Below are 83,605 nucleotides of genomic sequence, written 5' to 3'. Positions count from 1 at the left end.
GGCGGAGCGGACGGGACTCGAACCCGCGACCTCCGGCGTGACAGGCCAGCATTCTAACCAGCTGAACTACCGCTCCGTGCTTGCGACAACCCTTCTGCCTTCGTCCCGGACAGGCCGGGGAGAAGACAAGGCCCCCAGCTTTGGGCCGGGGGCCTCGATGTAATGGCGGAGCGGACGGGACTCGAACCCGCGACCTCCGGCGTGACAGGCCAGCATTCTAACCAGCTGAACTACCGCTCCGCGTTGTACTGCTTGTGTTCTCTTCCCGATCAGGATCAGGGAGAAAACAAAGCCTCCAGCTTTTGGCCGGAGGCCTCGTTGAAGTGGCGGAGCGGACGGGACTCGAACCCGCGACCTCCGGCGTGACAGGCCAGCATTCTAACCAGCTGAACTACCGCTCCACACTCAAACTTTTACCGCGGTGCTGTGGTGGGTGCTGAGGGTTTCGAACCCCCGACCCTCTCCGTGTAAAGGAGACGCTCTACCGCTGAGCTAAGCACCCCAGCGAGCCGCTTAGTTTACAGCATCCTTAAGGGCCTTGCCAGCCTTGAAGGACGGATTCTTCGAAGCAGCGATCTTGATGGTGTCGCCGGTCTTCGGGTTGCGGCCGGTGCGGGCTGCACGGTCGCGGACCTGGAAGGTACCGAAGCCGACCAGGGTGACCGCATCGCCGTCCTTCAGCGCCTTGGTGATGGCAGCAACGACGGCATCGACAGCGCGGCTGGACTCGGCCTTGGTCAGGTCGGCAGCTTCAGCAACGGCGTCGATCAATTCGGTCTTGTTCATTCTCTACAACTCCTTTGGCGGTGGGTTCCGCGGATTCGACAGGGAAGCAACCGCACGCCATCTGCGTGCGATCGCCATGTGGAAACGGTTCGCCGATTCAGAGATCGCCAACAGCGATCACTCATTTGCGAGTGCTGCTTTTATACCAGTGGCCCTACCCCCACGCAAGCTGGAAAGCCAGCAACGACGCGGGTTTCAGGCCATTCGGCAACGCGCGTCAGTGCTTGACGCGCGCGTTTCCACTCGGTTTCGCCTTGCTACGTACCGTGACGCGCTGCGCACTCTTGCGCGCCTTCTTCGGTGCCAGCGGACGCTCCAACGCCAGATCAAGCACTTCTTCGATGTACTTCACCGGCACGATCTTCAGATCACGGGTGACGTTGGCCGGGATGTCGGCCAGATCCTTGCGGTTCTCTTCGGGAATGATGACCGTGCGGATACCGCCACGCAGGGCAGCCAGCAGCTTCTCCTTCAGTCCACCGATGGCGGTGACCCGCCCACGCAGCGTGATTTCGCCGGTCATCGCCACATCGGCACGCACCGGCACCCTGGTCAGCATCGAGACCAGGGACGTCACCATCGCCGCGCCGGCGCTCGGGCCGTCCTTCGGCGTGGCGCCGTCCGGAACGTGCAGGTGCACGTCGTGCTTCTGCAGGAAGTCGCTGTCGATGCCGAAACGATCGGCGCGCGAACGCACGACCGACAACGCCGCCGAAGCCGATTCCTTCATCACGTTGCCGAGCTGGCCGGTCAGGATCAACTGGCCCTTGCCCGGCACCAGCGTCGATTCGATCTGCAACAGGTCGCCACCGACTTCGGTCCAGGCCAGGCCGGTGACCAGGCCGATCTCGTTCTCTTCCTCCGCGCGGCCAAAATCAAAGCGGCGCACGCCCAGGTACTTGTCCAGGTTCTTGCCGGTCACCGTGACCAGCGCCTTGGCCTTCTTCGCGCCCTTCCTGGCCTTCACCGGCTGCGGGCCTGCCAGCGCGATCTCCTTCACCACCTTGCGGCAGATCTTGGCAATCTCGCGTTCCAGATTGCGCACGCCCGACTCGCGGGTGTAGTAGCGCACGATGTCCTGGATCGCATCGCTGCCGATTTCCAGTTCCTCCGGCTTCAGGCCATTGGCCTTGATCTGCTTGGGCACCAGGTAGCGGGTCGCGATGTTGAGCTTCTCATCCTCGGTGTAACCGGGGATGCGGATCACTTCCATGCGGTCCAGCAGCGGGCCCGGAATGTTGAGCGAGTTCGAGGTGGCCACGAACATCACTTCCGACAGATCCAGGTCCACTTCCAGGTAGTGATCGTTGAATGCGTTGTTCTGCTCCGGATCGAGCACTTCCAGCAGCGCCGAAGAGGGATCGCCACGGAAGTCCATCGACATCTTGTCGATCTCGTCGAGCACGAACAGCGGGTTCTTGCTGCCGACCTTGTTGAGGTTCTGCACGATGCGGCCCGGCATGGAGCCGACGTAGGTGCGACGGTGGCCACGGATCTCGGCCTCATCACGCACGCCGCCCAGCGACATGCGCACGAACTTGCGGTTGGTGGCCTTGGCGATGGACTGGCCGAGCGAGGTCTTGCCCACGCCCGGGGGCCCGACCAGGCACAGGATCGGGCCCTTCATCTGCTTCACCCGCGACTGCACCGCCAGGTATTCAAGGATGCGCTCCTTGACCTTCTCCAGGCCGTAATGGTCGGCATCGAGTGTGTCCTGCGCGGCCTTCAGGTCCTTGCGCACCTTGGTGCGCTTCTTCCACGGCACGCCCAGCAACCACTCCAGGTAATTGCGCACGACCGCCGCCTCAGCGGACATCGGCGACATCTGCTTGAGCTTGTTCAGTTCGTTGCGCGCCTTGGCTTCCACGGCCTTCGGCATGCCCGCTTCGGCGATCTTGCGGGCCAGCTCTTCCAGCTCGCCCGGCGCGTCGTCGAGGTCACCCAGTTCCTTCTGGATGGCCTTCATCTGTTCGTTGAGGTAGTACTCGCGCTGGCTCTTCTCCATCTGCGACTTCACGCGGCCGCGGATGCGCTTTTCCATCTGCTGCACGTCGATCTCGCCGTCGACCAGGCCGACCAGCATCTCCAGGCGCTCGCCGACGGCCAGCGTTTCCAGCAGGCGCTGCTTGTCGGCCAGGCGCACGCTGATGTGGGCGGCGATGGTGTCGGCCAGGCGCGCAGGCTCGTCGATCCCGGCCAGGGTCTGCAGCAGCTCCGGCGGCAGCTTGCGGTTGGTTTTCACGTACTGCTCGAACAGCGACATCAGCGAGCGGGCGATCGCCTCGATCTCGCGCGGCTCGCGCTCGTCCGCAGCGTCGATCTCCACGGCCTGGCCGTGCAGCGAACCGTTGCGTTCGTCGACATGGGTCACCTGCACGCGCGAGAGGCCTTCGACCAGCACCTTGATCGTGCCATCGGGCAGCTTCAGCAGCTGCAGCACCTGCGCCAGCGTACCGACCTGGTAGAGATCGGCCGCATGCGGGTCGTCGGTCTCGGCGGACTTCTGCGCGAGCAGCAGGATGCGCTTGTCTGCCTCCATTGCCTGTTCGAGCGCGTGCATGGACTTGTCACGGCCGACGAACAGCGGGATGACCATGTGCGGGAACACCACTACGTCGCGCAGCGGCAGGACCGGCAGGTCGAGGGTTTCACTTGGGGAACGGGCCATGGGGGCTCCAGGGAAGGGGAAAACCGCCTCCGGGAGGACATCTTCCGGAGACAAAAAAAGCCGATGGCCCCGTTATGGGGCCATCGGCTTTCAGATGCAAGGCATTCCTTTAAAATTCTTTCCAATCAACAACTTGGAAGAATCACTCGGCGCCTGCGGCCTTCTGTTCAGGGGCCGCCGGGGTCTGGTAGATCAGGTACGGCTCGGACTTGTGCTCGATCACCGATTCGTCCACCACCACCTTGCTGACGTTTTCCTGCGAAGGCAGGTCGTACATGGTGTCCAGCAGCACCGATTCGACGATGGTGCGCAGGCCACGGGCGCCGGTCTTGCGCTTGAGCGCCTTGCGGGCGATGGCCGACAGGGCGTCCGGACGGAACTCCAGTTCGACGTTCTCCATCTCGAACAGCTTCTTGAACTGCTTGGTGATGGCGTTCTTCGGTTCGGTCAGGATCTTGATCAGGGCCGGCTCGTCCAGCTCCTCCAGGGTCGCCACCACCGGCAGGCGGCCGACGAACTCGGGAATCAGGCCGAACTTGATCAGATCTTCCGGCTCGACTTCCGCCAGCAGCTTGCCCACTTCCTGCTTGCGCTCGGCACTCTTCACCTTGGCGCCGAAGCCGATGCTGCCCACGTCGGTGGAACGGGCCTGGATCACCTTGTCCAGGCCGGCGAACGCGCCGCCGCAGATGAACAGGATGTTCTTGGTGTCCACCTGCAGGAACTCCTGCTGCGGATGCTTGCGACCGCCCTGCGGCGGCACGCTGGCCACGGTACCTTCGATCAGCTTCAGCAGGGCCTGCTGTACGCCTTCGCCGGACACGTCGCGGGTGATCGACGGGTTCTCGCTCTTGCGCGAGATCTTGTCGATCTCATCGATATAGACGATGCCCTGCTGCGCCTTCTCGACGTCGTAGTCGCACTTCTGCAGCAGCTTCTGGATGATGTTCTCCACGTCCTCGCCCACGTAACCGGCTTCGGTCAGCGTGGTGGCGTCGGCCATGGTGAACGGCACGTTGAGCAGGCGGGCCAGGGTTTCGGCCAGCAGGGTCTTGCCCGAACCGGTCGGACCGACCAGCAGGATGTTCGACTTCGCCAGCTCGACGTCGTCGTTCTTCTGCCGGCTCTCGATGCGCTTGTAATGGTTGTATACGGCCACGGCCAAGGTGCGCTTGGCACGGTTCTGGCCGATCACGTACTGGTCGAGGACCTCGAGGATCTCGCGCGGCTTCGGCAGCGAGCTGCGCGCCGACTGCGCCTTTTCCTCAAGTTCTTCGCGGATGATGTCGTTGCACAGCTCCACGCATTCATCGCAGATGAACACGCTCGGACCCGCAATCAGCTTGCGCACTTCATGCTGGCTCTTGCCGCAGAAAGAGCAGTAGAGGATCTTGCCGGTGTCCGTGGAACGACCTTGGCGGTCTTCGCTCATGCTTCGCTTACCCAGTTACCCCACCCGCTGAACGGGGGTTCGATTCGAGAATAGCACAGGGCCGGAGGGACACCAGTCCCGCCCGACCCTGCAGGAACGAGGCCTGCCTGGCCCCGTGAAGGCGGCTCAACCCGCCTGGACCGACTCATCCGGGCGACGCTCCAGGACCTGGTCGACCAGGCCGTAGGCCTGCGCTTCGACCGCACTCTTGAAGTTGTCGCGCTCGGTATCGCGAGCGATCGTTTCCAGCGACTGGCCGGTGTGGCGGGCCAGGATCTCATTCAGGCGCGAACGCAGCGTCAGGATCTCGCGCGCGTGGATGTCGATGTCCGTCGCCTGGCCCTGGTAACCCCCCAGCGGCTGGTGGATCATCACGCGCGAATTCGGCAGCGCATAGCGCTTGCCGGCTTCACCTGCAGCCAGCAGGAGGGCACCCATCGAGGCCGCCTGGCCGATGCAGGTGGTGCTCACATTCGGCTTGATGTACTGCATGGTGTCGTAGATCGCCATACCGGCAGTGACCACGCCACCCGGCGAGTTGATGTAGATGTTGATGTCCTTCTCCGGGTTCTCCGATTCCAGGAACAGCAACTGCGCCACCACCACGTTGGCCATGTGATCGTCGATCGGGCCCACGAGGAAGATCAGGCGCTCCTTCAACAGGCGCGAATAGATGTCGTAGGCACGCTCGCCGCGGCTGGTCTGCTCGACCACCATCGGAACCAGGTTCAGGGCTTTGGTTCGGTTGTCCATTACGTGAGGTACCTATCTTGGGGGGAAACAACCCCGCGCCGGCAGGGGCGCGGGGCATACGGTGATCCGCCCGGACTTACTGGCGGATCGCGTCCTGGAACGACAGCTTCTCTTCGGTGTGCTGGGCGCGCTCGGCGATCCAGTCGATCACCTGCTCTTCCATCACACGGTTCTGCAGACCAGACATCAGCTGGGGGTCGTTGCGGTACATCTCAATGACCTGCTCCGGCTCTTCGTAGGTCGAGGCGATCAGACGCAGCGTTTCGTTCAGGCGCTTGGGCTCCAGGCGCAGATCGTTGGTGCGCGCCACTTCGCCGACCAGCAGGCCGACCAGCACGCGCTTGGCGGCGGCGTCCTTGAAACCTTCGTGGGCATCGGCCGGGATCTCGCCCGGGTTGCGGCCGCTGCGGCGGATCTGCTCGACCTGCTGGGCCAGCATCGCGCGGGCTTCGTTCTCGACCAGGCGCGGCGGCATTTCCACCGAGGAATAGGCGGCGATCAGCTGCTCGCCCACTTCACGGCGCAGGCGGTTCATCAGCGCGCCCTTGAGCTCGCGCTCCAGGTTGGCGCGGATGTCGCTGCGGAACTGCTCGACATCACCGCCCTTCACGCCGAAGCTCTTGATGAAGGCCTCATCGACCGCCGGCACCACCGGCTCGGACACTTCGGCAACCTTGACGGTGACCTGCACGGTCTTGCCGGCCAGCACCGGCACGCGCCAGTCGGCCGGGAAATCGACGTCCAGCGTCTTTTCCTCGCCCTTGGCCAGGCCGACCAGGCCCTTTTCGATGGTCTCGAACATCATGCCCTGGCCGAGCACGATCGAACCCTTCTCGGTGCCTTCGGCCGGCAGGCGCTCTTCGCCGGCCTGGGACCAGGTTTCGACCGCGACCAGGTCGCCATCCTGCGCACCACGCGCAACCGGTGCCCAGGTGCGGCGCTGGTTCTGCAGGTTCTCGATCATCTGGTCGATGTCGGCGTCGGTGATCTCGGCGGTGTGGCGCACCACGGTCAGCTTGCTGACGTCGATGTCACCGAAGTCCGGCACCACCTCCACGGTGGCCACGAAGGAGAACTCACCCTCGTCGCCCTTGTCGATGCGCGGGCTGCCGACGATGCGCAGGTCGTGCTCGCGCACGGCCGCGTCGAAGGTTTCGCGCAGCAGGCCGTCCAGCGCCTCGCCACGGACCTGCGCGCCGAAGCGCTGCTCGATCACCTTGGCCGGCACCTTGCCCGGACGGAAACCCTTGATGCGGGTGGTACGGGCGATTTCGCCGAGGCGGCCGTTGATGTGGCTCTGCAGACGGTCTTCCGGCAGCGAGAAGCTCAGGCGGCGTTCCAGGTTGCCGATGGATTCGATCGAAGCTTGCATGTTGACTCCTGCCACCGGTGGCGCTCTGGCCTCCGGCTCGATGATGGATGAAACGGTTGTAAGGTGACGGCGTCCGGGACGCGCCTGCTTGCCGCAGCCCTTTAGTTTCGCCCAATTCGGCGTGCACTGCCAGCGCAGGCCGGGCAAGCGCCTCGGGAACGCCCGGCGGGGGGCGGAGGCAGGCCGGCACTGGTGCGAAAGGGGGGACTCGAACCCCCACGCCTTGCGGCACTGGAACCTAAATCCAGGGCGTCTACCAATTCCGCCACTTTCGCGTGGCCGGCACAGGCGGTCATTGTCGCAGGCGGGTGCACAAAGCGGAAGGCATGACAAACCTGAATACGTAGTCCAGGCACCCACGCGCAGGCGCCGGCACGTGCGCGTAGACTCGTGCCGTTGCCGCCACCCGGTCTGCCCCGATGGAACGCACCCCACTCCGCACGCCCCTGCAGGCCCGGATGCCCGGCTGGTCCACACTCGTCTGGCTGCTCGGTCTTGCAGTCGCGCTGCACTTCCTGTGGGTCACCGCACAGCGCTACGGGCAGGTCAGCGCCGAGGCCTATGGCATGTTCTGGGAGCGTCGCAACTGGCTGTGGCTGCATGTCGCCGGCGGCAGCCTGGCCATGCTGGCCGGCGCCACGCAGTTCATCGGTCCCCTGCGGCGACACCGTCCCCGGCTGCATCGCTGGCTGGGACGGATCTACCTGGCCGGCATCCTGCTGGGGAGTGCCGCTGTCGCCGGCCTGATCGCCACCACCCAGGGCTGGCTGGCACTGAAAATGGCGTTCGCTGCGACCGGCCTGGCGTGGTTGGTCACATCATTCTGCGGCTATCGCAGCATCCGGCGTGGCGACGTCGAGCAGCACCGGCGATGGATGCTGCGCAGCTACCTGGTGACGCTGTCACCCGCGGTGTTCCGCCTGTCGCTGCTGGTGCCTGCGCTCATGCAGCTGGCATCGCCCCTGGTGATGGTGCCGAGCCTGCTGGTGCTGAGCTGGGCCCTGCCGTTGCTGGTGCATGAAGCAGGAAGGCGCCTGGTGTCCATCGGCACACTCGCAGAGCCGTCCGGCAGCCGCTGAACACCCAAGAAAAAAGCCACCTGGAGGACCAAGTGGCTTTCGTCTGGTGGGCTGTCAAGGATTCGAACCTTGGACCTATTGATTAAGAGTCAACTGCTCTACCAACTGAGCTAACAGCCCGAAATCGGGGCGCGAATTATGACCTGATGCGCACACGGGGTGCAAGCTTTTTTTCAACATCGTTGATCGATGCATGCGTGCCACGACCCAAGGTGCTTCGCATGCCCTTTGCGCGGCCTGCAGGCAAGAAAAAAGCCACCTGGGGTACCAGGTGGCTTCTGTCTTGGTGGGCCGTCAAGGATTCGAACCTTGGACCTATTGATTAAGAGTCAACTGCTCTACCAACTGAGCTAACGGCCCGTGAAACTCAGACGCACATTATAGCGTGCATTCTGTTTATTGCAACACCGTGTCGGCTGTGCCGATGCGGTTGAATCAGTGGGGTGGCTGAGGGGATTCGAACCCCCGACCACCGGAATCACAATCCGGTACTCTAACCAACTGAGCTACAGCCACCACTGAAACATTCGCTTCATCGCCAATGCTGCTGGCGCTGGAGCTTTGAAGCCTTGCCTGGAGACCGTCACCGAAGTTCGGGCCGCCGAAGCGAGTCCGATATTCTGGTGGAGTCCTCACGCTTTTGCAAGCCTTTCTTCACATCCGCCGATGCGGTCCCGGTGCCTCGCCAATGGCGCGCCCGACAGGAATCGAACCTGTAACCGCCGGCTTAGAAGGCCGGTGCTCTATCCAGTTGAGCTACGGGCGCCCGAACCGGAACGGCGTCCAATCCGACGTGGCGTGGGATTGGTCGGGGTAGAGGGATTCGAACCCCCGACATCCTGCTCCCAAAGCAGGCGCGCTACCAGACTGCGCTATACCCCGGTCTTGCAATCCCCTCGAGCCGGGCCCGGGGAGTTGGTCATTGTCGCCAAGCACGCGGCGAACTGTCAACGCAGCGATCTGTCCCGGGCGCGCGGTCACGGCAGTGCCAGTGGCCATCGGCTATGCTCGACATCGTCGGCCGGATGGCCTTCCTGATCCCTCATTCGCACGGAGAACGCGCATGCGCAGCGGCAACCCGGCTCTTTCCGAGTCGACTTTCCTCGACCTCGCCAACGGCTCGGTGGTGACCCGCCCCGACCAGGCGATGACCCTCAACGGCACCGTCAACAAGACCGGCATCCTGTTGCTGCTGACCGTGCTGACCGCAGCCTTCGCCTGGAACCAGACCGTGGCCTTCGGCCAGGTGCTGCCGGCCGCCAAGCTGTATGCCATGGGCGGCGCGATCGGCGGCCTGGTGCTGGCGCTGGTCACCGTGTTCAAGAAGCAATGGTCGCCGGTCACCGCACCGCTGTACGCGCTGGTGGAAGGCCTGTTCCTCGGCGCCATTTCCGCCGTGTTCGAGCTGCGGTTCCCGGGCATCGTATTCCAGGCCGTGCTGCTGACCTTCGGCACGCTGGCTGCCCTGCTGGTGGCCTACCGCACCGGCGTCATCAAGGCCACCGAGAATTTCAAGCTCGGCGTGGTCGCCGCCACCGGTGGCATCGCCCTGCTCTACCTGGCGTCGTTCGTGCTGTCGTTCTTCAACATCGAAGTCCCGCTGATCCACTCCTCCAGCGGCTGGGGCATCGCCTTCAGCCTGTTCGTGGTCGTGGTCGCCGCGCTGAACCTGGTGCTGGATTTCGATTTCATTGAGAGCGGTGTGGCCCAGCGCGCGCCCAAGTACATGGAGTGGTATGGCGCATTCGGCCTGATGGTGACCCTGGTCTGGCTGTACGTCGAGTTCCTCCGCCTGCTGTCAAAGATCCAGCAGCGCTGATTCCGGTCAAGCTGAAAACGACAAAGGGCGCCTCCGTGGCGCCCTTTCTGTTCCCCTCCCCCTTTCGACCTCGCCATGCCTGCCCTCTTCCACAGCTATCGCCCCGCTGACGGCCATCGCCTGCCGCATGACCCGTTCAACGCCATCATCGGACCCCGCCCGATCGGCTGGATTTCCAGCTGCGCTGCCGACGGCGCGTTGAACCTGGCGCCCTACAGCTTCTTCAACGCCTTCAACTACACGCCGCCGATCATTGGTTTCTCCAGCCAGGGCCGCAAGGACTCGCTGCACAACATCGAAGCGACGGGCGAGTTCGTCTGGAACCTGGCCACTTTCGACCTGGCCGAAGCCATGAACGAGAGCTGCCGGGCGGTCGCGCCGGACGTCGACGAGTTCACGCTGGCCGGCTTGACGCCGTTGGCTTCCGGGCATGTCAAGCCGCCGCGTGTTGCAGAAAGCCCGGTCAGCATGGAATGCCGCTGCACCCAGATCGTCCGCCTGCGCGATGCCGCCGGACAGGACACCAACGGCTGGCTGGTGCTCGGCGAGGTCGTCGCCGTCCATATCGAGGCACGACTGCTGGTCGATGGCATCTACGACACTGCAGCCGCCGACCCGATCCTGCGCGGCGGTGGACCGGCCGACTATTTCCGCGTCAGTGCCGAGCAGCGTTTCCGCATGTTCCGGCCGGCCTGAATCTCAGCCGGCAACCGGGCGCGCCAACAGGGCCGTCAGCGACGAGGCGAGCAGCGCGATGCCCGACAGCGTCAGCAGGCTCAATACGATCTGGCGGAACCGCGCCTCGCTGATGCCGATGTAGACCCGGGCCCCCAGCAGCGCCGGAACCAGCATGGCCGGGACGACGACAGCGAAGTACGGCAACATCTGCCGGGTGACCAGGCCACTGCCGACGTAGGTGGCCATGGTGACCGACAGCATCGCCAGGTTGAAGTTCTGGATGACCGCGCGTTGCTCCTCCTTGCCGAAACCACGCAGCGTGCTCCACAACGTGGGCACGGGACCTGCGAAGCCGCCGATGCCGCTGAGCACGCCACCGGCCATGCCCGCCACGGTGTCGCCGATGCGCCCGCCCGTGGTGATCGGCGGCAGCGAACGGGCCATCAGCATCACCGGGCACCACAATGCCAGGAAGCCGCCCAGCAGGGCCTTGAACCAGTCCATGTCCAGCTGCGGCAATACCATCACGCCCAGCGGAATGCCCGCCAGGCCACCGAAGACGAAGGGCAGCAGCAGACGCAGATTGAATCCGCGCCGCACGGTGAACACCGCCACCAGCTGACCCACCAGCGCGCCGAACACCGACAGCGTCGCCGCCAGGCGTGGCTCCAGCCCCCACGCCCAGAACGACATGGCGACCATTCCGAACGCAAAGCCGGACAGTCCCTGCACGAATCCCGCCACGATCGCTCCAAGTGCGACCAGCAGATACACCGAATCCATCATCACCTCGCTGCGACCCCATGGCTACGCTGCCACGCCGGCCTGGGCAGCGTAGTGCGTGGCAAGGTACCCGACCAGCGCGCGCACTTTCGGTGCCGCCACACCACATGAGCTGCGCAGAGCATGCGCAGGCACCCAAACGCAACGGGGCGCCCGAAGGCGCCCCGCTGGAAATCCAGGCAAGGTCCAGCCACCGCTTACAGGCGCGTGGCGATGGCCTTGGCGAAGCTCATGGTGGTGCCGGTGCCGCCCAGGTCGCCGGTCAGCGAGTCCTTGGCTTCCATGGTCGCCACGATGGCCTTGCGCAGGCGCTCGGCATTCTGCGGCTGGCCGATATGATCCAGCATCTGTGCCGCCGCCAGCAGCAGCGCGCAGGGATTGGCCTTGCCCTGGCCCGCGATGTCCGGCGCGGTGCCGTGCACGGCTTCGAAGATCGCCGCGTCCTTGCCGATGTTGGCACCCGGGGCCAGGCCCAGGCCGCCGACCAGGCCGGCGCAGAGATCGGAAATGATGTCGCCGAACAGGTTGGTGGTGACGATCACATCGAACTGTTCCGGGCGCATCACCAGCTGCATGCAGGTGTTGTCGACGATCATTTCCTGGAACTCGATGTCCGGATACTGCGCGGCCACTTCACGGGCAACGTTCAGGAACAGGCCCGAGGTCGACTTGATGATGTTGGCCTTGTGCACGGCGGTGACCTTCTTGCGGCCGACGCTGCGGGCCAGTTCGAAGGCGTAGCGCACGATGCGCTCCGAGCCCTTGCGGGTGATGCGGGTGCCGGAGAAGGCAGTCTCGCCGTCGGCCGACACTTCCTGGCCTTCGGCCAGGTAGGCGCCTTCGGTGTTCTCACGCACGGTGATCAGGTCGACGTTGTCGAAACGCGACTTGGTGTTCGGGAAGGTGTGGGCCGGACGCACGTTGGCGTACAGGTCGAAATGGCGGCGCAGGCTGACATTGATCGAGGTGAAGCCACCACCGACCGGCGTGGTCAGCGGGCTCTTCAGGGCAACCTTGTTGCGCGCGATCGAGTCCAGGGTGACCGCCGGCATCAGGTCGCCGTGCTTCTCCAGCGCCGCCAGGCCGGCGTCGGCCTCTTCATACTCCAGGCCGGCATTGAGCTGGTCGAGCACGTACAGGGTGGCGTCCATGATCTCCGGGCCGATGCCGTCGCCGCGGATGACCGTAATTTTCTGCGTCATTGATCGATGTTCCGAACAGGGGGAAAAAACGCCGTCCGGACGTGCCCGGAAACGCCGGCGCAAAGGAAGTTTCACCGGCAATTATGCCTGAGCCGGGGCCGAGGTCCCAAATAGACCATGGTCCCAGTCCCCGGCTCAGGCAGAATTGCCCGCGTATTCCGGTAGCGCCGGGCCATGCCCGGCGGGTGGGCGTCCGGTCATTCGCCGGGCATGGCCCGGCGTTACCCTCAGTGCTCGTGGGCTTCCGGGGCGGCGGCACCGCCTTCGAGCTGGTCGAGGAAATCGACCGCGCGGCGCAGGTGCGGGATCACGATCGAGCCGCCGACCACCAGGCCGACCGAGAAGGTCTCGAAGAACTCCTCGCGGGTCACCCCGGCCTCCTTGCACTGGGCCACGTGGTAGCTGATGCAGTCGTCGCAGCGCAGCACCATCGAGGCCACCAGCCCCAGCAGCTCCTTGGTCTTCACATCCAGCGCACCGGCCTGGTAGGTCTGCGTATCCAGCGCGAAGAACCGGCGCACCACCTGGTTCGGCTCGCCCAGGATGCGCTCGTTCATGCGCTTGCGGAACGCGGTGAACTCGGCGATGCGGTCCTTGCTGCCGTCGTCGGCCGCGCTCATGCCTGGCCCTGCCCGGCCAGCAGCGGCTCAAGCTTGCCTTCACGGTGCAGCGCCATCATGTCGTCATAGCCACCGACATGGACGTCGCCGACGAAGATCTGCGGCACGCTGGTGCGGCGGGTCAGCGCCATCATCTTCTCGCGTTCGGCCGGGTCCAGGTCGATGCGGACCTCGGTCCACTGCTGGCCCTTGCTCTTGAGGAAGTTCTTGGCGGCCACGCAGTAAGGGCAGACGGCAGTGGAATAGATGGTGATGGCGGGGGCACCGCCGGCGGTCTGGGCTGTCACGGGAAACTCCACGATGGATCGACGGTCTACATATGGTACCGGTGCGCTGGAATTTCCACGCTACCACCGCAACACTGTGGATTAACGAATGGTTGCCCCCTGCCCTGCCACGCTTGGCGCGCCCCGCCCGAGGACCTTCCGCTTGCGAGCCCTGCTGCTTTCGACCGCCGTCACCTTCGCCCTGGCCATGCCGCTGGCCCAGGCCCAGGAGAAGCTGCCCGACATCGGCTCCTCGGCCGGCGAGCTGCTGACCCCGGCCCGCCAGGCCGAGTACGGCGCGATGATGCTGCGCGAGCTGCGCAACTATGACTACCTGCTGGACGATCCGCTGGTCAATGACTGGCTGCAGACCATGGGCACCCGCCTGGGGTCCAACAGCGACCAGCCGCGCCAGCCCTACACCTTCTTCGTGATGAAGGACCGCCAGATCAACGCCTTCGCGACCCTGGGCGGCTACATCGGGGTCAACGCCGGGCTGGTGCTGACGGCCGAACGCGAAGACGAGGTTGCCGCGGTGCTGTCACACGAAATCGCCCACGTCACCCAGCAGCACGTGCTGCGCGGGGTCGAGCGCGCCCAGCGCGACCAGATCCCGATCCTGCTGGGCATGCTGGCGGCGGTGGTGGCGGCACAGGCCAGCAACAGCACCTCTTCAGGCAATGCGACCATGGCCGCGATCAGCTCGGGCATGGGCCTGATGCAGCAGCGGCAGATCAACTACACCCGCTCCAACGAATCGGAAGCCGATCGGCTGGGCATACGCACCCTGTCACGCAGCGGTTACGACGTGGACGCGATGGCCGGCTTCTTCGAGCGGATGTCGACGGCCATGCGCGGCAACGAGGGCGGCTACAGCGTGCCGGAGTTCCTGCGCACGCACCCGGTCAACATCACCCGCATCAGCGAAGCGAAGGCCCGCGCCGAGCAGATGAAGAAGGACACGGTGCTGCTGACCACCACCACGCCCAGCGGCGAGCGCAGGGAACGGGTGGACCCGGCCGACCCGACCCTGTCCGAACCGCTGCTGCGCGGCAGCAACCCGCTGCTGCCAAGCAGTGTGCTGCGGGTGCCGGTTGGCCAGCTCAGCCGGGGCCCCAGCGGCGACTTCGACTGGGCACGTGAACGGTTGCGGGTGCTCAGTGCCGACTCCACCGGCGAGGTGGAGCGCGAGTACGCCGACCTGGGCAAACGCCAGAAGAGTGGATTGAACGATGCCCAGCGCTACGGCCAGGCCCTGGCGGTGATGCGGGGGGGACGCAGCGGTGCCGGCGAGGCGCGGCAGACCCTGAACGGCCTGCTGCAGGCCCATCCGGACAGCCTGTGGGTAGCCCTGGCCCTGGCCGAGGCCGAATCGCGCTCGGGCCAGGCCACGCAGGCCAATGCCCGTTTCGAGCAGCTGCTGCGTGAGCATCCCAACAGTCGGCCCGTCGCGCTGACCTACGCCGAGATCCTCAACGAACAGGGCAACCGCGAGGCGGGGCAGCGCGCGCAGGCCATGCTGCGGCCGCTGCTGTCGCAAAGTGGTAACGATCCGGTGTTCCAGCAGCGCTACGCCCGTGCCAGCGAGCTGGCCGGGGACAGCGTCCGTGCCAGCGAGGCCTACGCCGAGGCCGCCTTCCTCAGCGGCCGGCCGGAGCAGGCGCTGATGCAGCTGCAGGCGCTCAAGCGCAATCCTGCACTGGACTACGTGGGACGGGCCCGGGTCGACGCGCGCATCGAATCGATCACCCCGACCGTGCTGGAGCTGCGCCGGCAGGGCGTGCAGGACCCCGATCTGGACCGCCGCTGAGCGCTGCATGACCGGTCCGTGGCAATCGGGAGCGGTTCCGGCCCGATGGTCACAAACATGTCATCAAACCGTAGTCTACTGGCACCCGTCCAGTAACCGAGCCCTACGGTGCCCTCGTGCAGAAACGTATCCTGATCGTCGATGACGAGCCCGCGATCCGCGAAATGGTCGCCTTCGCCCTGCGCAAGGGTGACTACGAGCCGGTTCATGCCGGTGATGCCCGCGAAGCCCAGACCGCGATCGCCGACCGTGTTCCCGACCTGATCCTGCTGGACTGGATGCTGCCCGGCACCAGCGGCCTGGACCTGGCGCGCCGCTGGCGCAAGGAGACGCTGACCCGCGAGGTGCCCATCATCATGCTGACCGCGCGTGGCGAGGAGAACGACCGTGTCGGCGGCCTGGAAGCCGGCGTCGACGATTACGTGGTCAAGCCGTTCTCGGCCCGGGAGCTGCTGGCCCGCATCCGTGCGGTCATGCGCCGCGCCCGCGAAGACGACGAGGACGGCAGCGTGGCGGTCGGTCCGATCCGCATCGACGGTGCCGCGCATCGCGTGTTCGCCAACGAACAGCCGGTGCCGATCGGCCCGACCGAATACCGCCTGCTGCACTTCTTCATGACCCACCCCGAGCGCGTGTACACCCGCGCCCAGCTGCTCGACCACGTGTGGGGCGGCAGCGTGTACGTGGAGGAGCGCACCATCGACGTGCACATCCGCCGCCTGCGCAAGACGCTGGAACCGTTCAATGCCGAGAACATGGTGCAGACCGTGCGCGGCGCGGGTTACCGCTTCTCGACCGCCACCTGAGTCCCGTCGTGCCGGCATCGCGCACCCACGGGTGCCGATGCCGGCAACTCTGCTATAACCCTTGGTTCATTCCAGTGAACCACCGCACCTCATCGACGAGACCGCAATGCCCCGCCACATCCGCTCTGCCTGGTTGAAGACGCTGGCTACCGTCGCCGCGGTACTGCTGTTCGCCGGACTGGTGGGATGGTTCACGGGCCATCTGTGGTTGTGCGTCGCACTGGGCGCGCTGGCGACGCTGGCCTGGCATTACTGGCGGTTGCGCAGCGTGCTGCGCCGGCTGACCGCGCGCCAGCGCTGGGATACCGCCGAAGGCACGGGCGTGTGGAATGAACTGGATCGCCTGCTGTACCGCAACCAGGTCGAAATGCGCGTGCGCAAGCGGCGCCTGCTGGACATGCTGCGCAGCTACCGCGCCGCGGCCGCCGCGCTGCCCGACGCAGTGGTGGTGCTCGACCGCAACAGCCAGCGCGTGCAGTGGTTCAACGAAGCGGCCACGGCCCTGCTTGGCCTGCACCATCCGGGCGACCTGGGCGAGGCCCTTGTCGAGCGGTTGCAGCCGATGCCGCTGGCCCACTGGCTGGCCGGCGGTCGCAACGCCGAGCCGATCCTGGACGTGCCCTCGCCGGTCGATCCAGCGATCCGCCTCAACCTCCGCCTGATTCCGTATTCGTCGGACTACTGGCTGCTGATCGCCCGTGATGTCAGCAAGCTGCTGCGCCTGGAGCAGGTCCGCCGCGATTTCGTCGCCAATGTTTCACATGAGCTGCGCACCCCTCTCACCGTGGTGCACGGCTACCTGGACATGATGGATCCGGAGGATTTCCCCGGCACCGGCCCGATGCTTGAAGAGATGCGCAAGCAGAGCCAGCGCATGGCCCAGCTGGTGGAAGACCTGCTGACCCTGTCGCGGCTGGAGTCGCAGGAGCACACCGAAGAGGAAGTCGTGGCCATGCAGCCGATGCTGGCCACGCTGCGTCGCGAAGCCGAGGCCCACAGCCAGGGTCGCCACCAGATCAGCATCGAGGACCTTGCCGGCGTCGACCTGCAGGGCTCGACCAAGGAGCTGCACAGCGCCTTCTCCAATCTGGTCACCAATGCAGTGCGCTACACGCCGGCCGACGGCCGCATCACCGTCGAGTTCCGTCGCGAAGGCGACGGCGCGGTGCTGGCCGTGCGCGATACCGGCTATGGCATCCCGGCAACCCACCTGCCGCGGCTGACCGAGCGCTTCTACCGCGTTTCCAGCAGCCGCTCGCGCGAGAGCGGCGGCACCGGCCTCGGCCTGTCCATCGTCAAGCACATCCTCGGCCTGCACCATGCGCGGCTGGAGATCGAAAGCGAGGTCGGCAAAGGATCGGTGTTCTCCTGTCATTTCGATGCCGACCACGTGCGCCCGCGCGAGTCCGCCCCCCTGACCTCCGTCGAAGAATGAAGCCATGAGCAGCCTCGGATCCCTCCCTCTCCCCGTGAGCCCGGACAACGATCCGCTGCGCGATCCGGCGCTGTACATCAACCGCGAACTGTCGCAGCTGGATTTCAACTTCCGCGTGCTGGCCCAGGCCATGGACCCGCAGGTGCCCCTGCTGGAGCGCCTGCGCTTCATGTGCATCTCCTGCACCAACCTCGACGAGTTCTTCGAGATCCGGGCCGCCGCTGTCCGCCACGCGCAGGAATACGGCCTGCCGCCGGCTCCGGACGGGATGAGCCCGCAGGCCATCCTAAACGCCATCCATGAACGCGCCGCCGAACTGGTGGACCAGCAGTACCGCTGCTGGAATGAGACACTGCGCCCGGCCCTGATGGATGCCGGCATCGGCGTGCTCGGCCGCCATTCGTGGAACCACCGGCAGAAGCGCTGGCTGCGGGCCTACTTCCGCAACGAGATCATGCCGGTGCTGTCGCCGCTGGGCCTGGATCCGGTGCATCCGTTCCCGAAGATCCTCAACAAGTCGCTGAACATCGTCGTCGTGCTGAAGGGCACCGATGCATTCGGCCGCGCCGGCCACCTGGCCATCGTGCGAGCACCGCGCTCGCTGCCGCGCATCATCCAGCTGCCGGAAAAACTCGGTGGCTCGCAGAACTTCGTGTTCCTGTCCTCGGTGCTGTCCACCTTCGTGGATGAACTGTTCCCGGGCATGGAAGTCCAGGGCGCCTACCAGTTCCGCGTGACCCGCAATTCCGAGCTGGTGGTGGACGAGGAGGAAGTGGAGAACCTGGCGCTGGCACTGCGCGATGAACTGGTCGACCGCGGCTACCGGCCGGCGGTGCGGCTGGAAATCGCCCATGACATGCCGCGCGAGATCGTGCGTACCCTGCTGCAGAACTTCGGCCTGACCGAGAACGCGGTGTATCGCATCGACGGCCCGGTCAACCTCAACCGCATCATCCAGCTGTACGACCTCATCGCGCAGCCGGACCTGAAATATCCGCCGATGACGCCGCGCACGCTGCGCGACACCGATGGCATCTTCGAGACCGTGGCGCGCCAGGACCTGCTGCTGCACCATCCCTTCGATGCGTTCGCCGCCGTACTCGACCTGATCCGCCAGGCGGCGCTGGATCCGAACGTGCTGGCGATCAAGCAGACCCTGTACCGCACGGGCAAGGATTCGCTGATCGTCGATGCGCTGATCCAGGCTGCACGTGCCGGCAAGGATGTGACCGTGGTGGTCGAGCTGCGCGCACGCTTCGATGAAGAGGCCAACCTCGGGCTGGCCGATCGCCTGCAGGAAGCCGGCGTACAGGTGGTGTATGGCGTGGTCGGCTACAAGACCCATGCCAAGATGCTGCTGATCGTGCGTCGCGAAGGCCGCAAGCTGCGCCGTTACGTGCACCTGGGCACCGGCAACTACCACAGCGGTACGGCGCGCGCGTACACCGACATCAGCCTGATCACCGCTGATGCGGACATCGGCAATGATGTGCACCTGCTGTTCCAGCAGCTGTCCGGGCTGGCCTCGAAGATGAAGCTCAAGCGCCTGCTGCAGTCGCCCTTCACCCTGCATACCGGCATCCTGGCGCGGATCGAGCGCGAGACGCGCATCGCGGCCGCGGGCCGCCCGGCACGCATCATCGCCAAGATGAACGCCCTCAACGAGGCCCAGGTAATCCGCGCGCTGTACGCCGCCTCGCAGGCCGGAGTGCAGATCGACCTGATCATCCGTGGCGCCTGCACCCTGCGTCCCGGCGTCCCGGGCGTGTCCGACAACATCCGTGTCCGCTCCATCGTCGGCCGCTTCCTGGAACACAGCCGGGTCTACTGGTTCGGCAACGATGGTGCACCCGAACTGTACTGCGCGAGCGCCGACTGGCTGGAGCGCAACCTGCTGCGGCGGGTCGAGACCTGCTTCCCGATCCTGGATCCGACGCTGGCCAAGCGGGTCTACCGCGAAGTCCTGCAGAACTACCTGGACGACAACCTCAACGCCTGGGAACTGGATGCCGATGGCATCTACCACAAGCGTGCCCCGGCCCACGACGAGGCCCCGCATTCGGCGCAGATGGCGTTGATGCAGGGTCTCTGACCCGGTAGGTGCCGGCCTTGGTCGGCACAATGCGTCCAATGTAGAACACCGGGGTCAGAGCTCGTTGCGCAGCAACGGGATCAGACCCCGTGTCGTTCCGGCAGGCCGCGGCCAACTGTCGAAGGCGGGGTGGGTCCGGTTGAGGGGGTGTGAGCGGCATGGATGCCGCGACCAAGCCCCCATGGATGGGTTGACGGCGTCCCCCTCAACCGGACCCACCCCGCCATCCCTCAGAAAACCCGCTTTTGACGTTGACGTTGACCTTGCCGGCCAGCGGCCGGCACTACCGAACGCCCCCCGACAAAATGTGAAGGCCATGCGGTGACGAGCACACCGCCCCTTCGGCTAACATTCGCCCATGCCGCATACCACCACGACTCCGCCCGCATTGCAGGATGGCGACCTGCTGGCCGCCATCGACCTTGGCTCCAACAGTTTCCACATGGTCATCGCGCGCTACACGCTCGGCCAGCTGCGGGTGATCGACCGCCTGCGCGAAACCGTGCGCATGGCCGACGGTCTGGATGGCAAGGGGGGCCTGTCGGCTGCGGCACGGCAACGCGCACTGGAATGCCTGGCCCGCTTCGGCCAGCGCATCCGCAATGTCCCGTCGCACCGCGTGCGTGCACTGGCCACCAATACCGTGCGCCAACTGCGTTCACCGCAGTCGTTCCTGGTTCCCGCCGAAACCGCGCTGGGACATGCCATTGAAGTGGTGAGCGGCCGCGAGGAGGCGCGCCTGATCTACCTGGGCGTCGCCCATGCCCAGCCGCCCAAACCGGGCGAGCGCCGGCTGGTGATCGACATCGGCGGTGGCTCGACCGAGTTCATCATCGGCATGGGCATGCAGACCCTCGAGCGCGAGAGCCTGCAGGCCGGCTGCATTGCCAGCACCCGCCGCTTCTTTCCGGGCGGCAAGCTCAGCAAGAAGCGCTGGAAGGATGCACTGGCCGAGATCGGTCGCGAGTTCCAGCCCTTCGCCAGCAAGTACCGTGCGCTGGGCTGGCAGGAGGCACTGGGTTCTTCGGGCACCCACAAGGCGATCAGCGAGATCTGCGCGACGATGAAGCTGAGCAAGGGGGCGATCACCGCCGAAGCCCTGCCACAGCTGCGCGACGAGCTGCTCAAGGCCAAGAAGATCGACGACATCGTGCTGCCGGGCCTGTCCAGCGATCGCCGCCCGATCATCGCGGGCGGCATCCTGGTGCTGGAGGCGGCCTTCCAGGCATTGGGCCTGCAGAAGCTGCTGGTCAGCAAGGCCGCGATGCGCGAAGGCATCCTTTACGACATTGTCGGCCGTGCCGGCGAGAACGACCTGCGCGACGAATCGGTCGCTGCGCTCACCCACCGTTACGGCATCGACACCGTCCAGGCCGACCGCGTGCAGGACACCGCCCTGTCGCTGCTGGAGCAGGTGCAGGAACGCTGGAAGCTCGACGCTGACGATGCCCGCATGCTCGGCTGGGCGGCACGCCTGCATGAGCTGGGGCTGATGATCGCCCACAGCGGCTATCACGTGCATGGCAGCTACGTGCTGGAACACTCGGACATCGCCGGCTTCTCGCGGCAGGAGCAGCAGATGCTGGCGGCCCTGGTCCGCAGCCATCGCCGCAGCGTGGGCAAGACCGCGTTCGACGCCCTGCCCGAGCGCCTGCTGCTGACCGCGCGGCGGCTGGCCGCGCTGCTGCGCCTGGCGGTGCTGCTCAACCGTGCCCATGAGGACGCTCCGCTGCCGCCGCTGGAACTGACCGCCGATGACAACCGGTTGTCGCTGATCGTGCCGCAGGCGTTCATCGACGCCCGGCCGCTGCTGCGCGCCGACCTGATCGGCGAGACCGACGGCATCGCCGGCCTCGGCATCCAGTTCCGTCCCTTCGTCGCCTGAATACGCGCGCCTCGGCGTTACATTCGGTGACACTTTGCGCAATCTGGCGGCTTTTCCTGCTGCATCGCGTCAGCCGGTCGTTGGCGGCCCATCCGCGACGGCACCGTAAGCGATTGCTTTTGTTCATTTTTTGTGAGGATTTGTGACAAAGCGTTAATTTGTTCGACACACCCTCTTTACACAGCATTAACCAACGAGACTACTATCGGGTTGCTGGTCCGGTCGCACGACCTTCCGGCTTCTTCGACGCCCTTTTTGGCGTCCGTTGCACGACCTGAGAGAGAGAGCTCGTATGACTTCACGCACCACCGCCCTGGGGCAGGCGATCCGCTATGCCCTGGCTACCACTGCAACGCTGGCGGCACTGCCCGCGTTCGCCCAGAGCGAAAGCACTGCTTCGCCGACCAACCTGGACCGTATCGAGATCACCGGTTCGCGTATCCGTCAGGTCGACGTGGAAACCGCCCAGCCGGTGTTCGCGATCAGCCGCAACGATATCGAGCGCCAGGGCTTCAGCTCGGTTGCCGACATCCTGCAGAACGTCACCGCGATGGGCAGCCCGGCAATCAGCCGCGCCAACGCGCTGACCGCAGGCGAGAACGCGGGCGGCACCTACATCGACATGCGCAACCTGGGCACGCAGCGCACGCTGGTGCTGGTCAACGGCAAGCGCCTGGGCATCAGCACGTCCGGCTACCAGGACGTTTCCTCCCTGCCGGTGTCGGCAGTGGAGCGCATCGAGGTGCTGAAGGACGGCGCTTCTGCGATCTATGGTTCGGATGCCATGGCTGGCGTGGTCAACATCATCACCCGCTCCAACGTCACCGGCGTGACCGCCAACGTCTACCACGGCCAGTACAGCGAGGGCGACGGCGCGCGCGACCGCTTCGACGTGGTCGCCGGCTGGAACAACGACCGCATCTCGCTGACCCTGTCGGCCGAGCATGCAGAAGAGAAGGGCGTGTGGGCACGTGACCGCGGCTTCAGCCAGTACGGCATGACCGATCGCCACCCGAACGACAGCAGCAACTGGACCACCATCAGCCAGTACGGCCAGTTCACCGGCGTGCGCGGTCCCGGCTGCAATGCGACGCCTCCGGCAGGCTGTGGCTACTCGCTCAACCGTGGCACGGACCCGACCAATCCGGCCAATTACCACCTCACCAACTCCACGCCCTTCACCGGTGACGTGAGCAACGCCAACGACCAGATGCACGTGATGTACCCGGTCAAGCGCGACTCGATCTACTTCGACGGCCGGTTCAAGATCACCGACAACGTCAACTTCCGCACCGAGCTGGGCTACAACCAGCGCGAGTCCACCCGCCAGATCGCGGGCTATCCGCTGCAGTCGAGCACCGCCGGTGTCGGCTCCATGTCGATCGACAGCTACTTCAACCCGTTCGGCAACCAGCACGGCTTCGCCACCCCGACTGCGGTGGCCTGGAACCGCCGCACCTGGGAAGTGCCGCGCGTGACCACCAGCGAGCTGAAGACCTACCGCGCGGTGGCGTCGTTCGACGGCTCGTTCGATATCGGCGAGCGTTACTTCGACTGGGAAGTGGGCTACCAGTACAACCGCAACGAGCTGGAATCGGTGGCGACCGGCAACCTGCACAAGGGTCGCGTCGCGGCCGGCGTAGGTCCGTCCTTCTTCAACGCCGCCACCGGCAAGGTGCAGTGCGGCACGGCCGCTGCTCCGATCTCCTACGACGTCTGCAAGCCGTGGAACCCGCTGGTTCCGTACGGCACCACCGCTGCCGATGGCATCTATGGCAACGAAGAACTGCAGGCGTGGCTGTTCCCGGATGAGATCACCAAGGGCCGCACCACCTCCAAGAACTTCTTCGCCAGCATCGCGGGCAGCATCGTGACCCTGCCGGCCGGTGACCTCGGCTTCGCCTTCGGCGTGGAAAGCCGCAAGGAAGAAGGCAAGTACACCCCGGATGCCCTGGCCCAGACCGGCGCCACCACCAACCTCGCGGCTGGCCCGACCGGTGGCGACTACACCGTCAATGAAGCCTACCTGGAAGTGAACGTTCCGGTGCTGGCCGATCTGCCGGGCGCGAAGGAACTGAGCTTCAACGGTGCTACCCGTTTCTCGGACTACAACACCTTCGGCAACACCCTCAACAGCAAGTTCGGCTTCAAGTGGAAGCCGATCGACTCGCTGATGGTGCGTGGCACCTGGGCGGAGGGCTTCCGCGCCCCGACCATCAACGATCTGTTCGGTGGTGGCTCCGAGACCTTCGCGCAGTTCAGCGATCCGTGCGACACCCGCTTCGGTTCCTCGGCCTCCAGCGCCGAAGTCCGTTCGCGTTGCGCCCGCGACATCGCCAATGCCGATACCTTCCGCCAGCTGCGCCAGGGCGGCACTCCGGTGAACACCTCCACCGATGCCACGCCGGTGCCGTTCACCTCCGGCTCGAATCCGCTGCTGACTCCGGAAACCTCGACCAGCAAGACGCTGGGCCTGGTCTGGAGCCCGAGCTTCATCCAGGGCTTCAACGCCTCGCTGGACTGGTGGAAGATCCGCATCGACAACACGATCATTGCCGATACGCCGACCCAGATCCTGCAGGACTGCTACGAAGCAGGCATCGATTCGCGCTGCACGCGCTTCCAGCGTGACCCGGTGACGGGCATCGTGACCAACCTGAAGTTCGGCAACCGCAATGCGGGCTTCATGGAAACCGAAGGTTACGACCTGGATGTGAGCTACCGTCTGGACACCCGGTTCGGCAAGTTCAACGTGAATTCGGCCACCACCTACGTGTCCAGTGCGACCTACCGCACCTCGAACGACAGCTCGATCGTTCCGATCGTCACCAATGGCATCGGCAGCGCCTTCCGCGTCCGCTCCAACCTGGCGCTGGGCTACGATCTGGGTGACTTCGGGGTGACCTGGACCGCGCGCTACTACTCGGGCGTGAAGGAGACCTGCTCCAACATCGGTCTGTATCCGGACGAGTGCTCCGATCCGGGCGTGTATGCACCGTGGTACAAGGGCTCGCGCAACTACAACGAGCGTGGTTCGGTGACCTTCCACGACGTGCAGTTCCGCTACAACCTGCCGTGGGATGCGACCGTCGCCGTCGGCGCCAACAACGTGTTCGAGAAGTCCGGCCCGATCATGTACAGCAAGCCGAACTCCGCGTTCTCGTACTACGGTGGCTACGACATCGGTCGTTTCATCTACATGAAGTACCAGCAGCGCTTCTGATCGATCGCACTGCGACGCTCCACGACCACGGCCCTTCGGGGCCGTGGTTTTTTCTGGCCCCGGCCCCGCAGCCGGCACTCCTGCGCGTCTGTCATGCCTGTGTCGCCAAGCCGTCATGTCGGCTACATCGCCAGGCCCGAGCATGCCGGGAAACCGGAGGCCCGCCATGCGCTATGCCATCGTCACCGAGACGTATCCGCCGGAAGTCAACGGCGTCGCACTGACCGTGCAGGGACTGGAACAGGGCCTGCGGACGGCCGGGCACGAGATCGACCTGATCCGGCCACGCCAGGCCAGTGAAGCGCTGGATTCCGCTCCCGGTACCCTGCTGGTGCCCGGCGCCGCCCTGCCCCGCTATCCCGGGTTGCGGTTCGGCCTGCCGGCACCGATCCGGCTCGGTCGCCACTGGCAGCAGCAGCGCCCGGATGCGATCTATGTCGCTACCGAAGGCCCGCTGGGCTGGTCGGCGCTGCGTACCGCGCGGCGCCTCGGCATCCCGGTAGCCAGTGGCTTTCACACCCGCTTCGACGAGTATCTGCCCGACTACGGGGTCGCCTGGCTGCAGGCCGCTGCGATGCGCTGGATGCGCCGCTTCCACAACCAGGCCGACGCCACCCTCGTGCCCACCCGCGAGCTCCAACAGTTCCTTGCCGAACAGGGCTTCGAGCGCGTCCGGCTGCTGGCCCGCGCGGTCGACAGCCAGCAGTTCGACCCGGGCCGGCGTGACCCCTCCCTGCGCGAGGAATGGGGCATCGACGGCAACGGCCTGGCAGCGATCTACGTTGGCCGCATCGCCGCCGAGAAGAACCTCGGACTGGCCGTGAAGGCGTTCCGCCGCCTGCAGCAGATACGGCCGAAGGCACGCTTCGTCTGGGTCGGCGACGGGCCCGCACGGGAGAAGCTGGCGCATGAGAACCCCGACTTCATCTTCTGCGGCATCCAGCGCGGCGAAGCGCTGGCCCGCCATTTCGCCAGCGGTGATCTGTTCCTGTTCCCCAGCCGCAGCGAGACCTTCGGCAACGTGACCCTGGAAAGCATGGCCAGCGGCCTGGCCACGGTGGCCTTTGATTACGGCGCGGCGCGTGAGTACCTGCGCAACGGCGAGAACGGTGCCGCCGTGGACAACGACGAGCAGTTCGTCGAAGCGGCCGTGCAGCTGGCCAGCGATGACACGCTGCGCCGCGAACTGGGCAGCCAGGCCGCACGGGCGATGAAGCGGCTGCATCCGCAGCAGGTGGTGGCCGAGTTCGATGCGCTGCTGGCCGAGCTGGCGAACACCCGGAGGACTGGCCATGCGCACCACGCCGCTTGAACTGCTGCGCGGCAGCGAAACACGCCTGTGCCGGCGGGCGAACCACTATTGCCGGCGCCGCCGCGTGCGCCGTCTGTTCTCGATCATCAGCCGGCTCGGCGACGGCGTGTTCTGGTACGTGCTGATGGGTGTACTGGTGGCGATCGATGGCTTCGACGGGCTGCGCGCATCGGTGCACATGGCCGCCACCGGCCTGGCCGCGCTGCTGCTGTACAAGGGCCTCAAGCGCTGGACCCGGCGCCCCCGCCCGTATGCCGCGGATCTGCGCATCCGGGCCTGGGTGGCCCCGCTGGACGAGTTCAGTTTCCCGTCCGGGCATACCCTGCACGCGGTGTCGTTCACCATCGTGGCGTTGGCCTATTACCCCTGGCTGGCGCCGCTGCTGGTGCCGTTCACCCTCGGCGTGGGCCTGTCGCGGGTCGTGCTGGGCCTGCATTACCCCAGCGATGTGCTGGCCGCCACCGGCATCGCCGCACTGCTGGCGTCGGCCAGCCTGGCCTGGCTGCCGCTGCCGGTGTGAGGGCCACCGCCGCCGCGCTGGCGGGCCACGGCCCGGCGCTACCGGTATCCGGGATGACCTAGAATGCAGGCATGACCACGCTGTTCATTTCCGACCTGCACCTGGACCCGAGCCGTCCGGAAATCACCGACCTGTTCCTGCGTTTCCTGCGCGAACAGGCGCCCGGCGCGGACGCGCTGTACATCCTGGGCGATCTGTTCGAGGCCTGGATCGGCGACGACACGCCCTCACCCGCCGCCGATGCGGTGGCGGACGCGTTGAGGACGCTCGCCGACAGCGGCGTGCCGGTGTACTTCATCCGCGGCAACCGCGATTTCCTGCTTGGCGAAGACTACGCACGCCGCGCCGGCCTGCGCATCCTGCCCGACCCCTGCGTGATCGAGCTGTACGGCCGTGCGGTGCTGCTGCAGCACGGCGATCTGCTGTGCACCGACGACATTCCCTACCAGCAGTTCCGCGCGCAGACGCGCGATCCGGCATTCCAGGCGCAGTTCCTCTCGCAGCCGCTGGCCGCACGCATTGCCTTCGCGCAGAAGGCCCGTGAAGCGAGCCAGGCACGGCAGTCGGAAATGAAACAGGGCGACCGCGCGCAGTTCGAGACAGTGACCGACGTGGCCCCGGCCGAAGTGGAGGCCACCTTCATCCGTCACGGCGTGGACACCATGATCCACGGCCACACCCACCGCCCTGCAATCCATGCGCTGCAGGCCGGCGGACGCAGCTGCACCCGCATCGTTCTGGGTGACTGGTACGAGCAGGGCTCGGTACTGCGCGTGACCCCACAGGGCTGGACGCTGGATTCGCTGACCTGAGGGTCGCACCGCCCACGGCAGCGCACGACCCCGGGTCGTGCGCCCCGAGTACCGGTTACCGGAAGCCGGCGATGGTGTGCTTGGTATTGACCAGCACGCGCTGGTTGTCGGCGGTGCTGGCAGTGCCCATCGGGATGCCGTTGTAGCTGATGTTCGGATTGGACCAGTAATTCAGGCGCGGGCAGCTGCGGGTGCAGTTGTACGCCATGATGGTGCGCCAGCCGGTACCGCTGGACGGCTCATAGCGATAGCCATGGCCATAGGCGTACGGCGACGTGCTCGGATCGTTGGCGAGATCGTGCCGCGCGCTCTGCAGGTGGCCGATCTCGTGGGCGAACGAGTAGTAGCCGGTCGCGCAATCCCAGTACACCGCCGCGAACGCGGTGGATGCGCTTGAGCCGATGCCCGAGGCCAGGCCGCAGTACGACGCGTTGTTGATCAGCAGCACGCCGACATCGGCCGTGTAGGTATTGCGGCTGCTGTGGATGCTGTCCATGTAGCCGTCGCTGGTGCCGCGGAAACGTGCCAGATCGGTATTGAAGTCGCCGGATTCGCTGTAACTGGTGGTCTCGTAGCGGGCCAGCTGCAGCGTCAGGCCGACATTGCTGTTGGTGTAGCCCTGGTTCGACTCGGCGACCGCCAGCTGCACCAGCGACTGCATGTTGCCGCCATAGGCGGCGACGGCGGCATTGGTGGCCACCACCAGTACGCGGATGGTCGCCGGCGTTCCCGAAGACGCCTGGGCAATGCCGATGCGGTCATCGGCCGGCAGCGGAATCTTCGGCAACTGGTTGTAGTCGGCCGGGTGGTCGGCCGGCATCCGCGATTCATCCACTTCCACCAGGACGTGGCGGTTGCCGAGCGGACGCAGCCGGTAGAGTTTGCCTTCCTTGCGGATCGAGCCGGTCAGCGTGTCGCCGGAGCGGACCAGGATCACCGAATTGCCAGGGTCATCCTGTCCATTGGAGGTGGCCGCCTGCAGCCTGCCCGACGCGGAGCGGAGCTGGCCGTACCAGACAGAGCCGCCGTCGGGCAGCGTTTCGACCTTGCTGCGTACCGCCTGCACCCGCTGGCCAAGCAGCTCGAACTCCAGCTGCGGCTGCGCGGTGGCAGCGGCATCGACCCGCACCTCCTGCACGGCGGCCGTGGACGGCGTCGCCAGCAACCGGCCCAGCGCAGGTTCACTGCTTGCCGATGCACGACTGAGTACCGTCACCGGCTCGAACAACGGTGCAGCACCGGCGGCCGCAACCACCGACATTCCCAGCAACAGGCCACCCGCCGTCTTGCCAATCGATCTGGACATCATTTCGTCGCTCCTTGAATGAAGTGAACAGCAGTGATGCAGCACGACCCGTTGTGTCGGGTCCGGCCATCTGGCCTGCGCAGGTCGTGTGAATTCAATAGGCGGTCGGAATGAGAATCTGGATCTGTGATCGACCGCATCTGCGTTCAGTCACGTCAACAGCGTCGCTACACTTCGCCAACACACCGCTTTCGCGCTACCGTGACGTAGCCACGACGGGGAATGCACATGGCACCAGCGCATGACACCCAGGACGATGCCGCCGTGCTGCGGATTGGTCTGTTCTTCGATGGCACCCGCAACAACGCGCACAACCTGGCGCGCGGACACGTCCAGGTGCCGCAACCCCGCCCTGCCGTGCTGCGCGCCGACGATGATTCGACCTATCAGAGCCGGTTGACCAGCAGCTACGACAATGGCCTGACCAACGTCGCACGGCTGCACCGGTTGTATCCGGACAGCCGCCAGGAGACGCTGCCGTTCCCCTCGCTGGCCATCTACGTGGAAGGGGTGGGCACCCGCGATGATGCCGAAGACGATCTGCTGGGACTGGCCTTCGGCATCGGCGCTAGCGGTGTGCGTGCCAAGGTCGAGCGCGCGCTCAACGAGCTGTTGCCGGCAGCATTGACCAGCGTGTCCGCGCGCTGGCACAGGCCCGTGCAGGCCGTGCAGCTGGATCTCTTCGGATACTCGCGCGGGGCGGCGGCGGCGCGCGATGCCGCCAACCGCTTGCAGGCCTGGGATACGGCCCGCTGGCAGCAACTGCTGCAGGACGCGGGGCTGGTGTGCGCCGCCGGCTTCGCGCCGGCACGGCCGCTGCTGCGCTTCATCGGCCTGTTCGACACGGTCGTCGCCGTAAGCGGGGGAAGAGCCGATGAGCGACCACGCGTCGCCCTCGCCGCCGACATCGCCGGACGTGTTGTGCAGCTGGTCGCGCGCGACGAACATCGCCAGCACTACCCGCTCACGCGGGTGGCCGCAGCGCACATGGAGATCGCACTGCCCGGCGTGCACGCCAACATCGGCGGTGGCTACAACCAGACAGAGGAAGGACCGAAGCTGCTCAGTCGCCCACGCCGGCAGCAGCTGCGCCGGCCAGGCGTGGCCGACTACCAGGTCCCCCCGCTGGCACAGCTTCAGGCCACGACGGTGTACGCCGAGGCGCAGGCGGATGCCGAACGCTGGCGGCAGCAGCTCGGGCTGGGCGAAAAGGAAGTGTGGGTCGATGTCTGGCACCAGTGGCAGCAGCAACGCCGCGCCGGCAGCCGCAGCGTGCTGCTGTCGCCGGTGTTGTACGTCACCGCGGCAGTGGTGCTGCGTCGGCGCATCGACTGGCGTTACCAGCTGGTGGCCCTGCAGGTGATGCAGCAGCAGGCCATCGCCGCCGGCGTACGCTGGCGCGCAGATGCCAACGCGGTTGCCGGCTGGGAACTGCCCGACGCACTGCTGCCGATCGCGCGCCGGCTGATGGCCGGCCAGGCCCTCACCCCGGCCCAGGAAGCACTGCTGCGCAGGCGCTACCTGATGCAGTCGGCACACTGGAATTTCGACGCTCTGGGCGATACCGCGCTGACCTATGCGGCCGATGCCGGCGTGAGCGAGCTGCCGTATCGACCCGGTCCCGGCCTGTTCTACATCAACCGCCCCACCGTGGATGGCAAGCGGGTGGTGCTGCCGAACACATGAGACGCGCCCGCGCAGGGCGGGACTGGGCTCCCGCGTTGCCGGTCAGCCGGCCTGTTCGACCAGGTTGGCCAGTTCGTCGGCATCGAAACCGGCCAGCAGGCGGGCTTCCAGGTTGAACGGACCGTGCAGGTAACCGCCTGCGAACTCGACCAGCAGTGCCTTGAAGCGTGCGCGCGGTTCGACGCCGGCACGTTCGCAGTACCAGCGATACCAGCGCGAACCTGCGGCGACGTGCGCCACTTCCTCGCGCAGGATGATCTCCAGCACATCCGCGGTCTTGCCATCGCCGACGTTGCGCAGCTTGTCGATCATGCCCGGTGTCACGTCCAGGCCGCGCGCTTCCAGTACGCGGGGCACCAGCGCCATGCGTGCCAGGCCGTCATGTGCGGTCTTCTCGCACATCTCCCACAGGCCGTTATGCGCAGGGAAGTCGGCGTAGTCGTGGCCATGTGCCAGCAGGCGCTCACGCAACAGCATGAAATGCCGCGACTCGTCATCGGCACAACTGACCCAGTCGGCATGGAAGGCTGCGGGCAGGCCGCGGAAGCGATACACGGCATCCCAGGCCAGATCGATCGCATTGAGTTCGATGTGGGCGATGGCATGGATGAAGGCGGCGCGCCCTTCCACCCCACCGAGGCCACGCCGCGGCACCTCGCGCGGATGGACCAGTACCAGGCGGTCCGGCCTGCCCGGCATCCGGATCGGCTCCGGTGGCGGCGCATCCACCGCCACCTTCAGCCGCCCCGCGCGGAATGCCGCGGCATGAGCCTGGGTCAGGGCCACCTTGCGCAGCGGATCGGCTTCTGCAAAGCACTGCTGCGCGGCACGCAGCAGGTCGCCACCGACGTCGGCCAGCTCGACCACGCCCTTGGCCTCAGGCGCGGCGCTTGTGCTTGGCGTCGTCCGAACGCAGCTGCTGGATGCGCTCGAAGTAGCCCGGTTCGATGCCGGTGGGATAGTGGCCGTTGAAGCAGGACGAATCGAAGTTGCGCAGTGCGGGGTTGCCCTCGCTCACGGCCGCTTCCATGTCTTCCAGATCCTGGTAGATCAGCCAGTCGCAGCCCAGGTGGGCCTCGATTTCTTCAACGCTGCGGTTGTGCGCGACCAGTTCTTCGGCGGCCGGCATGTCGATGCCGTAGATGTTCGGGAAGCGCACCGGCGGCGCGGCACTGGCCAGGTAGACCTTGCGTGCGCCCGCATCACGGGCCATCTGCACGATCTGCTGGCTGGTGGTGCCACGCACGATCGAGTCGTCCACCAGCAGCACCACCCGGTTGCGGAACTCCAGGTGGATCGGGTTGAGCTTGCGCCGCACCGACTTCACCCGCTCACCCTGCCCCGGCATGATGAAGGTGCGGCCGATATAGCGGTTCTTGATGAAGCCTTCGCGGTACTTCACCCCGAGCACATTGGAGATTTCCAGCGCCGCATCGCGCGAGGTGTCCGGAATCGGGATGATGGTGTCGATGTCGTGGTCCGGGCGCAGGCGCAGGATCTTCTCGCCCAGCTTGATGCCCATGCGCATGCGCGCCTTGTGCACCGAGACATTGTCGATCATCGAATCCGGGCGGGCGAAGTACACGTACTCGAAGATGCACGGCGTATGCTCGGCCGGTTCGGCGCAGATTTCCGAGAACAGCTCGCCACGCGCGGTGATGACCAGCGCTTCGCCCGGCTGCACGTCGCGCACGCGCTGGAAGCCGAGCACGTCCAGTGCGGCCGATTCGGAAGCGACGATGTACTCGTCGCCCTCGGCATGGCTGCGCTTGCCCAGCACCAGCGGACGGATGCCATGCGGATCGCGGAAGGCAACCAGTCCCAGGCCCAGCACCACGCTGACCACCGCGTAGCCGCCCTTGCAGCGACGATGCACCCCGGCCACCGCGCGGATGGCGGCTTCCGGACTGAGCTGGCGCTGCTGTTCCAGTTCGTAGGCGAACACGTTCAGCAGCACTTCGCTGTCCGAATCGGTGTTGACGTTGCGGCGGTCCTGCTCGAACACCTGCTGGCGCAGAGCCTCGGTGTTGATGAGGTTGCCGTTGTGCGCCAGGGCGATGCCATACGGCGAATTGACGTAGAACGGCTGCGCCTCGTCCATGCCTTCCGAACCGGCCGTGGGATACCGCACGTGGGCGATACCGACGCTGCCCTCCAGGGTGGACATGGTGCGTGCGTCGAACACGTCGCGGACCAGGCCGTTGGCCTTCTGCACCCGCAGGCGGCTGCCGTTGGCGGTGGCGATGCCTGCCGCGTCCTGGCCGCGATGCTGGAGGACGGTCAAGCCGTCATACAACTGCCCGGCGACGTTCTGGTTGCCGACGATTCCGACGATGCCACACATGGTGCGAGGTCTCCGCTGGGCTGTGCCCAGTTACAAGGAAGGTGGCCGTGCCTGGCCTGGGGTCCCGCCCGCGGCAGGCGCGGGCCGGGCCGGACGCGCGGGCGCCGGCTCGATGTTGCTGGGCAGTGTGGGGGCCGGCCGGGGCTCCCGCTCCACGTCCACGGGCCGCGGCCATCCGCCGCCCGCCACTACCTCGTTGAGAACGCCATTATCGCCTGTCGGCGCCGGCTTGCCCAATACCTGCGAGGAGGTGGGGGCATTCTCGAGCAGGGGCAAGGGCAGTGCCCCCGGCAGCAGGCCGTCCAGCGGCAGCGCCTGTGGCAGCAGGCCGTCCAGCGGCAGCGCCTGTGGCAGCATGCCGTCCAGCTGCGGCAGCTGGGCCTGCATCCAGGCCACCGCCGGCTGCAGCAACGGCCGCACCTGCGACTGCTGCCATGCCGGCTCAGCCGGCAACGCGGTGAAACCGGCCAGCAGCAACAGCACGCTGGCGAAGAACAGGCCGCGGACCAGGCCCAGGGCACCGCCCAGCAGGCGATCCACGCCGCCCAACAGGGTCAGTTTGATCGCTGCCTTCAGCAACAGCCCGACCAGCCCGACCGCCACCACGGTGAGCACGAACACCCCCAGATAGCCGGCCAGATAGTGACCCGTGCCGGGTGGCTGGGGCGCCGCCCACCAGTGCGATGCCTGATTGCCGAAGGTGAACGCCATCCAGCCGGCCAGCAGCCAGGACACCAGCGCGACCACGGTGCCGACGAAACCGCGGATGAAGCCGAACAGCACCGACGCACCGATCAGCACGCCCAGCACGATGTCGATCACGCTGCCCGCTCCTGCCGACGACAGCGGCGGACAGCGCGCGTGATCACGGGTGCGGTCGGACCATGCCGGCCACGCCGACCTTGGCCGCCACCTGGGCCTTCAGCTGCTCGGCATCGGCGCGGTTGGCCACCGGCCCGACGCGCACGCGATGCAGGGTGCCCTTTTCGGTGCGGACCTGCTCGACAAAGGCACTGAATCCGGCAGCGCGCACCTTGTCGCGCAGCGCGTTGGCGTCGTTGGCCTGGCCGAACGCCCCCAGCTGGACCGCGAAACCAACACCGCCCGCCGCCGGCGCGGCCGGGGTTTGCGGTTGCGGCTTCGGCTCGGGCTTGGCGACCGGCTTCGTCGCCTCCGGCGTCGCCGTTGCCTTCGGTGCTTCAGGCCTCGCGGCCGGGGTGCTGGGCGGCAGGCTCTCGCTGCGCACCGGGTTGCCCGTGGCCGACGGCGTGGACGCCGCCGCCGGGGTGCTGGCCGACGGTGCCGCCGGCGCCGCAGCAGCGGCGGCCGGTGCAGCCGCAGCTGCGGGCGCATCCAGCGTGATCACCTCGGCATGGACGTCGGAGCGGATCTTCACCGCCTGCAGCCGGGCAGCCTCGGCCTGGGCGCGATCGGCATACGGTCCGACGCGCACGCGCCACGCCTGCCGGCCGTTGATGGTCGCCGCCTCGGCAAAGCCCGGCAGCTGCGAACGCTTCAGATAGGCGATCACCGCATCGGCGTCGGCCTTGCTGCCATAGGCGCCGAATGTCACCGCATAGTTGCCGGCAGCCACCGCCGGCGAGGTGTCCACGGTCGGCGGCGTGGCGGGCGCGGCTGCGTCCTGCAGCGGTGCGGCCCGGCCACTCTGCAGGCCGGTGGCACCCCCGGCCGGGGCGACCAGCGGCAGCTCACGGGTCTCGAACTGGCCGTCGGCGGGCGCATTGGGCGCTGCGATCGGCACACTGGCGACGCCACTGTCCGGCGCCGGCCCCTTCACCAGCATCGGCAGGAAGATCACGGCGAGTGCCACCAGCACGATGGCACCAATCAATCGCTGTTTCAGAGGCGTATCCACGTGAGGCAGGCAACTGTCCGGGGGTTGCGGTCGATTATACGGGTGCCGGACCGGACGGCGTCGGCGTTGGCTGAACGTGGATCAGGGCGCGGGCTGCAACCACTGCAGGGCCGCAGCGGCCGTGTGGAACGAACCGAATACCAGTACGCGGTCGCCTGACTGGGCCTGTGCCAGCACCTGCGTCAGTGCCTGCTCGACAGTGCCGGCCAGCCGTGCGGTGACCGCAGCGGTGCCGTGCAGACGTGCCTGCAGCTGCTGCGCACTCTGTCCGCGCGGCCCCTCCAGGCCGGCCAGCGTCCACTCGTCCACCACATCCTGCAGCGCCTGCACCACGCCTTCCGCATCCTTGTCCTGCAACGCGGCATAGACCGCCAGGGTCCGGCCCGGGACAGCTTCGGCCTTCAGCGCGCGTGCCAGCTGGCCAGCCGCCTGCGGGTTGTGACCCACATCGACCCGCACCTGCACGCCATCACGATCGAATGCCTGCAGGCGACCGTTGATGCGGGCCGCGGCGATGCCAGCCGCCCACGCCGCGCGTGGCAGCGGCCGGTCCAGCGCGCGCAGCGCGGCAATGGCCGCACCCGCATTGGCCAGCTGGATCGGACCGGCCAGCGCGGGGGTCGGCAGTTCCATGCGCAGGCCGACATCGCGCCAGCGCCAGCGCTGGGCATCGATCGGCTCGTAGAAGTAGTCGCTGCCGCCGCGGATGGCGTTCGCGCCCAGCAGATAGGCCCGTGCCAGCACGCTCGACGGCGGGTCGGTCTCGCCCAGGATCACCGGTTTCCAGCCGCGGATGATGCCGGCCTTTTCCGCACCGATCGCTTCACGGTCCTCGCCCAGCCACTCGGCATGGTCGATGTCCACCGTGGTGATCACGGCCACGTCGGCGTCGACGATGTTGACCGCATCCAGGCGCCCTCCCAGCCCGACTTCCAGTACCGCCAGATCCAGCGCTGCCCCCGCGAACAGCTGCAGGGCGGCCAGCGTGCCGTACTCGAAGTAGGTCAGGGTGATGTCGCCACGCGCAGCTTCGACGGCGTTGAATGCCGCCACCAGAGCGGCATCCTCCGCATCCTGCCCATTGATGCGCACGCGTTCGTTGTAGCGCAGCAGGTGCGGCGACGTGTAGGCCCCCACCTTCCAGCCTGCAGCGCGGCCGATGGCCTCGATGAAGGCGACCGTGGAGCCCTTGCCGTTGGTCCCACCGACCACGATGGTGCGCTTGGCCGGCGCGCCCAGTCCCATCCTCGTGGCCACGGCGCGGACGCGCTCCAGGCCCATGTCGATCGTCGCCGGGTGCTGGCGTTCAATGTAATCCAGCCATTCGGCCAGGGTGGTCGGCAGGTTCGTCACGGCAGCGGTTCCAGCAGAAGCAGGGTGGTTCGATGTGGACAGGGATCAGAGGGCGCGGTGCTTGGCTTCGCCGAAGAACGGGGTGTGGTGGGCGCAGTCGTTGAGGCGCACGACCTCCAGGCTCTCCAGGTCCGGACCTTCAAGCAGGTTCAACGTGGTCGGTGCCTGGCGGAAGGTCCACAGCCGCGACAGCGGCAGGCCCAGCACCCTGCACAGGATCACCCGGTTGACGGCATCGTGGGCGACCACCAGCAGCGTGTCGTGCTCGCCGAGGCCCTCGCTGGCGCGTGCCAGGCCGCGCCAGCTGCGCTCGAGCACCAGGCGCAGCGACTCGCCGCCCGGCATCAGCACGGTATCGGGTTCCTCACGCCACGCCTTCAACCGCGACGGGTCCTTCTCGTTGATCTCGCTGGCCAGCAGGCCTTCCCACTCGCCATGGGCGATTTCCTGCAGATCCGGTTCGGTCTGCAGCGTGCCGGCACGGTCGGCGCCGAGGGCCAGCTGGGCGGTGCGCTGGGCGCGCGACAGCGGCGAGGCCACCGCACGGGTGATGTCCACGGATGCCAGGCGGGCGCCCAGCGCCTGGGCCTGGGCTTCGCCGATGGGCGAAAGCGGGATGTCGATCTGGCCCTGGTAGCGGCCTTCGGCGTTCCACGGGGTTTCGCCGTGGCGGGCAAGCAGGATGCGCATGCGTGCAAGGAGTCCTGGGGGGAGGAGAGGGCCGCGTTTCGTTCACATCCTGTGAAGTACGCGGAACAGGGATGATACCTGTTCGGCGCATCGCGCCGGTCGGGACATGAAAAAACCCCGCGACGGGGATCGCGGGGTTTCGGGATTGCAGACGGATTCCGCCGGGCATGGCCCGGCGGCGCCAGCATGAACCTTACTGCGCCAGGTTCAATTCCTTCAGCAGCTGCGGCGCGGGGGCCACTTCCTGCATGATCCACTGCATGTAGCGGCTGTCCACCGCGATCATGCGGGTCATCACCGGGTCGAATACCCAGTTGGAGCTGACCGATTCCCAGTTGCCGTCGAAGGCCAGGCCGACCAGCTTGCCGTGCGCATCGAGCACCGGCGAACCGGAGTTGCCACCGGTGATGTCCAGGTTGGACAGGAAGTTCACCGGCACCGAGCCGATCCGCTTGTCCTCCAGGCCGCCATACCGCTTGGCCTTGACCGCATCCAGCAGTGCCTTCGGCGAGTCGAACGGATCGACGCCGGTTTCCTTCGCCGCAACGCCTTCCAGCGTGGTGAACGGGGTGTACTGGACACCGTCCTTGCCATAGCCCATGACATTGCCGAAGGTGATGCGCAGCGACAGGTTGGCATCGGGATAGACGAACTCGCCCTTGCTCTTCTTGTAGTCCGCCACCGCCTGCAGGTACAGCGGACGGGCCGTCAGCGATTCACCTTCGCGGATCTTCCTCTGTTCTTCCTGCTTCAGCAGGGCCGGCATCACGGCCACGGCGTACTGGATGGCCGGATCGGTGCTGGCCTCGAAGGCGGCACGGTCGGCCTTGAACCACTTCAGGCGTGCATCGAGGCTGCCCAGCCCGGTGCCGGCCAGCTTCTTCACCAGGCCGTTGACGGCCCCGGCATCGCTGCCGCCCAGCCACTGGTTGAGAACCTCGTTGTTGCGCTGTGCCGCCGGCAGCGCGACGTACTGGTCCAGCCAGTACTGCTGCAGCTGCTGGTCCATGCTGGCGACGTAGCGACGGTCCATCTGGCGCAGATTGCCTTCCAGGGTCGGCAGGTCGCGCTCCTGGTAACCGGCTTCACGCTCGGCGTCCGGCTTGGCGCGTTCGATCGACAGACGGTACAGCGACAGCGCGGCGCCCACGGCCGAGGTGTTGTTGAACTGGCCGACGAACAGATCGCGCTCGCGGGTGCTCTTGCTGGTGTCCAGGTGCTTGAGCAGCTGGGCGTGAGCGGCCAGGGCCGGCTTGCCGGCTGCGCCCTGCTGCTTCAGCCAGGCCAGCACGGCGGCCTCTTCGGCCCGCTTCTGCCCGGCCGCGTCGATGCGCTTGAAGCCTTCCAGCTGGCCGACGTAGTTCTTGGCCACGTTGTTCATGCTGGCCGCCGTGTTGGCGTACTTGACCTTGACGTCGGCGTCGGCCTTGCCGGCCTTGTCGATCAGCGCCAGCACTTCGTTGTAATGGCGGGCGATGGTCGGGTAGGTGAACTCGGCGGTTTCATTGAATTCGCCGGCCAGCGCATAGCGGTTGGTGCGGCCCGGGTAGCCGGCCACCATCACGAAGTCGTCCGCGCCCAGCGGCTGGTCGGCGAACTTCAGGAAGTGCTTCGGCTGGTACGGCACGTTGTCGGCCGAGAACGCGGCCGGCTTGCCATCCTTGCCCACGTAGGCACGATAGAACGAGAAGTCGCCGGTGTGGCGCGGCCACATCCAGTTGTCGACGTCGCCGCCGAACTTGCCGACGCTGCCCGGGGGCGCATAGACCAGGCGCACGTCCTTGATTTCCATGTTGCGGAACAGGCGGTAGGTATTGCCGCCGGAGAAGCTGTACAGACGGCAGCGGAAACCGGCGTCGGCTTCACAGGCGGCGGTCTGGGCCTTGTCGAACGCTTCCAGCGCACGGGTGCGGGCCAGCGGGTCCTTGCCGGCGGCGGCGATGGCGGCCTTGGCCTGGTCGGTGACGTCGGTGATCCGGTCCAGCACGAACACGCGGGCGTTGGGACCGGCGCTGAGTTCGTCCTTCAGGGTCGGCGCGTTGAAACCCTCCTTGATCAGGTTCTTCTCGGCGGTGGAGTTGAGCTGGATCGCGCCGTAGGCACAGTGGTGGTTGGTGACCACCAGGCCCTGCGGGGAGACGAAGCTGGCGGTGCAGCCGCCCAGCGCCACCACCGCGCCCATCGGGTCGCCGGTCAGGTCGGACAGCTGTTCCGGCGACAGTTTCAGGCCGGCCTTCTGCAGCGGGCCGGCGATCTCCGGCAGCTGCTGCGGTACCCACATGCCTTCGGCGGCATGGGCGACCTGGACCAGCCCAAGGCTGGCGACGACGGAGAATGCAAGCAGGTTCGAGCGCATGGAGCGGCCCCTGGTAGTGGAACCTTCGATTGTAGCCCGCCCCCCTGCCCTGTCCCGAACCCCGGAAGTCATGGCCCCCGGCCCGCCGGGCATGGCCCGGCGCTACCCGCACGATTTCCCGATGGCGCGGGACCATGCCCCGCGAGCGCGAGCCGCCCGATTTCCCGGCAGCGCCGGGCCATGCCCGGCGAGCACGCCGGTCACGTTCGAAACGCCCGCCGGCGCACGCCTTTCGTTCCGCCAGCGCGCCCGCAGCGCAACATTGGAATTCCGTGCAGACCTCTATAATCCGCGCTTTCCCCCTGATGAGTTCCACCCCGATGGCGCAGCAAACGATGAAGGCCCTGGTCAAGCGCGAAGCGGCCAAGGGCATCTGGCTCGAAGAGGTCCCGGTGCCGACCCCGGGCCCGAACGAGGTCCTGATCAAGCTGGAAAAGACCGCCATCTGCGGTACCGACCTGCACATCTACCTGTGGGACGAGTGGAGCCAGCGCACCATCAAGCCGGGCCTGACCATCGGCCACGAATTCGTCGGTCGCATCGCCGCGCTTGGCTCGGCGGTGACCGGCTATGAGGTTGGCCAGCGCGTCTCGGCCGAAGGCCACATCGTCTGCGGCCACTGCCGCAACTGCCGTGGCGGCCGCCCGCACCTGTGCCCGAACACCGTCGGCATCGGCGTGAACGTCAATGGCGCCTTCGCCGAGTACATGGTGATGCCCGCCAGCAACCTGTGGCCGATCCCCGACCAGATTCCGTCCGAACTGGCGGCCTTCTTCGACCCGTACGGCAACGCCGCGCACTGCGCGCTGGAGTTCGACGTGATCGGCGAGGACGTGCTGATCACCGGCGCCGGCCCGATCGGCATCATCGCCGCGGGCATCTGCAAGCACATCGGTGCGCGCAACGTGGTGGTGACCGACGTCAACGACTTCCGCCTGAAGCTGGCCGCCGACATGGGCGCGACGCGCGTGGTCAATGTCACCAACACCTCGCTGAAGGACGTGATGAAGGAACTGCACATGGAGGGCTTCGACGTGGGCCTGGAAATGAGCGGCAATCCGCGCGCCTTCAACGACATGCTCGACTGCATGTACCACGGCGGCAAGATCGCCATGCTCGGCATCATGCCCAAGGGTGCCGGCTGTGACTGGGACAAGATCATCTTCAAGGGCCTGACCGTGCAGGGCATCTACGGCCGCAAGATGTACGAGACCTGGTACAAGATGACGCAGCTGGTGCTGTCCGGTTTCCCGCTCGGCAAGGTGATGACCCACCAGCTGCCGATCGACGACTTCCAGAAGGGCTTCGACCTGATGGAAGAAGGCAAGGCCGGCAAGGTGGTACTGAGCTGGAATTGATCACTCGCGCCTCCGGCGCGACCGCCTAATTCCCCCGCATTTCACCTTGTCCCCGCGCCGTTGGCCGGCCCACACAGTGCCCGACGCCAGACACGAAAAAGGCACCTCCATGGGTGCCTTTTTCGCTTAATGTCATGTGCCGATTACTGGCCTACCGCAACCGTGAACACCACCCGGTTGTCGGCCAGCTTGCCGCTGTTGTCGCGGCCGTTGCCGTCGGTGCCGTAGTAGCCCAGGCCGAGGGTGAACAGACCCCAGGTACGGGCCACGCCAACGTTCCAGTCGGTGTAATCCTTGGCAATACCCTTTTCGAAGGTGCTGCGGCCGACGCTGGCGCTCAGCGTGAAATCCTGCGGCAGGCCCCACTCGCCGCCCAGCGCGTAATACCAGCCATCGGTGCTGCTGTTCCACACGTCGTTGCTGTAGGCCACCGTCAGCTTGTAGGTGTCATCCAGCGTGGTGGTGGTGATCAGCTCGTTGTAGTTCAGCTCGCTGGCGCCGGGGTAGGTGTAGCGGTTCAGCAGCACATCGAAGTTCACGCGCTCGGTGGCGTCGACGCCGTAGCCGATCTGGTAATCCACTTCGACGCTCGGGTCGCCCGGGCCGAAGTCCACGCCCGATCCCCAGACACCGGCATACAGGCCAACCGGGCTGGTATAGGTGAAACCGGCCTGCAGGGTGGGATCCTCATCGGTCTGCGACACACCACGGAACAGGTAATCCGACACGGCGGTAACGTTCCAGCTGTACGGCGATTCGCTTTCCTGGGCGCTGGCGGCAAACGGGGCCAAGGTCAGGGCGGCGGCAAGGGCGAGGCAGGCATGAGCGTGCTTCATGGTCGTCTCCGGTGGGGGGCGGTGGCGTGCAGGGCAGTTGCGGGAACCGGAGCCAGAACGGGCCGGTTCACGATTTTTTAACCCGTTTGCTATTGCATTGCAACATGTGCCGGCCATGGCGGTGCCTGCCTGCTGCCGGTCGCCAGCCATCGATGCCCGGTAGAATCGTCGGTTTCCCGTGCTGAGCCGTGCCCACGCCATGACCGACGCCTCCTCCGCCCTGACCCGCCACTATGCCGAGGAACTGGACGCCATCCGCGCCCAGGGCCTGTTCAAGTCCGAGCGGATCATCACCAGTCCGCAATCGGCCGAGATCACGCTGGCCGATGGCCGCAAGGTGCTGAACTTCTGCGCCAACAACTACCTGGGCCTGGCCGATCATCCCGACCTGATCCAGGCCGCCAAGGATGCTCTGGATACCCACGGCTTCGGCATGGCCTCGGTGCGCTTCATCTGCGGCACCCAGGACCTGCACAAGCAGCTTGAGAAACAGATCGCCGATTTCTTCGGCAAGCAGGACACCATCCTGTATGCGGCCTGTTTCGATGCGAACGGCGGCCTGTTCGAGCCGCTGCTCGGCGAGAACGATGCGATCATCTCGGACGCACTGAACCACGCATCGATCATCGACGGTGTGCGCCTGTGCAAGGCCAAGCGCTTCCGCTACGCCAACTGCGACATGGCCGACCTGGAAGCGCAGCTGCAGGCCGCCGACGCCGCCGGCTGCAGGACCAAGCTGATCACCACCGACGGCGTGTTCTCGATGGACGGCTTCATTGCACCGCTGGACGAGATCACCGCGCTCGCGAAGAAGTACAACGCGCTGGTGCACATCGACGAATGCCATGCCACGGGTTTCCTGGGCGCCACCGGTCGTGGCTCGGCCGAAGTGAAGGGTGTGCTGGAAAAGATCGACATCATCACCGGCACTCTGGGCAAGGCCATGGGGGGCGCACTGGGCGGCTTCACCTGCGCCAGCGCCGAAGTGATCGAACTGCTGCGCCAGCGCTCGCGCCCGTACCTGTTCTCCAACTCGCTGCCGCCGCATGTGGTCGCCGCCGGCATCAAGGCCTTCGAGATGCTGGCTGCCGCCGACGACCTGCGCGACCGGTTGGCCGAAAACACCGCGTACTTCCGCGGGAAGATGACCGCCGCCGGCTTCGACGTGAAGCCGGGCGTGCATCCGATCAGCCCGGTGATGCTGTACGACGCACCGTTGGCGCAGAAGTTCGCCGAGCGCCTGCTAGAGGAAGGCATCTATGCGATCGGCTTCTTCTTCCCGGTGGTGCCCAAGGGACAGGCACGTATCCGCACCCAGATCAGCGCCGCGCACAGCCGCGAGCAGCTGGACCGCGCGATCGACGCCTTCTCCCGCATCGGCGTCGAGCTGGGCGTGATCAAGGGTTGATCGCCCCGCGGGGCAGCGCCGAGCCATGCCCGGCGGTTTCCCGACAGCCGCGCCATGCGCTCGCCGGGCACGGCCCGGCGCTACCGGAATGACGCGCCATGCGCGTCATTTCTTTTTCTTCTTGTCCTTCGGCTCATCCTTGCTGGCCACCACGACCGGCTTGGCGGCAGCGTCCTGGGCATTGCCACGGGCGACGCGGATGCCATTGGCCTTCATCCATGCATCGAACTCGTCGGCGGTCATCTTCCTGTCGCCGTCGCTCATCAGGAAGCGGTAACTGCCGCGACCATCCAGTTCCGGGGTTTTCACTTCCACCACCGGGGTTTCGGCAGGCGTTTCCGTCTTGGCCATTTTCTTGTGGCCACCGCAGGCGGCCAGCAGCACGATCGGCAGCAGCAGGCCGGCACAGCGCAGGGTTCGGTTGAGGGACAAGTGGTACATGGGCAGGCTCCGTTCGGGATTTCGACGACCAGGCGCCCCCTACGCCTGGAACGGTGACCGGCATCCGCCGGCCGCGGGCATGACGCTCAGCCCGGTGCAGCGGCCCCCAGCCGCTGCTGGTCATTGACCTCCAGCATCCGCCACTGGCCCTTGCCGAGATCGTCGAGCGCCAGGTCGCCGATCGCGACCCGGACCAGGCGCAGCACCTGCAGGTCGAAGGCCGCCAGCAGGCGGCGGATGTGGCGGTTGCGGCCCTCGTCGAGGACCACCTCCAGCCACGCGGTCTTGTCGCCGCTGCGCAGCACGCGCACGGCCCGGGCGGCCAGGAATTCACCCTCGTCGTCCACCCCGGCCTGCAGCGCCGCCAGCGTGGCCGCATCGGGCAGGCGATCGATCTGCACGTGGTAGGTCTTGTCCGGCCCGGTCTGCGGATCGGTCAGGCGCGCCGCCCACTGCGGATCGTTGCTGAACAGCAACAGGCCCTCACTGGCCTTGTCCAGCCGACCGACCGGCGCGATCCAGGGCAGGCCGGCGCCGTCGAAGCAGCGGTATACGGTGTCACGGCCGCGCTCGTCCTGCGCGGTGGTCACCACCCCGCGCGGCTTGTTGAGCATCAGGTAAAGCCGCTGCGGCGGCGCCAGCGGCAGGCCATCGACCTCGATGGGAGGTGCCGGGCTGCCGATCGGAAACTCCGGGTCACGGACGATACGGCCGGAGACGCGCACGCGGCCCTCGGCGATCCAGCGCGCGGCTTCGCTGCGCGAGCACACGCCGGCCTTGGAGAGCACACGCGCCAGGCCATGGCGCACACCCTTGGATGCATCCGGATCCGCGCGCCCACGCAGGACGTGGGAGCGGGCGGCGGGGGCGGCAGGTGGGCGGCGCGTACGCAAGCCTCTGCTCCCCGCGACGGTTACTTCTTATCGACCGGCTTGGTCTCAGCCGGTGCTTCGGCCGCGGCCGGGGTGGCCACCGGTGCCGGGCGCGCCTTGACCACGCGGACGCCACGCGCCTTCATCCAGGCATCGAATTCCTCGGCGGTCATGCGCTTGCCGTTCTGGCTCATGTCGAAGCGCCACGGCGTATTGTCGAATTCGGTCTGCGGCTTGTACGCCGCCGGATCGTTCGGCTTCACCGCCGGCGCGCTCGGAATCGCCTTGGCGATGTTCTGGCAGCCGTCGATGCGCAGGCGTTGCAGCACCTGGTCCAGCGACTGCGAAGGATCGTAGCTGCTGCTCAGCACACCGGCCGGCATGCCCAGCTGGTTACCACGGATGTACAGCTCGTCGGCCACCGGCGCGATGGTCGTGGCCGGCAGCGGCAGCGGCGAAGCGCTGGTATTGACCGAGCAATCGACCGCAGCGTGAGCGGCAGGAACCAGGGCCAGCGCCAGGACGGCGGCCGATGCAGAGCGCAGCATGAGAGGCATCCACGGAAGGAAGGTGACGCGGCGAGTGTAGCAATGCGGCGACAGCTTTCAAGCGCCACTTTCAATGAATGCGCCAACTCATTGGTTTTTTGGACAAAAAGCCGACAAACGGTCGGTCCATCGAGGCCCGTTCCGGCTTTTCCCGCCGCAGAAACAACAAGACCCGGCCGAAGCCGGGTCCTGCTGTGTCTTGCGGGCGAAACGTCAGAACTTAGTTCTGGACGTTCAGCTCGGTACGACGGTTCTTGGCGCGACCTTCCGGATTGTCCGAACCATCCGGGTTGGTGTTCGGAGCAATCGGACGGCTCTCGCCGTAGCCGATCGGGCCGACCAGACGCGAAGCGTCCACGCCGTTCTTGGTCAGGTAGTTGTACACCGCGGTGGCGCGGCGCTCCGACAGCTTCTGGTTGTAAGCGTCGGTACCCTTCGAGTCGGTGTGACCGGCGACTTCAACGCGCAGATCCGGGTAACGCTTCAGGATCTCGGTGGCTTCGCTCAGGATGGCCACGGCGTCCGGACGCAGGTTCGACTTGTCGAAGTCGAAGTTCACGCCCTTCAGGTCGATCGAGACCGGCACCGGGCAACCGTCCGGACCGATGGTCTGACCCGGCTGCGAGTTCGGGCACTTGTCGTCGCAGTTGTTGACGCCGTCACCGTCGTCATCCAGGTCGGCGCAGCTCGGGGCAACCGGAGCCGGAGCCGGAGCAGCCGCGACCGGAGCCGGGCCCAGCGGGATCACGACGCCGACCGAAGCCAGCACGTCGCCGAACCAGTCTTCGCTGGCAGCGTGGTAGCTCTTGTCGTCGAAGTCAGCGCGGTAGGCCACTTCGGCGCGGACAGCAACGCGCTTGTCGAAGGTGGTCTGCAGGCCGACGCCGAGCTTGGCGGCAACGTTGCCGTCCTTGCGCTCACGCGGACCATTCAGGCTGTTGGCCGGGTACTCTTCTTCCGACTTCTGGTAGCCCAGGCCACCGACGATGTACGGGTTCCAGCCGCGGCCTTCCTTGATGAAGTGGCGACGCAGGTCCAGCGAGATGCCGTACTGCGACCAGTTCAGGTCCTGATTGCTGTCGAAGTTCGGGTTCTGATAGTTCAGCTCACCGTCCAGCGACCAGTTCGGGCTGATGAACTTACCCAGGCCCAGGGTCACGAACGGAGCGTCGTTGGTCAGACGGTCGTTGTCCTGGAAGTTGAAGCCGGCCGAACCGGTCAGGTACCAGCGGTCATCGAACTCCTGCGCAGAAGCAGCCTGGGCGAAAGCCAGACCACCCAGCAGCGCGGCAGTAAGGATCTTCTTGTTCATTGAGTACAGCTCCTATTTCGGGGGTATGAAACCGGTAGAGGCATGGGCCAGCACTACTGCGTCGATGTTCAGACAGCCGATTCAGCACGCCACCGCCGCGAACATTATGCTCAGGCGGGTGAAGGCCATGTTAACAGTCCCGTAACATGTGAAGTGTTGCGCCCGACCGGCCACCGGTCCGACGTTGAAACCCTATACAGGATGATGAAAATCCGCAAGACCCTCACCCCATAAGGGTTTGACGGTGTTTAGGCAACGCAGGCGACATTCTGCGGAACGCGCGGCGAAGGAGATTCAGCGCGCCCCCGGAAACGTGAGGAACCTTATGATGAAAAGGGAAACCGAGCCGGAGCCGAGATGAAAGCCGTCGCCCTGAGTCGTGAATCCGCCCCCGCCCTGCAGGATCTCCGGCTGCCGCCGCCGCTGCCGCCAGCCGGCCGCGATCTGCTGGTCCGCGTGCAGGCGGTTTCGATCAATCCGGTCGACGGCAAGCAGCGTGCCGCCACCGATCCGGCCACGCTGGACACGCCGCGGGTGCTCGGCTGGGATGCGGCGGGCGTGGTCGAGGCCATCGGCGAGGACGCCCGCCTGTTCGCCTCCGGCGACGAGGTCTACTACGCCGGCGATGTCACCCGCTCCGGCTGCAATGCCCAGTATCAGCTGGTGGATGAGCGGCTGGTCGCACGCAAGCCCACCACGCTGGATTTCTCCGAGGCAGCGGCGCTGCCGCTGACCACGCTGACCGCATGGGAGCTGCTGTTCGAGCGCATGCCGCTGCATCTGGATGACCGCCGCCACGCCGGGCAGCACCTGTTGGTGATCGGCGGCGCCGGCGGCGTCGGTTCGATGGCCATCCAGCTGGCCCACCATGCCGGCTTCACGGTCATTGCCACCGCCTCCCGCGAGCGGTCGGCCGACTGGTGCCGGCAGATGGGCGCCCATCACGTGATCGACCATCGCCAGCCGTTGCAGCCGCAGTTGCAGGCACTGGGCATCAGCGCCGTGCAGATCGCGCTCAACCTGGCCGACACCGATCACTACTGGGATGAACTGGGCCAGCTGCTGGCGCCGCAGGGGCATGTCGGGCTGATCGTCGAACCCCGCGGCGCGCTGCGCATCGGCGACCCGTACAAGGCCAAATGCATCGGCATCCACTGGGAATTCATGTTCGCGCGATCGCGCTTCGGTACCGCCGACCGCATCGAGCAGCACCGCATCCTGAGCCGCGCCGCGAGCATGATCGATGCAGGCCAGCTGCGTGGCACGCTCAGCGAGACACTCGGCACGATCAATGCCGCCAACCTGCAGGCGGCGCATGAGCGGCTGGCCAGCGGCCGCACGCTGGGCAAGCTGGCACTGGCAGGCTGGGACGACTGACGCGCGCGCTGTGGCGCGGGATTCACCCGGATCTGTATCTATGGAAGCTGGCGATTCGGGATTACGGTGGAGACAGATTCCCTCCCCCCGAGCGCTCCCATGCCCACTGCCCTGCCCCTGCGCCTGCTGCAACTGATCGTCGGCCTGTTCCTGTACGGCTTCGGCGCCTCGCTGATGATCCGTGCCGCGATCGGTGTCGCGCCCTGGGACGTGCTGTCACAGGGCGTCGCGGCGCAGACCCCGCTGTCCTTCGGCTTGGCCACGAACGTGATCGGCGCGCTGGTCCTGCTGCTGTGGTGGCCCCTGCGGCAGAAGCCGGGCGTCGGCACCGTGCTCAACGTGCTGCTGATCGGTCCGTCCGCGCAGTTTGGCCTGTGGCTGTTGCCGCCGGCTGTCGGCCTGGTCTGGCAGGTGGCGATGTTCGGTGCCGGCATGCTGCTGGTGGCACTGGCCACCGGCCTGTACATCGGCGCGCGGCTCGGCCCCGGCCCGCGCGACGGGCTGATGACCGGCCTGCATGCCCGCACCGGCTGGCCGATCTGGAAGGTGCGCAGCCTGATCGAAGGCAGCGTCCTGCTGCTGGGCTGGTGGCTGGGAGGCAACGTGGGCGTCGGCACCCTGGCCTTTGCGTTGCTGATCGGCCCGCTGTGCGGGGTGACGCTGGGCTGGTTCGGCATCGGCCGGCCCCTGCCGGCGGGTGGCGCCGGGCCACGCCCGGCGAGCGCGCAGCGCGGCCACGGGTAGCCGCATCGCCGGGCATGGCCCGGCGCTACCGATTCGCCCGCCCCTTGCCCCGACCGCCGTTTCGCGGCACGCTTCGCGCTTCCGTACGCAAGCGTATCGACCATGTCGCCAGCCAACGAAAGCGCCTATCCCCACCTGTTCGCCCCGCTCGATCTGGGCTTCACCCAGCTGCGCAACCGGGTGCTGATGGGTTCGATGCATACCGGGCTGGAAGATCGCGCGCGCGATTTCCCGCGCCTGGCCGCCTACTTCGCCGAGCGCGCCGAAGGCGGCGTCGGCCTGATCGTCACCGGCGGCTTCGCCCCCAACGTGGTCGGCTGGCTCAAACCCTTCGGCGGCAAGCTGTCCTGGCCCTGGGAAGTGCGTCCGCACCGGCAACTGACGGCCGCCGCCCACCAGCATGGCGCGAAGATCTGTCTGCAGCTGCTGCACGCCGGCCGCTATGCCTACCACCCCCTGTCGGTGGCGCCCTCCAAGCTCAAGGCGCCGATCAATCCGTTCACCCCGCGCGCACTGTCGGCCAGCGGCGTCGAACGGCACATCGCCGATTACGCACGCAGCGCCAGGCTGGCACGCGAAGCCGGCTACGACGGTGTCGAAGTGATGGGCTCGGAGGGATACCTCATCAACGAGTTCATCGCCCCGCGCACCAACACGCGCACGGACCGCTGGGGCGGCGATGCCTCCCAGCGCATGCGCTTCGCAGTGGAGATCGTGCGCCGCATCCGCGAAGCCTGCGGCCCGGATTTCATCATCATCTACCGGCTGTCACTGGTGGATCTGGTTGAGGACGGCAGCAACTGGGAGGAAATCGTGCAGCAGGCGCAGGCCATCGAGGCCGCGGGCGCGACGATCATCAATTCCGGCATCGGCTGGCACGAGGCGCGCATTCCCACCATCGCCACCTCGGTGCCCCGCGCCGCCTTCGCCGGGGTCACCGCCAAGCTGAAGCCGCATGTGGCGGTGCCGCTGGTGGCGACCAACCGCATCAACATGCCCGAGGTTGCCGAGCGCATTCTCGCCGACGGCGGTGCGGACATGGTGTCGCTTGCGCGCCCGCTGCTGGCCGACCCGCAATGGCCGAACAAGGCGCGCGCCGGCCGGGCCGACACGATCAACACGTGCATCGCCTGCAACCAGGCATGCCTGGATCACGTCTTCGAGAACAAGCTGGCCAGTTGCCTGGTCAATCCGCGGGCCGCGCACGAAACCGAACTGGTCTACCGCCCGACGTCCACACCGAAGCGGGTGGCGGTGGTGGGCGCGGGCCCGGCCGGCCTGGCCTGCGCCACGGTGGCCGCCGAGCGCGGTCACCAGGTCACCCTGTTCGACGCCAGCGACGAGATCGGCGGCCAGTTCAATGTGGCCAAGCGCATCCCGGGCAAGGAAGAGTTCCACGAGACGCTGCGCTATTTCCGCCACAAGCTGCAGGACACGGGCGTGCAGCTGCGCCTGGGTACCCGGGCAGACGCGACCTGTCTGGCCGGCTTCGACGAGGTCGTGCTGGCGACCGGCATCACGCCGCGCCGGGTCGACTTCCCCGGCGCGGACCACGCCAAGGTCGTCAGCTACCTGGACGTGCTGCAGGGCCGGGTCGAGGTGGGCGCCAGCGCGGCCATCATCGGTGCCGGCGGCATCGGCTTCGATGTCGGGGAATTCCTCAGCCACGAGGGCCCATCGCCGTCGCTGGACCCGCAGCGCTGGATGGCCGAATGGGGGGTGGACGCCACCTTCGAGGCCCGCGGCTCGCTGGCCCGCCCGCAGGTGGACGCTTCGCCACGCCGGCTGTGGCTGCTGCAGCGCAGCCCCGGCAAGCCGGGTGCGCGCCTGGGCAAGACCACCGGTTGGATCCATCGCGCCACGCTGAAGGCCAAGGGCGTGCGGATGCTGGGCGGCGTCGAGTATCTCGGCGTGGACGACCAGGGGCTGCGCATCCGCGTGGAAGGCAGCGAACAGCTGCTGCCGGTGGATCATGTGGTGATCTGTGCAGGGCAGGAACCGAACCGCGCGCTGCAGGCCGAACTGCAGGCGGCGGGCATCAGCGCACAGCTGATCGGCGGTGCCGATGTGGCCGCCGAACTGGACGCCAAACGCGCCATCGATCAGGGCAGCCGGGTGGCAGCCGCCCTTTGATCCAGACCTGAATGGGCGGCGGGACTGTGATTTCCGTCACCCACCTCAAAGCTGAATGTCAAGCCGGGCGATTCATGATGCGTTCGGCCAGCCCCCCCTACCTTGCGCCAACTTTCCGCTCACCACCCAGTTTCCGGTGAGCCGGTGCGGCCCTCCCGGATCGTTCATCGATCCTCTTTTCCCGGGCCGCCCACGGGGCGGCCCCGATGGCCGCCTCCCCATGACGCCAAGTCGTACCCCGCCTCCTGCCCTCTCTTCGGCCGGAACCCCGTGGTGCGGCCCATACGGAGCAAGGAGTTATATGAAACTGGCCTGGATTCTCTGGCTGTCGCAGTTGCTGCCCCAGCCGGCGGCTGATTCATTGTGTTTGAGCACCACCGTGTACCTGGAAGCCCGCGACCAGACCCTGCGCGGCCAGCAGGCCGTGGCCGAAGTGGCACTGCGCCGCCTCGACAGCGGCCTGTGGGGCGACTCGATGTGCCAGGTGGTGACCGCACGCAAGCAGTTCGCCCCGACCATCGTCTCCCCCGGCACCCAGCTGGGCAACGACGCGGCCTGGAGCGAGGCCATGAGCGTGGCCTTCGATGCGGAGCGCAACTGGGCGCTGCCGGCCGGCGAGCGCCGCGAGATCGTCCCCGGTGCCAGCCATTTCGCCGCCCTGGCCATCGCCAGCCCGAACTGGCGCAATGCCTACCAGGTGGCCACCATCGGTGATCACACCTTCTATAAGGTGCAGAACCTCAAGCCCCGGCAGTCGTAACGAACTGTTGCCGGCGGCAGCGTTGCCGCGCGCCGGCAGGCTCTGGGATAGTGGGCGATTCCCGCACACCCCGCCTGGAGTTCCCATGAAGCTGTACAGCAAGCCCGGTGCCTGCTCCACCGCCGACCACATCGCCCTGCAGTGGACCGGCCAGCCGTTCGAGGTCGAACTGCTCGACAAGGACACCCTGAAGGGGCCGGAATTCCTCAAGATCAACCCGGCCGGCTCGGTTCCGGCGCTGGTCGATGGCGACTTCATCCTGCTGCAGAACGCGGCCATCATGGGCTACATCGCCGACCGCTTCCCGCAGGCCGGCCTGGCCGGCGACGGCAGCCCGCGCCAGCGTGCCGAGGCCACCCGCTGGCTGGCCTTCGTCAACTCCGATGTGCACCCGGCGTTCTCGCCGCTGTTCGCACCGGGCAAGTTCATCGGCGATGAGAGCCAGTACGACGCGATCCGCGCGGCCGCCCGCAAGCGCCTGCGCGGCCTGTTCGAGACGGCCGACCGGCAGCTGGCGGACAAGCCCTGGCTGGCCGGTTTCCGCAGCTTCGCCGACCCGTACTTCTACATCACCCTGCGCTGGGCAGCCGGCGCCAAGGTCGACCTGTCGGGGCTGGATCATCTGGCCGCCTACAAGGCGCGCATGGACGCCGATGCCGGCGTGCAGGCCGCACTGAAGGCCGAAGGCCTGGCCTGACCGCACACGGAGCCGCCGGCAGCGCAGGCGGCTCCGATCCGGCGTCCCGGCCCCGCGCCGGGCATCGCCGGCGCCCCGTGTCCACCGTTCAACCGATCTCGCGGATCACGGCACCCTTGGCGTCACGCAGCAGCGTCGGCACCACCTCGACCTGCAGCTGGCCGCCCAGCGGGTAGATCCCGCGCTCGGCACGCACGTCCTGCCATGCCTGGACCCCCTGTGCATCCAATGCCCAGCGCGCGCTGTCGGCATCGACGTCGTTGGCGCCGCCGCCCGCAGCCGGGGTGAACTCCCATTGGCGCTCACGGCTGACCAGCACCAGCGATGCGCCATGGTGCAGGCGCAGCGGCAGCAGCTCGCGCACGCTCGGCACCTGGCCGGCGCCAAGCACCAGCGTGGTCACGCCCGAGACCTGTCGCCAGTCCAGCGTTTCAATGAACAACATGCCGGTGCTGGAACCCTCCCGCGCACTGCCCGCCCGCACCTGCGCCGCCAGTGCCGGATCATCCAGCAGGTCGCCCCGATGCAGATCGGTGATCCACAGGGGCATCGCCGGCTCCAGCACGTGCAGCACCCCGCGGGTCGACCAGCGTTTCACTGCAGCCATTTCCCCATCCGTCAGCCCGACCAGCTGCAGGAACTGCAGGCGGCCGTTGGCCGTCTCGCGCGCCGGCAACTGCGGGTCGGCGATGAAAGCCAGATGGCGCAGGCGGGTGTCGGACTCGAGGGCAATCGGGCCGTTCGCGTCAAGGTGGTGGCCATCCTCGAACACGTTGCCGCTGCCGAACACGTAGCGCGCCAGGTTCTGCAGCAGGTTCATCGGCCATGTCGGCGGTGCCTGTTCGGCGTGCACGCCCTCGCCTGCTGCCAGACGGAAGGTCAGCTCGAATCCGTAGCCGCTTGCTTCGGCGTCACTGCTCTCCTTGGCGTACAGCTCGGACAGGCCATAGGTGATGTAGTGCCAGTGCGGTACCGGCGCCTCCGCACGGTAGACACTGATGCCATCGAGGGGATCCTGGCCGCCCAGCGTGTACGGCAATGCCGTTCCGAAATGCAGGGGCTCCTGGCCCGCGTACAGCGGCGCCAACGCCGCATTGATCGCGTCCCAGCCCGGGGTTTCGGTGTCGTCGTGGTCGTCCTGCACGAGAGGCTCCTGATGGGAATGAAACCATCCACTCTACGCGCTGCGTCAGGCCTGCACGACTCCGCGATCGCCGGCTGCCAGCGATGCCTGCGTTTCCTGCCACCAGCGCTGTGCCAGTGCCGGGCTGCGTGCCTTGCCTACCGCCGCCAGCAGTTCCGGGCACAGGCGCTCCAGGGCCGAGGCATCGGTGCAGCGCTCGATCTTCAACTGCATGAAGTAGCCCTTCAGCCCGAGGTGGCGCCGCACGGCTTCGCTCATCGCCTCGTACAGCTGCTGATACAGCGCCGGGTCCTGTTCGCGACCATTGCTGAGGCCAGCGACCGGCACCGCATCGGCGCTGCCCCCCACCACTTCGATCAGCTCCATCGCGGCCAGCTGTTCCAGCGCATCGGGTGGCGCCCGCAGTCCTTCGAGCAGACTGCGCAGTTCGGTGTCATCGCGGCGACCATCGACCATCAGCAGGATCGAGCGCAGCGCGGCCGGCAGGCGCCGCGCACGATCCTCGATTTCCTGGCGGCCAGCGGCCGTCTTGGCGTGCAGCAGTGCCATAGCTCCCCCGTTCCATGATGCGCATGCCTGCGCGCCCTGACGGACGCGCTCCCCGGCATCGAGCTTAACGCACTGCTGGTACGGTGAACGCTGCGGTGCAGCACCGCTGCATTCCTTGCCTCGGCCCGCTGCACGCGGCCCCGGCAATACAGGACCGGTCTAGCGTCCCAGCGCGCGGCGGATCTCCTCCAGGGCGGCCGGGTCATCCAGGGTCGACAGATCGCCGGGATCGCGCTGCTCGGCCAGCGCCTGCAGCGAGCGCCGCAGCAGTTTCCCCGAGCGCGTCTTCGGCAACGCGTTGACCACGTGCACGTGCGCCGGCCGTGCAACCGCCCCCAGCGACGTGGTCACCGTTGCCATCATCTCCGCCACCACCGGTGCAGGGTCTTCGCGCCCCAGCCCCTGCTTGAGGGTGACGAAGACCAGCGGCACCTGTCCCTTCAGTTCATCCTTCACGCCGATCACCGCGGCCTCCGCCACACGCGGGTGGCTGGAGATGGCTTCCTCGATCTCACGTGTCCCCAGGCGATGCCCGGCGACGTTGATGACATCGTCGGTACGGCCGAGGATGAAGGTGTAGCCGTCATCGTCGCGGATCGCCCAGTCCAGCGAGCTGTACAGCAGCTCCTTGAAATGGCTGAAGTAGCTCTGCAGGAAGCGGCTGTCGTCGTTCCACACCGTGCTCATGCAGCCCGGCGGCAATGGCGGGGTGACCACCAGGACTCCCTTCTGCCCGGGTGCGACTTCTTCGCCGGTGTTCTCGTCGATCACCTTCATGCGGTAACCGAGGTTGGGGAAACCCGGCGAACCAAAGCGCACCGGCTTCATCTCCAGGCCCGGCAACAGGGTCAAGGCCGGCCAGCCGGTTTCGGTCTGCCAGTAGTTGTCGATGATCGGTTTGCCCAGCGCTTCATTGATCCAGTGCGCGGTCGGCTCATCCAGCGGTTCGCCGGCCAGGAACAGGTACTTCAACGCGCGCAGGTCGTGGCGATGGATGAAATCCGCGTCGTGCTTCTTCAGCACGCGGATCGCGGTGGGAGAGGAGAACATCGTGCGCACGTTGTACTGCTCGCACAGGGCCCACCAGATGCCCGGATCCGGATGGGTCGGCAGGCCTTCGTACAACAGCGATGTGCAACCGCCGATCAGCGGTCCATACACGTTGTAGGAATGTCCTACGGCCCAGCCGACATCGGAGGTGGAGAACATCACCTGCCCCGGCTTGCAGTCGAAGACGGTCTCCATCGACTGTGCCATCGCCACCGCGTATCCGCCCACATCACGCTGCACGCCCTTGGGCTTGCCGGTGGTGCCGGAGGTATACAGCAGATAGCTCGGCTCGCTCGCTTCCAGCCACTGCACCGGAACATCGACGGCACCGACTTCCGCGCGCAGCGTCGCGTACTCGACGTCGCGGCCCTCGATGCGCGGCTCGGCCGGATCCAGCCCGCGCGAAACGATCAGCACGTGCGGCGGTGGATGCCCGGCTTCCGCACAGGCGGCGTCCACCATCGGCTTGTAGGGAATGAGCTTGCCTCCGCGCATGCCGGCATCGGCCGCGATCAGCAGCTTGGGTCTGGCATCGTCGATGCGCAGGGCAAGGTTGTGCGCGGCGAAACCACCGAACACCACCGAGTGCACGGCCCCGATGCGCGCGCAGGCCAGCATCGCGAACACGGCTTCGGCCATGTTCGGCATGTAGATGACCACGCGGTCGCCATGGCCGACGCCCAGGCGCTGGAGCACGGCAGCGAAGTCGTTCACTTCACGGTACAGCTGCCGGTAGGTGATCTCGCGGGTGCTGTTGGTTTCGGTGGAAATGGCCACCAGCGCGAGCTGGTCGGGCCGAGTGTCCAGATGGCGATCGACCGCGTTGTAACAGAGGTTGGTTTCGCCGCCCACATACCAGCGCCGGAACGGCGGGTTGCTGTAGTCGAGCACCTGTTGCGGTGGCTTGTGCCAATGGATGCGCTTGGCTTCCTCGCCCCAGAACGCCTCCGGCTCGTCGATCGAGCGGCGGTAGGTTTCCTCGTAGTTCATGACGCAGCCCTCCCAGACGAAGTCATGGGTTCGAGCATAGTGCCGCGTTGCCGCGCGTTCCGCCCTACCTTGGTAGGGGGGTGGGTTTTCCATGCAGGGCTGCCGCCCTACACCTGCAGAGGCCGAAGCCGAAGCCGAAGCCGAAGCCGAAGCCGAAGCAACAGGCTATCCGTGGGATGGCGGGGTGGGTCCGGTGGCGGGAGACGCCGTAAACCCGTCCATGGGGGCTTGGCCGCGGCGTCCATGCCGCGGACACTCCCGCAACCGGACCCACCCCGCCTTCGACAGTTTCCTGCGATCTGTCGGAACGATCCGACCCAATATCTATTCCGATATCTGACAGATTTCATCCACACGTGGCGTGAATCCATCAGATCGCGGCATTCTGCCGAAGGTGGGGCGGTGTCGGAGTGCGGGGTGTCCGCGGCATGGATGCCGCGGCCAAGCCTACAGGGACGTACTTGCGGCGTCCCCGCACTCCGACACCGCCCCGCCACCCCACGGACAGCGCGCTTTTGACGTTGAATCTGACGTTGCCCTGGCTCGTAGCAGGTGCAGGGCGCAGCCCTGCCGCCCCCCTTGCCCTGCTAGAACGGAGTGGCGGACTCGAACGCCAGCGCGTCGCCCGTCACCGGGTGGGTGAAGTGCAGGCTGCGCGCATGCAGATGCACGCGCTGCGCCGGTGCGGCGCCATACAGCACATCGCCGACGATCGGATGACCCAGGCTGGCCATGTGCAGGCGCAACTGATGGCTGCGCCCGGTCACCGGCTCCAGCGCCACGCGCGTGCGCTGCGCTTCAACATCGCGGGCCAGCACGCGCCAGCGCGTCAGCGCCGGCTTGCCGTGTTCATGGTCGACCTTCTGTTTCGGCCGGTTCGGCCAGTCCACGATCAGCGGCAGATCCACTTCACCGGCATCACCTTCGATCACACCCTGCACGACGGCTTCGTAACACTTGCCCACCCTGCGCTGCTCGAACTGCATCGACAACGCGGCCTGCGTCGTCTTGCCCCGTGCATGCAGCAGCAGACCGGAGGTGACCTGGTCCAGCCGATGCACGGTCAGCGCGTCCGGGTACAGCACCTGCAGGCGGGCCACCACGCAGTCCTGGTTCTCCGCGCTACGGCCAGGCACGGACAGCAGGCCAGCGGGCTTTTCCACCACCAGCAGCGCGCCATCGATGTAATGCAGGTGGATCATGCGGTTCTGCGGAACTCCATATGAAAACGGGGAAGCCGAAGCTTCCCCGTTTCTGTCAGCTGCGTGCCGGCCAGACCGGCACCCGCGGCATCAGCCCAGCAGGTGGGCAACGCCGGCGCGTTCTTCTTCCAGCTCGGCCAGGGTCTTGTCGATGTACTTCTGGCTGAAGTCGTCGATCGGCAGATCCTTGACCAGGGTGTACTTGCCGTTCTCGGTGGTTACGGCGAAGCCGAAGATCACACCTTCCGGGATGCCGTAGGAACCATCGGACGGCACGCCCATGGTGACCCACTTGCCGTTGCTGCCCAGCACCCAGTCACGCACGTGGTCGATCGCGGCATTGGCCGCCGAAGCCGCCGAGGACGAGCCACGGGCTTCGATGATCGCCGCGCCGCGCTTGCCGACGGTCGGAATGAAGGTGTTGGCATTCCACTCCTGGTCGTTGATCGCATCGGCGATCGAAGCACCATCGGCGGTGGCGAAACGGTAGTCCGGGTACATGGTCGGGCTGTGGTTGCCCCACACCACCAGCTTTTCCATGCCACCGACCGGCTTGCCGAGCTTGGCCGACAGCTGGCTCAGGGCACGGTTGTGGTCCAGGCGCAGCATGGCGGTGAAGTTTTCCGGCTTCAGGTCCGGTGCCGACTTCATGGCGATGTAGGCGTTGGTGTTGGCCGGGTTGCCGACCACCAGCACCTTCACGTCACGGCTGGCGACCTTGTTCAGCGCCGCGCCCTGCGCGGTGAAGATCTTGGCGTTTTCCAGCAGCAGGTCCTTGCGCTCCATGCCCGGGCCGCGCGGACGCGCGCCGACCAGCAGGGCGATGTCGGCATCCTTGAACGCCACTTCAGCGTCGTCGGTGCCGACCATGCCGGCCAGCAGCGGGAAGGCGCAGTCTTCCAGTTCCATCATCACGCCCTTCAGGGCGGCCTGGGCCTTGTCCACCGGCAGCTCCAGCAGCTGCAGGATGACCGGCTGGTCCTTGCCCAGCATTTCGCCGGAGGCGATGCGGAACAGCAGGGCATAACCGATCTGGCCGGCGGCGCCGGTCACGGCAACACGAACGGGTGCTTTCATGGGGGTTTCCTCTTGCTTGCAAGCGTTTGATGGGACGCCGCGGGCGTGGCCCGGCGGGCCTGGCAGGCGGCGGAGAACAGGGAAACGGCCACCCGTGGGTGGCCGTCTCGGAAGGGGGTCAGGCGGCGAGGATCTTGTTCCACTCGGCCACGCGGTCGGCCTGTGCGGCCAGCGCGGCGTCGACGTCGCCTTCCAGGGTGATCGAATGGATCACGTCGCCCTGCTTGACCGAATCGACGATGGCCTGGCCTTCCAGAACCTTGCCGAACACGGTGTGGCGGCCGTCCAGCCAATCGGTCTTGATGTGGGTGATGAAGAACTGGCTGCCATTGGTGTTCGGGCCGGCATTGGCCATCGACAGCGAGCCGACCTCATGCTTCACGCCGTTCTTCTCGTCTTCGAACTTGTAGCCCGGGCCACCGGTACCACGGCCCTGCGGGCAACCGCCCTGGATCATGAAGTCGGCGATCACGCGGTGGAAGATCAGGCCGTCATAGAAGCCGTGCTTGACCAGGTTCACGAAGTTGGCAACGGTCAGCGGCGCCTTGTCAGCGAACAGCTCGACCTTGATCGGGCCCTGGGTGGTGTCGAAAGTGGCGATGAGGGACATGAAGATCCTTGTTGCAAAGGGAAAGGCGTCTAGCCACCTAGTTTACACCCGGCTCGCGGCGGCGGCGGCTTCGACCATCGGCGCAGGGCGACGCTTCAGGCTCTGGAGGGGCGCCGCCGGCGGGGCCCCGACGGCCAGCTGAATGGGGCTCCCGGGCGAGCCGGAATCCAGCTTTTCGCGAATCGTCAAGTTCGACGTATAATGTTGGACTTCTTTTTCCAAATCCGGCGCCGACTGGCCCCCTTTCGTATGTCCATCGAAAATCTTCGCAACATCGCCATCGTCGCCCACGTCGACCATGGCAAGACCACCCTGGTCGACCAGCTGCTGAAGCAGTCCGGCACCCTGTCCGAGCGTACCGTCCTCGCCGAGCGCGTGATGGACAGCAACGACCAGGAAAAGGAACGCGGCATCACCATCCTGGCCAAGAACACGGCCATCACCTGGGAAGACAAGAAGACCGGCATCAAGAACCGGATCAACATCGTCGACACCCCCGGCCACGCCGACTTCGGCGGTGAGGTCGAGCGCGTGCTGTCGATGGTCGACACCGTGCTGATCCTGGTCGACGCGATGGACGGCCCGATGCCGCAGACCCGCTTCGTCACCCAGAAGGCCTTCGCGATGGGCTTCAAGCCGATCGTGGTGGTCAACAAGATCGACCGTCCGGGCGCGCGTCCGGACTGGGTGATCGACCAGGTGTTCGATCTGTTCGACAAGCTCGGCGCGACCAACGAGCAGCTGGACTTCCCGATCGTCTACGCGTCGGCCCTGAACGGCTATGCCGGCCTGGAAGACACCGTCCGCGATGGCGACATGACCCCGCTCTACGAAGCGATCATGAAGCACGCGCCGAAGCCCGAAGTGGATCCGGAAGGTGCCTTCCAGATGCGCATCAGCCAGCTGGACTACAACAACTTCGTGGGCGTGATCGGCATCGGCCGCATCCAGCGTGGCACCCTGAAGAAGAACATGCAGGTCACGGTGATCGATCGTGAAGGCAAGAAGCGCAACGGCAAGGTCGCGCAGGTGCTGGGCTTCCTGGGCCTGGAGCGCATCGAGCAGGACACCGCTGAAGCCGGCGACATCGTGGCGATCTCGGGCATTCCGGAGCTGACCATCTCCGACACCCTCTGCCACCCGGACACCCCGGAAGCGCTGCCGGCGCTGACCGTGGACGAGCCGACCATCTCGATGACCTTCCAGGTCAACAACTCGCCGTTCGCGGGCAACAAGGACCTGTCCGGTGGCAAGTTCCTGACCAGCCGCCAGATCAAGGACCGCCTGGACCGTGAAAAGGTCCACAACGTGGCACTGAAGGTCGAACAGCTGGAGGACGCCGACAAGTTCCTGGTCTCCGGCCGTGGCGAACTGCACCTGTCGGTGCTGATCGAGAACATGCGTCGTGAAGGCTACGAACTGGCCGTGTCGCGTCCGGAAGTGATCATCAAGGAAATCGACGGCCAGCAGATGGAGCCGATCGAACAGCTGGTGGTGGACGTGGAAGAAGTGCACCAGGGCGGCGTGATGGAAAAGCTGGGCACCCGCAAGGGCCAGCTGAAGAACATGGAACCGGACGGCAAGGGCCGCGTGCGCCTGGAATACTCGATCCCGGCCCGTGGCCTGATCGGCTTCCAGAACGAATTCAAGACCCTGACCCAGGGTTCGGGCCTGCTGTTCCACGTGTTCGACCATTACGGTCCGAAGGAACAGGGCGCAATCGCCAAGCGCATCAACGGCGTCATGATCGCCAATGCCCCGGGCGTGACTCCGGCCTACTCCCTGGGCCCGCTGCAGGAACGCGGAAAGCTGTTCGCTGCTGAAGGCGACAATGTGTATGAAGGCCAGCTGGTCGGCATCCACTCCAAGGACAACGACCTGACCGTCAACGCCATCAAGACCAAGCCGCTGACCAACATGCGCGCTTCGGGCAAGGACGATGCGATCCAGCTGACCCCGGCGATCAAGTACTCGCTGGAACAGGCGCTGGACTTCATCGAGGACGACGAGCTGGTCGAGATCACTCCGAAGGAAATCCGGCTGCGCAAGAAGTTCCTGACCGAAAGCGACCGCAAGAAGGCTTCGCGCGGCGGCTGAGCCGGACCGTGAGCCAGAGCGGCTACAACCCGGATCCACACCGGCATCCGGGCCTCCACGTCATCGCCCTGCTCGAAGCGAGCAAGGCGGTGCTGGCGTTGCTGGCTGCGACCGGGCTTGAAGTGCTCGGTCCGCAGCCGCTCCGCGATGGGGTCAATGCCCTGATCCGGCGTTTCAGCCTGGACCCGGATCACGGCACCCTGCCCTCCCTCCTGAACATGATCAATCCCGACGCCGTGCACCTGGCGGCGGCGGCGATGATCGGCTACGGCCTGCTGCACCTGGTGGAAGCCTGGGGCCTCTGGCGGGCCAGGGCCTGGGCCTCCTGGCTGGGCTGCCTGACCGCCGCGCTGTATCTGCCCTTCGATGTCTTCGCCATCGTCCGCCACCCCGGCTGGCCCTCCTGGACGATCCTGGCGATCAACCTGCTCGTGGTCTACGTCCTGGCCCGCGACCTGCGCAAGCGCCACCACTGAGCAGCAGCTACACTGGGCATTGGAGCCGACCAAGCCGCCCCATGCGCCCGTCCTTGCCGCCTCTGCTGACCTGCCTGCTCATCGCGCTGCCCGCGTTGTTCATTGTTGGCTGCAGCCCGGCCACGACCAGCGCCCACGCCGCCGAACCCGCGAGCCGCAACGTGCCCTTCCCCTACGCCGAGACCGACCTGGCCGACCTGCAGGCGCGCATGGTGGCCGGCGAACTGGACAGCACCACGCTGACCCACGCCTACCTGCAGCGCATCGCTGCGCTGGATCGCGCCGGGCCGCGCCTGCGTGCCGTCATCGAACTCAACCCGGATGCCCTGCGAGAAGCCGGTGAACGCGATCGCGAGCGCCGGGACGGCCATCTGCGCGGGCCGCTGCATGGCATTCCGGTCCTGCTGAAGGACAACATCAACGCCGCGCCCATGACCACCAGCGCCGGATCGCTCGCGCTGCAGGGTTTCCGCCCCGCCGATGCCTACCTGGTAAGACGCCTGCGCGAGGCCGGCGCGGTCGTGCTGGGCAAGACCAATCTCAGCGAGTGGGCCAACTTCCGCGGCAACGATTCGGTGTCGGGCTGGAGCGCGCGCGGTGGCCAGACCCGCAATCCGTACCGTCTCAGCCATTCGCCCTGTGGCTCCAGCAGCGGCAGCGCGGTAGCGGTGGCCGCCAATCTGGCCAGTGTGGCGATCGGCACCGAGACCGACGGCAGCATCGTCTGCCCGGCCGCGATCAACGGCATCGTCGGCCTGAAACCGACGGTCGGCCTGGTCAGCCGCGAAGGCATCATCCCGATCTCCTTCAGCCAGGACACCGCCGGGCCGATGACGCGCAGCGTCGCCGACGCCGCGGCCGTACTGACGGCGATCGCGGGCCGGGACGATGCCGACCCCGCCACGGCCACCATGCCCGGCCGCGCGGTCTACGACTACACCGCGCGCCTGGACCCCGAAGGCCTGCGCGGCAAACGCATCGGCCTGCTGCAGACCCCTCTGCTGACGTACCGTGGCATGGCACCGCTGATCGATCAGGCCGCCGCCGAACTGCGCCGTGCGGGCGCGGTGGTGGTGCCGGTGGAACTGCCCGACCCGGGTGCCTGGGCCGAAGCCGAGCGGGTCGTGCTGCTGCATGAGTTCAAGGCCGGGCTGGAGCGCTACTTCAAGACCTACCGCGTGCCCCTGCGCAGTCTTGGCGAACTCATCGCCTTCAACCAGGCCCAGGCGCCGCAGGAACTGGGCCTGTTCGGCCAGGAACTGCTGCTGGAGGCCAACGCCACTGCCGGACTGGCCGACCCTGCCTACATCCGTGCGCGCAGCGATGCGCGGCGCCTGGCCGGGCCGGAAGGCATCGACGCCGTCCTGGCTGCCTACCAGCTGGATGCGCTGGTTGCACCGACCACCGGCACAGCCTGGCCCATCCGCCGCGAAGGCGACGATTTCCCGGGTGAGAGCTACAGCGTGGCAGCGGTCGCGGGTTACCCCAGCCTGAGCGTGCCGATGGGACAGATCAACGGCCTGCCGGTCGGCCTGCTGTTCATGGGCACAGCCTGGAGCGAGCCGAAGCTGATCGAAATGGCCTATGCCTACGAGCAACGCACACGTGCGCGTCGCCCGCCTCATTTCGAAACCGACACCCTGATCGACACTGGCGAGCCTTGATCGGCCCCGGGTTGCCCGGCGGACCGGGGGTACCGCTGCGCTCGCCGGGCACGTCCCGGCGCTAGCGGTCGGGGTCCGGTTCCACCGGCGCGATCGCGGCCTCGCCGTCCTCCGCCCCGGGTGAACGTACATCTGCCGTACGTGCACGCGGTGCGCGTGGCATGTCCAGCTCATCCTCGCGCTGCAACCGCGCGCGCAGCTGCGGCAGTGATTGCGGATGCTCTCGCGCCAGGAAATCCAGCATGCGCTCGCGCACCAGGCAGCGAAGATCGAAGGCATCGCCGGAGCTGCGTGCACTGACCAGCAGGCGCACCTGGATTGCCCGCTCGCTGGTTTCGGTCACCTGGGTCACGCAGACCCGTCCATCCCACAGCGCCTCGCCGCGGCAGATGCGCTCCAGTTCACTGCGGATCGCCGCGATCGGCGCACGGTAGTCCAGCCACAGGAACGCCGTGCCGAGCAGATCGGCGCTGCGCCGGGTCCAGTTCTGGAAGGGGTTCTCGATGAACCAGGTCAGCGGCACCACCATCCGCCGCTCGTCCCAGATGCGTACCACCACATAGCTGCTGCCGATCTCCTCCACGCGCCCCCACTCGCCTTCAACGATCACCACATCATCCAGCCGGATCGGCTGGGTCACTGCGATCTGCAGGCCGGCGATGAGGTTGCCGAACACCGGCTTGGCGGCGATGCCCGCGACCAGCCCGATCAGACCGGCCGAGGCCAGCAGGGCGGCGCCGATCTTCTGCACCATCGGGAATGTCAGCAGCACCAGCGATGCACCGAGCACGATGATGCCGCCCATCAGCACGCGGCTCAGCACCCGCGTCTGGGTCTGGATGCGTCGGGCTTCCAGATTGTCCGAGACGTCGATGGGATGACTGCGAAGGATCGCACGCTCGCCGGCGGCCACCGCGCGCACCAGCAGCCAGATGAAACAGGCCGTCAGCGCGATGTGCAGCCCGTGCTGCAGATGCCCCAGCAGAGGCTCCTGCAGTGGCGTGGCCTGCAGCGCCGGGATCAGCAGCAGCAAGGGCCATGCGGTCGCCATTGGCAGACCAAGCACGCGACCGATGCGCGCGCGCCGACGATCACGCCCTTTCAGCCGGTGATAGATCCACAGGATCAGCCAGGCGCCGATGCCGCCCACCAGTGCCGCCAGACCCAGCGGCCATGCATATGCCTGTGCGCTTTGCCAGTGCACGGTTGCCACCTCCACTTGAACAGCAGCGGACAGCCTCGCGCATGGCGCATGAGCGTCACGTCAGTCGTTCGTAAGGAGGGTGTTGGTCTGCAGGGCTTGCAGCCCTGCATCTGCTGCGGGCTGGAGCAACAGCGACAGCAACTGCAACTGCAACTGCAACAGCCGAAGCAGAAGCGGATTTCCTGCGGGATGGCGGGGTGGGTCCGGTTGCGGGAGACGCCGTAAACCCATCCATGGGGGCTTGGCCGCGGCATCCATGCCGCGGACACTCCCGCAACCGGACCCGCCCCGCCTTCGACAGATTTTCGGGATCTGTCGGAATGGCTCTTGGGGTCAGATCCGTTTTCCTGCGGAAAACGGATCTGACCCCGGATTGATTTCGATATCGGACAGAGATTCATCCACGCATGGCGTGGATCTGACAGACACCGGGAATCCGCCATCCCCCGGAATGCCCGCATTTGACGTCGACGTTGACTCCGCAGGTGCAGGGCTGCAAGCCCTGCCGAAAAACCCTTAGCGCACCTGTTCCTGCTTGCGCACGATCGCCATCGCGATCTCCAGCGACTGCTCGTAGTTCAGCCGCGGATCGACCGTGGAACGGTACGCGCGCTCAAGATCACGCTCGGTGAGCTCGCGCGCGCCACCGGTGCATTCGGTCACGTCCTCGCCGGTCAGCTCCAGGTGCACGCCGCCCAGGCGCGTACCTGCCGCGGCGTGCAGATCGAACGACAACTCCACCTCGCGGCGCACGTTGTCAAAGCGGCGCGTCTTGAAGCCATTGGCGGTGCTCTCGGTGTTGCCGTGCATGGCATCGCACACCCACAGCACGCGGCGGCCGTCGCGCTTGACCGCTTCCAACAGCGACGGCAGCTTTTCGGCTATCTGCGTCGCGCCCATGCGGTGAATGAAGGTCAGGCGCCCGGGCTCGTCGTCCGGATTGAGTACATCGATCAGGCGCAGCAGCTGGTCCGGCGAAACCGACGGCCCCACCTTGATCGCGATCGGATTTCGCACGCCCCGCAGGTACTCCACGTGCGCGCCGTCGAGCGCCGCCGTGCGCATGCCGATCCAGGGATAGTGCGTGCTCAGGTTCAACCAGCCCTGCTGGCGCGGCACCTGCCGGGTCAGCGCCTGCTCGTAGGGCAGCAGCAGGGCCTCGTGCGAGGTGTAGAAGTCGATGCGGTTGAGGTTGTGCACCCGGGCACCGGCCAGGGTTTCCATGAAGTGCACGGCATCGCCGATCGATGCCACCATCTTCTGGTACTCGGCGGCGAGCGGCGAGTGCCGCACCCAGTCCAGGTTCCAGTACTCGGGGTGGTGCAGGTCGGCGAAGCCGCCATCGATCAGCGCCCGCACGAAGTTCATCGTCATCGCCGAATGCGCGTGGGCCTGCAGCATCCGCTTCGGGTCGGGCAGGCGCGCGGCTTCGGTGAAGGCCGGCGCATTGATCACATCGCCCCGGTAGCTGGGCAGCGTCACCCCATCACGGGTCTCGGTATCAGCCGAGCGTGGCTTGGCGTACTGGCCGGCGAAGCGGCCGACGCGGATCACCGGCTGGCGCAGGCCATGCACCAGTACCAGGCTCATCTGCAGCAGCACCTTCAGCCGATTGGAGATGGTGCCGGACTCACAGTCGCTGAAGTTCTCGGCGCAATCGCCGCCCTGCAGCAGGAAGCGCTTGCCCTCCTGCGCCTCCGCCAGCTGCTGCTTCAGCGCCAGGATCTCCCACGAGGTCACCAGAGGGGGTAGCCGCTTCAGCTCATGCAGGGCAGCATCCAGCGCCACCGGGTCGGGATAGGTCGGCATCTGCAGTGCGGTCTTGCCGCGCCAGCTCTCCGGCGACCAGGCAGCACCCGCAGCGGTTGCGGCAGGATCGGGAACCGGTGAAACGGCGGACAGGCTCATTGCAGACTTCCGGGGTGGGGGACGGTCATGGTCGCAGAGCCGGCCGCCGCCGCAAAGGGCCAGCCCTTCCGGCCCGATGCCTGAACGCCAGGGAAAGCACGCGCCGAGCAGCCACAGACCGCATGGTCGGCGGCGCCGGCAGAGGCGCATGATCTGTTACGGAGTAACACTCACCGTCATGGACCGGCCCCCTCCACGCCCCAGGCCCTACTCTCTCCCATGAAGCCCTCACGCCTCGCTACCAGCATCACCTTCGCCCTGGCCCTGGCCAGCACGCCCCCCCTTGCCGCAGCCGCGGATGACGCCGGGCCCGCAGTGAAAAACCTGGATGCGGTCACCGTCAGCGCCCACCTCGATCAGGCCCGCAACGCGCTGTCGCCGGACATCGGCAGCAGCCAGTACCAGATCACCGCCGAGGACATCCAGAAGCAGCCGCTCGGCGCCTCCGCCGCACTCAGCCAGGTGCTGCTGCAGGCCCCGGGCGTGGTCCAGGATTCCTACGGCGGTGTCCATGTGCGTGGTGATCACGCCAACCTGCAGTACCGCATCAACGGCGTGCTGCTGCCCGAATCGATCTCCGGCTTCGGCCAGACCCTGGATGCGCGAACCATCAGGAGCATCCGGCTGATGGATGGCGCACTGCCGGCGCAGTTCGGCGAACGCACCGCCGCAGTGGTGGACATCACCACCCGCAGTGGCGCCGAACTGGGCAACGGCGGCAGCGCCGGACTGACTGCCGGGTCGTTCGGCAAGGTCAATCCCAACGCCTCCTGGTGGGGCAACCAGGGACGCTGGAGCTGGTTCCTGACCGGCAACTACCACCAGAACGAGGTCGGCCTGGAGAACCCGACGAACTCGCGCCGGCCGCTGCACGACGACACCCACCAGGGCAAGGCGTTCGCCGACCTCACCTATCTGCTGGACGAGAACACGCGCGTGAGCGTGTTTGCCGGCATTGCCAACAACCGCTTCCAGATTCCGGTGAACCCGGGCCAGACACCGCAGTTCGGCTACCTCGATAACTCCACGTTCGACTCCAGCCAGCTGGATGAGACCCAGCGCGAGACCACGCGCTTCGGCATGCTGGTGCTGCAGGGGACGCTGGGCGCCAGCGCGTACCAGCTGTCGGCCGGCCAACGCTACAGCGATGTCGGGTTCAATCCCGATGTGGCGGGCGATCTGGTATTCAGCGGTGTTGCTTCACAGGTCCAGCGCAGCAACCGCGCCAACACCGTGCAGGCCGACGTTTCCACCCCGCTGGGCAGCGATCACACGCTGCGCTATGGCCTGTACGGCAATCATGAGACCGCGCGGGCCCACAGCAGCAGTTGGGTGTTCCCGGTTGACGACGCCGGCCAGCAGGCCAGCACCACGCCCCTGCTGATTCCCGACCGCAGTGCTTTCCACGCCAGCACGCTGGCGCTCTACGTGCAGGACGAGTGGAAGATCGGAGACAACTGGACGGTCAATTATGGCCTGCGCGGCGACCGCTACACGGCCTTCGGGCGGACCGAAGGCCAGATCAGCCCGCGCCTGGGCGTGGTCTGGAATGCCGGCGACAGCACCACCCTGCACGCAGGCTACGCGCGCTACTTCACACCACCGGCCAGCGAGCTGATCGCCCGCGACGACATCGCGCTGTACGACGGCACCAGCAACCAGCAGCCCAGTGATGGCAACGCCACGCCACTGGCCGAGCGCAGTGACTACTACGACCTCGGCATCTCGCAGCAGATCGGCGAGCACCTGACACTCGGCGTGGACGCGTATGACCGGCGTGTCGCCCGCCTGCAGGATGAAGGCCAGTTCGGCGCCGCCTACCTCTATTCAACGTTCAACTATCGTCGCGGCCACATCCGCGGCCTGGAGTTCAGCGCCGACTACAGCGACGGACCGTTCAGCGCTTACTTCAACGCTGCATACAACAAGGCGATCGGCACCCAGGTGATCACCGGCCAGTACAACCTCGACCCGGACGCCCTGGCCTACGTGGCCGACCATTGGATCCACCTGGACCACGACCAGAAGCTGACCTCGTCGGGCGGTGTCAGCTATGCCTTCGCCGGACACAACCGGATCGGTGCCAACTACGTGTTCGGCAGTGGCCTGCGCTCGGACACCGAAAGCGTACCCAATGGGGGCGAGCTGCCGTCCTACCTGCAGGTGAACCTCAGTGCTGGCCACGATTTCAACCCCGACAGCGGCCATCCGCTGCATGCACAGCTGGCGTTGGTCAACGCGCTGGATCGCAGCTATCAGCTGCGCGATGGCGGCGGCGTAGGCGTGTTCGCCCCCCAGTGGGGGCCGCGACGCGGCGCCTATCTCAGCCTGCAACAGGATTTCTGATCGATGTCGCCGCCCCCCGGCAGAGCCGAGCCCATGCCCGGCTCTGCTGGGGCGCGTCAGTTACTCAGCGCCTGACCCTGCGCAGCGGCACCAGCAGTGCCCACAGCCCCAGCAGCACGAACCACACGCCCGACCACATCGGCATGGTCAGTCCGAGGAAGGTCCAGTCGATGTTGCCGCAGTTGCCGGTACCGGTCAGCACCGTGCGGAACACCTCGAACGGGCCCATGGTCTCGCGCAGGAAGCTCAGCGGCGGACCACAGGTGGCACCCATTTCCGGCGGCAGCATCTGCACGTAGACATGGCGCGCGGCGATGCCGACGCCGACGGCTGCCGCAATGAAGGCAAGGATGCCGTACGTCACCCGTCCCGGCCGGTTCGACGGGCCGTGCAGTGCGCCCAGCAGGAACAGCAGGCCGAGCGCGGCAAAGGCCAGCCGCTGGAAGATGCACAGCGGGCACGGCTCCAGCCCCATCTTCAGCTGCAGGAAAATCGCATAGCCCAGCAGGCCCACGCAGATCAGGAAGCCCAGCAGGAACTGGGCGCGGAAGGGCCAGCGCAGAGGATTCATCGTGAATGCTCGAATGGATCAGGCGCCAAGCGTAACCGACCGCGCCTGCCATTCGAACCGCTGCCGGTGACGCTCGTCGGAACGGTGCGGGCCACTTCCCTTCGCAGGTAGCGCCGGGCCATGCCCGGCGAGTGCAGCGGAAACGTAAACGCCGGGCATCGCCCGGCGCTACCAGAACGCAAAAGCCCGGCAGATGCCGGGCTTTCACTGTGTCGCGTTGGAGCGGTCCGATTACTCGGCCACTTCCTCGGCCACGGCCGGACGGTCGACCAGCTCGACGTAGGCCATCGGAGCATTGTCGCCGGCGCGGAAGCCGCACTTCAGCAGACGCAGGTAGCCACCCGGACGGTTCGCGTAGCGCGGGCCCAGGATGGTGAACAGGTTGCCCACGGCTTCGTTGTCACGCAGGCGGGCAAAGGCCAGACGGCGGTTGGCAACGGAATCGACCTTGGCCAGGGTGATCAGCGGCTCGGCGACGCGGCGCAGTTCCTTGGCCTTCGGCAGGGTGGTCTTGATCAGCTCGTGCTTGAACAGCGAGGCGGCCATGTTCTTGAACATCGCTTCGCGATGGGCGCTGGTACGGCTGAACTTACGGCCAGACTTCTGGTGACGCATGGTGATGTTCCTTGGTTAATGATGTGGCTGTGTGGATCGTTGTCGCCATCCTGGCGTTGCTGCACGGACTGCGGATGGTCCTGGCCGCCCGTCCTGGACGACCTGCCCGCGAACCTGCGGTTCGTCATGGCATCTTGCGGTGAAGGCTCCACCGCTGACGGTGGAGCCTCCGGGTACAGCAGGAGGCTTTATCAGCCCAGCATGCCGTGGCTGGCGACGCCGGCCGGCGGCCAGTTCTCCAGCTTCATGCCAAGCGACAGGCCACGCTGGGCCAGCACTTCCTTGATCTCGGTGAGCGACTTCTTGCCCAGGTTCGGGGTCTTCAGCAGCTCCACTTCGGTCTTCTGGATCAGATCGCCGATGTAGTAGATGCTTTCAGCCTTCAGGCAGTTGGCCGAACGCACGGTCAGCTCCAGATCGTCGATCGGGCGCAGCAGCACCGGATCCACGCCGTTGTTGGCCGGCTTGGCCGCACCGCGGTCGCGGTGGGTGAAGTCACCGAACACCGACAGCTGGTCGCTGAGGATGTCGGCGGCGGTGCGCACGGCTTCCTCGGCATCGATGGTGCCGTTGGTCTCGATATCGATGACCAGCTTGTCCAGGTCGGTACGCTGTTCGACGCGGGCCGCTTCCACGGCATAGGCGACGCGGCGGACCGGCGAGAACGAGGCATCCAGGACCAGGCGGCCGATGGCACGGGTTTCTTCGTCCGGACGACGACGCGCAGCAGCCGGCTGGTAGCCGAAACCACGCTCGATCTTCAGACGCATGTTCACTGCCGTATCCTTGGTCAGGTGGCAGATCACATGGTCGCCGTTCAGGATCTCCACATTGTGGTCGACCTTGATATCGGCAGCGGTGACAACGCCCGGGCCCTGCTTGGACAGGGACAGGGTGGCGCTGTCGCCGGAGTGCATACGGATGGCCACGTCCTTCAGGTTCAGCAGGACTTCGAGCACGTCCTCCTGCAGACCTTCGACCGTGGTGTACTCATGCAACACGCCGTCGATTTCGACTTCCGTGATGGCGAAGCCCGGGATGGACGACAGCAGCACGCGACGCAGGGCGTTGCCCAGCGTATGCCCGTAACCCCGCTCCAAAGGTTCGATAACGACCTTTGCACGGGTGTCGGTAAGGCGTTCGATCTGCGGACCGCGAGGACGCAGAACCTGGTTGGCGGTAACCGTCATGTTGCGGGTTCTCCTAGTGAACCCCCGGCCGTCGCCGGGGGCTCTCCAATGTGAATTACTTCGAATACAGCTCGACGATCAGCGCTTCGTTGATGTCCGCAGGCAGATCCGAACGATCCGGAACCGCCTTGAAGATGCCGGTGAACTTGCCGGAATCCACTTCAACCCACGACGGGCTCAGGTCATGCTGTGCGGCGACGGTCAGGGCTTCCTGGACGCGCAGCTGCTTGGCAGCCTTCTCGGACAGCGCGATGGCATCGCCAGCCTTGACCTGGTACGAAGCCAGGTTGACCGACTTGCCATTCACGGTGACGCCGCGGTGCGACACCAGCTGGCGGGCAGCCGGACGGGTCACGGCGAAGCCCATGCGGTAGACGACGTTGTCCAGGCGGGTTTCCAGCAGCTGCAGCAGGTTCTCGCCGGTGTTGCCCTTCTTGGTCGAGGCCTTCTTGTAGTAGTTGCGGAACTGACGCTCCAGCAGGCCGTAGATACGCTTGACCTTCTGCTTTTCACGCAGCTGGGTGGCGTAGTCGGACAGCTTGCCCTTGCGGGCAGTGGCGCCGTGCTGGCCGGGCTTCTGCTCCAGCTTGCACTTGGAGTCCAGCGCACGCGCCGGGCTCTTCAGGGACAGGTCGGCGCCTTCGCGGCGGGCGAGCTTACAGGTAGGACCGATATAACGAGCCATTTCTTATCGCTCCCTTTAGACGCGACGCTTCTTCGGCGGACGGCACCCGTTGTGCGGGATGGGCGTCACGTCGATGATGTTGGTGATCTTGTAGCCGACGTTGTTCAACGAACGCACGGCCGACTCACGGCCCGGACCCGGGCCCTTGATGCGGACTTCCAGCGACTTCACGCCGTAGTCCAGCGCAGCACGACCGGCCTTCTCGGCAGCCACCTGGGCAGCGAACGGGGTCGACTTGCGCGAACCGCGGAAGCCAGCGCCACCGGAGGTCGCCCACGACAGAGCATTGCCCTGGCGGTCGGTGATGGTGACGATGGTGTTGTTGAACGAAGCGTGGACGTGGGCAACGCCGTCAGTGACGACGCGCTTGATCTTCTTCTTGGTCTTAGCAGCGGGCTTAGCCATTTCTCAGTCCCTTACTTCTTGATCGCCTTGCGCGGACCCTTGCGGGTGCGGGCGTTGGTACGGGTGCGCTGGCCACGCAGCGGGAGGCCACGACGGTGACGCAGGCCGCGGTAGCAGCCCAGGTCCATCAGGCGCTTGATCGCGATGCCGATCTCACGGCGCAGATCGCCTTCCACGATGTACTTGCCGACTTCGGCGCGCAGGCGCTCGATTTCCGGCTCCGACAGATCGCGGATCTTGGTGGTCGAAGCGACGCCTGCGACTTCGCAGACCTTCTTCGAACGGGTACGGCCGATGCCGTAAATGCTTTGCAACCCGACCCAGACATGCTTCTGGGCTGGCAGGTTGACGCCTGCAATACGCGCCATGACGCGGTTCTCCAGCTGAGTGATGGCCGACAGCGCGCCTCGGGCACGCCAATCCGGCAGGATGGATCAAAAAAGTGAACTAGCGATACTAACAAGGTTCCGGTTTACATGGAAGCCCGTGAAACCAGAGGTTTCATGAACCCGGCCTGGGGAGTGTGCCCAGGCTCCGGCGCCGGATGGGGTTGATCCCGGGAGGTCTCCCGGGGCCGCCCGCGCTACTCCTGCGCGGGACCACCTCATCACACCCCCACCCGGAACCGCTGCGGGGGCCGCCCTTCGTTTGTGTGGCCGGAGTCCGCGAAGCGGAGGGACCATCACGTCAGGAAGACGAAAGTATAACAGGCGAATCAGCCGCGGGCAAAACCGCCGCGGTTGCCACCCTTCAGGTTGGCCTTCTTCAGCAGGCTCTCGTACTGGTGGGACATCAGGTGCGCCTGCACCTGGGCGATGAAGTCCATCACCACCACCACCACGATCAGCAGCGAGGTACCGCCGAAGTAGAACGAGGCGTTCAGCTGCGTGCGCATCAGTTCCGGCAGCAGGCAGACGATCACCAGGTAGGCCGAGCCGGCTGCGGTCAGGCGGGTCAGCACGCCGTCGATGTAGTCGGCAGTGGCCTTGCCCGGACGGATGCCCGGAATCAGCGCGCCCGACTTCTTCAGGTTGTCGGCGGTTTCCTGCGAGTTGAACACCAGCGCGGTATAGAAGAACGCGAAACCGGTGATCAGCGCAGCGAACACGATCATGTGCAGCGGCTCGCCCGGACCCAGCGCGTTGGCGACCTTCTGCAGGACCTGGCCGAAGCTGCTCTGGTTGGCCGCCTGGCCGGACCACATGGCCAGGGTGGCCGGGAAGGCCAGCAGGCTCGAGGCGAAGATCGCCGGGATGACGCCGGCCATGTTGAGCTTCAGCGGCAGGAACGAGGTCTGGTTCATGTACGCATTGCGACCGCCCTGGCGGCGCGCGTAGTTGACCGTGATCCGGCGCTGGCCGCGCTCGACGAACACCACGAAGAAGGTGAAGGCGAGAACGACGATGGCGATCAGCAGCAGCTGGATGAACTGGATGTTGCCGTCGCGGTAGGCATCGAAGGTATGGATGACCGCGCCCGGCAGGCCCGCCACGATACCGGCGAAGATGATCAGCGACACGCCGTTGCCGATGCCGCGCTCGGTGACCTGCTCACCGACCCACATCAGGAACATGGTGCCGGCGGTCAGCGCGACCACGGCGGTGAGCACGAAGCCCATGCCCGGCGCGTACACGACCGGAGCGCCCGACGGCGAGACCTGGCCCTGCAGGGCCAGAGCGATCGAACCGCCCTGCACCACTGCCAGCAGCACGGCGCCGATGCGCGAATACTGGGTGATCTTGCGGCGACCGGACTCACCTTCCTTCTGCATCGCCTTCAGGGCGGGGAAGATGTGCACGGCCAGCTGCATCACGATCGATGCCGAGATGTACGGCATCACGTTCAGCGCGAAGATGCTGAAACGGTGCAGGGCGCCGCCCGAGAACATGTTGAACATGTCCACGATGCCGCCGCCCTGCTGCTGCATCATGGCAAGCATGGCATCGGGATTGACGCCCGGCACCGGCACGTAGCAGCCGATGCGATAGACGATCAAAGCCCCGACGACGAACAGCAAACGTTGGCGAAGTTCAGTGAACTTGCCCATTCCGCCCGCGAGGTTACCGATGCCAGCTTGCGCCATGATTTTCTTACTCCGTTACGCTGCCGCCGGCAGCTTCGATCGCAGCCTTGGCACCGGCCGTGGCAGCAACACCCTTCAGGGTGAACGCCTTGGTCACTTCGCCCTTGACGACGACCTTGGCCTTCTTGGCAGTGCTCGGGACCAGCTTGGCGGCACGCAGGGCGGCGAAGTCGATCTCGCCGGCCGGCAGCTTGTCCAGCTGGTACAGCAGCACTTCAGCGGTGTCCTTGGCGATCGGCGAACGGAAGCCGATCTTCGGCAGACGACGCTGCATGGGGGTCTGGCCGCCTTCGAAGCCGGCCTTGATCTTGCCGCCACCCTTGCGGGCGAACGAACCCTTGTGGCCGCGGCCGGCAGTCTTGCCCAGGCCCGAGCCGATACCGCGACCGACGCGAGTGCGCTCGGTACGGGCGCCCGGTGCCGGGCTCAGTTCATTGAGACGCAGAGTCATGATCGATTACTCCTCAACCTTGACGAGGTAGTGAACGGTATTGATCAGGCCGCGAACCTGCGGGCTGTCCTTCAGTTCACGCACATCGTTGAGCTTGTTCAGACCCAGGGCACGCACCGACAGACGGTGACGCGACTGAGCACCACGCAGGCCGCGCACCAGGCGCACCTTCACAGTCTTGTTGGACTCATTAGCCATGGTTGAGTTCCTCCACCTTCTTGCCGCGCTTGGCCGCGATGCGGGCCGGCGACTGCGCTGCAGACAGGCCCTTCACGGTGGCACGCACCAGGTTGATCGGGTTGCGCGAACCGGTGGCCTTGGCCAGCACGTTCTTCACGCCAACCGCTTCCAGGACGGCGCGCATGGCACCGCCGGCGATGACGCCGGTACCTTCCGAAGCCGGCTGCATGAACACGCGGGCTGCGCCATGACCATCCTTGATGGTGTGCCACAGGGTGCCGTTGTTCAGGTCAACGCTGACCAGGTTCTTGCGGGCCTGTTCCATCGACTTCTGGATGGCGACCGGCACTTCGCGGGCCTTGCCATAACCGAAACCGACCTTGCCTTCGCCGTCGCCGACCACGGTCAGGGCGGTGAAGGTGAACTGGCGACCACCCTTGACGGTCTTGCTGACGCGGTTGACCGCGACCAGCTTTTCGATCATGCCGTCGTCGATCTTCTCTTCGCGGTTACGGTCGCGATCGCGACCCCGCTGCTGACGCTCTTCTGCCATGTTGATTCCTTGGTTGTTGGGTATGTACGGCTCAGGGCCGCTTATGGTTGTGGAATGACGCGTCGTTCCGGTGGGCCACTACAGAAGAATGGCGCCGTCCAGCCTCGCTCAGGCTGGCGAGCAGGCGGACAGGGGGCCATCGGCCCCCTGCCCCGATCCCTTAGAACTGCAGGCCGGCTTCGCGGGCAGCCTCTGCCAGGGCCTTGATACGGCCGTGGTAACGGTAACCCGAACGATCGAAGGCAACCTTCTCGACGCCGGCGGCCTTGGCACGCTCAGCGACGATGCGGCCAACCTTGGCGGCGGCATCGACATTCTTGCCGCTCTTCAGGCCTTCCTTGACGTCGGTCTGGGTGGTGTTGGCGGCAGCCAGCACCTTGGAACCGTCGGCGGTGAAGACCTGGGCATACAGGTGCTGGCCGGTGCGCAGCACCGACAGGCGGGCGACGCCGAGCTCACGGATGTGGGCGCGGGTCGACTTGGCGCGACGCAGGCGGGCGATGTTCTTGTTCATGATGTTTTTCCTATGAAAGCGGAAGCGCCTATTAGGCCTTCTTGGCTTCCTTACGGATGATGACTTCGTCGGAGTACTTCACGCCCTTGCCCTTGTACGGCTCCGGCTTGCGGAACGCACGGATCTTGGCGGCAACTTCACCGACGGCCTGCTTGTCCGCGCCCTGGACCAGGATCTCGGTCTGGGTCGGGGTGGACAGCGTGATGCCTTCCGGCGCCACGAACACGACCGGGTGCGAGAAGCCCAGCGACAGGCTCAGGTCCTTGCCCTGCATGGCAGCGCGGTAACCCACGCCGACCAGCTCCAGCTTGCGCTCGAAGCCTTCGGACACGCCCTTGACCATGTTGGCCAGGATCGCACGCACGGTACCGGTCAGTGCGACCAGTTCGACGTTCTCGGTGCTCAGGGTGGCAACGCCGTTATCGACGTTGATGGCAATACCGGCCGGCTTGGCCAGCGACAGGGTGCCCTTCGGGCCCTTGGCGGTGACGCTTTCCGACTGGACGTTCAGTTCAACCTTACCCAGGTCGATCGGCTTCTTGGCTACGCGGGACATAGTTCTACTCCTTTCGCCTTAGGCCACGAAGCACAGGACTTCGCCGCCGACGCCCAGCTGGCGCGCCTGCGCATCAGTCATGATGCCCTTGGAGGTGGAAATGATGGAGATGCCCAGGCCGTTCATGACCTTCGGCAGCTCGCTCTTGCCGCGGTACTGGCGCAGGCCCGAACGCGAGAAGCGCTTCAGGGTCGCGATGACCGGCTTGCCTTCGAAATACTTCAGCACGATTTCCAGCTCGGCCTTGTTGTTCTCCAGCTGGGTAACGCGCAGGTCGGTGATGTAACCCTCGTCCTTCAGGACCTGGGCGATCGCAACCTTGATCTTGGACGACGGGGCTTTCACCGTCTGCTTGCCAACCGCGGCCGCATTCTTGATGCGGACCAGCAGGTCGGCGATGGGATCAGTCATGCTCATATGAGTACCTTTGAGTGCACCGATATCCGCTTTCGCGAAAATCTGTTGTCTCCTGGAAACGGGCCAGGTCCCTTGATGCAGCGGACCTGTGGCCCGCCCTACAACCCCGTCTGCACAGGGCAAGACGCGGGAGTATACGCCAAAAGAGCCCGACTTGCGTCGGGCTCTTCGGGTTTTTTGCGAAAGGGAGGCTGAATGCCTCCCCTCCCCGGTTCAGGAACCCCCGGAGGGGCGCCTGATCGCAGGACCGGCTGGGATTACCAGCTGGCCTTGCGCAGACCCGGGACGTCGCCACGCATGGTGGCTTCACGCAGCTTGTTGCGGCCCAGGCCGAACTTGCTGTAGACGCCACGCGGACGGCCGGACAGTTCGCAGCGGTTGCGCTGGCGGCTCGGCGACGAATCGCGCGGCAGCTTGGCCAGCTTGGCAGCAGCTTCGATCTTCTCGTCGTAGCTCGCGTCCACCGAGGACACGATCTTCTTCAGAGCAGCACGCTTCTCAGCGTACTTCTTGGCCAGCTTTTCCCGCTTGATGTCGCGGTTGACCATGGAGGTCTTTGCCATTTCGGTTTCCTCGACGGATCAGTTACGGAACGGGAACTTGAACGCTGCCAGCAGCGCCTTCGCTTCCGCGTCGGTCTTCGCAGTGGTGGTGATGGCGATATCCATACCGCGGATCGCGTCGACAGCGTCGAAGTCGATTTCCGGGAAGATGATCTGTTCCTTCACACCCATGTTGAAGTTGCCGCGACCGTCGAAGGAACGACCGGAGACACCACGGAAGTCGCGCACGCGCGGCAGCGAGATGTTGATCAGGCGATCCAGGAACTCGTACATCTTGTGGCGACGCAGCGTGGTCTTGCAGCCGATCGGCCAACCATCGCGGATCTTGAACGACGCAACCGAAATACGCGACTTGGTGACAACCGGCTTCTGGCCGGAAATCTTGGTCATGTCGCCGACGGCGTTTTCCAGGATCTTCTTGTTGGTGGCCGCTTCGCCGACACCCATGTTCAGGGTGACCTTGACGAGCTTCGGCACTTCCATCGGATTGGTGTAGCCGAACTGCTTCATCAGCGCCGGCACCACTTCGTCCTTGTAGAACTTTTCGAGACGGGAAGTCATCTTCTCATTCCTCAGGCGTCGAGCGCCTCACCGCTGGAGCGGAACACACGCAGTTTGCGTCCATCCTCCAGCACCTTGAAGCCAACGCGTTCGCCCTTGCCCGAAGCCGGGTTCAGCACATTCACGTTGGAGATATGGATCGAAGCTTCACGCTCGACCACGCCGCCGGCAACGCCTGCCTGCGGGTTCGGCTTGGTGTGGCGCTTGACGATGTTCACGTTGGCGACGACCACACGGTCGCCGTCGACGCGGACGACTTCGCCCTGCTTGCCCTTGTCCTTGCCGGTGTTGACGACGACCTGGTCGCCCTTCTTGATACGGTTAGCCATGATTATCTCCTGTCGCTCACAGCACTTCGGGAGCGAGCGAGACGATCTTCATGAACTTCTCCGAACGAAGTTCACGGGTCACCGGCCCGAAGATACGGGTACCGATCGGCTCCTGCTTGTTGTTCAGCAGGACGGCAGCGTTGCCGTCGAAGCGGATCAGCGAGCCGTCGGCGCGACGCACACCCTTGCGGGTACGCACCACGACGGCGTCATACACTTCACCCTTCTTGACCTTGCCGCGCGGAATCGCATCCTTCACGGTGACCTTGATGATGTCGCCGATGCCGGCGTAACGGCGCTTGGAACCACCCAGCACCTTGAAGCACATCACCTGCTTGGCACCCGAATTGTCCGCGACGTCAAGGTAGCTCTGCATCTGGATCATGATTCAGACTCCTTATTCAGCCGCACGCGTGATGACTTCCACCACGCGCCAGTTCTTGGTCTTGGACATCGGAGCAATCTCGGTCACGCGGACGACATCGCCTTCCTTGCAGGCGTTGTCGGCATCGTGGGCGTGCAGCTTCGTCGAGCGCTTGATGTACTTGCCGTACAGTGCGTGCTTGACCTGACGCTCAACCAGGACGGTAACCGTCTTGTCCATCTTGTTGCTGACGACACGGCCTTCGACCGTGCGCAGCGTCTTGTTTTCAGTATTGTCGCTCATAGCGGCCATCCTTACTTCGTGCTGCCGAGCAGGGTCTTGACGCGAGCAATCTCGCGACGGACCCGGCGGATGTCGTGGGTCTTCGGCAGCTGGCCGGTGACCTGCTGCATACGGACAGAGAACTGTTCCTTACGCAGGTCGATCAGGTGGGCCTTGAGTTCGTCAGCCGACTTTTCACGGAGAGTTTTGATATCCATCAGCGCACCGTACGGGTCACGAAAGTGGTGGTGACCGAGAGCTTGGCGGCGGCCAGGCGGAACGCCTCGCGAGCCACTTCCTCGGAAACACCCTCGATTTCATAGATCATGCGGCCGGGCTGGATCTGGGCCACCCAGTATTCCACGTTACCCTTACCCGAACCCATTCGAACTTCGATGGGCTTCTTGGTGATGGGCTTGTCGGGGAACACGCGGATCCACATCTTGCCGCCGCGCTTGACGTAGCGGCTGATCGAGCGGCGAGCCGCTTCGATCTGACGCGCGGTCAGCTGACCGTGTGCGGTTGCCTTCAGGCCGTATTCGCCGAAGCTGACAGCGTTGGCGCTCCAGCTCAGGCCTTCGTTACGGCCCTTGTGTACCTTGCGGTACTTGGTTCGCTTGGGTTGCAACATTGTCGTTACCTCGCTTCACGGGCCGGGCGCTGACGGTCACCACGGTCGCCGCGATCGTGACGATCGTTGCGCGACGGGGTGTCGTCCTGCTTTTCCTGGCCAACCTGGGAGAAATCGAAGACCTCACCCTTGTAGATCCAGACCTTGATGCCGATGATGCCGTAGGTCGTCTTGGCTTCAGCGAAGCCATAGTCGATGTCGGCACGCAGGGTGTGCAGCGGCACGCGGCCTTCGCGGTACCACTCCGAACGGGCGATTTCAGCACCGTTGAGGCGGCCACCCACGTTGACCTTGATGCCCAGGGCACCCAGGCGCATCGCGTTGCCCACCGAGCGCTTCATTGCGCGGCGGAACATGATGCGACGCTCCAGCTGCTGGGCGATCGACTCGGCAACGAGCTGCGCGTCCAGTTCCGGCTTGCGCACTTCGGTGACGTTGATGTGCGCCGGAACGCCCATCATCTCGCTCACTTCCTTGCGCAGCTTCTCGATGTCCTCACCACGCTTGCCGATCACCACGCCCGGACGGGCGGTGTGGATCGTCACGCGCGCGGTCTTGGCCGGACGCTCGATCAGGATCTTGCTGATGCCGGCCTGAGCCAGCTTCTTGCGCAGCATTTCGCGAACTTTCAGGTCGGCTGCCAGGTAACCAGCGAACTCGGCCTTGTTGGCGTACCACTTGGAGTTCCAGTCCTTGGAAATACCGAGACGGATACCAATCGGATGAACTTTATGACCCATGGTCTTTTCCTTATCCGCTTACTTGCCGGCGCCCACAACCACAGTGATGTGGCTGGTGCGCTTGAGGATGCGGGTACCGCGGCCTTTCGCCCGCGCCATGAAACGCTTCAGGGTCGGACCTTCATCAACCATGATGGTCTGAACCTTCAGCTCGTCGACGTCGGCGCCCTGGTTGTTCTCGGCGTTGGCAATAGCCGACTCCACCACCTTCTTGATCAGGTGGGCAGCCTTCTTGTCCGAGAACTTCAGCAGATTGACCGCACGTTCGGCCGGCAGACCGCGCACCTGGTCAGCGACCAGGCGAGCCTTCTGCGGGGAGATGCGCGCAGTGCGCAGGATGGCTTTCGCTTCCATTGTCATCTCTCCTTACTTGCCCGACTTCTTGTCACCACCGTGACCCTTGAAGGTCCGGGTGATGGCAAATTCGCCGAGCTTGTGGCCGACCATGTTCTCGTTGACGAGAACCGGGATGTGGTTCTTGCCGTTATGCACGGCAATGGTGATGCCTACCATGTCAGGCAGGATCATCGAACGGCGCGACCAGGTCTTGATCGGCTTCTTGCTGCCCGCAGCGGCCTCCACCTTCTTGACGAGGTGGTGATCGACGAACGGGCCCTTCTTGAGTGAACGTGCCATGGTCGATTAGCCCCTACGATCGCGGACGATGAACTGCTGAGTGCGCTTGTTATGGCGCGTCTTGTAACCCTTGGTCGGGACACCCCACGGGGTGACCGGATGCGGGTTACCCTGGCCGGCCTTGGCCTCACCACCACCGTGCGGGTGGTCAACCGGGTTCATGGCAGCACCACGAACGGTCGGGCGGACGCCGCGCCAGCGCTTGGCACCGGCCTTGCCCAGCTTTTCCAGGCTGTGCTCGTCGTTGCCGACTTCGCCGATGGTGGCGCAGCACTCGACCGGAACCTTACGCATTTCACCCGAGCGCAGGCGCAGGGTGGCGTAGATGCCTTCGCGGGCGACCAGCTGCACGGCAGCACCTGCAGCGCGGGCGATCTGAGCGCCCTTGCCCGGCTTCAGCTCGATGCAGTGGATGGTGGTACCGACCGGGATGTTGCGCAGCGGCAGGGTGTTGCCCGCCTTGATCGGGGCATCCGAACCAGCGATCACCTGATCACCGGCCTTCAGGCCCTTCGGGGCGATGATGTAGCGACGCTCGCCGTCGACGTAGCACAGCAGGGCGATATGGGCGGTGCGGTTCGGATCGTATTCGATGCGTTCCACGCGCGCCGGGATGCCCAGCTTGTTGCGCTTGAAGTCGATGATGCGGTAGTGCTGCTTGTGGCCACCACCGACGTGACGGGTGGTGATGCGGCCGTGGTGGTTACGACCACCCGAGCGGCTCTGCGACTCGACCAGCGCAGCGTGCGGAGCACCCTTGTGCAGGTCGGGCGTAACCACGCGCACGGCCGAACGGCGGCCGGGGGAAGTGGGCTTGAATTTCATCAATGGCATGGGATGTACCTCAGGCCTTGGCCGTTACATCGATCGACTGGCCATCGGCCAGGCGAACGTACGCCTTGCGCCAATCGCCGCGGCGGCCAGCACGGTTACGGAAGGACTTGTTCTTGCCCTTGACGTTGACCACGTTGACGGCTTCGACCTTGACGTCGAACAGCTGCTCAACCGCGGCCTTTACATCGGCCTTGGTGGCTTCGTTCGAAACTTCGAAGACATACTGGTTGGAGAGTTCCTGCAGGCGCGCGGTCTTTTCGGAGACACGCGGGGCACGCAGCACGCTGAAGATTTTTTCGTTGCTGTTCATGCCAGCCACTCCTCGACCTTCTTGACCGCGTCAGCGGTGATGACGACCGTGTCGGCACCGACCAGCGATACCGGGTCCAGGCCCTGCACGTCACGCACCTGCACGTACGGCAGATTGCGGGCGGACAGGTACAGGTGCTCGGAGGCTTCCTCGGTGACGATCAGCGGGCGCTTGCCCACTTCCAGGCCGGCCAGCTTGGCGATCAGACCCTTCGTGCTGGTCGCTTCGACATCGAAGGCCTCCACGATGGTCAGACGGCCCTGGCGGTTCAGCTCGGACAGGATCGCGCACATGGCGGCACGGTACTGCTTACGATTGACCTTCTGCTCGAAGCTGCGCGGCTTGGCCGCGAAGGTGACACCGCCGCCGACGAAGATCGGAGCCGTCAGTGCGCCATGACGCGCGCCGCCGCCCTTCTGCTTCTTCGACTTCTTGGTGGTACCAGCCACTTCGGAGCGAGTCTTCTGTGCCTTGGTGCCGGCGCGACCGGCGTTGCGGTAAGCAACGACGACCTGGTGGACCAGATCTTCGCTGAAATCGCGACCGAACACGGCGTCGGAGACCGAGACCTTGTTGTTGCTACCCGTGATAACGAGTTCCATCGTCATCTCTCCTTATGCCTTGCTCGCCGGACGGACGATCACATCGCCACCCGCCGCGCCAGGAACGGCGCCGCGAACCGCAATCAGACCGCGCTCGACGTCGACCTTGACCACTTCCAGGTTCTGGGTGCTCTGCTGCACCGCGCCCATGTGGCCCGACATCTTCTTGCCCGGGAAAACGCGACCCGGGGTCTGGCGCTGACCCAGCGAACCCGGCGCGCGATGCGACAGCGAGTTACCGTGGGTTGCATCGCCCATACGGAAGTTGTGGCGCTTGATGGTGCCCTGGAAACCCTTACCCTTGGTGACACCCTGGACGTCGACGATCTGGCCGACTTCGAAGATGTCCGCCTTGACTTCGCCGCCGACGGCGAAGTCGCCGAGCTGCGCGTCTTCAACGCGGAATTCCCACAGGCCACGACCCGCTTCCACCTTCGCCTTGGCGAAGTGGCCGGCTTCCGGCTTGTTGACCAGGGCAGCGCGACGCGCGCCGACGGTCACCTGCACGGCGCTGTAGCCGTCGGTTTCGACGGTCTTGATCTGCGCGATGCGGTTCGGGGTGGCTTCGATCAGGGTCACCGGGATGGAACGACCATCTTCGGTGAACACGCGGCTCATGCCGGCCTTGCGGCCCACGAAGCCCAACGAATACTTCTTCGTCATGGTCGTAGTCCTCAGGTCAGCTTGATCTGAACGTCGACGCCGGCAGCCAGTTCGAGCTTCATCAGCGCGTCCACGGTCTTGTCATTCGGGTCAACGATATCGAGCACGCGCTTGTGCGTGCGGGTCTCGTACTGGTCACGCGCGTCCTTGTCGACGTGCGGGGAAACGAGAACGGTGTAACGCTCGATCTTGGTCGGCAGCGGGATCGGGCCACGCACTTGCGCGCCGGTCCGCTTTGCCGTTTCAACGATCTCGCTGGCCGAACGGTCGATCAGACGATGATCGAACGCTTTCAGCCGGATCCGGATCTTTTGGTCCGCCATGGCGGTAGGTTCCTTCGTTAAAAGAGCGACAGACAAAGCCTCTGGGTTGCTTTGCCCCATGAAATTCCTGCATACGGACGGCCCGCACTCCTGCAGGCCGACAAGGTCAATCCGTAGACCTCAAAAACGTAGGCAGACCAGTTTCCCGGCCTGCCCAGACGTAGAAGCATAATGGCACGCCAGGCAGCTGTCAACAGTCTCCTGTTGACGCCGCCTGAATGGCCTTGACCCTTCCTGGTCCGGGGAACACAAGGCACATCCTGTGCCTGCTTTCCCATTTTGATACGCCCCGATGCCCTACCCAGGCAACATCGGGGCGCAGAGTCTAACAGATTACTTGATGATCTTCGAGACCACGCCGGCGCCGACGGTGCGGCCACCTTCGCGGATGGCGAAGCGCAGGCCTTCGTCCATCGCGACCGGGTTGATCAGGGTCACGGTCATCTTGACGTTGTCACCCGGCATCACCATTTCCACGCCTTCCGGCAGCTTGGCAGCGCCGGTGATGTCGGTGGTGCGGAAGTAGAACTGCGGGCGGTAGCCGTTGAAGAACGGGGTGTGACGGCCGCCCTCGTCCTTCGACAGCACGTACACTTCGCCTTCGAACTCGGTGTGCGGGGTGATCGAACCCGGCTTGGCCAGAACCTGGCCGCGCTCGACGTCGTCACGCTTGGTGCCGCGCAGCAGCAGACCGGCGTTGTCACCTGCCTGGCCCTGGTCCAGCAGCTTGCGGAACATTTCCACGCCGGTCACGGTGGTCTTCTGGGTCGGACGGATACC

83 protein-coding genes and 10 tRNA genes are annotated in these 83,605 nt (G+C 65.9%); 24 read left to right on the top strand and 69 right to left on the bottom strand.

Annotated features, from left to right (window positions below):
• Positions 1-2: 2 nt before the first annotated feature.
• From ACX9OW_RS19405 to ACX9OW_RS19360, 10 genes are all read right to left on the bottom strand, one after another.
• A tRNA-Asp gene (locus ACX9OW_RS19405) sits at positions 3-76 on the bottom strand.
• Between the two features lie 87 nt (positions 77-163).
• Positions 164-240, bottom strand: a tRNA-Asp gene (locus ACX9OW_RS19400).
• An 84-nt stretch (positions 241-324) separates the two neighbouring features.
• Positions 325-401 (bottom strand) — tRNA-Asp (locus ACX9OW_RS19395).
• 26 nt (positions 402-427) lie between these two features.
• Positions 428-502: transfer RNA gene (locus tag ACX9OW_RS19390), tRNA-Val, on the bottom strand.
• Positions 503-513: 11 nt separating this feature from the next.
• Positions 514-786 (bottom strand): HU family DNA-binding protein, encoded by a 273-nt coding sequence (locus ACX9OW_RS19385; protein WP_005408270.1) that lies wholly within the window; start codon positions 784-786, stop codon positions 514-516.
• 217 nt (positions 787-1,003) lie between these two features.
• Entirely contained in the window at positions 1,004-3,454 is a 2,451-nt protein-coding gene (lon, locus tag ACX9OW_RS19380; RefSeq protein ID WP_053520353.1) for an endopeptidase La, read from the bottom strand.
• Between the two features lie 142 nt (positions 3,455-3,596).
• On the bottom strand, positions 3,597-4,886 hold the full coding sequence (clpX, locus tag ACX9OW_RS19375) for an ATP-dependent Clp protease ATP-binding subunit ClpX (protein WP_053520352.1): 1,290 nt from the start codon (positions 4,884-4,886) through the stop codon (positions 3,597-3,599).
• A 126-nt stretch (positions 4,887-5,012) separates the two neighbouring features.
• Positions 5,013-5,639 (bottom strand): ATP-dependent Clp endopeptidase proteolytic subunit ClpP, encoded by a 627-nt coding sequence (gene clpP / locus ACX9OW_RS19370; protein WP_053520351.1) that lies wholly within the window; start codon positions 5,637-5,639, stop codon positions 5,013-5,015.
• A 76-nt stretch (positions 5,640-5,715) separates the two neighbouring features.
• Positions 5,716-7,011, bottom strand: a complete 1,296-nt coding sequence (tig, locus tag ACX9OW_RS19365) for a trigger factor (RefSeq protein WP_053520350.1) — start codon at positions 7,009-7,011, stop codon at positions 5,716-5,718.
• Positions 7,012-7,201: 190 nt separating this feature from the next.
• Positions 7,202-7,286 (bottom strand) — tRNA-Leu (locus ACX9OW_RS19360).
• Between the two features lie 144 nt (positions 7,287-7,430).
• Between ACX9OW_RS19360 and ACX9OW_RS19355 the strand changes: the two genes are divergently transcribed.
• Positions 7,431-8,090: a DUF2306 domain-containing protein gene (locus ACX9OW_RS19355; RefSeq protein ID WP_081279789.1), complete on the top strand. Its 660-nt coding sequence runs from the start codon at positions 7,431-7,433 to the stop codon at positions 8,088-8,090.
• A 44-nt stretch (positions 8,091-8,134) separates the two neighbouring features.
• On the opposite strand, the gene ACX9OW_RS19350 is transcribed toward ACX9OW_RS19355, so the two are convergent.
• The 5 genes from ACX9OW_RS19350 to ACX9OW_RS19330 form a co-directional block, all read right to left on the bottom strand.
• Positions 8,135-8,210 (bottom strand) — tRNA-Lys (locus ACX9OW_RS19350).
• 164 nt (positions 8,211-8,374) lie between these two features.
• Positions 8,375-8,450 (bottom strand) — tRNA-Lys (locus ACX9OW_RS19345).
• A gap of 79 nt (positions 8,451-8,529) precedes the next feature.
• Positions 8,530-8,606 (bottom strand) — tRNA-His (locus tag ACX9OW_RS19340).
• Between the two features lie 173 nt (positions 8,607-8,779).
• Positions 8,780-8,856, bottom strand: a tRNA-Arg gene (locus ACX9OW_RS19335).
• Between the two features lie 39 nt (positions 8,857-8,895).
• A tRNA-Pro gene (locus ACX9OW_RS19330) sits at positions 8,896-8,972 on the bottom strand.
• 181 nt (positions 8,973-9,153) lie between these two features.
• Here ACX9OW_RS19330 and ACX9OW_RS19325 point away from each other — a divergent pair.
• The gene (locus ACX9OW_RS19325; protein WP_053520416.1) at positions 9,154-9,909 is read left to right on the top strand and encodes a Bax inhibitor-1/YccA family protein; all 756 of its coding nucleotides are present in this window, start codon (positions 9,154-9,156) and stop codon (positions 9,907-9,909) included.
• Between the two features lie 75 nt (positions 9,910-9,984).
• Positions 9,985-10,605 carry a flavin reductase family protein gene (locus ACX9OW_RS19320; RefSeq protein ID WP_459062704.1) on the top strand — a complete coding sequence of 207 codons (621 nt, stop codon included), beginning with the start codon at positions 9,985-9,987 and terminating at the stop codon, positions 10,603-10,605.
• 3 nt (positions 10,606-10,608) lie between these two features.
• On the opposite strand, the gene ACX9OW_RS19315 is transcribed toward ACX9OW_RS19320, so the two are convergent.
• The 4 genes from ACX9OW_RS19315 to grxC all read right to left on the bottom strand — a co-directional run bounded on the left by ACX9OW_RS19315 (position 10,609) and on the right by grxC (position 13,479).
• On the bottom strand, positions 10,609-11,370 hold the full coding sequence (locus ACX9OW_RS19315) for a sulfite exporter TauE/SafE family protein (protein WP_459062703.1): 762 nt from the start codon (positions 11,368-11,370) through the stop codon (positions 10,609-10,611).
• Positions 11,371-11,567: 197 nt separating this feature from the next.
• A complete protein-coding gene (locus ACX9OW_RS19310) occupies positions 11,568-12,572 on the bottom strand; it encodes an isocitrate dehydrogenase (protein ID WP_053520418.1) in 1,005 nt (334 codons plus the stop codon).
• Between the two features lie 227 nt (positions 12,573-12,799).
• Positions 12,800-13,192, bottom strand: a complete 393-nt coding sequence (locus tag ACX9OW_RS19305) for a carboxymuconolactone decarboxylase family protein (protein WP_053519434.1) — start codon at positions 13,190-13,192, stop codon at positions 12,800-12,802.
• The gene (gene grxC, locus ACX9OW_RS19300; protein WP_004154541.1) at positions 13,189-13,479 is read right to left on the bottom strand and encodes a glutaredoxin 3; all 291 of its coding nucleotides are present in this window, start codon (positions 13,477-13,479) and stop codon (positions 13,189-13,191) included. The genes ACX9OW_RS19305 and grxC overlap by 4 nt, the downstream gene beginning before the upstream one ends.
• A 142-nt stretch (positions 13,480-13,621) precedes the next feature.
• Here grxC and ACX9OW_RS19295 point away from each other — a divergent pair, with 142 nt between their 5' ends.
• The 9 genes from ACX9OW_RS19295 (at position 13,622) to lpxH (ending at position 27,353) form a co-directional block, all read left to right on the top strand.
• A complete protein-coding gene (locus tag ACX9OW_RS19295; RefSeq protein ID WP_459062702.1) occupies positions 13,622-15,268 on the top strand; it encodes a M48 family metalloprotease in 1,647 nt (548 codons plus the stop codon).
• A 116-nt stretch (positions 15,269-15,384) separates the two neighbouring features.
• Positions 15,385-16,074: a phosphate regulon transcriptional regulator PhoB gene (gene phoB, locus ACX9OW_RS19290; RefSeq protein WP_053519436.1), complete on the top strand. Its 690-nt coding sequence runs from the start codon at positions 15,385-15,387 to the stop codon at positions 16,072-16,074.
• A gap of 106 nt (positions 16,075-16,180) precedes the next feature.
• Positions 16,181-17,509 carry a phosphate regulon sensor histidine kinase PhoR gene (gene phoR / locus ACX9OW_RS19285; RefSeq protein ID WP_053519437.1) on the top strand — a complete coding sequence of 443 codons (1,329 nt, stop codon included), beginning with the start codon at positions 16,181-16,183 and terminating at the stop codon, positions 17,507-17,509.
• A gap of 4 nt (positions 17,510-17,513) precedes the next feature.
• Positions 17,514-19,601: a polyphosphate kinase 1 gene (gene ppk1, locus ACX9OW_RS19280; protein ID WP_053519438.1), complete on the top strand. Its 2,088-nt coding sequence runs from the start codon at positions 17,514-17,516 to the stop codon at positions 19,599-19,601.
• A gap of 358 nt (positions 19,602-19,959) precedes the next feature.
• Positions 19,960-21,486 carry an exopolyphosphatase gene (gene ppx / locus ACX9OW_RS19275; protein WP_053519439.1) on the top strand — a complete coding sequence of 509 codons (1,527 nt, stop codon included), beginning with the start codon at positions 19,960-19,962 and terminating at the stop codon, positions 21,484-21,486.
• Positions 21,487-21,778: 292 nt separating this feature from the next.
• Entirely contained in the window at positions 21,779-24,709 is a 2,931-nt protein-coding gene (locus ACX9OW_RS19270) for a TonB-dependent receptor domain-containing protein (protein ID WP_111186885.1), read from the top strand.
• A 166-nt stretch (positions 24,710-24,875) separates the two neighbouring features.
• A complete protein-coding gene (locus tag ACX9OW_RS19265; protein WP_459062701.1) occupies positions 24,876-26,021 on the top strand; it encodes a glycosyltransferase family 4 protein in 1,146 nt (381 codons plus the stop codon).
• A complete protein-coding gene (locus tag ACX9OW_RS19260; RefSeq protein WP_053519442.1) occupies positions 26,002-26,541 on the top strand; it encodes a phosphatase PAP2 family protein in 540 nt (179 codons plus the stop codon). Before ACX9OW_RS19265 ends, ACX9OW_RS19260 begins: the two co-directional genes overlap by 20 nt.
• Before the next feature lie 71 nt (positions 26,542-26,612).
• On the top strand, positions 26,613-27,353 hold the full coding sequence (gene lpxH / locus ACX9OW_RS19255) for a UDP-2,3-diacylglucosamine diphosphatase (RefSeq protein ID WP_053519443.1): 741 nt from the start codon (positions 26,613-26,615) through the stop codon (positions 27,351-27,353).
• Positions 27,354-27,408: 55 nt separating this feature from the next.
• Here the strand turns inward: lpxH and ACX9OW_RS19250 are convergent, their stop codons facing one another.
• Complete coding sequence (locus tag ACX9OW_RS19250) at positions 27,409-28,662, bottom strand: M12 family metallo-peptidase (RefSeq protein ID WP_459062700.1); 1,254 nt, start codon at positions 28,660-28,662, stop codon at positions 27,409-27,411.
• Between the two features lie 225 nt (positions 28,663-28,887).
• On the opposite strand from ACX9OW_RS19250, the gene ACX9OW_RS19245 reads away from it, so the two are divergent.
• Complete coding sequence (locus tag ACX9OW_RS19245) at positions 28,888-30,345, top strand: DUF2235 domain-containing protein (protein ID WP_459062699.1); 1,458 nt, start codon at positions 28,888-28,890, stop codon at positions 30,343-30,345.
• A 42-nt stretch (positions 30,346-30,387) separates the two neighbouring features.
• On the opposite strand, the gene ACX9OW_RS19240 is transcribed toward ACX9OW_RS19245, so the two are convergent.
• From ACX9OW_RS19240 to ACX9OW_RS19210, 7 genes are all read right to left on the bottom strand, one after another.
• Positions 30,388-31,212 (bottom strand): ferritin-like domain-containing protein, encoded by an 825-nt coding sequence (locus tag ACX9OW_RS19240; RefSeq protein ID WP_459062698.1) that lies wholly within the window; start codon positions 31,210-31,212, stop codon positions 30,388-30,390.
• Positions 31,213-31,222: 10 nt separating this feature from the next.
• Positions 31,223-32,689 carry an amidophosphoribosyltransferase gene (purF, locus tag ACX9OW_RS19235; RefSeq protein ID WP_065175938.1) on the bottom strand — a complete coding sequence of 489 codons (1,467 nt, stop codon included), beginning with the start codon at positions 32,687-32,689 and terminating at the stop codon, positions 31,223-31,225.
• Positions 32,690-32,719: 30 nt separating this feature from the next.
• Complete coding sequence (locus tag ACX9OW_RS19230) at positions 32,720-33,511, bottom strand: CvpA family protein (RefSeq protein ID WP_459062697.1); 792 nt, start codon at positions 33,509-33,511, stop codon at positions 32,720-32,722.
• A 43-nt stretch (positions 33,512-33,554) separates the two neighbouring features.
• Complete coding sequence (locus tag ACX9OW_RS19225) at positions 33,555-34,565, bottom strand: SPOR domain-containing protein (RefSeq protein ID WP_459062696.1); 1,011 nt, start codon at positions 34,563-34,565, stop codon at positions 33,555-33,557.
• 81 nt (positions 34,566-34,646) lie between these two features.
• The gene (gene folC, locus ACX9OW_RS19220; RefSeq protein WP_459062695.1) at positions 34,647-35,918 is read right to left on the bottom strand and encodes a bifunctional tetrahydrofolate synthase/dihydrofolate synthase; all 1,272 of its coding nucleotides are present in this window, start codon (positions 35,916-35,918) and stop codon (positions 34,647-34,649) included.
• Positions 35,919-35,963: 45 nt separating this feature from the next.
• Positions 35,964-36,608, bottom strand: coding sequence for a histidine phosphatase family protein (locus tag ACX9OW_RS19215; RefSeq protein WP_053519451.1), 645 nt, complete (start codon positions 36,606-36,608; stop codon positions 35,964-35,966).
• A 193-nt stretch (positions 36,609-36,801) separates the two neighbouring features.
• Positions 36,802-38,964, bottom strand: a complete 2,163-nt coding sequence (locus ACX9OW_RS19210; RefSeq protein ID WP_263177690.1) for a S46 family peptidase — start codon at positions 38,962-38,964, stop codon at positions 36,802-36,804.
• 335 nt (positions 38,965-39,299) lie between these two features.
• On the opposite strand from ACX9OW_RS19210, the gene tdh reads away from it, so the two are divergent.
• The gene (gene tdh, locus ACX9OW_RS19205; RefSeq protein WP_053520036.1) at positions 39,300-40,322 is read left to right on the top strand and encodes an L-threonine 3-dehydrogenase; all 1,023 of its coding nucleotides are present in this window, start codon (positions 39,300-39,302) and stop codon (positions 40,320-40,322) included.
• 143 nt (positions 40,323-40,465) lie between these two features.
• On the opposite strand, the gene ACX9OW_RS19200 is transcribed toward tdh, so the two are convergent.
• On the bottom strand, positions 40,466-41,158 hold the full coding sequence (locus ACX9OW_RS19200) for a TorF family putative porin (RefSeq protein ID WP_459062694.1): 693 nt from the start codon (positions 41,156-41,158) through the stop codon (positions 40,466-40,468).
• Positions 41,159-41,357: 199 nt separating this feature from the next.
• Here ACX9OW_RS19200 and kbl point away from each other — a divergent pair, with 199 nt between their 5' ends.
• Positions 41,358-42,566 (top strand): glycine C-acetyltransferase, encoded by a 1,209-nt coding sequence (kbl, locus tag ACX9OW_RS19195; RefSeq protein WP_065175932.1) that lies wholly within the window; start codon positions 41,358-41,360, stop codon positions 42,564-42,566.
• A gap of 105 nt (positions 42,567-42,671) precedes the next feature.
• On the opposite strand, the gene ACX9OW_RS19190 is transcribed toward kbl, so the two are convergent.
• The 4 genes from ACX9OW_RS19190 to ACX9OW_RS19175 form a co-directional block, all read right to left on the bottom strand.
• Entirely contained in the window at positions 42,672-43,007 is a 336-nt protein-coding gene (locus ACX9OW_RS19190; RefSeq protein WP_053520025.1) for a hypothetical protein, read from the bottom strand.
• 86 nt (positions 43,008-43,093) lie between these two features.
• Complete coding sequence (locus ACX9OW_RS19185) at positions 43,094-43,900, bottom strand: pseudouridine synthase (protein ID WP_414488243.1); 807 nt, start codon at positions 43,898-43,900, stop codon at positions 43,094-43,096.
• A 20-nt stretch (positions 43,901-43,920) separates the two neighbouring features.
• On the bottom strand, positions 43,921-44,427 hold the full coding sequence (locus tag ACX9OW_RS19180) for a hypothetical protein (protein WP_065182879.1): 507 nt from the start codon (positions 44,425-44,427) through the stop codon (positions 43,921-43,923).
• A 220-nt stretch (positions 44,428-44,647) separates the two neighbouring features.
• A complete protein-coding gene (locus ACX9OW_RS19175) occupies positions 44,648-45,739 on the bottom strand; it encodes an OmpA family protein (protein ID WP_279941650.1) in 1,092 nt (363 codons plus the stop codon).
• A gap of 357 nt (positions 45,740-46,096) precedes the next feature.
• Here ACX9OW_RS19175 and ACX9OW_RS19170 point away from each other — a divergent pair, with 357 nt between their 5' ends.
• The 5 genes from ACX9OW_RS19170 to ACX9OW_RS19150 all read left to right on the top strand — a co-directional run bounded on the left by ACX9OW_RS19170 (position 46,097) and on the right by ACX9OW_RS19150 (position 51,450).
• The gene (locus tag ACX9OW_RS19170) at positions 46,097-47,116 is read left to right on the top strand and encodes a zinc-binding alcohol dehydrogenase family protein (RefSeq protein ID WP_459062693.1); all 1,020 of its coding nucleotides are present in this window, start codon (positions 46,097-46,099) and stop codon (positions 47,114-47,116) included.
• 99 nt (positions 47,117-47,215) lie between these two features.
• On the top strand, positions 47,216-47,860 hold the full coding sequence (gene yczE / locus ACX9OW_RS19165; RefSeq protein WP_065182876.1) for a membrane protein YczE: 645 nt from the start codon (positions 47,216-47,218) through the stop codon (positions 47,858-47,860).
• A gap of 102 nt (positions 47,861-47,962) precedes the next feature.
• Entirely contained in the window at positions 47,963-49,993 is a 2,031-nt protein-coding gene (locus ACX9OW_RS19160) for an NADPH-dependent 2,4-dienoyl-CoA reductase (RefSeq protein ID WP_065182875.1), read from the top strand.
• 301 nt (positions 49,994-50,294) lie between these two features.
• Positions 50,295-50,753, top strand: a complete 459-nt coding sequence (locus ACX9OW_RS19155) for a cell wall hydrolase (protein WP_053520031.1) — start codon at positions 50,295-50,297, stop codon at positions 50,751-50,753.
• Between the two features lie 85 nt (positions 50,754-50,838).
• The gene (locus ACX9OW_RS19150) at positions 50,839-51,450 is read left to right on the top strand and encodes a glutathione S-transferase N-terminal domain-containing protein (protein WP_053520032.1); all 612 of its coding nucleotides are present in this window, start codon (positions 50,839-50,841) and stop codon (positions 51,448-51,450) included.
• Positions 51,451-51,538: 88 nt separating this feature from the next.
• On the opposite strand, the gene ACX9OW_RS19145 is transcribed toward ACX9OW_RS19150, so the two are convergent.
• The 6 genes from ACX9OW_RS19145 to ACX9OW_RS19120 all read right to left on the bottom strand — a co-directional run bounded on the left by ACX9OW_RS19145 (position 51,539) and on the right by ACX9OW_RS19120 (position 58,072).
• On the bottom strand, positions 51,539-52,594 hold the full coding sequence (locus tag ACX9OW_RS19145) for a suppressor of fused domain protein (RefSeq protein WP_459062692.1): 1,056 nt from the start codon (positions 52,592-52,594) through the stop codon (positions 51,539-51,541).
• A 45-nt stretch (positions 52,595-52,639) separates the two neighbouring features.
• Entirely contained in the window at positions 52,640-53,143 is a 504-nt protein-coding gene (locus tag ACX9OW_RS19140) for a hypothetical protein (protein WP_053520034.1), read from the bottom strand.
• A gap of 159 nt (positions 53,144-53,302) precedes the next feature.
• Complete coding sequence (prpE, locus tag ACX9OW_RS19135) at positions 53,303-55,183, bottom strand: propionate--CoA ligase (RefSeq protein WP_459062691.1); 1,881 nt, start codon at positions 55,181-55,183, stop codon at positions 53,303-53,305.
• A gap of 587 nt (positions 55,184-55,770) precedes the next feature.
• Positions 55,771-56,385 (bottom strand): RluA family pseudouridine synthase, encoded by a 615-nt coding sequence (locus ACX9OW_RS19130; protein ID WP_459062690.1) that lies wholly within the window; start codon positions 56,383-56,385, stop codon positions 55,771-55,773.
• A gap of 90 nt (positions 56,386-56,475) precedes the next feature.
• Positions 56,476-57,462, bottom strand: coding sequence for a malate dehydrogenase (locus ACX9OW_RS19125; RefSeq protein ID WP_005415428.1), 987 nt, complete (start codon positions 57,460-57,462; stop codon positions 56,476-56,478).
• Positions 57,463-57,580: 118 nt separating this feature from the next.
• Positions 57,581-58,072 carry a peptidylprolyl isomerase gene (locus ACX9OW_RS19120; RefSeq protein ID WP_053520333.1) on the bottom strand — a complete coding sequence of 164 codons (492 nt, stop codon included), beginning with the start codon at positions 58,070-58,072 and terminating at the stop codon, positions 57,581-57,583.
• A gap of 249 nt (positions 58,073-58,321) precedes the next feature.
• Between ACX9OW_RS19120 and typA the strand changes: the two genes are divergently transcribed.
• Genes typA through ACX9OW_RS19105 form a run of 3 tightly spaced genes read left to right on the top strand, consistent with a single transcriptional unit; the run spans position 58,322 to position 62,309 of the window.
• Entirely contained in the window at positions 58,322-60,169 is a 1,848-nt protein-coding gene (gene typA, locus ACX9OW_RS19115) for a translational GTPase TypA (protein ID WP_053520332.1), read from the top strand.
• Positions 60,170-60,177: 8 nt separating this feature from the next.
• Positions 60,178-60,645 (top strand): DUF2127 domain-containing protein, encoded by a 468-nt coding sequence (locus tag ACX9OW_RS19110; RefSeq protein WP_065176006.1) that lies wholly within the window; start codon positions 60,178-60,180, stop codon positions 60,643-60,645.
• 41 nt (positions 60,646-60,686) lie between these two features.
• The gene (locus ACX9OW_RS19105; protein WP_459062689.1) at positions 60,687-62,309 is read left to right on the top strand and encodes an amidase; all 1,623 of its coding nucleotides are present in this window, start codon (positions 60,687-60,689) and stop codon (positions 62,307-62,309) included.
• Between the two features lie 61 nt (positions 62,310-62,370).
• Here the strand turns inward: ACX9OW_RS19105 and ACX9OW_RS19100 are convergent, their stop codons facing one another.
• Both ACX9OW_RS19100 and ACX9OW_RS19095 read right to left on the bottom strand, forming a co-directional pair.
• On the bottom strand, positions 62,371-63,513 hold the full coding sequence (locus tag ACX9OW_RS19100) for a mechanosensitive ion channel family protein (RefSeq protein WP_053520335.1): 1,143 nt from the start codon (positions 63,511-63,513) through the stop codon (positions 62,371-62,373).
• Between the two features lie 516 nt (positions 63,514-64,029).
• Positions 64,030-65,421, bottom strand: coding sequence for a class II 3-deoxy-7-phosphoheptulonate synthase (locus tag ACX9OW_RS19095; RefSeq protein ID WP_053519755.1), 1,392 nt, complete (start codon positions 65,419-65,421; stop codon positions 64,030-64,032).
• Between the two features lie 219 nt (positions 65,422-65,640).
• Here ACX9OW_RS19095 and ACX9OW_RS19090 point away from each other — a divergent pair, with 219 nt between their 5' ends.
• On the top strand, positions 65,641-67,767 hold the full coding sequence (locus ACX9OW_RS19090; RefSeq protein WP_459062688.1) for a TonB-dependent receptor: 2,127 nt from the start codon (positions 65,641-65,643) through the stop codon (positions 67,765-67,767).
• Between the two features lie 64 nt (positions 67,768-67,831).
• On the opposite strand, the gene ACX9OW_RS19085 is transcribed toward ACX9OW_RS19090, so the two are convergent.
• From ACX9OW_RS19085 to ACX9OW_RS18945, 29 genes are all read right to left on the bottom strand, one after another.
• Positions 67,832-68,338, bottom strand: a complete 507-nt coding sequence (locus ACX9OW_RS19085; protein WP_053519753.1) for a disulfide bond formation protein B — start codon at positions 68,336-68,338, stop codon at positions 67,832-67,834.
• 231 nt (positions 68,339-68,569) lie between these two features.
• Positions 68,570-68,953 (bottom strand): 50S ribosomal protein L17, encoded by a 384-nt coding sequence (gene rplQ, locus ACX9OW_RS19080; protein ID WP_053519752.1) that lies wholly within the window; start codon positions 68,951-68,953, stop codon positions 68,570-68,572.
• A 191-nt stretch (positions 68,954-69,144) separates the two neighbouring features.
• Entirely contained in the window at positions 69,145-70,143 is a 999-nt protein-coding gene (locus ACX9OW_RS19075) for a DNA-directed RNA polymerase subunit alpha (RefSeq protein WP_004145453.1), read from the bottom strand.
• Positions 70,144-70,198: 55 nt separating this feature from the next.
• A complete protein-coding gene (gene rpsD / locus ACX9OW_RS19070) occupies positions 70,199-70,828 on the bottom strand; it encodes a 30S ribosomal protein S4 (protein ID WP_004145446.1) in 630 nt (209 codons plus the stop codon).
• Positions 70,829-70,843: 15 nt separating this feature from the next.
• Entirely contained in the window at positions 70,844-71,233 is a 390-nt protein-coding gene (rpsK, locus tag ACX9OW_RS19065) for a 30S ribosomal protein S11 (RefSeq protein ID WP_004145443.1), read from the bottom strand.
• An 11-nt stretch (positions 71,234-71,244) separates the two neighbouring features.
• Positions 71,245-71,601 (bottom strand): 30S ribosomal protein S13, encoded by a 357-nt coding sequence (gene rpsM, locus ACX9OW_RS19060; RefSeq protein ID WP_004154500.1) that lies wholly within the window; start codon positions 71,599-71,601, stop codon positions 71,245-71,247.
• Positions 71,602-71,948: 347 nt separating this feature from the next.
• Complete coding sequence (secY, locus tag ACX9OW_RS19055; protein ID WP_005415420.1) at positions 71,949-73,316, bottom strand: preprotein translocase subunit SecY; 1,368 nt, start codon at positions 73,314-73,316, stop codon at positions 71,949-71,951.
• A 7-nt stretch (positions 73,317-73,323) separates the two neighbouring features.
• The gene (gene rplO / locus ACX9OW_RS19050) at positions 73,324-73,767 is read right to left on the bottom strand and encodes a 50S ribosomal protein L15 (RefSeq protein WP_053519751.1); all 444 of its coding nucleotides are present in this window, start codon (positions 73,765-73,767) and stop codon (positions 73,324-73,326) included.
• A 6-nt stretch (positions 73,768-73,773) separates the two neighbouring features.
• Positions 73,774-73,965 (bottom strand): 50S ribosomal protein L30, encoded by a 192-nt coding sequence (rpmD, locus tag ACX9OW_RS19045; RefSeq protein ID WP_004145412.1) that lies wholly within the window; start codon positions 73,963-73,965, stop codon positions 73,774-73,776.
• Complete coding sequence (rpsE, locus tag ACX9OW_RS19040) at positions 73,958-74,500, bottom strand: 30S ribosomal protein S5 (protein WP_005408213.1); 543 nt, start codon at positions 74,498-74,500, stop codon at positions 73,958-73,960. Before rpsE ends, rpmD begins: the two co-directional genes overlap by 8 nt.
• A 160-nt stretch (positions 74,501-74,660) precedes the next feature.
• Complete coding sequence (rplR, locus tag ACX9OW_RS19035; RefSeq protein ID WP_053519749.1) at positions 74,661-75,014, bottom strand: 50S ribosomal protein L18; 354 nt, start codon at positions 75,012-75,014, stop codon at positions 74,661-74,663.
• Between the two features lie 31 nt (positions 75,015-75,045).
• Positions 75,046-75,570, bottom strand: coding sequence for a 50S ribosomal protein L6 (gene rplF / locus ACX9OW_RS19030; RefSeq protein WP_053519748.1), 525 nt, complete (start codon positions 75,568-75,570; stop codon positions 75,046-75,048).
• 18 nt (positions 75,571-75,588) lie between these two features.
• A complete protein-coding gene (rpsH, locus tag ACX9OW_RS19025; RefSeq protein ID WP_005415417.1) occupies positions 75,589-75,987 on the bottom strand; it encodes a 30S ribosomal protein S8 in 399 nt (132 codons plus the stop codon).
• Positions 75,988-76,244: 257 nt separating this feature from the next.
• Positions 76,245-76,550: a 30S ribosomal protein S14 gene (gene rpsN / locus ACX9OW_RS19020; protein ID WP_053519747.1), complete on the bottom strand. Its 306-nt coding sequence runs from the start codon at positions 76,548-76,550 to the stop codon at positions 76,245-76,247.
• 18 nt (positions 76,551-76,568) lie between these two features.
• Positions 76,569-77,111, bottom strand: coding sequence for a 50S ribosomal protein L5 (rplE, locus tag ACX9OW_RS19015; RefSeq protein ID WP_053519746.1), 543 nt, complete (start codon positions 77,109-77,111; stop codon positions 76,569-76,571).
• 11 nt (positions 77,112-77,122) lie between these two features.
• Positions 77,123-77,440 carry a 50S ribosomal protein L24 gene (gene rplX / locus ACX9OW_RS19010; protein WP_053519745.1) on the bottom strand — a complete coding sequence of 106 codons (318 nt, stop codon included), beginning with the start codon at positions 77,438-77,440 and terminating at the stop codon, positions 77,123-77,125.
• Positions 77,441-77,456: 16 nt separating this feature from the next.
• Complete coding sequence (rplN, locus tag ACX9OW_RS19005) at positions 77,457-77,825, bottom strand: 50S ribosomal protein L14 (protein WP_010483978.1); 369 nt, start codon at positions 77,823-77,825, stop codon at positions 77,457-77,459.
• A gap of 12 nt (positions 77,826-77,837) precedes the next feature.
• The gene (rpsQ, locus tag ACX9OW_RS19000) at positions 77,838-78,107 is read right to left on the bottom strand and encodes a 30S ribosomal protein S17 (protein ID WP_053519744.1); all 270 of its coding nucleotides are present in this window, start codon (positions 78,105-78,107) and stop codon (positions 77,838-77,840) included.
• A gap of 11 nt (positions 78,108-78,118) precedes the next feature.
• Positions 78,119-78,304: a 50S ribosomal protein L29 gene (gene rpmC, locus ACX9OW_RS18995; RefSeq protein ID WP_004154487.1), complete on the bottom strand. Its 186-nt coding sequence runs from the start codon at positions 78,302-78,304 to the stop codon at positions 78,119-78,121.
• On the bottom strand, positions 78,304-78,717 hold the full coding sequence (gene rplP, locus ACX9OW_RS18990; RefSeq protein WP_053519743.1) for a 50S ribosomal protein L16: 414 nt from the start codon (positions 78,715-78,717) through the stop codon (positions 78,304-78,306). Before rplP ends, rpmC begins: the two co-directional genes overlap by 1 nt.
• A 5-nt stretch (positions 78,718-78,722) precedes the next feature.
• Positions 78,723-79,457, bottom strand: a complete 735-nt coding sequence (rpsC, locus tag ACX9OW_RS18985) for a 30S ribosomal protein S3 (protein WP_004145350.1) — start codon at positions 79,455-79,457, stop codon at positions 78,723-78,725.
• Between the two features lie 18 nt (positions 79,458-79,475).
• Complete coding sequence (gene rplV / locus ACX9OW_RS18980) at positions 79,476-79,811, bottom strand: 50S ribosomal protein L22 (RefSeq protein WP_080375339.1); 336 nt, start codon at positions 79,809-79,811, stop codon at positions 79,476-79,478.
• A 12-nt stretch (positions 79,812-79,823) separates the two neighbouring features.
• Positions 79,824-80,093 (bottom strand): 30S ribosomal protein S19, encoded by a 270-nt coding sequence (gene rpsS, locus ACX9OW_RS18975; protein WP_005415413.1) that lies wholly within the window; start codon positions 80,091-80,093, stop codon positions 79,824-79,826.
• A gap of 6 nt (positions 80,094-80,099) precedes the next feature.
• A complete protein-coding gene (rplB, locus tag ACX9OW_RS18970) occupies positions 80,100-80,927 on the bottom strand; it encodes a 50S ribosomal protein L2 (RefSeq protein ID WP_053519741.1) in 828 nt (275 codons plus the stop codon).
• A gap of 10 nt (positions 80,928-80,937) precedes the next feature.
• Positions 80,938-81,237 carry a 50S ribosomal protein L23 gene (rplW, locus tag ACX9OW_RS18965; RefSeq protein ID WP_004145338.1) on the bottom strand — a complete coding sequence of 100 codons (300 nt, stop codon included), beginning with the start codon at positions 81,235-81,237 and terminating at the stop codon, positions 80,938-80,940.
• A complete protein-coding gene (rplD, locus tag ACX9OW_RS18960; protein WP_053519740.1) occupies positions 81,234-81,839 on the bottom strand; it encodes a 50S ribosomal protein L4 in 606 nt (201 codons plus the stop codon). Before rplD ends, rplW begins: the two co-directional genes overlap by 4 nt.
• A gap of 12 nt (positions 81,840-81,851) precedes the next feature.
• A complete protein-coding gene (gene rplC, locus ACX9OW_RS18955) occupies positions 81,852-82,502 on the bottom strand; it encodes a 50S ribosomal protein L3 (RefSeq protein ID WP_004145336.1) in 651 nt (216 codons plus the stop codon).
• A gap of 11 nt (positions 82,503-82,513) precedes the next feature.
• The gene (gene rpsJ, locus ACX9OW_RS18950) at positions 82,514-82,825 is read right to left on the bottom strand and encodes a 30S ribosomal protein S10 (RefSeq protein WP_005408208.1); all 312 of its coding nucleotides are present in this window, start codon (positions 82,823-82,825) and stop codon (positions 82,514-82,516) included.
• Positions 82,826-83,158: 333 nt separating this feature from the next.
• Positions 83,159-83,605: EF-Tu C-terminal domain-related protein (locus ACX9OW_RS18945; protein WP_459062687.1), on the bottom strand; the 447-nt coding region annotated here is incomplete at its 5' end.

The organism is Stenotrophomonas genospecies 5, assembly GCF_054473825.1.
Note: the sequence above shows the minus strand (reverse complement) of the source record. Positions and strands in the feature narration are given on the sequence as shown.

Excerpts from the sequence above, each read along its gene's own strand:
- ACX9OW_RS19385 (WP_005408270.1), bottom strand. The coding sequence starts at position 786 with ATGAACAAGACCGAATTGATCGACGCCGTTGCTGAAGCTGCCGACCTG.
- lon (WP_053520353.1), bottom strand. The coding sequence starts at position 3,454 with ATGGCCCGTTCCCCAAGTGAAACCCTCGACCTGCCGGTCCTGCCGCTG.
- clpX (WP_053520352.1), bottom strand. The coding sequence starts at position 4,886 with ATGAGCGAAGACCGCCAAGGTCGTTCCACGGACACCGGCAAGATCCTC.
- clpP (WP_053520351.1), bottom strand. The coding sequence starts at position 5,639 with ATGGACAACCGAACCAAAGCCCTGAACCTGGTTCCGATGGTGGTCGAG.
- tig (WP_053520350.1), bottom strand. The coding sequence starts at position 7,011 with ATGCAAGCTTCGATCGAATCCATCGGCAACCTGGAACGCCGCCTGAGC.
- ACX9OW_RS19355 (WP_081279789.1), top strand. The coding sequence starts at position 7,431 with ATGGAACGCACCCCACTCCGCACGCCCCTGCAGGCCCGGATGCCCGGC.
- ACX9OW_RS19325 (WP_053520416.1), top strand. The coding sequence starts at position 9,154 with ATGCGCAGCGGCAACCCGGCTCTTTCCGAGTCGACTTTCCTCGACCTC.
- ACX9OW_RS19320 (WP_459062704.1), top strand. The coding sequence starts at position 9,985 with ATGCCTGCCCTCTTCCACAGCTATCGCCCCGCTGACGGCCATCGCCTG.
- ACX9OW_RS19315 (WP_459062703.1), bottom strand. The coding sequence starts at position 11,370 with ATGGATTCGGTGTATCTGCTGGTCGCACTTGGAGCGATCGTGGCGGGA.
- ACX9OW_RS19310 (WP_053520418.1), bottom strand. The coding sequence starts at position 12,572 with ATGACGCAGAAAATTACGGTCATCCGCGGCGACGGCATCGGCCCGGAG.
- ACX9OW_RS19305 (WP_053519434.1), bottom strand. The coding sequence starts at position 13,192 with ATGAGCGCGGCCGACGACGGCAGCAAGGACCGCATCGCCGAGTTCACC.
- phoR (WP_053519437.1), top strand. The coding sequence starts at position 16,181 with ATGCCCCGCCACATCCGCTCTGCCTGGTTGAAGACGCTGGCTACCGTC.
- ppk1 (WP_053519438.1), top strand. The coding sequence starts at position 17,514 with ATGAGCAGCCTCGGATCCCTCCCTCTCCCCGTGAGCCCGGACAACGAT.
- ppx (WP_053519439.1), top strand. The coding sequence starts at position 19,960 with ATGCCGCATACCACCACGACTCCGCCCGCATTGCAGGATGGCGACCTG.
- ACX9OW_RS19270 (WP_111186885.1), top strand. The coding sequence starts at position 21,779 with ATGACTTCACGCACCACCGCCCTGGGGCAGGCGATCCGCTATGCCCTG.
- ACX9OW_RS19265 (WP_459062701.1), top strand. The coding sequence starts at position 24,876 with ATGCGCTATGCCATCGTCACCGAGACGTATCCGCCGGAAGTCAACGGC.
- ACX9OW_RS19260 (WP_053519442.1), top strand. The coding sequence starts at position 26,002 with ATGCGCACCACGCCGCTTGAACTGCTGCGCGGCAGCGAAACACGCCTG.
- lpxH (WP_053519443.1), top strand. The coding sequence starts at position 26,613 with ATGACCACGCTGTTCATTTCCGACCTGCACCTGGACCCGAGCCGTCCG.
- ACX9OW_RS19250 (WP_459062700.1), bottom strand. The coding sequence starts at position 28,662 with ATGATGTCCAGATCGATTGGCAAGACGGCGGGTGGCCTGTTGCTGGGA.
- ACX9OW_RS19245 (WP_459062699.1), top strand. The coding sequence starts at position 28,888 with ATGGCACCAGCGCATGACACCCAGGACGATGCCGCCGTGCTGCGGATT.
- purF (WP_065175938.1), bottom strand. The coding sequence starts at position 32,689 with ATGTGTGGCATCGTCGGAATCGTCGGCAACCAGAACGTCGCCGGGCAG.
- ACX9OW_RS19215 (WP_053519451.1), bottom strand. The coding sequence starts at position 36,608 with ATGCGCATCCTGCTTGCCCGCCACGGCGAAACCCCGTGGAACGCCGAA.
- ACX9OW_RS19210 (WP_263177690.1), bottom strand. The coding sequence starts at position 38,964 with ATGCGCTCGAACCTGCTTGCATTCTCCGTCGTCGCCAGCCTTGGGCTG.
- tdh (WP_053520036.1), top strand. The coding sequence starts at position 39,300 with ATGAAGGCCCTGGTCAAGCGCGAAGCGGCCAAGGGCATCTGGCTCGAA.
- ACX9OW_RS19200 (WP_459062694.1), bottom strand. The coding sequence starts at position 41,158 with ATGAAGCACGCTCATGCCTGCCTCGCCCTTGCCGCCGCCCTGACCTTG.
- kbl (WP_065175932.1), top strand. The coding sequence starts at position 41,358 with ATGACCGACGCCTCCTCCGCCCTGACCCGCCACTATGCCGAGGAACTG.
- ACX9OW_RS19190 (WP_053520025.1), bottom strand. The coding sequence starts at position 43,007 with ATGTACCACTTGTCCCTCAACCGAACCCTGCGCTGTGCCGGCCTGCTG.
- ACX9OW_RS19180 (WP_065182879.1), bottom strand. The coding sequence starts at position 44,427 with ATGCTGCGCTCTGCATCGGCCGCCGTCCTGGCGCTGGCCCTGGTTCCT.
- ACX9OW_RS19175 (WP_279941650.1), bottom strand. The coding sequence starts at position 45,739 with ATGAACAAGAAGATCCTTACTGCCGCGCTGCTGGGTGGTCTGGCTTTC.
- ACX9OW_RS19170 (WP_459062693.1), top strand. The coding sequence starts at position 46,097 with ATGAAAGCCGTCGCCCTGAGTCGTGAATCCGCCCCCGCCCTGCAGGAT.
- yczE (WP_065182876.1), top strand. The coding sequence starts at position 47,216 with ATGCCCACTGCCCTGCCCCTGCGCCTGCTGCAACTGATCGTCGGCCTG.
- ACX9OW_RS19160 (WP_065182875.1), top strand. The coding sequence starts at position 47,963 with ATGTCGCCAGCCAACGAAAGCGCCTATCCCCACCTGTTCGCCCCGCTC.
- ACX9OW_RS19155 (WP_053520031.1), top strand. The coding sequence starts at position 50,295 with ATGAAACTGGCCTGGATTCTCTGGCTGTCGCAGTTGCTGCCCCAGCCG.
- ACX9OW_RS19150 (WP_053520032.1), top strand. The coding sequence starts at position 50,839 with ATGAAGCTGTACAGCAAGCCCGGTGCCTGCTCCACCGCCGACCACATC.
- ACX9OW_RS19140 (WP_053520034.1), bottom strand. The coding sequence starts at position 53,143 with ATGGCACTGCTGCACGCCAAGACGGCCGCTGGCCGCCAGGAAATCGAG.
- prpE (WP_459062691.1), bottom strand. The coding sequence starts at position 55,183 with ATGAACTACGAGGAAACCTACCGCCGCTCGATCGACGAGCCGGAGGCG.
- ACX9OW_RS19130 (WP_459062690.1), bottom strand. The coding sequence starts at position 56,385 with ATGATCCACCTGCATTACATCGATGGCGCGCTGCTGGTGGTGGAAAAG.
- ACX9OW_RS19125 (WP_005415428.1), bottom strand. The coding sequence starts at position 57,462 with ATGAAAGCACCCGTTCGTGTTGCCGTGACCGGCGCCGCCGGCCAGATC.
- ACX9OW_RS19120 (WP_053520333.1), bottom strand. The coding sequence starts at position 58,072 with ATGTCCCTCATCGCCACTTTCGACACCACCCAGGGCCCGATCAAGGTC.
- typA (WP_053520332.1), top strand. The coding sequence starts at position 58,322 with ATGTCCATCGAAAATCTTCGCAACATCGCCATCGTCGCCCACGTCGAC.
- ACX9OW_RS19105 (WP_459062689.1), top strand. The coding sequence starts at position 60,687 with ATGCGCCCGTCCTTGCCGCCTCTGCTGACCTGCCTGCTCATCGCGCTG.
- ACX9OW_RS19095 (WP_053519755.1), bottom strand. The coding sequence starts at position 65,421 with ATGAGCCTGTCCGCCGTTTCACCGGTTCCCGATCCTGCCGCAACCGCT.
- ACX9OW_RS19090 (WP_459062688.1), top strand. The coding sequence starts at position 65,641 with ATGAAGCCCTCACGCCTCGCTACCAGCATCACCTTCGCCCTGGCCCTG.
- ACX9OW_RS19085 (WP_053519753.1), bottom strand. The coding sequence starts at position 68,338 with ATGAATCCTCTGCGCTGGCCCTTCCGCGCCCAGTTCCTGCTGGGCTTC.
- rplQ (WP_053519752.1), bottom strand. The coding sequence starts at position 68,953 with ATGCGTCACCAGAAGTCTGGCCGTAAGTTCAGCCGTACCAGCGCCCAT.
- ACX9OW_RS19075 (WP_004145453.1), bottom strand. The coding sequence starts at position 70,143 with ATGACGGTTACCGCCAACCAGGTTCTGCGTCCTCGCGGTCCGCAGATC.
- rpsD (WP_004145446.1), bottom strand. The coding sequence starts at position 70,828 with ATGGCTCGTTATATCGGTCCTACCTGTAAGCTCGCCCGCCGCGAAGGC.
- rpsK (WP_004145443.1), bottom strand. The coding sequence starts at position 71,233 with ATGGCTAAGCCCGCTGCTAAGACCAAGAAGAAGATCAAGCGCGTCGTC.
- rpsM (WP_004154500.1), bottom strand. The coding sequence starts at position 71,601 with ATGGCGCGTATTGCAGGCGTCAACCTGCCAGCCCAGAAGCATGTCTGG.
- secY (WP_005415420.1), bottom strand. The coding sequence starts at position 73,316 with ATGGCGCAAGCTGGCATCGGTAACCTCGCGGGCGGAATGGGCAAGTTC.
- rplO (WP_053519751.1), bottom strand. The coding sequence starts at position 73,767 with ATGACTCTGCGTCTCAATGAACTGAGCCCGGCACCGGGCGCCCGTACC.
- rpmD (WP_004145412.1), bottom strand. The coding sequence starts at position 73,965 with ATGGCTAATGAGTCCAACAAGACTGTGAAGGTGCGCCTGGTGCGCGGC.
- rpsE (WP_005408213.1), bottom strand. The coding sequence starts at position 74,500 with ATGGCAGAAGAGCGTCAGCAGCGGGGTCGCGATCGCGACCGTAACCGC.
- rplR (WP_053519749.1), bottom strand. The coding sequence starts at position 75,014 with ATGAACAAGAACATCGCCCGCCTGCGTCGCGCCAAGTCGACCCGCGCC.
- rplF (WP_053519748.1), bottom strand. The coding sequence starts at position 75,570 with ATGTCCCGCGTAGCCAAGAAGCCGATCGACCTGGGTAAGGTTGAACTG.
- rpsH (WP_005415417.1), bottom strand. The coding sequence starts at position 75,987 with ATGAGCATGACTGATCCCATCGCCGACCTGCTGGTCCGCATCAAGAAT.
- rpsN (WP_053519747.1), bottom strand. The coding sequence starts at position 76,550 with ATGGCAAAGACCTCCATGGTCAACCGCGACATCAAGCGGGAAAAGCTG.
- rplE (WP_053519746.1), bottom strand. The coding sequence starts at position 77,111 with ATGACTTCCCGTCTCGAAAAGTTCTACAAGGACGAAGTGGTGCCGGCG.
- rplX (WP_053519745.1), bottom strand. The coding sequence starts at position 77,440 with ATGGCTAACCGTATCAAGAAGGGCGACCAGGTCGTCGTCAACACCGGC.
- rplN (WP_010483978.1), bottom strand. The coding sequence starts at position 77,825 with ATGATCCAGATGCAGAGCTACCTTGACGTCGCGGACAATTCGGGTGCC.
- rpsQ (WP_053519744.1), bottom strand. The coding sequence starts at position 78,107 with ATGAGCGACAATACTGAAAACAAGACGCTGCGCACGGTCGAAGGCCGT.
- rpmC (WP_004154487.1), bottom strand. The coding sequence starts at position 78,304 with ATGGATATCAAAACTCTCCGTGAAAAGTCGGCTGACGAACTCAAGGCC.
- rplP (WP_053519743.1), bottom strand. The coding sequence starts at position 78,717 with ATGTTGCAACCCAAGCGAACCAAGTACCGCAAGGTACACAAGGGCCGT.
- rpsC (WP_004145350.1), bottom strand. The coding sequence starts at position 79,457 with ATGGGTCATAAAGTTCATCCGATTGGTATCCGTCTCGGTATTTCCAAG.
- rplV (WP_080375339.1), bottom strand. The coding sequence starts at position 79,811 with ATGGAAGCGAAAGCCATCCTGCGCACTGCGCGCATCTCCCCGCAGAAG.
- rpsS (WP_005415413.1), bottom strand. The coding sequence starts at position 80,093 with ATGGCACGTTCACTCAAGAAGGGCCCGTTCGTCGATCACCACCTCGTC.
- rplB (WP_053519741.1), bottom strand. The coding sequence starts at position 80,927 with ATGCCATTGATGAAATTCAAGCCCACTTCCCCCGGCCGCCGTTCGGCC.
- rplW (WP_004145338.1), bottom strand. The coding sequence starts at position 81,237 with ATGAACAGCAACGAAAAAATCTTCAGCGTGCTGCGTGCCCCGCGTGTC.
- rplD (WP_053519740.1), bottom strand. The coding sequence starts at position 81,839 with ATGGAACTCGTTATCACGGGTAGCAACAACAAGGTCTCGGTCTCCGAC.
- rplC (WP_004145336.1), bottom strand. The coding sequence starts at position 82,502 with ATGACGAAGAAGTATTCGTTGGGCTTCGTGGGCCGCAAGGCCGGCATG.
- rpsJ (WP_005408208.1), bottom strand. The coding sequence starts at position 82,825 with ATGGCGGACCAAAAGATCCGGATCCGGCTGAAAGCGTTCGATCATCGT.